Here is a 115,343-nt window from a genome sequence, read left to right on the forward strand (position 1 = left end):
TCGTTGCTGCTGAGAATTTTTACGGGGAAGTAGCAAAAGCTGTAGGAGGAAATCGTGTAGAAGTTACGTCGATTTTAGATAATCCTAACGTTGATCCACATGATTATGAACCTACTGCTGAAACCTCGAAATTAGTCAATGATGCGCAAATTATCGTGTATAATGGCGCTGGATACGACGCGTGGATGGATAAGGTGATCAAATCTTCATCTTCTGCCAGTTCAAAATCTGCAATTCAAGTAGCTGAGGACATCATGGGCGTAAAGGAAGGAGAGAATGAACATGTTTGGTATGACCCAACAACCATGCCTAAATTAGCTATCAAATTGGCGGATGATTTATCCAAACTAGATCCGACCCAGAAGGAAGCTTTTAATAAAAGAGCCCAAACTTTTATAAAATCGCTTGATCCATTGAAAGAGAAAGTTCAAAAATTAAAGCAAGAATCTGCAACTAATATAAGTGTTTCTGAACCAATCTTTGACTACATGGCTCAAGCTTTAAATTTAAAGATTAATGATTCTAAGTTTGCTAGAGCAATAGACGAGGGTACTGATCCTGCACCAGCAGATATCGCAGCTTTGCAAAATGATTTAAATGGAAAGAAAGTTAAATTACTTGTCCATAATACTCAAAATTCAACTCCAGTGGTAGATAATATCGTTAAACTTGCAAATTCCAACAGTATACCAATTGTAAAGGTAACCGAGACTGAGCCAAAAGGGAAAAATTATCTCCAATGGATGGTAGATCAACTGGACGATGTTGCAAAGGCAATAGATAGTAAGTAACTTGGAGATGTTAATTAGATGAATGCGAATAGCGCTTTACAGTTGTTAAAGGTAAAGGGTTATAAATACACTGGTAAAAGAGAATTAATAATGCATCGTATTTATAATGAAAATCGATATTTGTCTGCAAAAGAAGTGTTTGGATTTATGCAAAAAGATTATCCAAACCTAAGCATTGACACTATTTACCGAAATCTATCCTTGTTTGAGGAGCTTAGTATATTAGAATCGACAGAATTTGAAGGAGAAAGGCTTTTTCGTTTTGCTAGTTCAAATGATCACCATCAGCATCATATAATTTGCATCAAATGCCGGAAAACGATACCTTTTGAGGGATGTCCTATGAATAACATATCTAATGTACCAGATGGTTTTGAGATTACTGGACATAAATTTGAAATTTATGGTTATTGTAAGGATTGTGATTAGTAGATAAAACCTTTTGGGTAAAATAGGCGTGTATGCCCCCCCCCTCGACGTCACACACCACTGCACGTTCTTAATCGGCAATGCTATTAAATTACGTTAGAATTTCATAACTTAAAGACTTTGAGCCCTCCTTGACTCAAGAATGAATTATCGAGGGTTTTTTGGATTGAGCTATAGACGATTCTCTAATATTTCCTTTTCCTTAGTCATAATCAGCACTTAAGTTTATGCGTCTACTTATTTTGCATTTAAAAGCACACCTTATGTAGCCAATGCAAGGATGTTTGTAGGATTTATAAGTTCCATTATTATTGGATTAATCATTTACAGACGTTTTAAAGGTGAAAATATTCTAAAAGTGCAGAAGGAAGACCATCACCACCACAATCACCATAGAGGAAATAAAACTATTAAAAACACTCTATGATTGTGACGGAGATCATACCTATCCTTCCTCTTTCGGGAAAAGTGTGTTTCTTTATTTATTGTTTATTATTCCTATAACGACAGGATTTCTTTTCTCGAACAATGTTTTGGGCAGCTCTGTTGCAATGAATAGAACAATTAAATTGGGAGCTACCTCTCAACTGACTGAACAAAATAAAACTATAAATAACAGTTCAAAAATACAATCATCATCTAATACCAATACATCGAATACATCAACGAACACACAAAGTGTACTGGATAATCAACCTGAGCCTTTAACTCAAAAAGAATATGATGCGTTGAAGAATAAAATACTAAAGGCTAATAGCCTTAATATATACGATAACCAATATGTAAACATAATGAACATTATTCAAGATAATCTAAATGCAATGATTGGAAAAACGGTAACCACAAAAGGATTTGTGTATCGGGAAAAAGAATTTATGCAAAACCAGATTATTGTTGCTCGATTTGGAATCACATGTTGTGTTGCAGATGCCTCCGTATATGGAATGATGGCAAAAGGAGAGGTCGCTGCATTGCCAAAGGATAAATGGGTTCAAGTAACAGGAAAGATTGAGCAAACCCAATTCGATGGGGAAACAATTCCCGTTATAAAAATTGACCAACTTTCAAAAATTACTGCTCCACAGCAGCCCTATGTGTTTGATGTCGGCATTAAAATTGAATTGACCTTAGCAATAATAAATTAAACCTCCTGATTAATACCAGATATTTTATGAAATTTGGCTTTTTGCAGTTGCTGGCATTGGAGGATAGAAGAGTTGGGATTATTATTTTTATTGCAAAATGTTTACAAACTATTAGCTAGTTTAGTTGAAATGAAACTTTTCACAAAAACTAATACTAAAGCACTAAAGTAGTGCTTTAGTTTCAAAAATCAAACTACTACCCTTGAAAAGGAATTTAAAAAATTATATAAACGGCATTTAGAATATAAGCTTTTACTAGGTCAAGAATTTAATGATTTAGATTTAGTTTTTGCTCAAAGAAACGGAAAACTCGTCCAACCAACTGAAATGCACAGGAACTATCGTAAGGTTGTCGAAGCCAGGGGATTGCCTTATATAAGGTTTCATGATTTAAGGCACACTCACGCCACTTTAATGTTGCAACAAGGGGTCCATCCTAAAGTGGTTTCTGAAAGATTAGGCCATTCGACTTCGGTATTACTATGGACACTTATACTCACGTTTTACCGAATATGCAAAAAGAAGCCGCTCAACAATTTGAGCAGCTCATAAAATAAAAGACATTTATAAAAAAATCTTTTGTGACCAATTGGTGATCAAAGACAAATTTTATCCACTTAACTTTACTAAAATTTCCCTTATTAACTTCATAAAAATTCCTCAAAAAACCTTATATATCAAGGTTGGCGGGACTGCGTGGGAATCGAACCCAACAGACCTGACACGCTGTTCTCAAACTGTTTTGAAGACTGTTTTTATGCCGAACATTGTGTAATGACAATCATACAAAAAATCAATTCAGAAGAAGCTGTTATTTTCAGATTCCATTCTTCATAGATAATAATCTTTTATTTAATCTAGGAGTATACATGACCAAGAATCCCGAACGCCCAAACGTGTATAGAATGAAGGCAAGCCATAGGCCATGATTATGCCAGATTGGTGTTGCCGTAATTTGTATAAGGATATAGAGGATCATTGCGTAAATCATAGAGTTTCGAACCGGAGCAATATCCGTTGCACCTGTGAAGACACCATAAATGACAAGGCCAAAACACGCAGCAAAAGGGTAAAGGATCAACCATGTTCCATAGGTGGTTGAAAGTTCGATAACCCTTGGTAGATTGGTAAATAGCGCAATAATTTGTTCTTGAAATAATCCATAAATACAAGCGATAACAATAGCCGTAATTACCGACCATTGCTTTGATAAAGTAAGTGTTTTTTTATATAATTCCCTGTCCTTTGAGCCTACTGCTTTGCCGACCAGAATACTTGTGGCATTGGCAAACCCGTCGAAGAAATAAGCCATGATGTAATGGATTTGAAATAGAACAGCATTGGCAGCTAATAAGTCTGTTCCAAACGAAGCACCTTTGGCTGTAAACATATTAATAACAACTAATAAACAAATCGTTCGAATAAACAAATCCTTGTTCACGTTAAACATCTTTTTCATTGACTGTGTATCGATAAGTTCTTGAAAGGATGGTAACCTCCATTCAAAAGGTGACGCTTTCCTCACAATAATCATCCCTACTATAAAGGCTGTCACTTCCGCAATCAAGGCGGCAGCAGCGACCCCTTTTACAGCAAAAGAAAAGACATGAACAAAAAGAATGGCCAAGATCATATTCAACACATTCATTAACACCTGTAGAAATAAAGATTCTTTAATCTTTGCCATCCCCATTAGCCAGCCAAGGATCACATAGTTCAGCAATGTAAACGGTGCTCCCCAAATTCGAATTCGAAAATATTCAGCTGCAAACGTACTAACATTAGAATCGTTTGAAAACAATATCATAGCTATATATTCAATTGGCCATTGTAAGAGAATAAAACACACCCCAACCACAACAGCTAACAAAAATGGACGCGATAACGCAAGTATACCTTGGGCTTGATCGCTTGCCCCATTCGCTTGGGCGGCAAAAGCAGATGTGCTAACCCGTAAAAATCCAAATACCCAATACAACGTATTAAAAATAAGTGTCCCGACAGCAACACCTCCAATATAGGCCGAATCGGGCAGCTGTCCCACAACGGCTGTGTCTACAGCACCTAACAAGGGCGTTGTCATCGTCGAAATCGTGAGAGGAATCGCCAAAGTGAGGTACGCACGGTGATTCATTAGGAATTTCCTCCTTTTATTCATTCATATAAAAACAATAGCCCCGATTTTGTAAAAGATATCGAGGCATTCGAAAAGTGCATATCAAGTTTAAATCAAGCACGTCTAACCGAACGAAAACGTGGGTGTTCGGCCAGCATTGAATCTCTCAACTCAGTTACTACAGGATATTCTGAAGTAAAAAACTGATTTTTTTCATCATAAAGCTCGACCAATTCTCCTTTTTCTAGTACACCTAATCTATCACTAATCGTATAGGCAGCTTTAATATCATGTGTAATAAAAAGATAGGATAACCCAAAGTCTGCTTTTAACTCCTTGAGTAAGTCTAAAATAAGGGTTTGATTCACCATATCTAGACTACTGACAGATTCGTCTAAAACAATCAGCTTTGGCTTGAGTGAGATGGCTCTTGCAATATTAATTCTTTGCAATTGCCCGCCGCTAAATTGATTAGGGTATTTTTTCAAGTCCTTTTCACCTAGCCCTACCCTTTCTAATAATTCAATAACCGTTCGTTTTTGCTCTGCCACTGTGAGCTTTTCATAGTTTTCCAACGGCTCTGCAATAATTCGTTCCGCCGTCATTCGAGGGTTGACCGATGAGTAGGAATCTTGAAAAACCGCCTGAAGATCACGGCGGATTTTTTGACGACTTTGCTTATCCGCCGTATAAAGATCCTGCCCCTGAAACAGAACCTGACCAGATTGCGGCCGTTCCAGACCAAGAATCACTCGTCCTAAGGTACTTTTCCCAGCTCCGCTCGTACCAAGCAAACCTAAACAGGTTCCTTCCTCAATAGAAAGAGAAATGTTGGACAGTATTTTTTTCGAACGATCTTTCCAGTTGAAAAACGTTCGAGATCCATAGCTATGGGTTACTTCATTTAACTGTAATAAACTCATTTTTTCACCCCTTATATAGACTTAAGTCAAGCTAAATGGATGACAGGTTCATCTAAATTTAATATGGAGCGTGCATTTAAAAGTCTCTTTGTATACTCATGCTGTGGCTCGTCAAATAGTTGGAAGACACCAGCTTTTTCTACTATTCGACCATTCTGCATAACTGCCACTACATCAGCCATTTCAGCAATGACACCGAGGTCATGGGATATTAAAAGAATAGCAGAGCCATATTCAGAGCGAATTTGATCTAAGTGGTACAGCACTTTCTTTTGATTATTAACATCAAGTGCAGTTGTCGGTTCATCGGCAATAATTACGGCAGGATGTAAACATGCTGCAATAGCAATCATTACCCGTTGAAGCATACCACCACTCAATTGAAAAGGAAACTGTTTTAATAGTTTAATAGGATCTGGTAAATTCACATGTTCCATCGCCTCTATGGCCAGCTCTGTTGCTTGTTTTTTATTCCATTTTGTATGCGAACGAATGGTTTCAATAAATTGGTGGCCAATTGTAAAAACAGGCGTAAATGCATTCATTGGATTTTGCATAATAAAGGCGATATCCTTGCCGCGGATCTCACGCATTTCTTTTTCTCCTAAACCGTTCAATTCGCGTCCTTGTAATACAATACTGCCTTCAATCGTTGTCGTTTTCCGATTGAGAAGTTGAAGAATAGACATACTCGTAACGGTTTTACCGCAGCCACTTTCCCCAACAAGACCCAGTACCTCCCCACGCTTCAGTTCAAAATTGATATCCTCAACAAGCGTGGCAGCACCCGTTTTTGTTTTGACCTGTACATGTAAATCTCTCACTTGTAACACATTCGACTTTTCTATACCCAACATTCCCATTCCTTTTTAAGTTCGACGTTTGACTCCGTAACGTTCGGATAACGCTTCGCCCAATAAATTGAAGGTCACAATCACGAGCATAATCATCAACCCTGGATAAAGCATTAATTCTGGATTTGACCGAATATATGACTTTCCTTCGTGAATCATCGCTCCCCATTCAGGTGTAGGCGGTTGTACTCCTAAACCAAGAAACGACATGGCGGATATATCCATGATCGCCCAACCCATTTCTAATGTACCCATAACCACAAGTGGAGGGAGCACATTTGGGACAATATGATGTTTAATGATCTTCCATTGCGATGATCCGCTTATTTTCGCCGCTGCAATAAAGTTTTGTTCCTTCAGACTAAGTGCCATTCCTCGGAACATTCTGGCATAATAGACCCACTGGACAAGCATTAACGCTATAATGACCTGCCGAAGTCCAGGACCGAAAATACCAACCAGACCAAGTATTAGGATAAGACTAGGAAAAGCCATCACACCATCACAAAATCTCATCAAAACTTGATCAACCCAGCCTCCTTTATACCCTGAGAAGGTGCCAACGATTAAACCAATCACTAATGATGCAATGAAAATGAGCATGGCAAAGCCTAAGGAAATTCGAGCTCCATATAAAAGCCGTGATAGGTTACATCTTCCTAAGTGGTCGGTCCCTAATGGAAATTCCCAAGAAGGAGGCTGTAGTTTATTAAGTAAATTGACCGCAATCGGATCATTTGGTGCGATCCACGGAGCAAATATCGCCAATAGAAAAAGTATACCTAAAATCACCGAACATATGGGAATCACTTTTTGACTTATGAATACCTTCCGTATACTGGTTATCATCAGCGGTTCCCTTCTTTCCTGGATATGCGCGGGTCAATATACATTTGAATCAAATCCACCATTAAATTGCTAAAGATAAATAAACTAGCTGCAATTAGTACATAGCATTGAATGATAGGGATGTCACGGTTAAAAATCGCTTCAATAAAATAACGGCCAAACCCTGGCCAAGAAAAAACAGTCTCCACGATAATCGTTCCAGTCAGCAGTTTCCCAAGATTCATCCCCAGACCAGTAATCATCGGGGAAATGGCAATTCTTAAGACATGCTTAGCCATAATCGATTTTTCTTTGATCCCCCTTGTCCTAGCGAATAGCACATAGGGCTCTTGTAAATTCTCAAGAATACTAGTACGCAACAATCTTGTGTACATCGCAATTAAAGGAAGAGCCAGCGTAATCGAAGGCAATACAAGATGTTGCCATGTTCCAAAGCCCTCAACTGGGAAAAGATCAAGTTTTACAGAAAAGAAAAAAATCAATAGATAACCTAGCCAAAAAGAAGGAATGGATGCCCCGAAAAAGGAGAGCAAGCGACTGAAATGATCAATCGCGCTGTTTTTCTTTACTCCTGCCAGAAAACCAAGCGGGACACTGACAAACACCGCGATGAATAAACTCCCTAGCGCAAGCTGGAGGGTTGCTGGAATTCGGTATATTACCTCGTCCCAAACGGGCTTATTCGAAACATAAGATATGCCAAAATCAAGTTGGCATATCTTCATAATAGAGTTTACATATTGAATATAGAATGGTTGATCTAAACCAAACTCATGTCTTTTCTGGGCCAAGATTTCATCGGTCGGTTCGATATGGGCTGCTGTTAAATAAGCCTCGGCCGGATCCACTGGTGAAAAGTGAATCATCCCAGTTGTTAGAAGTGCGGCCAAAAGAAAAACTGGGATTATGGACATAACTCGTTTTATTATATAAGTGCCCATGAAAAGCCTCCTACTGCTTACTCCTTGATGCTAATTCCTGTAAATGGATTTTCGTCACGATTCGCAGCGAATGAAAAATTAGTGACATTTTTTTGATAAATCGCTGTTTTCTTAATATAAGAAACAGGAACAATAGCTCCCTGTTCTTGCAATGATGTTAAAACAGATGTGTATAGTTGTTGACGTTCTGCTTCGTCAGTTGTCTGCGGTATCCGTGCGATTTGCTTTAGTAATTCCGCTTTGTTTGGATAGGCTGAAATAGCTTCATTAAATCCAAATCCTTCTTTTGCCACAATGTTTATAAATGTATGCGGATCATATGGAGCACCGTAGTTACTAAAGAAATTAATATCAAACTTATTATCTTTAAATCTTTGAACTTGAACTGCAAGCTCTACCCCAACAATATTTAATTTTACACCAATGGCAGCCCATTCTGATTGCAGCGTTTCTGCCATTGCTTTTTGAATAGATTCTGCTGAATCGTACATCATCTCAATTTCAAGCGGTTTTCCATCTTTTTCACGAACGGTTTTCCCTTTAGGAAGTTTCCAGCCTGCTTCGTCTAATAACGCTTCTGCCTTCTTAACATCATATCCAATTTTCGTCACATCAATTTCGGAAGTATAAGGCAAGTTTGTTGGTAGAATAAAATCTGCTGCTTCTTCTAATCCAGAAGTGATTCCTTTCACCATTGCCTCTTTATTAAATCCATATTGTAAGGCTTGGCGAACACGTTCATCGGAAAGCTGCTCTCTGTTTGTATTCATAACAAGTTGTCTGGTCGCGACTGGCTCAGAAATGCTGGTTTCATATTTATCAGTTGATTCTAATTGTTTGAACGCGTCTAAACTGATGACACCTTCTCCATAAATTAAGTCTAGCTCACCTTTTTCAAACGCTAGTACTCTCGTTTCTGCATCAGGAATAACTTTCACTTGGATTTTTTCTACCTTTGGAAGCTCGCCCCAATAGTTTTCGTTGCGTTTGAAGATCGCATATTCATCCGCTTTATGCTCTTCCAAAATCCATGGGCCTGTACCAACTGGTTTCGCAATTCCTTTTGAAGTATCACCATTTTCGGGGAATCCAGCTTCACCTAAGAAACGAACCGGTCGAACAACAGCTAGCTCTTGAATGGTTGGATAATAGGCTTCCGTTAATGTCATTTTAAATGTATTTTGGTCGATAACCTCTGTACTAGCTATTTTCGAAAGGAATCCCAACCAACTATGTAATTCCATATGATTCAAAATGGTATCAAAATTCTTTTTTACAATTTCTGCATTAAAGCTTGTTCCATCAGAAAATTTCACACCTTGACGCAGATGAAATGTATATACTTTTCCGTCTTTAGAAATTTCCCAAGACTCAGCAAGACTCGGCTTTAGCTCTCCCCCAACGCCGTAACTTACTAACGGTTCATATACCATCGATTGAGCAAATAATTGTGAAGGATTATACACATGGGGATTCATTTCTCCCACATCCCTCGGCCAAGCAACCGTTAGCATATTTTTTTCTTTTACGTTCTTTGACGTTGTATCCTTATCACTAGAATTTGTACAACCAAGTAATACTGATGATAATAAAAAAACAAAAATAAATGGTTTTAAAATATTCCGACTTTTAATGGCATGAAACATTTTTATTTCCTCCCAATGATGTTGATAATCATTTTCAATTGTAAGGGCATTCCATAGTCTTGTCAATGTAATGTTGGCTCTTTTATTTATTAAACCCACTAGACTTGTAGATTAAGGAAAACCTTATGAGAAAAATGTATAAGAAAAATACCATCCTTCCTTTTTCAGCTTTTTCCCCAAAAACAAAAAACACTCACAATTGTTGAATTAACAACACTCGTGAGTATTTTACTTTTTTTATTTCTTAAACCCTAAAAGGATGTGACCCTATGTCTGTAAGCTTTTTTCTGACTTAACGTTAGTTTCTATTCGTTCTAAAACAGTGTGATAACCATTACTTCCATAGTCTAATAGCTTCTTAACTCTTGTAATCGTAGTTGATGAGGCATTTGTTTCTATTTGAATATCCATATATGTAATGCCTTCATTTAGTAATCTTGCCACTTCAAGCCTTTGTACAAAAGCCTTTAATTCATTCATCGTACATAGATCATCAAAAAATGCGGCACACTCTTCCTTTGATTGTAACGAAAGGATCGCATGAAATAGTTGATCAATCGGTTTCTGGGGTAATTTTTTTATATACATTTTCATGCCTCCACTGAATATCGAAATAATCATAATTGACATATATAATAGAAGAAACTAGGATTTTTATTCTTTTTATTATAGGAAGGGGGAATCTCCCATAGATATTTCCCCTTCCCGGCATTGGTTAATCAAGTACAGCGACATACCAATTGAATATCTGTGGGTTTTCCTTTTATAGTAAATTCATAGTTTAAGACTTAGCTATTGCGACAATGTTCTCTTCTCGAAAATTTTCCCCGTTCTTGACATAATGAAGTGCTCCACCTTTTGATTGCTCAATCTGCTCAGGAGTAAGTGTTCGAATCACCTTTGCCGGAACTCCAGCCACTAAAACACCTGGTTCAATTATTTTACCTTCCGGTACAAGTGCACCAGCAGCCACTAGGGCCCCTTCTCCTATAACGGCGCCATTTAAGATAGTCGCCCCCATCCCAATTAATGCTCCATCCTTTACGGTACATCCATGTAACACCACATTATGACCAATGGTTACGTACTCTCCAACATGGACTGGATAGCCTGGGTCTACATGGACAATAGCACCATCTTGGATATTAGAGCCTTTTCCTATCGTAATTTTTTCATTATCTCCTCTTATAACCGCATTAAACCAAACAGATGTCTCTTCCTTAAGTTCAATATTGCCGATCAACTGAGCACCAGGTGCCAAATACGTACTTGAATGGACAGTTGGGTATTTTCCTTTATATTTATAAAGCATTTTTCCTACCCCTCCCTTACCCTTTTGCACGATTTCACATCATTATAACGAGATGATTCCAGTGATCATTCCTACGATAATATAGATAAGCATAATTCCTATAGACCATTTCGCTGCGTGCTTGTGGAGATCGCCTAAATTTATCCCTGTAATGTTAATTAGTAAATAAACAGACGCTACAAGCGGGCCCATAATACCAAATGGGGTCCCATATAATGAAGCGGTTCCAATTTTTAACGCATCAATCCCGTAACTAGATCCTGTTTCAGCTAAGATTGGGAGAATACCAAAGTAAAACCCATCCGCACCAATTAAGAAAAGGGCCGGTCCACTCACAATAGCAGTAAATAACGCCATATAGGAGCCCAGTCCATCAGGGATAATGGAAACCAACGTTTGGGCCATAGATTCAGAAATAGGCGTTCCTTTAAAGATTCCTGAAAAAATTCCTGCTGCCAGAACCACGACTACCACGGCTAATGCATTAGGGGCATGCGCTTCTATGCGTTCACGCTGATTTTGAAGAGCCGGATAATTAATTAGTAAGGCTAGAGCCGTACCTAGGATAAAAAGGGTAGCTGGTGGCAGCCATTCTAGAACAATGGCAATCATAATTAAGCTGGAAAGAATAAGGTTGAACCAAATTAATTTCGGACGTTTCACATTTAAATTTTCAGGTGTGATATTTTCTATTACAGCGCTTTCAATTGCTGCATCGATAATTCTAGCATCCGAAAGAGAAATGGATTCGCTGCTTGTCTTTTTGAATCTTGCACGCTCTTTCAACCCGATAAAATAAGCAACAGCAACAACGAATAGTAAACTTACAATCATTCCTGGTAACATTTGAAGATATAATTGATTAGGTTCTAGATGCAGTACACTTGCTACCCGGCCAGCAGGGCCTCCCCAAGGAACAAGTGTAGTAATCCCAATTTGCATGATTGTAATGGAAGCTAATATAATCGGACTGATTCCAAGTTTCTTATATAATGGAAGAAAAGCGGTTATAACAATCATCATCGTTGTCGATCCATCCCCATCGAATCCGATGATTCCCGCTAACACAGCCGTTCCCACGATGATTTTTAACGGATCTCCTTTTGCTAACTGAATGATTTTTGAAGTTAATGGGTCAAATAATCCCGTGTCTAACATGATTCCAAAATACATGATCGCAAATAATAATAGAATAGCAGTAGGTGCTACCTTCAGAATTCCTTCCATCATTAAATTGCCTAGTTCTGATCCATATCCTCCAATTAAACCATAAATAATCGGTACAATGGTTAAACCCAAAAACGGAGATACACGTTTTGTCAAAATCAAAAATAAGAAGGTAAAAATCATCAAAAACCCTAAAATGGACAACATATACTTCTTCCTCCCCAATGTTCGTTATCGTATGCGTTATCATTGGTGCCTGGAATTATTACTGCCTTAATTTTGTTTAAAAATCCATTCAATTCAAGGTTATATAGGCAATGTTATTTCGACTATCATTCTCTTAAAAAACCAGACTATTTTTGCTTACAAAGTATATGACCGATGATTTCTTCGTTATGCTGTCCGAGATTAGGGCCAATCCATTCAATACTTCCTGGAGTTTCCGATAATTTTGGAACAATACCAGGAACTAATACCTCTTCACCAGTTGGTATAGTAACCGTTTGAAGCATATCCCGCGCCTGGAACTGTTCATCATTCACAATATCTTCAATACTATAAATAGGTCCTACTGGTACACCTGCTTCATCAAGGATTCTTTGTACTTCTTTTTGGGTATAAAGTTTTGTCCACTTCTCAATAATCTGATCCAATTGGTCCGCTTGTTGAGCTCTACCCTGATTATTTGAGAGATTGGGATCCTCAGCCAAGTCCGTTCGACCAATCGCCTCCATAAATCGTTTAAAAATGCCGTCGCTATTTGCTGCAATAACAATATACTTACCATCCGCACAAAGGTACGTATTAGATGGAGCAATTCCTTCCAAGGTAGCACCTGTTCTCTCTCTTACAATACCTTTCAAATCATATTCCGGCAGTACCCCCTCAAGCAATGAGAAGACTGCTTCAGTAAGAGCCACATCAACATATTGGCCTCTTTTCAATGGATCTATATCTCTAGCTCTTAATGCCATTAATGTTCCATTCACTGCATAAAGGCCTGCAATCGAATCCCCAATCGCCAATCCAACTCGAACTGGCGGACGATCAGGAAACCCGGTTAAATATCTAAGCCCGCCCATTGATTCAGCCACACTGCCAAAACCTACTTTGTCACGATATGGCCCGGTTTGACCATACCCAGAAATCCGGGTCATAATGATACTTGGATTTATTTTCTTTAAATCTTCATAACCAATTCCCCATTTTTCTAATGTTCCAGGGCGGAAATTTTCAATCACTACATCGGCGTCTTTTACTAATTCCCGAACCATTTCCTGGCCTTCTGCTTCACGAAGGTTTAAGGTAATGGATTTTTTATTTCTTGCGTGAACATACCACCATAGTGAGGTTCCTTTATGCATTACACGCCAATTCCTTATGGAATCGCCACTTTTTGGATCCTCTACTTTTATCACTTCGGCACCAAATTCGCCAAAAATCTTTCCTGCAAAAGGGGCTGCCACAAAATTTCCTAATTCTAAAACTTTTATTCCATCTAATGGTTTTCTCATGGGATTTCCTCCATCTCATTTAATGACTAAGTTTCCTGTTATTAATTATCTGAATGTTCAGTCAATGTATGCAATTTTAAGGAGAGTAACTCCTTCGCGTGCTAAGCTTGTACAGTTTTTGTAAATGCTTCCGCCTCTCTAACCATTTGAGAAAAAGAGTGGTCTAATTGCTTTAATCGTTCCAGATCCAGACCCGTATGAATATTTTGCAGTTCTAAAAATTCAACGACTCGGCTTGCCTGAACATTTCCTGGTGCACCAGGAGCATATGGACATCCTCCCAATCCGGCTTGGGCTACATCCACTAAATAAACACCTGCTTGTATACCAGCTAATACATTCGCTAAGCCGAATCCATATGTATCATGCAAGTGAAGCCCTATTGGAATATCGGGGAATTTCTCAGCTAAACGGCTGCAGTATTCAAATACCTGTCTCGGCGTTGCTTTACCGATTGTATCTCCAAGTCCTAATTCATCAACCCCATAGCTGACAAGATTACTTGCAATTCTTTCTACTTCAGAATAAGGGACATGCCCCGCGAACGGACAGACAAATGCAGTTGAAATCGCACCAATCACCCTTCTATCTTCCACTTTAGTTTTTTCAACTAAACTCTTAATTTCTTCTAAAGATTCATCGGAGATTTTATTCAAGTTTGCCTGGTTATGTTTCGTGCTAGCTGAAAGGAAAAAAACGGCATTATCGATCTTAGATTGTAAAAATCTGTCTAACCCGCGTTGATTCGGAACAAGCGCTTCGTATTCAACTCCAGGTACCATCGGCAAGTTTTGTCCTAAAAGATCCGCATCTTGCATGGCAGGAACCCATTTTGGATGGACAAAGGAAGTCACTTCTAGTCTTCTGAAACCTGCATCAATTAAATCTTTAATTTTATTAATCTTTTGATTGGTTTCTACAAACACTGGTTCATTTTGTAAACCGTCTCTTAATGAAACATCTCGTATAAGAATTTTTTCAGGAAAAATCACCTTAGAACCTCCATTCAAAAATTTTCTAAATTTTTTAATGTATTGATCTCGTCAATCTGTTTATTTGAATACTCAGAAATATAAAATTGAAAATCGCGTTGAATATGTGCCTTCATTAACTCCTCTGCAGCTTTTCCATTTCTTGTTTGAAGTGCCTCCCACACCGCTTGGTGTTCCTTAGCACCATCCTCTAGCCTCATTGGTATATTTAATACCGCATTTCGATAGAAAGACATTAGCGAGTTTAACTGGTTCATCATTTTCATTAAGTAAGGGTTTTCACTTGCCTCTACAATAAAAAAGTGAAATTGTGAACTAAAATACTTTAATTTTTCAAGATCTTTCCTCTCTACCGCCAAGTTCATTTCTTCCATTACATTTTTTAAATGATTACTCTGCTTCTCATTCATCCGTAAAGCTGCATAATAAGCGGCAGCTGGTTCTAGACTTAACCGGCATTCATAAAGATAGTTGAAATCTGAAATCGTCGGCCGATATACCCTTACTCCACCTCTTGGACTGACCGATACTAATCCATCACTATTTAACCGACGAATTGCCTCACGAATTGGACTTCTGCTGACCCCTGTTTCTTGAGAAACCTGTTCTTCAACAATTCGATGTCCAGGAAGTATGAATCCGTTTACAATCTTTTCATGTAAATATTCATAAACGTGATTTTGAAGAGTTTTAGACTGATTGATTTTTGATTTCAACTTTATCCCACCCGTAGTCTGAATTTTCAGTTAATGTATGCAAAATAAACCATTCCGCTTCTACGCATGCATTACTCTTAATAGTTTAGTAATTTTATATCCTATCATTCCTCCTAATTCTACTGTGATAATAGTGTTAAAGCAAGAAAAAAAGAAAAACCATTTCTGATTTTTCTAAATATTATAATCACTTTTTATATAATGCAAACTTACGCTTCAAAGCACCTTTGCATTAATGCAGTTTTACACTACTGCATTAAAGTGAATTAATTGAGGAATGTATATTAATTGGAACCATATTAAATTTTCCCTGCTCATTTATCTCCATTTCAAGTAAACCATTCTTAGATAAAAAGATAGCATATGCGCTTTTCCCCACTTTTACGTTGTTAATCCGGCGTATTGCCGTGGAAAATTTTCGTATGTAGTATTTTATGTTTTTCTTGCTACTATCCACTTCCTTGATCAGGTAGTTCCTTAAAAACTCCATTTCGGTATTTGGGAATGTCTTATAAAAAAATTCAAGCAAATTTCCTGTTTGGAAGTCGTCATCAGAAGAGAAATAGGTCACACGAGGAATTCCATTAGCTGCAAAACCAGCCAAAATATAAACCGTTGCATAGTCCTGTTCTGGATTTAATTTTTTGAAAACATTCAAAGAGGCCAAAAATAATTTTTTTGCATGATCTTCTATTTCTTCCAGAGAATTTGTTTTCCTTGCAAGTGTTTTAAGTTCTTCCAGGGGCAAATCTATGACATTTTTGACACCAGCAAAAGCAAATATTACCTTAGGATTTAACACCATTATTTTCTTTTCATCATCACTAAATTTTTCAGTTCCCCTATAGGAAATTCTTTTATCTGCCATAATTAATACACTATCTTCAAATTTTTTCCCAATCAACGCAGTCATCAAATGCTCCTTCAAAATAAAGAATGCCCTACAATCCATTTTCGTAGGGCTTTCCTTTTATTTTACCATAAATTTACTCGTTCTGAAGGGATGATGCTTTCTCGGATCCGCCTTACTTAGATGAGTCTTGAATCTCGTAAAATACTATTTACTTACTACCACTCCTTCCTTCAACTCAGTAACATACTGATTAATTTTTTCATAAAGTTTTTCCGGTTCATCTGTGACAATATTTTTTCCATTTACAAGCGCAAATGGTTCCATTAAGCATTGTCCGCAATACAACAAGCATCTTTCTTCTATAACCTCCAAATCCCCGCACTCCCTTAATCTTTCTTTTGTTTCTTCAAGCTCATCTTCAAAATTACATGGACAAAATTTCACCTTAATGCTCACCCTTACCACTCCCTTTATTTGTTGCTCATATTTTATGGGAATATTTAAAAAATTCGCAAGAACCCACCGCAACGCACACTAGCTTTAACGCATTAAATTATTACCACTAAAAAGAAAAACCGCGTTAAATCCTAGGTTTGCTCACGTTTTTTTTTTGTATTATGATGTGTGACATTACAGGCAGTGAATTTCGAAAATTCTGTTTGTTATTTATAAAACATTTGAAGGAGCGATACAAATGGTTGAAAAAATGATGGCAAAACCTAAAGCAAAAAAAGAAGAAGTATTTCCGGTCAAAAATGTTCATTACGTAGAAATTTATACAGGAAACGCCAAACAAGCTGCCTATTATTACGCGAAAGCATTTGGCTTCAAGCTTGTAGCATACCGAGGATTGGAAACAGGCTGCCGAGATCGTGTTTCCTATGTTTTGGAGCAAGGGGCAATTCGCTTAATCTTAACAGGAACCTTATCGGACCAAACGGACATTGCCGCATTCATTAAATCACACGGTGAAGGTGTGAAAGATATCGCCCTTCTAGTAAAGGACCTAGAAAAAACTTATGCAGGTGCGATTGAACGCGGTGGTATTGCCATACGGGACCCTTGGATAGAAGAAGACGAAAACGGCAAAGTGAAAAAGGCGATTCTTGGTACATATGGTGATACTATTCATACGCTTGTTGAACCGATCAATTATAAGGGTGTGTTTATGCCAGGGTATGAAGCCCGAGAAGATATATATGGAGCGAATCCTACGGGCTTAATTGGTGTCGACCATCTTGTTGGGAACGTTGAAGTAATGGAAGAATGGGTTAATTATTATGAAAAAGTTTTTGGCTTTAACGTTCTTAAGCATTTTGATGATGAAGATATCTCCACTGAATACTCTGCACTTATGTCAAAAGTGATGATGAATGGAACCGGACGCATTAAATTCCCGATTAATGAGCCGGCGGAAGGAAAACGCAAGTCTCAGATTCAAGAATACCTAGATTACTATAATGGACCAGGTGTTCAGCATCTTGCTCTCTTAACCAATGACATCATTGGCACTGTTGCAGCCCTTAGAGCAAACGGAGTGGAATTATTGTTTACTCCTGAAACCTATTACGAAGAACTCGCCAATCGTGTTGGGGAAATTGATGAGGATGTTAAAAAGTTACAGGAACTAAATATTCTTGTAGACCGAGATGATGAAGGTTATTTACTCCAAATTTTCACAAAACCACTTGTGGATCGACCAACCATGTTTATCGAAATTATTCAGCGAAAAGGTGCACTTGGTTTTGGGGATGGCAACTTTAAAGCCCTATTTGAATCCATTGAACGGGAACAGGAACTTCGAGGAAATATTTAATCGAATCGGGTCATGGCAGTTTCATAGCTGGCATGGCCTTATTCAAAGGAGGTGCTAGTGAAATGTTAACAAAAGTAAAGGTAAATTGGAAAGAGGATGCGGTCAGTCATTACATGACAGAACTAATCGATTATGCAGGTTTATTCCCACCTGCAGCACTTCCTCTTAAAGACGCGATCTTAAACTATCATTCTTACATTCAAGAAGAGGATAGCTGGATGCTTGGAGCGTTTGTCATACCGGCTTCACGATTAGGGGAACTAGAACCCTTTAGAGAATTATTTAATGAACAGTTGCCCCTTCGACTCTCTATTATTCTTACCAAATCTAATGAGTTAAGCACAGATTTGGATGCTATTCAGCTTTTTTCGGAAACCTACCAAACGGCAGGAATGATAGAGGCGATTGAAGTCCCGCCTTCCTTTCAAATGAGTTCTAGAATTTTCGATAAGTTAGATCAATTCATATCGGGATATCGAATTTATAGTGAAATCGCAGGAATGAATAAACAGTTGCAATCCTCATTAAATAAAATCAAAAGGCTAAATCAAGACTCTTCACGCCCGATAGGGATTAAATTTCGAATGGGAGGAATAACGGCAAATTTGTTTCCATCTGCGAATAAAGCAGCGTACGTGATCCATGAATGTAATAGATTAGGACTTGCACTTAAATTTACAGCTGGTCTCCATCACCCGATTCGTCAATACCGGAAAGAAGTAAAGACCTTCATGCATGGATTCGTTAATGTTTTTACTGCATCGATTATGGCTTATTGCCTCTCCATTACAGAAGAAACGATTGAAGCGATATTACTTGAAGAGGACCCGAAAAATTTTATTTTTACTACAAATGAACTCAGCTGGCGGAATTTAACGGTCAGCTCTAAAGAGATTAACAAGGCACGTAATGTTTTTGCTCTTTCATACGGAAGCTGCAGTTTTGATGAACCACGAGAAGAACTAGGAGAACTTGTTTTATTTCAGAAGGAGGCAGTAAGATGAAAAAATCTTTTATTGAAACAAAACCGGAATCACATTTCCCTATTCAAAATTTACCGTATGGCATATTCCAGGTAAATAGTGAAAGTCCTCGTGTTGGAACGGCTATTGGGGAGTATGTTCTTGATTTATCCGTAATTGAACAAGCCGGCTTATTAGATGGTACAGGTGTGGAAGGAAAAAATATTTTTTCATCCCCTTCCCTCAATCCATTTATGGCACTTGGCCGTTCAACTTGGTCTGCCGTGAGGTCTAAACTTCAATATCTTTTAGATGAAAACACTCCTGTATTACGTGATGATGAAAATCTTCGTGATCAAGCATTTCACCGAATCGAAGATGTAACCATGCTGCTTCCAGCGGAGATTGGTGATTATACTGATTTCTATGCTTCAAAGGAACATGCAACCAACGTAGGAACCATGTTTAGAGGTAAGGATAACGCTTTAATGCCAAACTGGACACACTTACCCATTGGCTATCATGGTCGAGCGAGTTCGATTGTTCCCAGCGGTACCCCGATTCGGCGCCCTTTAGGTCAAAGAAAACCAAAGGATTCAGAATATCCCATATTCGGCCCATGTACACAGCTTGATTTTGAACTGGAAATGGGTTGGTTTATCGGCCCTGGCAATACTCTTGGTGAACCTATTCCCGCTCATCAGGCGGAAGACCATGTTTTTGGGCTCGTACTTGTGAATGATTGGAGTGCACGTGATATTCAAGCATGGGAGTATCAGCCACTGGGCCCCTTCCTTGCGAAAAATTTTGCCACATCCATCTCGCCTTGGGTTGTACCGTTAGAAGCGCTTGAACCTTTTCGCACGGCTGGGCCCAAGCAAGATCCAGAGCCCCTTCCTTACTTGCAGCAAGGAAAAAATAGTTCATTTAATATCAATCTAGAAGTTTATTTAACACCTGAAAACACAGATGAAGAAACTAGAATTACAAAAACCAACTTCAACTATATGTATTGGTCCATTGCCCAACAGGTAGCCCATCATACCATTACTGGATGTAACATCCGCCCTGGTGACATGCAGGCATCCGGAACGATCAGTGGTCCTAATCGAGAAGAACGCGGCAGTCTGCTTGAACTCTCCTGGCGTGGTTCACAACCGGTCCAATTAAACGGCGGCGGAGAGCGCAGCTGGATCGAAGACGGTGATACCTTGACCATTAGCGGCTGGTGCCAAGGAGAAGGATATCGCATTGGTTTTGGTGAAGTAACCGGTCAGATCCTACCTGCACACTCTGAATCCAAAGTATTAGGAGATCAAGCTGCCGTAAAAATCTAAAATATAATATAAAAAGGAGAGTAGACAATGGCATATTATGTGAAAATGGGCCGCATCCCCCATAAACGGCATACTCAATTTCGCCAAGAAGACGGTAGTCTCTATTATGAGCAATTAATGGGTACGAAAGGTTTCTCTAGTATTCAATCACTGATCTATCATATTAATCAGCCGACACAAGTTAAAAAAGCGGAAAAAATTTGTGATGTTCGATATGAATTTGAGGAAAGAGGACCTTTAAAACATCGTCATTTTCGTACTTGGAATACAGAAGTTGGCGGTGATTTTCTCTCCGCTCGCAAAATTTTCATGGCAAACGATGATCTCGCGTTTGGCGTGGCACGTCCTAATCGCCAGATGGACTATTTTTACCGGAACGGCGAAGGCGATGAAATGTTATTTGTTCATGAAGGAACCGGCAAAATTGAAAGTATTTTTGGGGAGTTAAGTTTTGGGCCCGGGGATTATCTGGTGATTCCTATTGGGACCACCTACCGTGTTGTTTTGGAAACAGAAGAAGCACGCTTTTTAGTTGTCGAATCCAATTCATCCATTGTTACACCTAAGCGCTATCGTAATGAATTCGGCCAGCTTCTCGAACATTCTCCCTTCTGTGAGCGTGATATCCGGACACCGGAAAGATTGGAGCCCAAGAACGAGAAAGGTGAATTTGAAATTCGAGTCCGTGCACAAGGGATGATCACTTCCTATACATATGATTTCCATCCGCTTGATGCAGTTGGCTGGGATGGATATTTATACCCTTATGCATTCAGTATCCATGATTTTGAACCAATAACAGGCCGTGTTCATCAGCCGCCACCCGTCCATCAAACCTTTGAAGGCCATAATTTTGTCATCTGTTCATTTGTGCCGCGCTTATATGATTACCATCCAGAGGCCATTCCTGCGCCTTATGTGCACAGCAATGTGGACAGTGATGAAGTCCTCTATTATGTGGATGGTGATTTTATGAGCAGGCGCGGTGTGGAGGAAGGTTCTATTACTCTTCATCCGTGCGGACTACCACATGGACCACATCCAGGCAAAATCGAAGAAAGTATCGGTAAAAAAGAGACACGCGAACTTGCTGTCATGATTGATACTTTCCGTCCACTCTATATTGTAAAGGATGCTCATCCTCTGGAAGTGGATGATTATATGAGCAGCTGGCTGCCAAAATAGTTTATGGCCCGGCCGGCATGTTGGGTTTTCTTTTCTATGATATTACTAAGGTTCACTGGCGCAGGCTCTCCCCTTGCGCCCTTATCGTGTCTATTCTTTGAAAATCATGAATTAATAAAATATCGAAATTAGAAGAGTGAGGCAAATCAATGAAAAGTACTAAATTAATGGACTCATTTAAGGAAGCAGTCTCAGACATTCAAGATGGTTCAACAATAATTGTCGGCGGATTTGGTTTATGTGGTATTCCAGAGTATGCCATTCAAGCACTGAAGGAAAAAGGATCAAAAAATTTAACAGTCGTAAGTAATAATTGCGGTGTGGATGACTGGGGTTTAGGTCTCCTCCTAGCAAATAAACAAATAAAAAAAATGGTGTCTTCGTATGTCGGAGAAAATAAAATCTTTGAACAACAGTTTCTAAGCGGTGAACTGGAAGTCGAATTAACCCCACAAGGGACCCTTGCGGAGCGCATCCGGGCAGGCGGTGCAGGCATTCCTGGGTTTTATACAGCTACTGGCGTTGGTACCCCGATAGCAGAAGGAAAAGAAGTGAAAGAATTTGACGGAAAAATGTATTTGCTTGAACGTGGAATCGTTGGAGACTATGCTCTTGTAAAAGCATGGAAAGCAGATACACTCGGAAACCTTGTTTACAGAAAAACGGCAAGGAACTTTAATCCCCTCGCTGCTATGGCAGGCCGGATTACGATTGCGGAAGTTGAAGAAATAGTTGAACCAGGTGAACTTGATCCGAATGAGATTCATACACCAGGCATTTATGTACAACGAATTCTATTAGGCACTAATTATCAAAAGAAAATTGAGCGGCGTACGGTTGTCCGCGTGTAACCTACCCATAAGGAGCAGAGCAATATGAATGATCTACGGTTAACCATTGTAAGAAGAGCAGTAAAAGAGATTAAGGACGGTATGAATGTTAATCTCGGAATCGGGATGCCGACTTTGGTAGCCAATGAAATTCCGGCGGATATAAATGTTTTATTACAGTCAGAGAACGGTTTACTAGGAATTGGCCCCTATCCTCTTGATGGTCAAGAAGATCCCGATTTAATTAATGCAGGAAAAGAAACGATTACAACTGTACTTGGATCTTCGTTTTTTGATAGTGCCGAATCATTTGCGATGATTCGCGGCGGCCATATTGACTTAGCCATTCTTGGCGGCATGGAAGTTTCTGAAAACGGTGACCTTGCTAATTGGATGATTCCAGGAAAAATGGTTAAAGGCATGGGAGGTGCAATGGACCTCGTCAATGGTGCCAAACGGTTAGTTGTGATTATGGAACATGTAAACAAGCATGGGGATTCTAAAATCAAAAAAAATTGCTCTCTTCCCCTAACAGGAAAACAAGTCGTGCACCGGCTAATTACTGATTTAGCTGTATTTGACTTTACCCCTTCAGGCATGGTCCTTATTGAAACGCAGCCAGGTGTAACTGTGGAAGAAGTTAAGGAAAAAACAGAAGCACAATTTACTGTTTCGCCTAAAATGTTAGTACAAATTAAATGATAAGAACAGAAAAAGTTTACATAAATGAGGAGGTTTATTTATGTCAAATCATGTACAACCAGGGGAATTTACTATTGGAACTGTAAGCGAAAACTGGACTGAGGATGCCCTTTTTTACGAGTATAGTACTGCTGCTGATCCAATTGGCAGTGGGATTACTAGTCCGATCCCACCTAAAGAATTTGCACCTGAACTATATAATTCAGGAGAAACTCGTATGATATCACTGGATTTATCTAATGAGCTGAAAACCAAATATCCAGCAACGAGCCCCTCCCTCCTTGCACATTTTATCCGAATTAATGAAGGCGATTCGATTCATACACAACCAAACGCAACCAGTGAATTATATTATATTATTTCCGGGGCCGGCACAACTGAGGTCAACGGTCAAAAAATCAGTTGGAAAAAAGGTGACTTTTTAACACTTCCATCTGGATCAGTAAGCCATCATATAGCAGCGGAGGATTCGACGATTTACTATATTTTGGATACTCCCCTTCTTGATTATTTGGGAGCTAAAGCAACAGAAGCACGTTTTAAACCGACACTTTATACAGCGGAACGGGCGAAAGCAAAATTAGATGAAGTAGCTAATGCACCCGATGCCCATTTAAAAAATCGTATCTCCATCTTGTTAAATAATCAAAATTTCGAACAAACTTTAACCATTACGCATGTGTTATGGGCAATGTTTGGTATTGTTCCCGCAGGCGCCAACCAAGCTCCACACAGTCATAAATCAGTTGCACTTGACTTTGTTGCCTATGCTGCACCTGGGACATATACATTAGTTGGGGATAAGGTAGACCCTCTCACAAAACAAATCATTGATCCGTTTCGGATTGACTGGGTAACAGGAAAAGCCTTCGTTACCCCACCAGGGCTATGGCACTCTCACCACAATGAATCAGGGGAACCAGCATTCATTATCCCGATCCAAGATGCAGGTTTGCAAACCTACCTTCGTACTTTGGATATCCAATTTACTCATTATGATGAGGAATAGAAGTATTCAATAAAAGAGGAAAAACAGAATGAGAGTGGCTAAGTTTTGTGAGCGAAACATTAAAGTTACCGATGCGGACAAAGTCATTGAGCTTCTTCGCCTGCATGATCATAATGACGTAGATGTTAGAATTGTAGACTGTTTTAGAAGGTGTTTAGAATGTAGAGTAAGGCCGTTTTGCCGTATTCAATTAACAACCATCGAGGCTGATGATGCTGAAAGCTTGATAAATAAGATCCTTCAAACTGTTAAACCGATTTAAGTAAGCCCCAAAAAGCCAACGCGACCAAAATCACACCCAAGTGCGGATTAATGCACTTGGGTCTTTTCACGTTGGACAGTTCAGTAGTGTTGAATAAGATTTTGATTACCAAATAGAGGTTGAAATAGTGAGGAAAAATGAGACAGTTTATAGGAGTACCATGAAATATACGAATAAGAGCTTCATAATAGAATAGAATTACGCTTTCAATTATACTCATGATTAGGATGTAAGCAATTTTGGAAGAAAGTAGGACTATATATGCTATTTTATGTGTTTGCAATACTTGTTATTGTGCTAGACCAGCTTTCTAAATATTTAATTCGGGCCTACATTGACATCAATCAGACATTTACATTATGGGGAATTCCACTTACACATATCGAAAATAGTGGGATGGCAAGAGGTTTATTTCAAGGCCATGCACGGCTCTTCGGAGTTTTGGGTGTGTTGTTTGTGATAGGTGTTTTATATTATCGGAGGACCGAAGAAATGAAGGGTGCACTTATTGATAGTAGTTTAGGATTCCTAGTCGGAGGAGCAATTGGAAATGGTATTGATCGACTTTTGTTTGGACAGGTAACAGATTTTATCATTCGCTCTGGCGGCATCCTTAACTTGGCCGACCATGCTATTGAGATCGGGGTGTTCCTGCTTCTTATTTACGGAGTCGTTAGCTGGTTGAAAAATAAACACTAAAGAGGACCAAAAGATAACTTGGTCCCTCTCTATAATCAATAAAAGCTAATCTATAAAAGCATTTTCAATTTATTTAGACTCCCTATAAAAAGGATGATGATGAACGATTGTATTCAATGCCTTGAATGCGCTCCTGATGGGTATAAACATTAAAACCGTTAGATCGGATAAAGCCAACTGCTGTAATTCCAAGTTCATCTGCTAAATTTATTGCAAGATTGGTAGGGGCAGATTTTGAAAGAATAATCCCTACACCAATTTTGGCTGCTTTTAGTAACACCTCGGATGAAATTCGGCCACTGAAAGCTATGATTTTATCTTTTAGAGGTATTCGGTTAATCAAGCAATAGCCAAATAGTTTATCAAGGGCATTATGTCGACCGATATCTGTTCTTGCCGCCACAATTCCATCCTTCGTACATAAGGCTGCATTATGGACCCCACCTGTCTGTCGAAAATGTGAAGAACTTTCCTGCATTTGCTTCATTAACTCCCGACACTGTTCCGGTGTAAGCGTCATTGTTGTCATCACCGTTTTAGCTGTCTTAACATCGTTATGAAAGTAAAATTGCCGTCCCTTTCCACAACAAGAACCAATAAATCTCTTAGAATGGAAATCTTTTTGGAGCGAATGTTTATTCACAAGATCTACATAAGCAAAACCCTTTTCTTCATCAATATGGATTGAGTGAATATCTTGATAGACTCGAATGACACCTTCTGAGGCTAGAAAGCCAACCACCAATTCTTTCAATTCAGAAGGGGTACATACAATGGTGGCAAACTCCGTTCCATCTAAAATAATTGTTAGGGCAGATTCGACTGCAATGTCATCCTCTTCCTCTATGAAGTTATGTCCATTGTACTTGACAATATTTTGAGAAGTAGTAATTTCCTTAAACAAATTCCGTGCCCCTTTCCATGATTTTTTCCCCTTAACCAACTTCTGTTTCAAGATCAGCAATCGGCTTTTCAAGATATTGGGTATCTTTCCGTGCATGATATCGCTCTGCTTTTTCCACATTAACGGTGATGTTGTAATCCGGAATGCCTGCAAATTTCTCATAACGTCCGCGCGGCAGCAAGTAGTTCCCTTCTGGGAAATGAACTTCTAAATTTCCTTGCGCAATATCAACAAACTTAGCCGTACCTTGGAAGACGCCAAAGCCATTATAAACAACAATTCCTTCGCCTTCAGCAATGCTTAATTTTTGTCCATCCACAGGACTCATTAATACATCATAACGACCTGCACCGTTTAACGGATCGACTTCTTTATATACCATCGAGTTAAACTGCTTGCCACGGCGGGATGTAATAATAAATTGTTCAGGCTTTTTATTTAAATCAGGAATATCAACCGGAATTAAGGTACCTCTGCCATCCGGAGTTGGACAAATTCCATCTTCACATAACCAAGCGCCGCCCCACTGGAACACGTCTCCTTGCTTTTTCAAATGCTGGATGCCGTCGTAATCAGGATTTGCCTTGGCAATTTCCACACGTATGGCTTGACCGTCTGCAAAATCAACCAATTGGGCTGTTTCTGGTTTCACACGCTTCGCAAGATCCAGATAAATCTTCCATTCTGTCCGTGCCTCTTCAATCATGTTCTTGTTACCTGTAATTTCAGGAGAGAAGTAAACCATCCGTTCGGTGGATGTACTTGTGCCCCCTCCTTCTTGCTCATAACGCGTTTTCGCCGGTAACACGATGACGGCTTCTTTCGCATCGACTAATGTTGATGTGTTTAAAATAATATCTTGATGGACCCGAATCTCCAGTTCGGATAAGGCTTCTTCAATAAAATCAGGGTCTGGCATCGTTTCTAAGAAATTACCACCAGAAAGGTAATATAATTTCACTTTCCGCTCATGATCTTCTGGAAGAACAATGTTTTCTAGTGTGACGCCAACGATATCACCCTGCCACTTTGGCAAGTCAAATCCCCAAAGCTTTTCAATTCGTTCTGCATTTTTTTCGTCCCAGCCTCCTCCAGGTAAAACAAACGGGTCTGCCCCCATTTCTCCGCTGCCTTGCACACTCGAGTGTCCACGGAACGGCATAAGACCAGCGTGCTTTCGCCCTAAGTGTCCACGCAGGAGTGCCAGGTTTGCGACTTGAGAGATATTGTCAGTTGCAAAGGAGTGCATTGTCAGGCCAAGCGCCCACGCATAAACTGCATTTTTGCTGTTTGCTAGAAGTTCAGCTAATTCTATGATTCTTTCTTTTGAAACGCCTGAAGACTCGATGATATCTTTCCAAGATTGTTCTTGGACTTTTTTCTTCAGTTCTTCGTAACCGTTTACATGTTCCTCTACGAATTCATGGTTAATCGCTGAACCATATGCTTTTTCTTCCATATCAAACCAATGCTTCATGATCCCATGCATAAAAGCTATATCCCCACCGATGTTGACTTGATAGAAATCATCAGCAATTTTTGTTCCGAATAAGGCGGACTCTGGGTTTGACGGAATCCAATACTGATCCATAGCTGGTTCACGATATGGGTTAACCACAATGATTTTGGTCCCTTTTTTCTTTGCTTCAAGCATATATTTTGAAGATACAGGTGATGAGTTCGAAGCGACACTTCCCCAAAACAATAAGACATCTGTTCCAATCCAATCTAGATAATTGGATGTTGAAGCTCCCACACCAATGGAACGTTTTAAAGCTGTTTTACTTGGAGCGTGACAAATACGGGAAGCGTTATCAATATGATTCGTCCCAAGAAACCGTGCGACTTTCGCTGCAACATAATAGCTTTCGTTTGTAATTCCTCGAGCGGTTAAATAGAATGCATATTGTTTCGGATCCAACTTCTTCATTTTTTCTGCAATGAGATCTATTGCGTCATCCCATGTAATCCGTGAAAATTTACGTTCCCCTTTACGTCGAATCATTGGATAAGGGATCCGACCCAGCTTACGAAGTTCAGTGCTATCATATTTCCTTAGCTGATCAATGTCTGCATGCAGAATTTCAGGTGGAATCGCAGGCATTGTATTAAGGCGAAGCACATTCAAACGTGTGGTGCAAACGTGTGGTCCATCCAATGTTTGGTCATATAACCCTGACACACCAAGTGCACAACCGTCACAAACCCCTTTCGTAATAATCCGTGTGGCATAGCCGATATTATCTTTATTTTCCCAAGCGATTTTCATCGTATCGCGGATATGCTGCGGTTTAATCTTTCCTAATCCAAATGGAATCGGGCTTACCCAGTATTTAGGAGCAGGTAACTTTGCCTTTTTTTGTGGTCCTGGATGTTGCGTTTTCCCCATTTTCATTTCCTCCTCAATCATGTCTATTGCAATTACTATTTTTTTCAATAAAAAACCACCTAAGATAATATTCATCCGTTAAAACGGACAAATAGCTCTAGGTGGTTAGTCTTTAACAGGGTCGCTGTCAAGTGCCAACAATATGTAGTTAAATAATGTTTCCATTGAAATTAACTTTTTAAGTTAAACTTTTCTTCGATATCTTGATCAAACACGAAGATTGACATCCCCATGTCGTCTTCAATATCAATATCCACAAAGACACGAATGAATTTTACACCAAGTAATTCTTCCATTTCCTGAGGATAGTTTTTTTTATAAATCTCCTTGACCATTTCAGTACGAGCAGATCGTAACATTTGTTTCCCATCTTCAGCTGAAGCAATAAATTTTTCTATAGGAGATAAATTTCCCTCTAATTCACAAATTGCCCAGTTCTTACAAAACTTTGTTCGAACTTGACTAGGGCCTTTACCCATATGACGTTTTCTATAGGCGCGAACAATATTACTAAATTCTGCTTCATATTTATTCACATGACTCAACTCACTTGTTTTTACTCAATGTTATCACAGTGTTAATGTTGTTTATTCTATAAGTATACTATATAACGGAATAAAAAGAAAAACCATTGTTTTTGACTCTTAATGAAGAAAAAAGTTTGTTCCACCCTTTATTTTTTCTATAATGACTTAGGAACTATATCCAACTGTAGCCAGAACTTACAACAAATATGCCATCAACTACTAGATTAATAATAACTAGTAGTTGATGGCTCGTATCGTTTCCTAATCAATGAAGGTTTTCCTTTAGATTTAAATTTTTCTTCCCCAAATCTCCTCAAGCAAATATTTTAGAATAAGCGGTTATGGTCGTTCGTTCACGCCATATAATAGATATTTTACCTCGAATGTTCTCATCTATCTTCGTAACAAATTGAAGAAATGGATGGCCATTTTCTTGCACTACCATGATCCCTGCCGGAGTCAACTTTCCATTATGCTTAATCGTAATGTCATACTTGCCTTGACTAGGAAGTGTAAAGTACGGCATTGGCCTAAGACGTATACCATCCCATTCACATTCCACTTCATAATAACTTCCCAGATATTCAGGAAGAACTGCTACATCTCCATTCAATAATTTTTCTCGAATGAGTGTAGAACTTATTTTCTCTCCCTGAAACTCTACTTTAGGAACTTTTGTTACATCAATAAGTGAACTGAAATCCCTAATTAGAACATCCATATTCCCCAATCCTCTTATGCCGTATGTAAAATCAAAACCAGCAACAGCATGGATCACACCCAATCCCATTAAATAGGTTTCCACGAATTGTTCTGGTGAGAGCATGGAGAACTCCTGATCAAATTTGACAATGTAAAATGTATCCACCCCAAGGGATGAAAGTACTTTTTCTTTCATTGATATAGGTGTTAAATAATCTACTTTCTTTTTACCATTTGATAAAACAAATTTAGGATGTGGAAAAAAGCTCATAACCGAAAGTGGCGTTCTTTTTTCCCTTGCTTTTTGGAAAGCGGTCCTTATCACTTCTTGATGTCCAAGGTGTATGCCATCAAAAAAACCAAGTGCCATGACATTCGATTTAGCTTTTTGCTGCCATTCGGCCAAATTTTGACGGTTTAAATAGATGGTTTCCATGCTATCACCTTTCTTTTTCTGATTATGCTTGACGTTTTATACTAACGTTTTTGATAGTTTTACATCCAAATCCTTGAACAATTTTTCTACTAGCAATAAACATTCTGTTTTATCGTAATTTCTATATTGTGTTTCTACTCTTAAGAATAATGGATCACCCGCGTAATATCTTTCATATAACTCATGACGGGAACCGAAAGCGGATACTGCAATGTCCGCTGCAATTTTGTAGATTTGCATTTTTTCTTCTGCATTCACATCCGCACCTCTATAATACTTTTGAATAAGTTCCTTCAAAGGACTATCCATTATATTCATAGATGCTGGCTGGTACATTAACCCGCCTGCTAAAATCAACTGTAAAATCTCTCTTACTCTTGGATACCATCTATTGCCGGAATTTCTGATCGCATTAAGAGGCTTAAAATCAGGATAGTAGAAACCATCTTTTGTTTGTAACGCATTTGCTTCGGAAGCTTCAAGCGCTGCTTTCGTTAATTCAATATAAGTGGTAATCTCCCCGATCATGTCCGCAACATGTGGGAATTGATTTGTTTTTACCATTTCGGTTGCTTTCATTGCCACACCAGCCACAAATTGAAGTTTCGTTAATAATCTTGTTGAAGTCTGGTGTCCAGTATAATAGGTACTAAAACCGCGAATACCTGCTACTTGATGGATATCCTTATAGATAAAAACCCGCTCCCAAGGGACTAATACATCATCAAAAATGAGCACTCCATCAAGTTCATCAAACTGACTGGATAGAGGATTATCCATTTTAGCATTGATAGCATATGGTTCCCTTGCGATACACTTTAATCCAGGTGTTGACATTGGAATAGCAAAGGAAATTGCATATTTTTGTTCTTCCTCTACTGGCTTTTGGTGCGCCTGCGGAAGGGGAAGTAACGGGAATATTAGTACTTCATCTGTATAAGGACCGGCTGTTGCAAGCATTTTAGCTCCACGGACAATAATCCCTTCTTCTGTTTCTCTTACAACCCCTAAATAAGTAAATTCGTCCGGTTGTTTAGATGCAGGCTGGGTACGATCTACCTGTGGATTAATTAATACATGTGTTAAAGATAAATCATTATCCCGAATATACTTATAATAATTTCGCACATTATCTGCAAATTCACCAAAATAATCTGCATTAATATACCATCCTAATAACATAGCACTCATAAAATCAGTTGATCTTCCCATGTAGCCATAGGATGTTTCGGCCCATGTTCTGTGCATTTTTCTTCTAGTCTTTAAATCGTCTATCGATCTCGGAATCATAAACTGAGAACCTGTCAATTCACCCGTTGTTGGTTCTGTATATAACATATGGTCTCTTAACGAGGGATCCCATTGTAGATCGTATATGTTTGCTGTAGAACGGACAACAGGCGCAATAACTGGATGGGTTGTCGGGTCCTTTACTAATTCATTGCCAATCCATGTTTCCGGCGGATTTTTTTTCAACCTTCCAATGTAATCATTTCCTTTAATAGCAGCCATTTAACCCGTCCTTTCTTTTATATATTTGTTATTAGATTAGTATTTTTAATTGTTGGCTGTGTTAAACTAGCCTGTTGATTTCCGCTCCAGGCACTTCGCTTTCCGCGGGCGGTCCGGGGAGCCTCCTCGTCGCTGCGCTCCTGCGGGGTCTCCCCTGCCCCGTACTCCCGCAGGAGTCTTCGTGCCTTCCACTCCAATCAACAGTGTGTCAAAATTAACATTAACCCTTAACACAGCCTAATTCTTAAAAAAGTCACATACCAATTTATTAACGATTTCTGGCTGATCTGTTTGGCATTGATGTCCGCACTCATCTATATATTCAAATTCTATATTTGGAAGAATCTTTTCCAATGCATATCCCATTTCAACAGGTGCAAATGTATCATGCTTTCCCCAAATAAATTTTCCAGGGATTTTTAGTTTTGGTAGGGAATCCTCTATGCTGAATCGGTCCCAGAGTTTTGGTTCTCGACGCATTTTTTCTTGGTATTTGATAAAAGCAGCCGCTGATTCTTTTATGCCAGGTAGAATGGAAGCTTCATATCGATAGCTAACTAATTCGTCTGTTACCCTGGATTTATCATAACTAATTGCTTCCAAGAAATTGCGCATACCTTCTTCTGTATAGTCATACGGTCTCATCTTTTGGAAAATTTGATCTTTCTTTAATTCAGGAAGTTCAACCCCTAGGGAATGAGCCAATGTAGCACTTCCTATATATACCAACTTTTTGACTCGTTCCGGATGTTCAATTGCATATTTGGCAGCAACGTAGGCACCCTGTGAATTACCGATTAGGTAGACTTCATCCAGACATAAGGCATCAATAAAATCTCGTACATGATCTACAAGGCTTTGATGTCCTTTGGTTGGCCAAGCATGTGGTCTAGCGTCTGTCCATCCCATGGAAAGCTGGTCCAGTGCTATCGCACGAAATCCTTCTTCGGCTAGAAATGGGAGCATGTATCTCCAGCCGGCATATCCTGAAGAGCCCGGCCCGCCGCCATGCAATAGAATGACTGCAGGTCCTTCTGTTCCTGACCAAGCATAGTGTGTTCGTATTCCGTTTGCTAGTACCCATCCATCGTATATGCCATTTCCTAAATTCAATTCTTGTTCCCTCTTTTCTTTTTATGAACAAAATGTTCACTAAATGAACAGTTTACCCTTTTATATTTGTATTAATGTTACTTTTGATTTATGAAGAACCATAGTCAAGATCTTTAGAGTCATGTTTTCCTTTAGACCAATGTTTTACTTTGAAATTTAGGGTGACTCCAGTATTCTACAAACTCAACAAATTCTTGTTGATTCAATGGATATACCACTACTTCCCACTCAGCATCATTTGGAATTTTTGTATGTCCATAGCCAATTTCCACATCACCTTCTAATCCTGGAATTCGCGTATAAATCTCCATTGTTTTACAGTTACCGTGCCGGTTTGGACCACGAACATCTTTATTTAATTGTTTTGCTCGATAATACATCTTCATCAGATCATCGATTGTCTCCACTTCAAACATGACGTGACGGAAACTTCTAGTTACCTCTTCAACCGCTGACATCGCTAGATTATGATGATTTTCACTGCAGCGGGTAAATACGATTTTATCCCCTACCCAATCGGAAATATGGAATCCTAGTACTTCCTCATAAAACTCTACATTTCTTTTAAACTTCTCTTCTTTGACTGCCAGTGTGACATGGACCATATCCATAACATCAATAATGCCCCTATTTTTTAATTGCGGCTGTGTTACATACGGACCATAAGCAATCTCCACTCGATAACCGGCAGGATCATAGAAGTATAAACATTGTTTCACTTGTCTGCTTTTAGATTCTTCTGGGGATAAAATAGTAAAGTCTGTATTGGTTTCCTCCAAACGCTTCGCAATTTTTAAGTAATCCATCCGATTGAAAACTTCCCAGGTAATCGTTCTTATCCCTGGCTCATCAGCTGGATAAAAAGCAAGACGATGATGGTATTTGTCTACAGAAACATAGAGCTGTCCTTCTTCTCCTTCTGAAATTTCCCAGTCAAACATTTCACGAAAAAAATCTGCTGATTCTTTGGGGTCAGTTGAATACAAATCGAGATATAAGAGACGTCTTATCAATCTCATTCGATTCTCCTCCTTTGTTTTAGAACCGTTAAATACAGCTTTTTGCCTATTGAACACGTTTACATTCATTCCATTCGCTGCACGACAAAGGAAACGTATTTAACCTTTCTTTTAGTCTTTGAAATGCAAGTGTTGTTCACTTATCGAAATAATTGTTCACTATAAGAACAAAACTATATTTACAAATTGCTTATACTCCTTAGTATATCGTATTTATTTAAATTTTCAATAAATTCAATTGAATATATTTTAATTTTTTCCATTTTTTCCTTTTGAACTTTGATAACCTGAGGGAATAACCTTGTCATATAGCATTTTTGTCCTGTATAATTCACATTATGATTCAGATAATTCTTAATAAGAGGTGACTCTCATGAGAGACGTCAACATGAAGCCTACAAAATCTATTGATAAAGCTATTAAATTATTAAATTGTTTTTCTTATGGGAAACAATTCTTAACCATCAACGAAATTTCGAAAATGGCCAATATTCCTAAATCAACAACCTATCGTCTTCTCTGCACATTAGAATCTTATAAATTCATTTATTATAATCCAGAAGATTTAACCTATTGCCTTGGGATCAAAATGTTGGAATATGGTGCCATTGTTTTAGAACGTTCAAAAATAATCCCTATAGCCAGACCATTTATTGTCGATCTTAATCAAAAAACAGGATTTTCTGTTAACCTCACGGTGAAAGAAGAAGATCGTTTACTCTTTATTGATAAATCTGAAAGCTTTATTTCCCTTCAATATTCCACGACAGTCGGCAGATCAAGGGATCTTCATTATAGTTCAGCCGGAAAAATATTTATGGCAGATCTCGATGAGCAAACCGTCCAAGAAGTTTTAGCCCTTTACCCGTTAAAGAAATATACGAACTTTTCGATTGCAGATAACGAGGAATTTCTGAATGAACTTAAAAAAGTCAAAGAACAAGGTTATGCGATTGATGACAATGAGTCCAATCTAAACGCATTGGCAGTATCAGCAGCCATCAGAAATGCACAGGACGGAATCGTAGCTGTCATAACAGCTGTAGGACCACGTCAGTTAATCATGGATTATCCGCTTTCTAAATTAGTTACACAGGTCACGGACTGTGCAAGCCAAGTATCGCTGAAATTTATATAATTTTCTTTTTCTTCATCTTCATCGAAAAATCGGTGGAGATTTTTTTATATTTTAATTTAAAGAATTGTTTGACATTTTAGATAATTCGAGATTAAAATAACACTATGAAACAATTTTTGAGTTATATAAATCACATTGTGAGGTGGCTAATTCATGGTTAGTACAATTGAAAGCAATGAACTACTTGTTGAGAAAGCTCGTTCCTTAGTCAAAGTTTTAAGAGATCGTGGACCAGTGACAGATGAAATTCGAAGAATTCCTGAAGAATCGATTACAGAGTTAAAAAAAATGGATCTTTTTACATTACTTCGTCCCAAAATGTATGGCGGGCTGGAAACAAACATGCGTACGTTTTCAGATGTGATTGTGGAAATTTCTCGCGGCTGTGCTTCCACCGGCTGGATTTTATCGCTTTGTAATATTCGAGATCTAATGATCGCCGAATCATTTTCCGAAAAAACACATCAAGAAATCTTCAACTCAATGGATGATGTTGTCTTTGCTGGTGTTTTCAGACCGAGAAAATGTATTGTCGAACGAGTTGAAAGCGGATACATCATTAAGGAAGGCCATTGGATGTTCTGCTCCGGCTCGCTGCATGCCACATGGGGTTATTTTGGAATGCCTATTGTTGACGAACAAGGAAAAGAAACCGATTTAGCCTTAATTACTATTCCGTTTGCTGAATTAGAGATCATTGATGATTGGTTTACATTAGGTTTATGTGGTACCGGAAGTAACAGTGTTAAAGCAACAGACGTTTTTGTTCCAGACCATCGCGTGGTATCCTTTACGAAAACAACCCAAGGTCAGTTTGATTCCCCACATCTAAGAGATATTCCACTATATAATACAGCTTTGGCTCCTGCCCTACATTTATCTTTAGGTCTTCCAGGATTAGGTATTGCACAAGCGGCATTAGATACATTTTTAGAAAAACTGCCATATAGAAAAGTCATAAATCTAGGGGTTAAAAATCAAAAAGATGCGGTCATTACCCATTTACAAGTTGGGGAAGCCTCATTGAAAATTGACACAGCTAAAATGCATTATTATCGTGCAGCAGATACCCTTGATGAATGGGCGAACAGCGGTGAATTTATGGATGTCGAAACAAGGATGAGATGTGCTGCAGATATTGGTTATGCGAATCAGCAATGTAAGGAAGCCATCGATATCCTTCTAGAGTCTTCAGGCGGCTCTTACGTATATAACAGAGATCCTTTCCAGCGGATTTTCCGAGACTTTTCAACCTTATACGTGCATCGATCCATTTCACCTACAAGCTTCAAAGAAAACTACGGCCGCTTGAAAAGTGGGTTAGATTTACATCCGGATGCGCTAATTTAACGAACTCAATCCCAAGTGAACTCCAATCACTTGGGATTATTTTTTATCATGAACGGCTGGGCACCAAAACCAAAAAAGGCTGTCTCTAATCGGTTTTATTCCCTTTAGAGACAGCCTTTATTCTTAAAATGTATCATTCTTTAAAATAATTTGGATGAAACACCGGCATTGAAATACAAGTTTTTGGAGATCTTTTCAGTCGTACTTAATAATTCTTTAAGAATCTCTTCCTTTTTCCTGAATATTCTACTTCTTGGTCCGCCTACACTGACAGATGCAATAATAGAACCTTTTGAATCTACTATAGGTGCAGCAAAACCTACTAGTCCTTCTTCTGCTTCTTCATCATCGAAACCATAGCCGCGTTCTTTCGTAAGCTGCAGCTGGTTGATTAATTCCTTCTTATCTGTAATCGTATTATCTGTAAACTTTTTAAGCGGAACATTTTTAAAATAACGTTTAAGATAATCTTCACTTTGGAAACTCAAAAAAACTTTGCCAGAAGGCGTACAATAAAGCGGTACCACTTTACCCACATATGCAGTAGCAAACATCGTTTCCTTAGCTTCAAATTTGTCAATCATGATAGCAGATTGTTCGCCTAATACGAGAAGAAGAATATTTTCGTTCAGTTTATCTCTTAACTCTTCCAGATAAGGTCTCACAATTTCTTTGATGCCTACTCTTTGTAAGACCAGCGCAGAAAGTTGAACAAGCTTCAATCCCAGCCGATATTTCCCTGTTTCTTCATCTAAATCAAGGATTCCTTTATGTCGTAACGTATATAACAGCCTGAATAAAGTAGTACGGTTCAAATGAATCCTTTCGCCTATTTCATTTGCCGACAATGGTTGATCTTCATCTTCAAATGCATAAATAACATCTATACCATTGGATAAAGTTTGTAATAAATAAGGATCCTTGTCCATACAACATCCCTCTCAACGAATAACACATTTTCCTGTAAGAAAATATAGAAGTTTATGTTTATTATAGTAAATATAGGATGACTAATACAAGCTGATTCTATTAGTAATGAAAAATTATGCTAGTAAAATCGTTATTTTTCCCATTATTTATAGCGACTTACCAGAAATGCCAACTGTAATTTGAGGTAAGAAAGTTATCAGAATTAAGTCAACAATTAATATAATAAAAAACGGAATTCCTGGTTTTAATAGTCGTTCGAATTTTGTGTTACCAATTTTAGCAGCTACAAATAATAATAATCCGACTGGCGGTGTTAGTCCTCCAATTGATAAATTTACCAACATGATGATACCAAAATGGATTGGGTCCACTCCCATTCCAGTTACAAGCGGTAACAGTATTGGAACCGTAATAATCGTTGCTGCAGGGGCCTCCATAAAAGTACCCAATAGGAGCAAAAAGAGATTGATCAATAATATGGTAACTATTGGAGATAAATTCGCATTTGCAAACCATTCTGCCAAGGAATGTGGAATTCTTTCTAGTACAAGCCAAATGGAGAAATAGGCTGATGTAGCCATGATGAGACCTATACTCGCAGTAGTTACTACGGTGGATTGTAATATTTCTTTTAAGACCGCGAAATTAATCTCTTTATATATGAATTTCCCAATGATTAAGCCATAAACAACGGCAATAACAGCAGCTTCTGTTGGCGTAAAATAACCTCCATAGATTCCACCTAATACGATTATTGGCATTAATAAAGCCAAAATGGAATCTTTAAAGGCTACAAAAATCTCTTTCGGATTCACTTTTTCAGCTGTCGCAGCTGTTTCAGCAATCATTGCCGTATTTCCATAACCATTCATTACACACATGGCATAAGCCACTACAGCTAAAGATATTCCAATCAAAATTCCAGGAACAATACTTGCAATAAATAATGCTCCTACAGATGTTCCTGCAGCAACCCCATAAATGAGAAGACCTAAGCTGGGAGGAATGATTCCACCTGTAATACCACTGTGAGCCATTAATGTTGCAGCAAAATTCCGGTCATACCCTGCTTTTATCATCGCAGGAATGGTGATGGAACCAATGGCAACCACTGTTGCGATGGCTGAACCAGATATGGCACCAAATAACATACAAGCGACGATTGAAACAATGGCTAAGCCACCCCTCATTTGTCCTAAAAAGCTATTAATAAATCCAATTAATCTTTGAGAAATTCCGCCTAATTCCATTATTTTACCAGCCATAATAAAAAAAGGAAGAGCCATTAGTGTAAAAGAATCTAAAGAACTAAACATTGATTGGGGCAGCCTTGATAATGGTATATCTGAGAGAATACTAGCAATTACTGTCGTAAAGCCCATAGAAAAGGCAATTGGAACTCCAATCGCAAAAACAACCATTAAGATCCCAACAACTATAAATGTCATAAATCTGCCCCACCTTCCTCTATGCCAATCCCTGTTTTCAAGAATCGAATGATGACATCAAATAAGTTTATCAACATCAACACACCACTTATTGGAATAACCAAATAGATATACGCCATTGGAATATTTATATTTGGGGAGATTTGTAAAAATGTGGAGCTTACAAGTTCGAGCCCTGTATAAACGAATGTGATTAAAAAAATGCTGCTCGTTATTAACACGAGTACAAATAACAATTTTTTACCTTTGACAGAAACCTTATCCAGTAATGTATCTACCGCAACATGCGCTCCATGCTGGAAAGCATAGGAGGAACCTAAAAAAATGACCCAAATCATAGAATACTTTGAAATGTCAGATATCCAGTTAAAGGATGTACCGATTAATTCACGTAAAAGGATTTGCATAAATACTAAAATTACCATCCCTGCCAGCAGTAACGAAGTGAAGTTTTTTGTCATTATATTTAATCCGTTAACAAAATTCCGCCACAACAATAATCACACCATCCTTCTATTAAAATAAGCGGGAAATAAAATCTTCCCGCTATATATATAGAAATCACTATTCTACCAACAAATCTAAAATATCTTTATATTGCTTTTCATATTTTTTATACACAGGGGCAACCGCTTTTTTGAATGCATCATTATCGATTTGTTTGTTCTCTATGATTTTCGTGCCATGTTCTTTCATAAATTCTTTAGATTCTATTTCCTTTTTCATGTTCATATCACGCTGTAATTTTGTATACTTCTTGCCCATTTCCACAATAAGATCTTGTGTTTCCTTATCTAAGGAGTCAAAAATCTTTTTATTAATAACCAAGGCAATAGCACCATAGGATTGGTTGGTTTCAGTAAAATAATCTACTACCTCGTAACACTTCGTATCTGTACAAGCATTATAGTAGTACATAGATCCATCAATGACTCCCTGTTGTATAGCAGTGTTTAATTCTAAAGAATCAACTGTTGCCGATTCCACTCCTAATGCACCAAAAGTTTCCGTAAGAATGGCACTTGGTTGTAGTCTTAATGCAAGACCCTTCATATCAGCAGGAGATTTAATTGCTTTTGAACTACCAACGGTTCCAAAGCCATATTCCCAAAAACCTAAAATCTTTATTCCAGCTTTTTCTTCTAACTTTTCCCCCAATGTTTTACCAAATTCGCCATCAAGATTTTTATATACTTGTTCTCGGTCTTTAAAAAGATATGGCATATCCAGCACACTTAATTCCGGAGCGTAACTAGATAAATTAGCAACGGATAGGATTCCCATTTCCAATGATCCCATTTCTATTTGTTCAGTTAGTTCTCTTAATCCTCCAAGCTGTCCACCTTCATAGACTTCAACTTCCACATTCCCATTTGAGGATTTTTCCACTTCATCTTTAAATGCAAGTGCTGGTTCGCCAATTGGACCAGTACTAGGGGCTACATGTCCAAACTTCAAGACTACTTTTTCTTTTTTAGCTCCCTTTTCACTTGCGTCACCTGAGGTTTTCTCATTCCCACATGCAGTTGCAATGATAATTGCAGCCATAATTGGGATTACTAGAAGTAAATTCTTTAACTTTTTTAATTTCATTGAACCTTCTCCCTTCAAATTTTTATTTTTTATTCGAATCTTTTTTTATAATTAAGCCTATAAGCACTTTTCAAAGGCTGATGCTTTTAAAGGCAAATTATTGCTTCAGTAGGTTAGAGTTAATCATCGCATCTTTCATTTACTGAACATAATGTTCACTATTAGAACAAAACGATTTAATTTGAAATTTTTTACTTCTAATTAATCTTTTTCAATATTTTAGAACGTAACTTCATATAGTGAAATAAATGTTCAATATATGAACAAAAATTGAAAGGTAAAAAAATAACATACTAAATATGAAAACGCTTTTAATAATATTAAAGATCATATTGCTGTATTTGTCAATTTAAATATTATAATTTTCGGAAAATTATAATATTTAAATTTCTATTAATGAAATAAAAAGCCCCAACTCCTTTATAAATAAGGAATTAGGGCTTTGACATTGATGAAACTTAACTTCTGATTGGTTCTTCATTTACAAGTTGTGTAACATTTCCCTCAATTTTTTTCTTCCGCATGCCCGCTATCACTAAGAAGATGGCGCCCAAAACATAGATAACAACTACTGCCCAAACACCATTATTAAAGCCAGCACGAAGGTTTTTCCCAGCAATACCAACCAAATACCCTGTAAAAATTGGGGAGATGATCCCTGCTACACTACTGATTGCGAGAGCAATCCCTGATATTGTACCCACCAATTTGTGCGGTGCAATAGAAGTGTAAATACTAGAGCAAAACGGAACAATACAATTATTCATCGATAATCCGATGGTCAGGAATATAATTGCCATGACTGGAGCTTGGACCATTGTTGTGAGTCCAAAACCAATCGCGCCAATAGCTAAAGCAGTTACGATACTTTTCACATACGATTTATTTAAGTTATTTGTCTTTTTGAAGGAACTGTCTGTAACCTTTCCGACAATGATAGAAATAATTGCAGCCGTAATCCCAATACCGGCAAATGCTAGTCCCATCACTTTTGGCTCGAGCCCGACAATCTTTGTTAAGTAAGTTGGCGCCCAAACTGCTACCCAGGCGTTAATCCACATGGAAATGAAGCTTGCAAAAAATACAGAAAGAACGAATGGATTGAAAATAATTTTTCCAATGTCCTTAAATTTAGCGTCAGATTTGGCTTCTGGTGAAGAAGAATTAATCTCCAGCGGTTTCTTAGGTTGTTCTCTGAAAAATAAGAAAACAATAGCCCAAACCAAGCTAAGGACACCAAGCAGGGCAAATGAATGCCGCCAGCCATAAGATAGGATGAACGGAACTAAAACGGGAGCAGTTAAATAGGAGCCAAAGATGACACCAGACCCCATGATCGCGTAAACAGTACCGCGTGTTCCTGCGGCAAACCATTTAGCCAGATGTGTGATGGCTAGCCCATAAGTACCTCCCTCAAAGAATCCCAGCATGACACGAATAATGATTAGTCCGGTAACACTATGAACAAAATAGGCGGATGTTAAAGAGACGGTCCAGCCCAATGCAATCACAATAAGTAAAAACTTTGTCTTAAAACGATAGGTCAAGCTTGCTAATAGAATACTGCCTATGGCGTAAGTAAAATAAAAACTGCTGCCAACTGCTCCGAATTGCTCGAAATTTAAATGCAATTCTTTCATTATTGGTTCTGCGGCTAATCCTAGTATTGCTTTATCGGCATAGTTTACTAAATAAAGAATAAAAATCATTCCTAATACTAACCAACGCATAAAAACCCTCCCCAATATAAAAACCTAAATTTCCTCTAATCAAATTAACCCTTTCCATTGAATCAATTCGAAACACCAGGTGGACCATTCGCAATCTTTGGAGCTCCTTCAAAGGTTACCAACTGCTGAAGATTATCTTTCAATTGTTGGACCTGTTTCACTAACTCACCACACTTTCTTATTTTTTAACAATGTAAACCCTTACATTTTTAGTATAGAAACTGATCCTAATCCAAAAATACTATTTCCCTGCGAATTGATCCCATTTCATTTGAAAGTAGTTTTTAGCTTTTAGTATTCGGAATATTCCGCATAAACTTATTCTATTATTCTATTTACCAACCTACAATACAAAGTTATCTATAGTGTTAATAGTTAATATCTATAACTATTGATAGAATTGTTGCGCCTTTTCAATTGAAGATGTTTTTTAGGGACATTATAACCGTAACACCGGCACCCTAGAACCAATATCCGACACGCCAGTACGAACGGCCATTTCAAATAAACTTGCTTCTTGAAGACGATGGTGCCAAACGATTGAAAGATTCCCTGCCATATGTTGCGGAATTCTTCTTGTTAATCTTACAGATCGGCCATCACCCTCTTCTATAATAGTTACTTCTGTTTGGATAGAACTCCTTTTATGTTTCAATGTGACAATATATGAACCTGGTGCTGGGAGAGTATAATGGGGTTGGGTCGTTAATCTCTCCCCATCCCATTCACCTTCCAGTTCATATGGACGGCCTAGTAGAAATGGTAATTCCTCAATATTCCCACTTAGCAATCTTTCCCGAATACAAGTAGAACTAATTTTTTCTCCTTTATAATCCATTTTTCCAACTTTCGTTACACCAATTCTCCCATTAGAATCGCTTTTTAACCGATCAATATGACCCGTACCCATATAGCCGTATGAAAAATCAAAACCAGCCACGACATGGACAACACCAAGATTCAATAAATATTGGGAGACAAATTCAACAGGTAGAAGAGAAGAAAATTGTTTATCAAATTGAACAAGATAAAATGTATCTACTCCTAGCTCCCGAAATCTCTCTTCTTTTTTAGAAAGCGGCATTAAATAAGATACCTGTTTTTTTCCATTAGATATAACGGTTTTTGGATGCGGATAGAAACTCATTACGGAAAGAGGGAGCTTTTTCCTTTTGGCAATTTGTGCAGCCGTTTTAATTACTTCCCTATGCCCTAAGTGAATTCCGTCAAAAAAACCTAAAGCCACTACACTTGGTTTTGCTTTTTCCTGCCATTCCATCAAATTGTCTCTGTTTAAGTAGATTGTTTCCATTGCTGCCCCTTTCCACCCATTCTATAGGCAGTAGATGTTCCCTTTATACAAAACTAGTTTCCTTTGCTTTAATGTTTTTTTCCTGGCTATTCACCACTTTATTTTTTTGCTTACCAAGATCAATAACGCCATTTGCACTTTTTATTTGACAGCTGACGACATCACCATCCTTGAGGTATTTGTTACCCTCCAATTGCTTTTCCACCAGTGTTTCCAGCTTTTGCTGATAAGGGATTGACAAATTTGAAAGCATCGCATTAACCTCTGGTGTTAGGTTCAAAGCTACACCTCCACCAGTACCAGTAACAATTAAATCCCCTATAGACAAATCAAAAACTTCTGAAAGCTCGGATATTGTTTCGGCAGGTTTATAAAGTAGCTGGCTGGAGTTTGCCGATTGCCTCAGTTCTTCATTGACCCAAAGATCTAGCTGCAAGTCGTGAATGAGTGGCAGCTCTTCTTTGTCAAGCAGGTACAGAAACGGGCCGGTGGGACAAAATGTCCGATAGCTTTTTCCTTTTAACCATTGTCCTTGAGGCAGTTGAACATCCCGTGCTGAAACATCATTGACAATCACAAGTCCAGCAATATATTGATGAAGATTATCATCCATTACTACTAAAGGTTCTGAGATATCCGCTCCGATTACGAGCCCAAGTTCAATTTCATAATCCAACAATTTAACGTGTTCTGGACGAATAATTTCACTATTGGCCCCGCACAGAGAACTATCCGCTTTAGTAAATATCATGTTAAATGGCGGTTTTGCTGCTTCCACCCCAGTCTCCGTGCGATGAGTAGAATAATTTACCCCCTGACAAATAATTCTTGCCGGTTGTGTAACTGGACTTAAGATATTCACACTATTTAAGGGAATTGTTTCAGCATCACCAGCTGTATTCAACCTTTCAGCTTCTTCTTTTCCATTTTTCAAAAAATCGGCCAAGGTGTTATATGAATCTCTTAGTACGAGAATCCGATCACCTGACACAACCCCCCATTGCTCTTTTTGCCCTCTTTCAAATCGTACGACTTTTATCCCCATCTTTTTGACTCCTTTCAACGTAAAGTACATTAGTTATTGGAAAGACTCCTTACACTTTCATACAAGGAGTCTCCATCTTTTAAACGAGTGTTATTTACTTTTCAGCAAGTCTTACGGGAAGTTACAATCACTTTGCATTTCAAAATAACTTTTATCCAACAAACCTTGCACTATTTTATCTTACAACAGCCTTTTCTTCCATTAATGCACGATAACGCCCGCTGTAAAAAATGAGAGGCTCAGCATCCTCTAAATGAATATCCGTAACACGGCCGATAAATAATGTGTGGTCACCTTCCATATGTTCGGCAGAAACTTCACAGGCAATCTGGGCCACAGCACCAGATAAAACCGGCTTTCCGTCAAGACGGTCGAAGACTACTTCACGTGGCTCTTTTATTTGTCCTGCGAAAATCATCGAAAGCTCTTGCTGGTCCGCTGCTAGAATATTCACTGAAAATGATTGGCTTTGTTTAATTTTCTCTAGAATTTTAGCTTTCTCACCAATCGAGATAACAACCAGCTTTGGGCTTAGAGATACTGACATGAAAGCATTGGCAGTCATGCCATGCACATCACCTTCTACATCTGTGGCAATGACGGTAACACCGGTAGCAAATTTCCCCATAGCGGTGCGAAATTGACGATCATCCATTTTAAAACCTCCAATCTATTAATCTACTTATGTTTCAATAGTTTTGACTTCCTTATTTTACAACTATTAATTTCTTACCCCTGCATCTAGTTCAAGCGCACCAACTCTAATCGTCCGTTCACTTTCTCTATTTCTCGTTCTATCTCCCCAATAAGTGGATCCGTATTTAAGATATTCATCCCAGCTCCAGCCAATCGGTTCCCAATCAGGTTCGAAAATCAAATAGCCATTTGAGAATATTTCTACTCTCATACCGCTTCCTGGATCCAACACATAGATAAACATCGCTTGGGAGATACCGTGTTTTCCAGGACCAATGAATTCGATCTCATATTCACATAAAATATCGGCAGCACGTAAGACATCCTGTGCGTTATCCAGCCAGTATGCCATATGGTGCAATTCCGCAGAAGAAGCAGCTTTTGGATTAGACATTACTGCAATATCATGAACAAGAGGGGTTACGCTCATCCAACCAGCCACTTGTTTGTTATCTGGATCTACAAGATATTCCCTTAATTTAAATCCAAGCTTTTCATGCAGATAATTGGTAATTAATTGATTATCCATATTGGTTAAGAGGTTAACATGGTCGATTCGTCGTGGAGACAATCCTTTTCTCCAGGCTTTATATGGCTGGTTTTTAAGAGTTGCTTTCCGGCTTTTTTCAATTCCAGGTTTCTCCATATCGAAATATAATTCTAACTGATGGCCACTAGGTAATTGGAAACGAATGGCTTCTCCTTGGCCGACTTCCTCACCAGCAGAAATCCAGTTCACAACTGTACCGGCATCTTGTAATAATTGAGCAAAATGGCCTAAATCTTCTCGTCTTTTTGTTTTAAATGCAATATGGTCTACATAAGAAGTTTCTCCAGCTGTAATCGAGAGTGTATGATGTTCAAAATCCCCCCAGGCACGTAAATAGTGTGTACCACCGACTTCACGAGTTTCTTCTAAACCGATGACATCTTTGAAAAACCAAAGGGATTTTTCCAAATCTTCTGATACCAATGCAACATGCCCTAATTTTGCTATTTCTGGTGCATATATAAATTTTTCCATTACCCTTTCCCACCTTTATCCATACTTAAATTGAACTTCAACTTTATCCTTGTATATTGGTTTCAAATCCAAATAAATGTCTTCCATAGCCGTCAATTCCATCTTCATATAATGAAGTAATATGTGTGCCCACAGCGATTAAATCACGAGTGAACATTTCAACAGGGTGCCCTTTTAAAAGAGCATGGCCGCCAAGAGTTAATAAGCATTTCACCCCAATTTGAACACATTTATCGATAATGGATGCCCTCATGGCCTTATATTTAGCCCCTTCATAAGGACCGCCTTTGTCTTTTTCCATCATGGCAATATACTCTTTCATCATTAATCTGGCATGATCCATTTCCAAACTTAACTCAGCAAGAACCCGTTGACTTGTAGGAGACTCTTTTTCTTTTACTCCTGTAAAACGAATCCGACCGGCCGTATGTTTCTTAAACTCTTCTAATATCCGTTCTGCACCGCCAATTGCCATTGCTGCAAAACCAACATAGAATCCTGGATAAAAAGGAGTGTCATAGTATAAATAATTTGAATCATAGTCTGCTTCAGGCGGCTGGCTGCATGCTGCGATTTTATGGAATCGTAAAATCGCTTCGCGTTTTACAAACACGTTATCAACAATCAGCATATGACTGCCTGAACCGCGCAATCCCATTGAATCCCAGTCCTTGATAATCGTACAATCGGAAACCTTTAGACAGATCCCAACACGTTCTTCTATGTCGGAGTCATCAAATTGCATAAAGGCACCGACCCCAACCCAGTCACTATAGGAGATACCGCTTACAAATTTGTATTTACCAGAGATTAAATAACCGCCATCGACTTCTTCCACTTTCCCGACCGGTGCAAATACATCGGCAACAAAACCACCTTGTGAAACCACTTCATCACGTAATGGTTTTGGGAGATAAGAAACCCAAGCATTATGCAAGCTGAAAAAACAGGCAAGCCATGCACTTGATAAATTATAATTTCCGACCGTTCTTACAAAATCGACATATGTCGTCCAGTCGATTTGGGGAAAGCCATATTCCTGTGGAAGGAGTAACCTGTGAATTTGTTCTTCTCTCATTACATTGACCACGTTCTCTGAAACCGTTGCATTTTTATCAGCTTGTAATGCTTCGGCTTCAGCAATCTCCCCGATTTTTATTGCTTTTGCAATAATTTCTTCATATAAATCATTCTTCTTAACTACATCTAACATGTCATCACACCTTCCCAAAAATTTAACTAAGGGTTATTCCTTGAAAAAGTCTATCGTAAATTGATTAACAAGTTCAGGCTGATCGGTTTGGCACTGATGTCCGCAATCTTCAATATAGGTAAATTCAATATTTGGAAGCATTTCCTCTAGCTTGTAAGCCCTTTCAATTGGAGCTAATGTGTCATCTTTACCCCATAGGAACTTTGTAGGTACTTTTAGATTCGGCAACGAATCCTTAATGCAATAGCGATCCCATAACTTAAGATCGTTATTCATCTGCTTTAGATATTTATCAAATGCCTCGTTAGATTCCTTGTACCCTTCTCGAGTCGTTGCATGATGGCGGTATTGAATTAATTCTTCTGATACGGAAGCTGAGTTTCTTAGGTAACTATTGGAAGTAAGAAATCTTCTCATCGCTTCTTCCGTGTAATCGTATCCGATTACCTCTAAAAATGATTTTGTTCTACTCGGATCCGGTTCAGGCTGCATCGCTTGATAAATCGTATTACTTCCTATTAAAATCACTTTCTTTACTCGATCTGGATGATCAATTGCCAATTTTGCTGCTAGGTAAGCCCCTTGCGAATTTCCAATCAAGTATGCTTCGTCCAAACAAAGTGCGTCCATGAAATCTTTTATGTGATCGACTAAGCTCTGGTGACCTCTAGTTGGCCAAGCATGTGGACGTGTATCTGTATATCCCATCGATATCTGATCAGGAGCAAATGCCCGGAATCCTGCTTCTGCCAATGCCGGCAGCATATAGCGCCATCCTGCAGCACCTGAAGCACCTGGTCCTGCTCCATGAAGCATAATCACGGCAGGTCCTTCTGTTCCAGCCCATGAATAATGGGTCTTAACCCCATTTGCCAGCACCCAGCCATCATAAAAATCAACACCAAGTTTTACCATTTATTCAGCCTCCTCATTTACTTTGTAATTCTATGATACTTCTAAATATTCTGAAATTTAATGTCACTTTTTATTGAAATCATAGAAAAATATAATAAAATTTATTAAATATTAATATATTCATGTGAATTATGTTAGTAATAATGAGAGGGAACCATGAAGTAATTATTTGTGAATTAGTTAAATTTACTATAAAAACAGAATGGGAATAAAAAAATGACCCAAAAGAGTCGTTATTCAACGATCTTTGAGTCAGTCTAATTAAATACCTTCGTTCAAAATGACTAGATCTATTAATCTCTCTTCTGGTCGCCTTCAATAGCGAGCATGTTCTGGTATATACAAAAAGCTTACTTTCTTACAACATTTGAAGAAAAGTTGAAGTGTTGCTGAATCTCGGAAATCCAGTGGGCAAAATACTCATAGGAGTCTATTTTTAACCCAGCATCATAGAGTTCATGAGCGGCCGCCGCTCGAAAACCAGCATTTGGCAGTGCAGCTTCCTTAGCGTAGTGAGCCAGACAATCAACCCATTTTTCCCGATGTTCTGTATCACTTAAAGGATTGCTTTTTGTACCAGGTGCATGCCAAACCTGTTTCCCCACGATTTTCCCAATCGTTGTTTTTATTTGTATTTCGACTGGCAAATTTTCAATTTCTTGGCCTGTTTTAGTTTCTCCTTCCATCTCTGATACCTTAATGAGAGGAAGCTTTTTTTGGATTTCAGGACGCGTTACTTGCTGATTTTCAAAGCTGCTCAGTTTGATATAGCCATCGGCCACTGCCGCTAGTGCTGTATACTCTGCACTAAATTTCCCTTGTAATCCTGTTACCGGCCGTGAATGAACGAGTGGTAACAATCCACCTGGAGGTGCCGTTAAAGAGATTTCCTCGATATCTTCCAAGTGAATATTATGTTCCGCTGAAATCGACAATACCCCATGAATAAATCGATGTGTGGCATAGCAGCATGGAAACTTCTTAACGGCAAGTCCTGCCTCTAATAAATCGTACGGTTCCCCAAAACGTATCGATTCAACTTGTTTAATCAATCTCTCAGCATTTTCACCACCGGTAAACGCATGTAAAAAGCCTCTTGACCCAAATATTTCAGGGTTGCCGGTGAATTCATGTTTAGCCAAGGTGGCAGCCTGAATACCAAGTGACGCCGCTAAACCGACGTGAAAAGACTTTGTCATTGTACCAAAATTTTTCTGCAGTCCGCCTGCCATTGAAGCGGAAATGGCAATGGCATTCGAACTTTCTTCCTCGTTTAAACCGTAAAGATAACTACATGCGGCAGCGGCCCCAATTGTTCCCAATGTAGCGGTTGAGTGCCAGCCGAGTTGATAGTGTTTTAAATCAACGATTAGCCCGAGTCGCTGCATGACCTCTGTACCAATGGAATAGGCCGTTATGACTTGTTTCCCAGAACTGGCAAGTTTTTCAGCAAGAGGGATAACCGCAGATAGGATAGGTGCACTTGGATGGGTGATCACACTAGGGGCTGCATCATCAAAGTCAAGCACATGCGACGCGGTACCATTAATAATGGCCGCGTTTTCTACATTGATCTTGGCTTCCTCCCCCCAAAGGGAGGAGCCATTAGGATTATGGGTTTCTGCCGAGTATACTTGCTTTACGATTTCAACTGCAGGCTCTTTCCATCCGGCGAGACTGACACCGATGGTATCGAGGATTGCCAATTTAGCGAGTTTCACTAAATCAGGCGGCAAATGACTATATTGTGTTTCCGTAATAAATTGAGTTATTTTTCCCATCAGTTTATTCGACATTTTCCCATTTCCACCTTTACGCATTTCATATGCATCATCTTCATCTATTAAAAAGATCTTGGCATTTTAAGAACGTGCTGGCCAACATAACTTAAAATTAAATTGTTAGAAACTGGAGCATTTCTAGCTAAACGTGATTCCTTCCATTTTCTTTCAATATGATATTCTTTTGCAACAGAATAGCCTCCAAAGGTAGTCATCGCTGCTTCACCAGCTTCCCAAGCCGCTTCTGTACAAAGATACTTAGCCATATTGGCTTCTGCCCCACAATGAAGCCCCTTATCAAACTTTGCAGCTGCTTTATGCATCATGACCTCGCCAGCCATAACATTGGTATAGGCTTTGGCAATTGGGAATTGAATCCCCTGATTTTGGCCAATTGGACGGTCAAAGACAATCCGCTCTTTGGCATAACGGGCAGCCTTCTCGACAAAGTATTTTCCATCTCCAACAGCTTGTGCAGAGGCTAAAATCCGCTCAGCGTTCAAGCCATCCAGAATACAATATAATCCATTTCCTTCTTCTCCAACTAAAGCATCGGCTGGAACTTCCAGGTCATTAATATAGAGGACGTTCGTTTCATGGTGAACCATCGTGTCAATTGGAGTGGCCACGATCGCATCGCCAACTTCTCTTGTATCGATTAAAAATAAGCTTAATCCCTTCGTCTTCTTATCAACCTTATCAAGTGGTGTCGTCCTTGTTAAAAGTAAAAGCATGTCTGAATGCTGGTAGCGGGAGGTGAAAATTTTCTGACCATTAATGATATATCGATCGCCTTTTTTCTCAGCAAACGTCTTAATTTTCGTCGTATCTGAACCTGCATCTGGTTCTGTCACACCCATGGATTGTAATCTTAACGTTCCATTTGCAATTTGTGGGAGATATTTTCTCTTCTGTTCTTCACTGCCGTGTCTTAATACTGCACCCATCGTATACATTTGCGCATGACAAGCAGTACCTGCACCCCCAGAACGGTTGACTTCTTCCAATATGATTGCCGCTTCGGATAAACCTAGACCTGCACCACCATATTCCTCAGGAATAAGTGCGGATAACCAACCTGCTTTGACCATTGCATCGACGAATTCTTCCGGGTATTCTCCGGCAGCATCACATTTTCTCCAATATTCTTCATCATACCTATTACATATTTCTCTTACGCCATGTCTAATATCTTCTTGTAATTCGCTATATTCAAAATCCATTCTTTCCACCTCATTTTTATAATTTAATCGACTATATTCATTGACTGTAACTATGAATTTAATAATGTGTCTAACTATTTCTTGATATGTTGGCCTACATAATGAAGGAAATAGAATATCCTACCTAATTGCACGGTGGGTAAGTTGGCGAGGAGGGGATGGCTTGTTCTCCTTCCTCCTCGTAGATCGTAATAATTAATACGGGAACAAACGGGGTTCGCGCATAACAGAAATCCATTTTACCGTCGTAAATTCTTCCAGTGCATATTCTCCGTTAAAACGTCCAAGACCAGAAGCCTTTTCTCCGCCAAATGGAATATGTGGCTCATCATTAACCGTTTGATCATTGATATGAACCATTCCTGTATGGATTTGTTGAGCCACTTGCACTCCTCTTTCCACAGAGCTAGTGAAAACAGAACCAGTTAATCCATGAACTGTATCATTTGCAATCTCAATTGCTTCTGCTTCACCATCCACTGGAATAATAACTGCAACAGGACCAAAAATTTCTGACTGTGCAATTTCCATGTCATTTGTTACATCCGTTAAAATATATGGTGTCATTAAATTTCCTTCAACATAACCTTCCAGTTCAAGACGAGCTCCATCCAATACGGCTCTGTCTATTAATCTTCTAATACCATCTACTTGACTACGTTCAATTAGTGGACCAATATCTGTTTCAGGATCCATTGGATCTCCAGATTTTAATCTACTTACTTTTTCCTTAAATACATTTACAAACTGAGGATACACTTTCCGATCGACAATAATGCGATTAATCGCCATACAAATTTGACCCTGGTGCGTATATTTACCAAAAACAGCAGCTGAGGCAGCCTTATTAATGTCAGCGTCATCTAAAACAATAAATCCAGCATTACCACCTAATTCAAGGGCTGTTTTCTTTAATTTTCCACCTGCCAAGGCTCCAATTCTTTCCCCAATTTCAGTAGACCCTGTAAATGAAATCATTCTTGGAATTGGATGCTCAACAAAATAATCACCTATTTCACTACCTGCCCCAACCACAACATTTAGTAACCCTTTTGGAATTCCTGCTTCTTCAAAGATTTCAGCAATGATCAAACCACCGGTAATGTACGTTAAAGTTGCCGGTTTTAAGACAACGCCATTTCCAGTTGCAAGTGCAGATACCACTGAACGCATCGTTAAATGAAACGGAAAATTCCATGGGGAGATGACCCCAACAACCCCTAACGGTAATCGAGTAAGCCTGTTTTCCTTACCAGGAATAATAGATGGAAGAAACTCATCATGCATCCGCATTGGGTAGGTGGCTGCTTCTTTCATAAAACCGGCCCCAATTCCTAATAACTCTAGTTGACTCTTAAAATGTGTTCCTCCGGCTTCCTTAATTAGAAGGTGAACAAATTCATCTTGACGTCGTTCCATAACTGCAATGGCATTCTCAATAAGTTTCGATTTTTCAATAGCAGGTACGTTTGCCCATTCCTTTTGCGCCGTTTGGGCTGCCTGATAGGCTTCATCAATATCAGCTCTGCTTGCAAACCGGATTTCTGCAATTTTTTCACCATTATAAGGATTAATTTGGGTGTGGGTTTTACTGCTGGTCCCTTCCCTCCATTTTCCATTGATGTACATTTTGCTCCATCTTAAATTTTCCATTTACAATCCCCCTAAATTTTTTATTACTAAAGCTAGATTTATGATTAAATATAACTCTAATAGCTTTTTAATCAGGATGTCAGCATTGAGCTTTTTGAAGTATTACAATGATTTTTCTACAATTTCTGCAATATCCAACGTACTTACTTGCTCTTCCTTTTCTGCTGCTTTCACACCATCACTCATCATCGTTAAGCAATAAGGACAATTGCTGCCGATTGCCGTTGGATTAAGACTGAGTGCCTGTTCACTGCGTTCCACATTCACACGTTTTCCTGCTTTTTCTTCTACCCACATCATTCCCCCGCCAGCTCCGCAGCACATGGCATTTTCCCGATTGCGCTCCATCTCCAGCACAGATATTCCAGGGATCGAGTGAAGGATTTTACGGGGAATATCAAATATATTATTATATCTTCCCAAATAGCAGGAATCGTGGTAGGCAATGGCTTCTCGAACTTCGTTAACTGGTTGAATCTGCTTGGTTTCGATTAAATTCCAAATAAACTCTGTATGATGATAGACTTCTGCTTCTAATCCAAATTCAGGATATTCATTTTTAAACGAATTATAAGTGTGCGGACAGATAGTGACAATTTTATTTACACCATAATTCTGGAATGTTTCAATGTTTTGTGCACACAATTCCTGGAATAAGTACTCATTTCCTAATCGGCGGGCTGTATCCCCGGAATTCAGTTCCTCATTTCCGAGGATTGCAAAGTTAACCCCTGCCTTATGCATGATATTGGCTAATGATCTGGCAATCTTCTGGCTTCGCATGTCATATGACCCCATAGAACCTACCCAGAATAAAACATTAAAGCTTTCCTTTTCTTGAACGGTCTGGACGATTTCTTCCATGCCTTCACGCCATTTAAGACGATCATTACGATTAAGGCCCCAAGGATTACTTTGCCTTTCGATGTTTTGCATATAGCGAGAAACATCATTAGGCATTTCCCCTTGTGTCATGACCAGATAGCGGCGAAGATCAATAATTTTATCAACATGTTCATTCATCACTGGACATTGATCTTCACAATTACGGCATGTTGTACATGCCCAAAGTTCTTCTTCGGTAATAACATCCCCGATTAGATTTTCAGAAGGGGCTGCTAACCCTGCAGCGATTTGATTTGCTGCTGTACCACTAAAGGAAATAGCCGGCATCCATGGTGAACGCGATGTAACCGCCGCTCCTTTTTCGGTCAAGTGATCTCTAAGCTTAGTAATCAGCTCCATAGGAGAAAGCATTTTTCCCGTTCCAGAAGCAGGACACATATTCGTGCATCGCCCGCATTCTGCGCAAGCATATAAATCTATTAATTGTTGCTGGGTAAAATCTTCGATTTTTCCTACCCCAAATTCCTCGGCTTCTTCATCTCCAAAATCTATTTTCCTCAATTTTCCAACAGGGCCAATCTTTTTGAAAAAGATGTTGAACATGGCAAACAGTTCATGCATTTGCTTGGATTGTGGAACGAACACCATAAATGACAATACCGTTAATAGATGAACCCACCAAAAAATGTAGAATAAGACTGTCCCCATCGTGGGACCAATTCCTGAAAATACCGTTGCAATCATTCCAGAGAACGGGGCGCGTACCATATCAGGTTGAGACTCTAGCATTACCTTTTCAAAACCAAGTGTCAGCAGAATCGAAACCGTTAGTGTCGTCAAAGCGATATAAACGATCGCTGCTTTTAAATTTCTTTTCCATTGTAATCGCTTTAATTTTTCACCATATCTTCGGTAAAGAGCATATAACACACCGCACAACATGAGGAACGTCGTCCACTCTTGAAGAAAACTGAAGTATTTATGGGCTTCACCAAAAGGAAATTCATAACCGATAAAAAAACCCTTAAGAATGATTTCGATGAGTCCTACTTGAATGATAAAGAACCCGTAGAATAAGACAAAATGCATTAGTCCGCTTTTCTTATCTTTAAACAATTTTCTTTGGCCAAATCCATTCACCAACACAGCATTGATACGTTCTTTTAGATTTAACTCAAAATCTACCTTCTTGCCTAGTTTTACAAATAAATATCTGGAATAAACGATATGGATAAATAAATACAATGCATAAGCTGTTACGGTCATAAACAAGAGAAAATTCACGAGAGCAAACATGTCATACTCCTTATTTTATTGATTTATAGTTTAATAGGGAGAAGGGGGGATTTCCCTTCTTCCTATTCTCTTAGACGGCTGCCCCTTCCAATGCTTTTTTAAACTCTTCTGTCAATAGCGGCACTACTTCAAATAGATCCCCGACGATTCCATAATCTGCAACATTAAAAATTGGAGCTTCAGGGTCCTTATTAATCGCAACAATAAACTTGGAGCTAGACATCCCAGCTAAATGCTGTATCGCACCTGATATTCCACAGGCAATATATAAATCCGGCGTCACCACTTTCCCTGTCTGTCCTATTTGCATGGAATAATCACAAAATTTTGCATCACAGGCTCCTCGGGAAGCACCAACACCAGCACCTAATACATTGGCAAGTTCTTTCAGAGGTTCAAATCCATCAGCACTTTTAACCCCTCTGCCTCCGGAAACAATAATCTTCGCCTCGGTTAAATCCACTCCATCGGCGGCTTTTTTCACTACTTCTTTTATGATCATCCGCAGATCCGTAATCTCTGCCGAAAAGGAAATCAGTTCAGCATTTCGATTTTTATCCGGTTCTCCCATTGGAATGTTATTGGGACGAATGGTCGCAAATACAGTACTGTCTGTTGTCTTTTTCTTTTGAAAGGCTTTTCCAGAATAAATGGGACGAGTAAAGACAATCTCATTTTCTTCAAGAACCAAATCTGTTGCATCAGAAATTAACCCGATGCCCAGTCTTGCTGCCACTCTTGGCGCTAAATCCTTCCCAATTGCTGTATGGCCCAAAAGGATGACATCAGGATTGGTAGATTGAACGACTTGCATAAAAGCTTGCAAATAAACACTAGGAGTATATTGATCCAACTTCTGATTTTCCAAAATGTAAACTTTGTCTGCCCCATACTGCCCCAAAATAGAGGCCTGTAAAGGAGCATTACTGCCAAGAACTGCGGCAATAATTTCACCATCTTGCGATATCCGTTTCGCTGCAGATAACGCCTCAAAGGAAACATTTCGAATATTTCCGTCTCTCATTTCGGCTAAAACTAATACCTTTTTACTCATGTTCATATCCCCCTTATATTACTTTTGCTTCCTGACGTAGAAGCTGTACTAATTCTTTGGTCTGATCTTGTATTTCACCTTCCAAGATTTTGCCTGCAGCTTTTTTTGCTGGCAAATACTGATCTAGAATGATCGTCCTTGCTTGAATCTCTGGTGAATTTATTCCTAAATCAGAGGCGCTTACATGTTCAATCGGCTTCTTTTTCGCCTTCATAATACCCGGTAGAGATGGATAACGCGGTTCATTCAAACCCTGTTGTGCCGTTACCAATAATGGCAGGGAGGATTCAATTATTTCCGTGTTGCCTTCTGCATCCCTTTCGAGGATTGCCTTGCCTGATTCAATTGTTAATTTCGTTACAGTCCCAACATGGTCAATATTTAATTCTTCCGCCAAACGTTGAGCAACTTGACCGGATCCATTGTCGATTGACATATTTCCTCCGAAAATGAGATCAAACGGCCTGTTCTTTATTAACGCTGCTAAAACTTTGGAGCTGGTATATTCATCCCCAAACAGGGATTCATCATCGACAATAATTGCTTTATCCGCCCCCATTGCGATTGCCGTCCGTAAAGATGCCTCCACCCTTGATGGTCCAATCGAAATGACGGTGACTTCTCCGCCAAATTTTTCTTTCAATGCTACAGCTTCCTCAATGGCGTATTCATCATAAGGATTTATTATGAACTTCGCTCCAGCTTCAGAAATCTGTCCACTATTTACTACTATTTTTTCCTCCGTATCAAATGTTTGTTTCATAATCACAACAATATTCACGACTTTTGCCTCCTTTAATGGTATTTATAACCTCTCAATTCTTAAAATTGAATTGTTTTATTATTTGATTAAATTGTATAATAATTTTATAAATAGGGAAAATTCAGTTATTTAATGCTGACCATAAATATTTTTTATGGATTCGATCTAATGAAAGGTTGGAAGGAGTTAATATGCAGGAAAAAGACTGGTTAATCTTAAAAACACTATACGAAGAAAAAAACATTACAAAGGCTGCTGAAAGGCTTTACATAACCCAGCCTGCTCTTACTTATCGGCTCCAGGCAATTGAACAGGAATTCGACGCTAAAATTGTCAACAGAGGTAAAAAGGGAATTGAATTTACGATGGAAGGGGAATATGTCTATCGCTATGCCGAAAAGATGATTGTGGAATTTCGCAATGTAAAAGAGACTTTAAAAAATATGGATAATAAGATTCAAGGGAAATTACGACTGGCCGTTTCTACTAGCTTTGCTATTCATCCCCTGCCCATGATCTTAAAGGATTTTCTTTCTCTTTATCCCGATGTGGAGGTGAACCTGATTACGGGGTGGAGTTCGGAAATGGTTCAACTCGTCAATAAGGAAGAGGCCCAAATTGGGATTATTCGCGGCGAGCATTTTTGGTCAGAAGCCAAAAAGGTCATTAGTGAAGAACCACTTATAGTTGCTTCAAAACAAAAAATCACTCTGGATCAATTACCCTATTTACCACGGATTAATTGTAAAAACGAGTATAATTTGAAACAAATCATAAATAATTGGTGGGATCAGCATTTCACTGAACCGCCACTTGTGACAATGGAAGTCAATCAACTCGAAATCTGCAAGAATATGGTTTCGCGGGGTCTTGGTTATGCAATATTCCCAAGCTCAGCTATTGTTGAAAACGAGGATATTTATAAATTAAAATTGCTGGATAAAAATAATACACCTATTATTCGTAAAACCTCTATCATTTATCGCTATGAGTCTATGGAATCAGCCGTAATTAAAGCATTTATCGATTTTATTAATATCAGATTACCTCAGTTGTGAAAGTATTAGTCAGAAACAGAAATAACCCATTGTCTGAAATCCAGGAGAAACCGAGCTTCCTTCTCCCCTTTCGTGACAATGGGCCTTTTTATTTTAGAATAGAAATAACTAATTCTCTTACAAAATACCAACTGCTATATCTGGGAATAACCAAACTAAGGCTAGTGCCAGAACGACGATTACTATTGAAGGGACCGCCCCCCTTATGATCCGTTCCATTGATTCCTCTGGTACAAGCGTTTTTAAAGCAAATAAATTCATTCCAACTGGAGGTGTAATAACCGCAAGTTCCATGTTAATCATCATCAGGATACCAAACCAGACTGGATCATAACCTAATGTCATAATAATTGGGAAAAAGATAGGTGTTGTGATCAATAGAATTGAAACAACCTCTAGAAAGAATCCCATGACAAGCCAAATTAGGTTCATTGCTAGTAGAACTAGCCAAGGAGAGACATCCATACCTGAAATCCAAGTTCCCAAGAAATCAGAAAGTCCTACCAGTGTTAATGCAGACCCGAATACAAGAGCTCCAACTACAATGGTAAGCAGCATAGCTGTTGTTTTTGCTGATTCGATAAGAATTGCAGGAAGTTGTTTAATTGATAAACTCCGATGAAAGACCACAGATAGAATAAGTGCATAAACCACCCCCACTGCAGCAGCCTCTGTAGGGGAGTATATTCCTGCGTATATACCGCCAAGGACAATTACAGGAAGTAATAAGTCAGGAATCGCTTTCAAAACATCACCAAAACTAGCTTTTGTGAATGATTCTTCTATTTTGATGGCTTTTGGAGCTTTAAAAGCTACCCAAACTCCGAGGAAACCCGCAATAAGAAGGCCAGGCACCACTCCTGCCATAAATAATTTACTAGGTGACACCCCTGTTATGGAGGCATATAAGATTAATCCCATACTCGGGGGAATTAACATACCTAACGAACCGCCGACAGCAGATAACCCATACGTAAGAGTCTTATTATAATTTTGTTTTCTCATTTCCGGTATGGCAATTTTACCAATCGTAAGAACCGACGTCATACTGGAACCAACAATGGCTGCGAAAAAGGTATAAGCTGCGACAGTTGCCACTCCCGTTCCCCCACGAATGCGCCCAATCCAGGAATTCACAAGATGGAAAATACGTTCCCCTCCTTTCCCCTGATAGAGGATTTCACCCATTAAAACGTATAGGGGAATTGCAACAAAAACAAATTCAGAAAGAGTCTTATTCAGCGTTAAAGGTACTTGAATCATAAATTGAGACCCTACGCTAAGAATTGTGACAAGACCGGAAAGGCCTAATGTAAAACCAATGGGAACACCGATGATTAAACATAGGAATAGAACTGCAAATAAGATAATTATGGACGTAACAGAAATCAAGCTATCCACTCCTTAATGGTAATTTTCTTGCGTGATACTAATCATTGAACTGATAGCCGCCATAATCAGGAGAATGCCACTGGCTAGGATGAATGAGTATGGTATCCATAAAGGTGTTGCTAACAATGTGGGTGCTGTAGCCCCTAATCTAAAGGCATTTTCTGCAAAATTAAATCCATAAATAACCAGGATAATGGAATATGGAATTGTTAAAAAGACTGTAACTAACTCTAATATTTTTCTTTTTGTCCCTGTTAATTTTTCGATTAAAAAGGTAACTCGGATGTGTTTTTTTTCAATTAATAATATCCCCATTGAAAAAAAGGCGATAAATTGCACCATATAACTAGATAGCTCATAGGACCAGATGGTTGGAGAATTAAATATATATCTTGAAATAATTTCATAAAAAACAGCAAAACCTAAAACAGCCATAAGGAAAGCTGCGACATATATGCAAAATCGGTTCACTCCATTAAAAATCTTGACGATATAAATCATATATTCTATGGATGCTCCTTTCCCTTCTCATATACTTGTCTGTGTTATTCATCGGAGGATTGGTTTCCCAACCCCCGAATCCCCCCAAAATTACTTCGCTGGATTTTCTTCATTTGCTTTTTGAACTGCATCCATCAGTGGTTGTGCTTTATCACTTGTTTTTAGGAAGTCTTTGTATAAATCTTTTGTAGATTCTTTCCAAAGTTTGAATTCCTCTGCATTTGGTTTATGCAGCCTTACACCCAATTCCTGCATTTTATCCTTATACTTTTGATCATCTGCTTTGGCTTTTTCTCTTGATACATCAGTTGCGGTTTTGCCAGCTTTGAGAATTGCTTCTTTTACGTCATCAGGAAGACCCTTCCACCATTTTAAATTCGCACCAGCTGGGAAAGTTGTCTGAATCGTATTCATATCAGTACCATATTTTGTTACCTCATAAAAACTTCGATCAATAACGGATGAAGCTCCAGTCGCATAACCATCAATCATTCCTCTTTCCATTGCCTGAAAAACTTCCTGGGAACTCATCGTCACCGGGGCAGCCCCCATATCCTCTAACCATTCGGTTATTGCCTGGCCAACTGATCTGAACTTTAATTTTTTCAGATCACTTGGAACATTTATAGGTTTACTACCATAAAGATCACCCGTTCCATACTTAGCCCAGCCGATTAACTTAATATTCAAGTTTTCAAAATCTTTACTAATCAGGTTACCATACTCCCCATCAATTGCAGCAGCTTCTGCTTCCCATGAATCAAACAAAAACGGTAAATCAAAGGATGCTAAAAGTGGCGCAGATGAAGTGGCTACTAGGCCCGCATTCATCCCTCCAATTTCTACTCCCCCTTGACTTATTGCATCACCCATTTGCGTATCATTATAAAGTTGACCATCAGAAAAGGTCTGAGCCTTTATTTTTATGGAAGTATTTTCGGTATTTTTTTCAATTTCCTTTGCAAGAGTTTCAAAAAACACACCTACCGAATGCTCTTTTTGTAAGTTATACGCAATTCGAATATTCATCGTTTCTTGTTTTTTACCACCTGAACCAGCGGATGAAGGTTCAGCTGATTGGCTGCTGCATCCTGATAAAAGTAAGCCGGACATAAGTACTCCCAGCAACCCTTTTTTTAAATTCAATCCCATCAAATTCCCTCCCTTTTAATGTTCCACACATCTTGCCATTCTTGATGACAAATAAGCAGTATTTGGTAACTCTCAAATAGAAATAATTCTACGGATGCGCTTTCATTTTCCACAATGATATTAGAAGGACTATATGCTCCAATGGGGATATTTGTGTTGATGGTTTATCTATAAATCACTTAACTACGATACTACCGATTTTTCCAGTTTGGTTTTCTTTTTTCATTAAATGCGGCAACGCCCTCTAATCGATCCTCTGTAGGAACGACAACATTATAAGCAGCTAAATCCAGTGCATATCCTGTATGGAAATCGACTTCGGTGCCTCGGCTGACACACGTCTTTGCTAGTTTTACAGAGATTGGTGCACTATTCACAATTTCTTGTGCAACTTCCAATGCAACTTCAAGTGCTTGTCCTTTTGCAACCACACGATTGACCATTCCCCACTCATAGGCAAGCTCTGCATCAAATAAACGGCCGGTATAAATCAACTCCTTTGCCCGACGCATACCAACAGCCCTCGAAAGATTTTGTAATCCTCCAGCACCTGGTAAAATTCCTCTCGTTACCTCAGCAAGCCCAAACTTAGCTGTTTCTGATGCAATGATAAAGTCAGCCATCAGGGCTACTTCGCAACCGCCACCGATTGCAAATCCTTCTACTGCCGCTATTACAGGTGTAGGAAAATCCTTAATTGCCAGCGCCTTATCTTCAATCAAATGATGCTGCTTCTTCCAGTCCTCATCACTCATTCCATTTCTTTCCTTCAAATCACCCCCGGCAGAGAATGCCTTTTCACCTGCTCCAGTAATCACCACACATCTTAATTTAGTGTTGTATGCCTGCTCACGAAACAGCTCCAATGCCTCTTTAATTAACTGCGTGTTCATTGAGTTCATTGCGTTCGGTCGATTGAGGGTCACAACCAAAATCTCTTCATTTTCCCCACGAAACTCTGCTTTAATCATTTCCAGTTTGTTTAATTCGGTTTGCATAATTGTCACTCCTTATAAAACTGTTTTACTTTTTAAAAGTAATCCACCGCTGCGTAGATGCCCTGGCAGATTACGGCCTACAATGTTCTCAGCTAATTCTACACATTCTAAAAGCGCTTCAAGGTTGATTCCCGTCTCAATTCCGAGACTTTCACATAAAAAAACTAAATCCTCGGTGGAGATATTTCCTGCTGCCCCCTTCACTGCTGCAAACGGGCAACCGCCAAGACCGGCTATAGCCGATTCAAATTCAGTTACACCCTCTTGAAGTGCTGCGTAAGCATTAGCCATCCCAAGCCCGCGGGTATCATGCAGATGTAAAATAATATCTAATTCCGGCCACTCGTTTTTAATCGCAAACAGCGTGCGCTTGATTTGTTCCGGATTGGCCCAGCCCATCGTATCACAAAGCTTCAGCTTTCTTAGTGTTTCTCCGTTTTTCTCTAGAGCTGCTTTCCCTTTTCGGAGAACATTCAACACCTGCTCTATGGAGATAACTCCTTCAAAATTGCAGCCAAACGTGGCCATTAATGCAATTTGGTCAACAGGGATACTAACTTCGCGATACGCCTCTACCCAAGCTGGAATCGTTCCTAGCAATTCATCTGTTGTTTTATTGGTATTTCTCTTGGCAAATTTGTTACTTGCGGATAGAGAAATTACACCATCAATGTTAACGTTTGCCTGGATTGCTCGGTGCAGCCCTTTCACATTTAGATAAACCGTTCGATAGGCCACGTTTGGAACTCTATCAATTTTAGAAAGCACCTCTTCCGCATCTGCCATATTCGGAACCCATTTTGGATGTACGAAAGATGTGACCTCGATACTTGTTAGACCGGTTTGATTGATTTTATTCACAAACTTTACTTTGTCTTCTGTTAAAACAGGCTGTTCCTCTATTTGAAATCCTTCGCGCGGACCAACCTCATAAACCACGACTTTTTTAGGCAATCCCATTTGCCTACCTCCTCACTTTATCGACGATATCAATCACTTTATCTTCCAACAGCTGGTTGATTTCCCCATCTGTATAACCTAGTTGCTTCAATATTTCCTCGCTATGTTCACCTAACAAGGGTGGGATATTTTGAAGCACACTTCTTTCATTATTAATGGCAAACGGAATGTCAACAATTTTATAATCGTCCACTCGACTGTGTTCAACCGTCTTGATTAATCCTAGAGTATTAACTTGTTCATCTGTAACGACTTTGTCAAGAGAATTAATGGGACTGCAAGGAACCCCGCCTTGACGAAGCATATGGATCAAAACATCGACCGTATATTTCTCTGTTTCTTTTTCAAGCAGATCATGCAACTCATAACGATTTTTTACTCGTTCACTATTTGCTGAAAATCTAGAATCGACAGGTATTTCGATAATGTCCAGTGTGTTACACAGCTTTTCAAATAAGCGGTTATTCCCTGCAGCAATCATCACCCAGCCATCTTCTGCCTTGAAGGCTTCGTATGGAGCAATTAATGGCATGGCTGTTCCTAGTTTCTGAGGAACTTTCCCCGTTTCCATATAAGTAGATAATTGTAAGCTGCCCCATGTGACACCCGTTTCTAGTAAACTATTAGAAACCTTGCTGCCTTCCCCTGTTGTATTTCGTTTATGCAAGGCAGCCAAGATACCCATCGTTAGCCACATTCCAGATCCCATATCATTTATTGATACACCAACCCGAGCTGGATCATCACCAGGGTTCCCTGTCACACTCATAATTCCTGTGTAAGCCTGAATAAGCGGGTCATAACCAGGGAGCGTCATCATGGGACCGATTTCACCAAAGGCACTAATCGAACCATATATAATAGAAGGATTTAGTTCAGCAATCTTTTCGTAATCCAATCCCTTCTTTTCTGCTGTTGTCGGCTTCATACTATGAACGAGAATGTCCACTTTCTTTGCCAGTTCGTAGACCAATTTAATTCCTTTTGGATTTCCCAAATCAATGGAAACACTTTTCTTATTTCGATTGACCGCCATAAAGGCTGCTGATTCACCTGGTCTGGCGCCTTCACCTCCCCAATGCCTTGTATCATCACCATCAACAGGTTTTTCAACCTTGATCACGGTCGCCCCTAAATCACCTAATAATTGGGTACAAAATGGTCCAGCTATGTTTTGTGTCAAGTCTAAGACAGTAATGCCTGAAAGGATAGCCGACATTATTTTTCCTCCTCGTATACGTTTATTTCAATCTATATCTAATGATATTGATAGTTTTATGTTAACCTAATATTTTGAATATTTTAAATAAGTCTTTTATACAGTCACCATAAATTATTTTTATTGTTGGCTGTGTTTAACCTTAGTTATTGATTTCCTCTCCAATCAATTGGATATAAATACAACAAGCCCTTTAACACTGACTTATTTTAAATAATGTGGTTTAAATCTTTTGCTGAGATACCTCTGGAACGCGTACATCCAGGACGACGGATTTACCGAGTCTTTTCACAACCTCTAATCCATGGCGGAATGCTTCTTTTACTTCTGAGGGTTTTTCAACCTTTATGGGATAGGCTCCGCCTGCTGCCTCTGCTACCTTTGCATAGTCTGCCGGTTTATCGAAATTGACCCAGAACTGATCGGTTTGATTGGCAATTCCGTTTGGATGAACTCCAAGGGTCGACATTCTAGGTGCTCCCCATCCTCTATTATTGAAGATGATCGTTAAAAATGGAGCATTGTATTTTCTAGACATCCAATGGACGGGTGTTGGATTACTAAACATGTAGGTGCCGTCGCCGGTGAGGCTGATTACGGTCTTATCTGGTGCAGCCAATTTTGCCCCGATTGCTGCTCCCCCGTTCCAGCCTAAAGCACTGGCACCGCTCGCATAATAAGTACCTGGTTTGTTGCGGCCTAAATGTTTACATACATTTTCATAATTCGTAATGGCTTCATTTAATACAATAGTATCTTCATCAATCGCTTCACGCAGGCAAGCAAGCAAATAGGCTGGTGTAATTGTGTCAGGATCATTTAGCTCTTCTTGATTTCTCCATTCGTTTCTTTGTTTATTATGGATTTGTGAAATTTTGTGATACCGTCTGTTTACCGTTTCTTCGTCAATCTTCTCTTGCTCCAACCATGCATTCAATTGTTGAAGTGCTGTAAATGAATCCGCTTTCATGAAGCTCTCGGAAGGAATATACCAAAGAGGTGTTCGTTCTTTTAAAGGATCAACATCAATGTAATAGATTTTACAATCCTTCGTTGGCTTATTAATTAACGGAATCCATGGCACATCACTATCTAAAATTAATATCAGGTCTGCTTCTGCAAGAATGTCATTTTGTTTCGGTGTATTCCATTGATATCCCACATGCATTGGGTGATCGGCTGGGAAATTCAAATAATTTGGTGCAGATTCAATGACAGGAATAGCTAACTTATCACTGAGGCTGACTAATTTTCTTACCGCTTCTTTGTTACGCCCCAAGAATGAAGTAACAATCAGCGGTTTTTTTGCTTGAAGCAGGGCCTTACCGATTTCTTCAATTTTTTTGGGATGGACAGCACTTGGCGCTATCGGGCCCCATCTTTTTGTATCAATTGAAACAGGTTTCACCTCTTCTTCTAATACTTCTCTGGCAGCCATTAGATAAACTGGCCCTTGCGGTTCACTTTGGGCAATTTGCAATGCCCGGTGAACCATCTGCTTCGCATTTTTACCTGTTTTAATTTCATTGTTGTATTTCATATATTCACGGACAATCCCCCGCTGATCCGATACATCCTGCAACCAATGGATAAATTCATTCCGGCTTCCAACCATTTCTCCTTCCTGAGTAAATGGAGAGGCACCTGCAAAAACCAGCACTGGGATTTTCCCTACCGCTGCATTATGAATTGCTCCACCCAAATTTTGAGTTCCACACTCCACATGAACAAACACAGCTTGCGGCTTTCCACTTACCTGAGCATATCCATGGGCGGCACTCATTGCGACAAACTCATGGGGACATACGATAATTTCTGGCATTTCCATATTATCTACTTTTGCTTGGGCCCAGCTTTCGATAATTGCTGGGTGATCACTACCCAAATTGGCGAAGATATAGGAAACACCAGCTTCCTCTAATGCTTCTACTAATGCACTAGCACCTGTATATTTACTCTGATACTCTTTTTCTTTTATTTCTTGATTAACCAAAAGCGATGAATCTATTTGTAGGACCATAACCATTCTCCTTTCGCCTGCTAAATTTACTTACTACGTCTGAATATTTTTAAAATTTGTATTATTCAATTAACTATAGTATAAATATATATAGCAGCAAACTATTTATCAATACCAATATAGTTATGATTTCCATAGATAGCATCTATGGAAGAAAGGTGAATTTATGGAGATACGACTTCTGGAATACTTTATGGCAGTATGTAAGAACTTACATTTTACAAAAGCTGCTGAACAATTAAGAATCAGCCAACCTACCTTAAGCCACCAAATAAAACTGTTAGAAGATAGACTTGGCACCCCGCTTTTTGAGAGAGTAGGGAAAAAGGTTTTCATCACACAGGCAGGAAAAATTTTATTGGAACACAGTGAAAAAATATTCATTGAATTGGATCAGATCGATATTAAAATCAAAGAAATCAGGGGTCTGCAACGTGGAAAATTAACGATTGGGTGTTCGGGCAACCATTTACTTACATCCTCCATTATTCCCTTTAATAGTCAATATCCAGAAATAGAGTTATCCATCCAAGAAATAACAACAGAAGAGGCAGTTCTGGGCCTTTTGAATCATCAATTAGACATTGGCGTCATTTTTTTGGATACACAACCCGAACAACTTGAGAGTGTATCCCTTTTTACCGAGGAACTTTTTTTAATTGTCTCTGATACTCATGAACTGGTCGGACGATCAATGGTAAAATTTCAGGAACTACAAGGAATTCCAATGGTTTTTTTGCCGAAAAAGTTTTTAATACGTCAATTCATCGATGAGATTTGTCAAAATAATGGTTTCACACTACGTCCAATCATTGAACTTAGTACTCTTGATGCACTGCAGCAAATGGTAAGTATAAATAAGGTAGCTAGCATCATGCCTAAGTCATACCTGAAAAGCTTCTACAAATCTAAAAAAATCAAACAAATACCAATCGTTGACCCCACCCCCCAAAAATCGGTTGGAATCGTTTATCGAAAAAATGCTTTTATGGATAAAACCACGAACACGTTTATCAAACATTTAATAGAGACTTACAAACATAATGGGTAACTTACCGGATCAAATGCTTTGAATGGCATCAGCCTTATGCCCATGAACCTGCCGCTAAATGAGCTAGGAATGATCAACAATTCCTAGCTCTATTTATATCTAGAGCTCCATTATTTGTAGTAGTTTCCCGAATATAGGAAGAACCTATTATGTAAAGCCTACCGTTAGTATCCCTTTTTAACCGTTCCATATTTCCTGTACCCTTATGTCCGTATAATTAACAAAGACATAAAAAAAACTGCCGGCAAACCCAAGTCTTTCGGATTTGTCGACAGTCTGAAAGTCCTTTTCATACAATATTATAAAAAGGACTTTTTCTGTAATAAATGCTTCAAAATTTAAATATAGTCTTATTTGATCAATAACATAAATTGCCAGTATTGTTAGTATTGGATTTTCGAATTTTCGATAATGATCTTTTCTATTTTTCTTATAAAATAGCGCTTCCTAATACAACAAAAATTAACCATGCTACTATAGGACTTAATACAATAAAGAGTCCACCAACAGTTAGGAGTTTCATGAAGAATACACGTTCTGGCACTCCTTGGACATTGGCAAGATATAAAGCTCCACCTGTCGTGAATGGACTTAAGTCAACAAGACTCGATGCAAGAGCTATTGCTGTTACTACACCTATAGAAGAAACAGCTGGGTCAGTCAAAATTGGAGCAGCCATAGGAATAATAACACCCAATAACCCTGTTGTAGACGCAAAAGCCGAGGTAACTCCGCCAATATATGTTGTTACTAGAGAGGTAAGGTACGGGTTGCCTACTTCTTGAATCAACGCGGTTACATATTGAATAGTTCCAACTTGTTCAAGTACACCTATGTAAGTTACGATTCCTGACACCAAAAGAAGGGTTGGCCATGGCATTTTTTTAAGCACGTCAGCTTGATTTTTTGAATCCATAAGAGCTATTACTGCTCCCAACGTTAGAGCCACAAACCCCATATTAAGCTGAAAACCCATTACTAATATAATAAGTAAAACTAAACCTGCAAGCGTAACTCCTCGATAAAAAGTCATTCTATTTTCTGCACTTGATTCAAATTTAGATGGTACCTCTTCTGCAGCTGCTACTAAAGCCTGTGCATTTTGCGAGTTCCTTAGTAAACGTATTCCTCCTAATAAGATATACCCTAGAATAGCTATAAATAAATTAAAGAGAAGGATATTTATATACAACATACCAGGCGAAAAAAGAATCTCTTTAGAAGCCATCGCATCGTTTACGATAATACCAAAAATGTTTAATGGAGAAAAACTCCCTGCAACTACGCCGGACTGAATCACAATCACCATGAGCATTGGGTTTATTTTGTACTGAAATGCTAATCGTAAACCAATCGGCGCGAGGACAGCACAAACCGGTATTACTGAAGTCCCAATACTCGTTAATACAGTGGCCAGTAAAAACAGAACCCAAGGAATTAATCCAATTTTTCCTTTTAGTAACCGGAGGCCCCAACCGGTAATTAAATCTACCGTACCATTATTTTGAACGATCGCAAAAAGATAGGTGACTCCCGCAAGCAGAATAAATAGATCAGCTGGAAAACTGCTGTAGATATCATCCAAAGTAATCTGACCGCTAAAAGCCATTATTAGAAATGACAATACAAATCCTAATATCCCGATATTTATCGAGAATACTGCTCCGATAATAAACATAACAACTAGGAAAATAATTGAGATAATCTCTATACTCATAAAAACCTCCTACATAAAAAAGGTATTTGATTCTTATTATCTCGAATGCAGAACTAGCCTTTTTTATCACAGCCTCTGAATCTTCAGAACATATAAACAAGCCGAGCTAAGCTACATTCAAAACTTTAACACAGCCTTATTGTTAATAATACGGGTTACATTTTTTGCTGTGATACCTCTGGAACACGTATATCTAAGACGACGGATTTACCCATTCTTTTCACAACATCTAATCCATGACGCAATGCTTCTTTTACTTCTGAGGGTTTTTCAACCTTTATTGGATAGGCTCCACCTGCTGCCTCTGCTACCTTTGCATAGTCTGCCGGTTTATCAAAATTGACCCAGAACTGATCGGTTTGATTGGCAATTCCGTTTGGATGAACTCCAAGAGTCGACATTCTAGGTGCTCCCCATCCTCTATTATTGAAGATGACCGTTAAGAATGGAGCATTGTATTTTCTAGACATCCAATGGACGGGTGTTGGATTACTAAACATGTAGGTGCCGTCGCCGGTGAGGCTGATAACAGTCTTATCTGGTGCAGCCAATTTTGCCCCAATCGCAGCTCCCCCGTTCCAGCCTAAAGCACTGGCACCGCTTGCATAATAAGTACCTGGTTTGTTGCGGCCTAAATGTTTACATACATTTTCATAATTCGTAATGGCTTCATTTAATACTATAGTATCTTCATCAATCGATTCACGCAGGCAAGCAAGCAAATAGGCTGGTGTTATCGTGTCAGGATCATTTAGCTCTTCTTGATTTCTCCATTCATTTCTTTGTTTATTATGGATTTGTGAAATTTCGTGATACCGTCTGTTTACCGTTTCTTCGTCAATCTTTTCTTGCTCCAACCATACATTCAATTGTTGAAGTGCTGTTAATGAATCCGCTTTAATAAAGCTCTTGGACGGAATATACCAAAGGGGTGTACGTTCTTTTAAAGGATCAACATCAATGTAATAGATTTTACAATCCTTCGATGGCATATTGATTAACGGAATCCAAGGCACATCACTATCTAAAATTAATATCAGGTCTGCTTCTGCCAGGATGTCATTTTGTTTCGGCGTATTCCATTGATATCCCACATGCATCGGATGATCAGCCGGGAAGTTCAGATAATTCGGCGCAGATTCAATAACCGGAATGGCTAACTTGTCACTGAGGCTGACTAATTTTCTTACCGCCTCCTTGTTACGTCCTAAGAATGAAGTAACAATCAGCGGTTTTTTTGCTTGAAGCAGGGCCTTACCGATTTCTTCAATTTTTTGGGGATGGACAGCACTAGGCGAAACCGGACCCCATCTTGTTGTATCTATCGAAACAGGTCTAACCTCTTCTTCCAATACTTCTCTGGCAGCCATTAGGTAAACTGGCCCTTGTGGTTCACTTTGGGCAATTTGCAATGCCCGATGAACCATCTGCTTCGCATTTTTACCTGTTTTAATTTCATTGTTGTATTTCATATATTCACGGACAATCCCACGCTGATCCGATACATCTTGTAACCAATGGATAAATTCATTCCGGCTTCCAACCATTTCTCCTTCCTGAGTATATGGTGAGGCACCTGCAAAAACCAGTACTGGGATTTTCCCTACCGCTGCATTATGAATCGCTCCACCCAAGTTTTGAGTTCCACACTCCACGTGAACAAACACAGCTTGGGGCTTTCCGCTTACCTGAGCATATCCATGGGCAGCACTCAATGCGACAAACTCATGGGGGCATACGATTATTTCTGGCATTTCCATATTATCTACTTTTGCTTGGGCCCAGCTCTCGATAATTGCTGGGTGATCACTTCCTAAATTGGCGAAGATATAGGAAACACCAGCTTCTTCTAAAGCTTCTACTAATGCACTAGCCCCTGTATATTTACTCCGATATTCTTTTTCTTTTATTTCCTGATTAACCAAAAGCGATGAATCTATTTGTAATACCATAACAAATTTCCCCTCTCCTATTGCAAAATTTGTTTATCACGTTTGAATATTTTATAAATTTGTATTATTCAAATTACTATAGTATAAATATATATAGCAGCTAACTATTTATCAATACTAATATATTTATAATTTCCATAGATGGTATCTATGGAAGAAAGGCGAATTTATGGAGATACGACTTCTGGAATACTTTATGGCAGTATGTGAAAGTTTACATTTTACAAAGGCTGCTGAAAAATTAAGAATCAGTCAACCTACCTTAAGCCACCAAATTAAACTGTTAGAAGATCGACTTGGCACTCCGCTTTTTGAAAGAGTAGGGAAAAAGGTTTTCATCACACAATCAGGAAAATGCCTATTGGAACACAGTGAGAGAATATTCTATGAATTGGATCAGCTCGACATTAAAATCAAAGAAATCAGAGGACTGCAACGTGGAAAATTAACGATTGGGTGTTCAGGCAACCATTTACTTACATCTTCCATGATTACTTTTAATAGTAAATATCCAGACATAGAGTTGTCGATTCAAGATCTTACAACGGAAGAGGCAATTCTGGGACTGATGCATCATCAAATAGACATTGGCGTCATATTCTTAGATACACAACCCGACCAACTAGAAAGTGTTCCCCTATTTACCGAGGAACTTTGTTTAATCGTCTCTGATACTCATGAACTGGCAGAACAGTCACAGGTGAAATTTCAAGAATTGCCAGAAATTCCGTTGGTTTGTTTGCCGAAAAAATTTTTTATCCGTCAATTCATCGATGAAATTTGTCAGAGTAATGGTTTCGCACTACGTCCAATCATTGAACTTACTACTCTTGATGCACTGCAGCAAATGGTAAGTTTAAATAAGGTAGCTAGCATCATGCCTACATCCTACTTAAAAAGCTTTTACCATTCTAAAAAGATAAAACAAATACCAATCGTTGACCCCACCCCCAAAAAAACGGTTGGAATCGTTTATCGAAAAAATGCTTTTATGGACACAACCACGAACACGTTTATCAAACATTTGATTGAGACTTATAGAGAATAATCCTTCCTTAAAACAACAACAATCACGAGGAAAAAGAACACATGTTTTGTATGGTCATGTAGAGGATATTATTTACGAGGAGAAAGTCTGCAGGCACCCTGAGGATTGGCACTAGGAAAGAGTTATTGGAGGAATTTTAGGCCGTGAGCCGCTTCATAACGCAATTAGAATAAAAACGCTCATTAATTGGTGTCTAAAAGACATTAACCAATTAATGAGCGTCAAGTTTTTATGGCAATTGCAAATGAGTTACCCACCTTCCTATAGAAGAACTATAGAGTTATATTTAATTTTTTTGCCAGAAAGGGTTCTAACCCTCCGATTTCCACCATTTCAATTAAATGCTCGGGTAATTTTGTCCCTTTATATTCAGTTCCTTGTGTATGATTAAAGATCTTTCCGGCCACTAAATTAATTTCAATGATATCTCCCTCTTGAATATTTGAAGTATTAGTCATATCTAGGACAGGAAGACCGAGATTCATGGCATTACGATAGAATATTCTAGCAAATGAATTGGCAATAATCGCACTAATCCCAAGATGTTTTAAGATTCTTGGTGCTGTTTCACGACTAGATCCTGAGCCAAAGTTGTTTCCGGCTACTAAAATATCACCTGGTCGAATTTTCTTATAAAATTCCGTATCAATTGCTTCCATTGCATGTTCAGCTTGTAGTTCAATTGGTTGACCTATATATTGTCCTGGAGAAATTATATCAGTGTTAATGTTGTCTCCATATTTCCAAACCCTACCTTTAATAATAGCGGACATTTACATAACCCCCTTAAACAGATACTTACGTGGATCTGCAATTTTACCTTCGATGGCAGTTGCTGCTACCGTAGCTGGAGATCCTAAATAAACTTCACTCTTCGGACTACCCATTCGACCTTTAAAATTTCTATTTGAAGATGACATTACCACTTCACCTTCACCTAGAACGCCACTTGTAAAACCACCACATGCGCCACAAGAAGGCATATTGACAATACAACCTGCTTCAGTCAAAATATCAAGTATTCCTTCTTTACTCGCTTGCATCCATACATACTGAGAGGCAGGTACAACTAAGCAGCGAATATTTTTAGAGACTTTATTACCTTTTAAGATATTTGCCGCGATTCGAAGATCCTCTAACCGCCCATTTGTACATGATCCTAAATAGACTTGGTGTACCTGGGTCCCTTCTACTGATGAAACAGGATGAACATTATCAACATTGTGTGGACATGCGACTTGAGGCACTAATTCAGAAGCATCATAATGCAAGGTCCGAATATATGTAGCATCAGGGTCAGATGTAATCATATCGATTGGATCGGTTACTCCTTTTGATTTCAAGAATTCTACTACTTTTTCATCTGGTTCAATCAGGCCAGTTTTCGCCCCTGCTTCTACCGCCATATTTGATAGAACCAATCTTTCGTCGATCGATAGCTCATTGATTGTATTTCCAGAAAATTCAAGGGCTTGATAGGTTGCACCTGCGTGCCCAATATCTTTGATTGTTTTCAGAACAATATCCTTTGACGAGACACCGTCAGGCAGTTTCCCATCCCACACAACTTTAATCGTTTCTGGAACTTTCAGCCAAGTCTCACCTGTGACAAGAACTCCAATCATTTCTGTAGAACCAATCCCTGTGGCAAACGCTCCTAATCCACCTGCCATACAAGTATGTGAATCAGTTCCAAGAATCAGTCTCCCCGGACGAACATGACCATGCTCAATAATCACCTGGTGACAAGGTCCTTCGAATTCATAGTAATAGGGGAGATCATGTTCTCGTGACCAGTCTCTTGTCATTTTTAAAATATTTGCTTGCTGAATCGTCGCTGGGGGTGTACAGTGATCGGAAACGACGATGACTTTTTCCTTATCAAATAATTGACCCCCTAATCGACGAAAACCCTTATCAACTAGCCATGGACCTAATAAATCGTGCATCATGGCAACATCTGCTTTCACCGTAACGATTTCCCCAGCCTTCACTTTTGACTGACCGGATGCTTTAGCCAGGATTTTTTCTGACATTGTCATACCCATTTTATATAACCCCCCTGAATATTTGATTGTATTTTCTTAATTCTTTATCGATGATTTCTCTTCAACGTTTCCAATGATGCCCTTGCTTGTTAAATCTTTATATTCGTCTCTCCCCAATATTTTGGTGAGTACCTCTTCATTATGCTGACCAACCTTAGGTCCAACCCAATCAATCGTTCCAGGGGTTTCACTTAACTTAGGTACAATTCCAGGAACCTTTAATGTCCCTATTTCTTCCACTTCAACCTCACGAATCATTCCTCTTGCATGATAATGAGGATCATTGACAATATCTTCAATGGAATAAATCGAACCTGCAGGAACTTTTGCTTCATCCAAAATACTTAATACTTTTTCAAGTTCCATGCTTTTAGTCCATTCTTCAATAGTTGAATCGAGGAAATCTGCATGATCTGACCTTAACGCGTTATTCTGATAACGTGAGTCTTCAGCCAACTCAGGCTGTCCGATTGTCTGCATTAACCGTTTAAAAATTCCATCCCCATTTGCCCCGATGACCACGTATTTTCCATCTTTACAGAGATACGTATTAGAAGGTGTGATTCCAGGCAATCTACTTCCTGAACGTTCTCGAATGACGCCCGCCCGATCATACTCAGGCAGCATACTTTCCATAACACTAAAGACGGATTCATACAGAGCTACGTCAACAAATTGTCCAATCCCAGTCCCCTTTACATCACGATGGTATACTGCCATCATGGCTCCAATCACTGCATATAGTGATGAAATCGAATCCCCAATACTTACCCCTACTCTCGTTGGTGGTCGATCGGGATCACCTGTTAAATACCGTAATCCGCCCATTGCTTCTCCTATAGAACCAAATCCAGGTTTATCTTTGTAGGGACCATCTTGGCCATACCCACTTATCCGGATCATAATGATTTTTGGGTTAATACTTTTTAAATCTTCATATCCGATTCCCCACTTTTCCAACGTACCAGGACGGAAATTTTCTATAATAATATCAATCTCACTAGCTAGTTTACGGATGATTTCTTGCCCTTCTGGTTCCCTAAGGTCTATTGAAACTGACTTCTTGTTTCTCCCTTGAACATACCACCATAAACTCGTTCCATTTTCAATAATTCTCCATTTTCTAAGTGCATCACCTTCCTTAGGATTTTCTATCTTAAGGACTTCAGCCCCAAATTCAGCAAAAAGACGTCCCGCAGATGGTCCAGCGATTAATTGTCCTAATTCTAACACCCTTAATCCTTCTAATGCTTTTGGCTTCATTATGAACCTCCTTATTTCTATGTTTTGTTTAATTCCATTTATTTCATTAAATTCGGTATTCCCATAGTAAGAAAGGGTGAAATTTTCTCATGCTCAACCTCCTGAATTTTCAGTTAATTCATGAAAAAAAAGAACTTTTCAATGAAAATGGCTATTATACATTGAAAAGTTAAATATTTTTAATAATCATCTGTTTGACTATTAACTATTTCTAATTTTACTTTGATATTTAAGGGCATGTCCGTATATCCAATCCACTGCACTGTAATCATCATACTTCCGATCACGAAATACCTTATTTCGTAAAATTAAGGTGGCGGGATCACTCGCATGCTTCATTTTTCCAAACAGGCGGGCTCCTCGTTGTACTTTAGACGTCCTCTCTGTTCGCTCTGCTTCGTATTGAGACAGTGCGAGGTCTATATCGTTAGGCTGATTGACCACGTGTTCAATCATTCTATCTGCATCTTCCAATGCTTGACATGCTCCCTGAGCCAAATATTGGTACATTGGATGAGCCGCATCCCCTAACAACGTAACCCTATTTTTTGTCCATGTCGGAATCGGTTCCCGATCATACATGGCCCACCTCATATTTTTATTTATATAGCTTAATCCTCTCTTAATTTGTTCACAGCATGGTACATAAGCTTCTTCTAGTTCCGCAACTGTTCCCCAGTTATCAGAATCTGCTTTATATTTTTTACTTTTAAAAACTGCTACTTGATTTAATAGTTCCGTTGCTCTAACTGGATATTGCACAAAATGTAAGTCTGGCCCTATCCAAAGGTAAAGTTCATCTAAATTGATAAAATCCGCCACCTTTTCTATAGGAACAGTTCCACGATAAGCAACAAAATGATCACTTACAGGCTCATCATCTATAATAAATTTCCTTACATTTGACTTGATACCATCCGCACCTATCACTACATCAGCATAATAAGATGTTCCATCCTGACAAATGATACTTGCACTTTCCTCATCACTATCAATCGAAACGACTTTTTTCTTAGTCATTAATGTGATATTGGACTGTTGTTGACAAGCCTTCAACAATTCATTTAGTAAATCCGAACGATGGGCTACAATATATGGATATCCAAATTTTTGTATAAATGCTGGCCCTAAGTCCAATATAGTCAACGTTTCAGCCGAAATAGCATCTTTAATTACAATTCGTTTTGGAAAAACGGATAGTTTCTTCAGATTAGTATAAACACCGAGCTTGTCTAATACTGCTAGTGCATTGGGGCCTAATTGGATGCCTGCTCCCACTTCAGTAAATTCTTGTGCTTGTTCAAGAACAGTCACATTCATTCCTTCCTGAGAGGCTCTTATTGCTACTGCTAACCCCCCAATTCCACCGCCTACAATTAACAAGGAACGATTGTTCTTTACTGTCATAGATACATCTCCATTTCATACTATTTATTCTACATCCATTCGATCATGGTAATAACGGTTTAAAAAGACTCTTAATTTCCTGATGTCCGTTATTTATCTCCAAATTTTCCATTCTCTCAAAGTCAAAAGCTTCCATTATCGGTAGGTCATTTGTAGAGAAAAGATAGGCTTCTTCTGTTGTTGAAGTGTTGACATGCTCGTGCCATACCCATGATGGAAGTGCAAAAAAGTCTCCTTCTTTCCATTCAAATTTTTCCCCATTCATCACAGTGTAGCCTTCACCCTTAAAGACATGATAAACATTCGAATGAACGTGGCGATGAGCTTTTCCCCTAAATCCTAATGGAAGCATTTGCATTCTAGATCCTATTCGATTGTTTGCGTCCTTGCCTGTAGATGGGTTGATATATTCTATAGCATATCCGTCATAAAGATCTGGTTCAAATTCGCTCATTCCCTCAATTCCTTTTTTCGTAAGGTCCCATTTATAACGACCAAGTGGTGCAATACTAGGTACTCGATCCGAAATTGGCCGAATCATTCCTCCCAAATATCGCTTGGACCCATAATCATCAGGTACGAGTAATTTTTGTTGCTTATCAGGAGAAAACTCCGTAAAACAAACATTCATAAATTGTGTAAATGGTACATCTAGACAATCCATCCAATACACCGTTTCATTGCCTTTATTTGCATGGTCATGCCAGGTGCCAGAAGGAGTAATCAGGTAGTCCCCTGGTTCGAAAGCCATTTTTTCACCATTCACACGACCTTCCCCACCTTTTCCTTTCATAATAAATCGTAATGCTGTTGTTGTATGTCGATGAGCTGGCGCAATTTCCCCGGGCTTGACAGCTTGAACCGCCGCATAAAGAGTTTGAGTTGCTCCCCCCCATCCAAATGGCTCCAAGTCCTTCATGCCCGGATTAATTAAAAAGACTGCACGCCTTTCTGCACTAGACCCTACTTCTAATAATTCTTCCGCTTCTTGAAGATAACTCTCGATTAATTCACTTTTCCATAAATACGGAATTGGTTTTGCTTTTGGTTCAATGGTATTTAGTTGGTGAATAGATGCCCATAGTGGACCTAAATTAACCTTATCCATCTTTTCATGAAATACTTTTAAAGATTCATTTACTATCAAGATTCCCACCACTCTCTTTTTTATTTGTATTCAACATTTACAGAAAACTCTCCAATTCTATCAATCTGTATTCTCACTTGATCTTCATTCAGAATAGGCCCTACTCCTTCCGGGGTACCGGTTGTCAAAATATCACCAGGTTCTAACGTCATGACAGACGAGGCAGCTTCTAAGAATTTGTAGCAATCATAAATAAGATCTCGTGTATTGGCAGATTGGCGTATATCATTATTTACCCATAATTTTATATCTAGTTCGTTGGGATTTCCGATTTCATCTGAAGTGACGATCCACGGTCCAATCGGTGTAAAGGTATCAAATGATTTTCTCCAAGGACGATCTTCTTTACCACGAACGGTAATGTCCATTAAGGCAAAATAGCCAAAAATGTATTTATGCGCTTCTGAACGAGGTACATCTTTAGCTTGTTTTCCCACAACAAAAGCTAACTCGGATTCATGATCGGTTCTTCTATCCCGGAATGGGAGTTTTACTATGTCGTTTGGTCCAATAATTGATGAAGGCGATTTCAAAAAAAAGCCTAATTTTTCAATCGTATATTCAGCATTATTGAATTGATCATTCATTTCATCTTGATGTAGATAATAATTTACTGGCGCAGCAACAATTTTTCCAGGCTTTGGTATCGGGGCTTTTAAAGCAATGTCTGAAATAGGGTAACTTTTTGTTTGACTTGTATTAATGAGAGGTTTTAGTTCTTCGAAGTTTTTCATGAATGTAACAAGAGATTCTTGAGGTTTGTTTTCATTCCAATTAACTAAATGAGTTATATCATGTAAGAAATTGTCTTTTACTACCCCTAATTTATTACTATTATATAAAGCAATCTTCACTAGCACTCCTCCTTTTTCACTGTGCGAGATGACCATCTCTCTCTATGGAATAAGATATCAAAATTGTTTTATATAGTCAATGTTATTTTCTGAATTTTTTTTGTTTTCTATAAATTGATGAATTTTCAAGGATATGTTATTATTTTCTATTAACAATATAACAATTTAAGGAGAGTCCATATGCGTGAGGTTAAAATGGAGTCTATTCGTGTACTAGATAGAGCAATAGCAATTATAAAAACATTTGATTTAGATTGCACACAACTATCCTTAGATGAAATCTCAAAAAAAACTAAGTTACCAAGTTCTACCGTATACCGAATTTTATGTAGCTTAGAAAAAAGGGGCGTTGTTCAATTCAACGAGAATAGTGCTACTTACCAACTAGGATTGCAACTAGTGGAATTTGGTATACTTGCGTCTTCTAATTACAAGATTCAGCAAGTTGCTGAAGAAGATTTAAATTTGCTACAAAACAAATCAAAACAAACTGTCATTATGGCTGTGAAAATAGAAGATGAAATACTATATGTCTATAGCAAAGAAAATCCACAAGGTTTAAAATATTCTACATCAACTGGTAGAAGGAGACCTATTACTTTTGGATTATTGGGTCCTGTATTATTGGCTTTTTCTCCACAGAGCCAAATTGACCGTGTCTTAAATTTACCTATCCCTCCACATACCCCCTATACAATTACAGATAAACAGGAATGGTATCAAATACTTGAAGGTATTCGCAAAGATAAATTCTATATAGATATTAATCTTACAACTATAGGTGTTGCAGGGGTTGCCGCTCCTATCTTTGGCGTGGACGATAAAGTAGTTGCTTCTGTTGGGGTGATGGGTCCCCTCTTCCAAGTGGAAGAAAAATTAGACGAATTCAAGTTATTGCTATCGGAAACCGTTAAACAGATATCTCATAAAATCAAATTTAACGATTAACTTTGAGATTAATAAAATTCCTTTCCCTTCACATCAATAACAAAATACTGTTCTTTGATGTGAAGGCTATAAAGTCTAACACAGTAGGAACTTTAGTGTTTCAGTTTAAGAAATGTATGTTTTGGAACACATACACTCATGTATTACCATATATAAAAAGAAGCTGCCCTTCATTACGAGCAGCTAATCAAATAACCTATGAATATTCCATCCCCATTTGCTCCAATGACTACATATTATCCATCTTTACAAAGATAAGTATGGATGAAGTGATTCCAGGTAGTATACTTCACCATCAGGATTTGTAATCAACACTTACAGAAAATTCTCCAATTCTTTCAATATGAATTTGAACATGATCTCCTTTTTCAATCGGGCCTACTCCTTCTGGTGTGCCAGTGGTAATGATATCGCCAGGCTCGAGTGTCATCACAGATGAGGCAGCTTCAAAGAATTTAAAACAGTCATAAATTAAATCTTTCGTATTCGCAAATTGACGCAACTCTTCGTTTACCCACAATTTAATTTCTAGTTCATTGGGGTTTGAAATCTCATCTGAAGTAACAATCCAAGGACCAATTGGTGTAAAGGTATCAAATGATTTTCTCCACGGGCGATCTTCTTTACCACGAACCGTAATGTCCATTAAAGCAAAATAACCAAAAATATACTTATGTGCCTCGGATGCAGGGATATCTTTAGCTTTTTTTCCTACAACAAAAGCTAGCTCAGCTTCATGATCTGTTCTTCGATTATGAAATGGAAGTTTAACCATTTCATTAGGCCCAATGATAGATGATGGCGCTTTTAAAAAGAACCCAAGGTTTTCAATTGTGTATTCTGCATTATTAAACTGCTGATTCATTTCATCTTGATGTAAGTAATAATTCACTGGAGCTGCAACAATTTTTCCAGGCTTAGGTACAGGGGCTTTTAGAACAACATCTTTAAGAGGATAATTTTTAACAAAAAGTAAAGAATCTTCAATTTTAGACTTTAAATCACTAAAATGACTCATGAATGTGATAAGGGATTCTTGAGGTTGGTCAAACCTCCAAGATACAAGATTACTAATGTCATAAATCACTTCATCTTTTACAATACCTAGTACATTGTTATTAAATAATGTAATTTTCACGTGCCTACCCCCATTTACTTTAATATCTATATCCTTTATGTTGCATGTTTATTGTCTGAATTTTAATACTACTTTTTATGGAATTCGTCAGAGAAATAAATAAGTTTTATTGAATTTTTAGAAAATTTTGTTTAAAATCTTTTATTATAAACAAATAAATAGGAGGTATGATTTTTTGAGTACCATCCCCTTTGAAGCAAATGCTTCAAGAAATATATTAATGTCACCGAATTCCTTCCTTACATTAAGAAATAATCTAATTAAAAATATTGGAATTTATAAAACGAAGGGATTTTTATTTCATTTTGGCAAAGAAATGGGAGAGGCGGCAGCAAAAGAATATTTAAAGAATAATCCTTTCTCAGAAATACAACCACGCGGAAAAAGAACACATGTTACATATGGTCATGTAAAAGATATTATTTACAAAGAGAGAGTTAGCAGGCATCCTGATGGAAGCATAAAATCTTTCCACGGGGTTGGAAAATGGATCGACTCTTTTGAAGCAAACTTACATCTGCAACACCATGGACTTTCGTCAGAATGTACTTGTCATACATTAAGTGGTTTTGTAAGCGGTGCCTTTTCGTATGAATTTGGAAAATCTGTTATTACATTGGAAACAAAATGTGTCGCCAAGGGGGACCCTGATTGCGAATTTGAAATTCGTTTGGAAGAGGACTGGCTCTCAGAGAAAAAAGAGATGATTAAGTATTACCATGACGGAACAATATTATCGGAATTAGAAATGACGTATGAAGAATTACTTCATCATAAAGAAACCATAGAAAAAATTTCTACCTTTCATAATAAACTCACCCAAGGGGTTACAAATAGACACTCCCTGGATGAGGTCATGAAGTCGGCATATGAAATTCTATTAATTCCTATTCTGATTGAAGATATGCATGGCAATCAGATCGTGCAAATCGGGTTTACCACAGAGCAATTACAGCAGATTAAGCAAGAGAAAGAGAAGCTACATTACGAAGAAAAAATACATAACTCCAACTATTATAAAACACGTTTGTATTCTAAATTAGTTTCGCCTGTGCTAATTAATAAAAAACTAAATGGTACCTGCTCTTTTTATTACTTCTCGCCTGATCATAAGGATAAGAACGATCACCTATATTTGGAAATCATTTCTACTGTTACAGCTCTATGCCTTTTAAACGAAACCACCCAATTTGAAGAACAGGTGCGAATGAAGTATTCGATTTTGGACCGACTGATTCACAAGCAGTATGATAGCATCAAAGATTTAGAGCCTTACTTTAAATTTTTTCCATTTAACTTTCAACCCCCGTTTTCTACGGCCGTTATCAACATTTCAAAGAAGCATAAAAATGAGCAATTAGTAGATTTTTATGATCAGATGTTACATTTTTCAAGACTTTTTAACCAATACACTATTCCCTCCATCTTTGCGATTATGGGGGAACAAATTGTCTTTTTAAATGCTCAGCATGAACAAAAGAAAGAGCTCAATGAGAAGCTTACAATAATCCTAAATTTGATGGAAAAACGCCATAAAAACTATCAATATTCCATCGGTCTTAGCAATACTTTTAACAATTTTGACCAATTTGAAAGATCCTTGAACGAAGCAAGGATTGCACAGAAGTTCCCAAACAAGCAAAGGTATACGAGTTACGAAGATTTAGGAATCCTCGGTGACTTTTTGACGAACATGAGCATAAACCAGCTTCACGAAATGGCAAAGAATATGTTAAAGGACTTATATGATTATCAAGATCCAAGAAAAAAGGATCTACTTTATACCTTATACAGATATTTATCGAACGGACAAAAATTAAAAGAAACCATGGAAGAACTTTCATTGTCAATAGGCGGTATTCAATATCGAATTAAGCAAATTGAGGCAATCATCGAAAAAAGTTTAAAAAATGCCTCTACTGCCGCCTATCTTTTATTAGTGATCGAAGCACTGATTCTGCTGGGTGAATTGCAGTTCGAGGAATAGTGAAGAAGTTAAACTGATATGAGCCCGGAGCATAAAAAAAGCAAGAGTCAAACTCTTGCTTTTTGAACTATTATCTCGCTAAATAACCACCGTCTACATCTATATCCGTACCAGTAACATAGCTTGAGTTTTCTGAAGCTAAATATAAAACTGTATTCGCAATATCAGCCGGTTCAGCGTATCGTCCTAGTGGAACTGACTGTCTAACCATCGCCTGGTACTCTTCTGTCTTACCAGGTGACAATGATGCTTCAACGGATCTCATAAACCGAGTATTCGTTGGTCCTGGACAGATCGCATTTACTCGAATACCATGTTCTGCATATTCCATTGCAGCGGCTTTCGTTAAGCCAAGAACAGCGGCTTTTGAAGCTATATACGCACTTGTAAATGGTAATGCTGCTTTTGCACCAGCGGAAGCCGTATTAATAATGGAACCAGATTTTTGTTGCTGCATTACTTGTAAAACATGTTTTAAACCATAAAATACCCCTTTAATATTTATATTAACTACTTTATCAAGGGCATCAGATGGATAGTCTGTTAATAATGCAAAAGCTCCTTCTATTCCAGCATTGTTAAAGAATACATCAATTTGTCCAAATCTTTCTTTCGTCCTTTGTACATAATTAGCTACTTCCTCTTCCTTAGATACGTCAGCAGCTATTAAAATATATTGATCCTCCTCTAGTGCCAATTCTTTTGCTGTTGCTTGAAGAGCTTCGTAGTTTAAATCAACTAGTGCAATTTTCGCCCCTTCTTTCGCGAATTTTCTGACTGTTTCTTTCCCAATTCCACCTGCTGCACCTGTAATAATAACGACCTTACTTGCAAATTCCGTCATAATAATTACCTCCATTAAGTTATTAAAAGAATGATTGAATACTATTGGAAATGATTTTATAAATCATTAACTACCGGTTGAGGACTCTGAGTATTAATTTTTATTTTCCTTTGATTTGTTTCAATTAATATAAAGCCTAATAAAGCACATACAGCAAATACTCCTGCAATAAGTAACATGATTACTGATATTCCGTGAACATTTGCAAATGTTCCGGCAAAACCAACTACTAGAGATCCCACCAATTGACCAATACCTTGGATTAAGGATGTAGCGGTTGTTGCTAATTCTGGCTTCACACTTTCAATTGGGATAACACTATTAAAGATCGCTGTTAAGGATAAACAAACACCGCCGATTGCAACATAAAGGAAAATTGCAAATTGACTCCCTTGTGTCAAATACAACATGAGCGGAGAAACTATGGCCAATGCATAAAAACCGATTAATGCAGGCTTACGACCGATTTTATCCGATGAAGCGGGCACTAGGATTTGCCAAAAAATAGTGACGGCTCCTGATAAAGTCATGATCAAGCCCATTCTTTCCACTGGCATTTTTAGCCCAGTCGTAAAATAGATCGGTAAATAAGAAAGTGTAATCCAGACCCCTGCAAAAGCAAACATACCAAGTATGAGACATAAAACGACATTTCTGTTTTTTACAAGTTCCATTATGCTTGCCTTTTGTTTTTCTACTGGATTGTCTGTATTTACATCAACTTTATTAATTGGTTCCTTAACCAATTTTGCGATAAAGAAGGAAATAATTAATGTTGGTAAAGCAATGATTAAAAAGGTAATTCTCCAGGTCGTCATCGTGGCCAATTGAGTAGCGATTATTGGTCCAATTGTCGTTGCAATAACTGCAGCACCTGCATAAACAATTCCAACATTACGTCCAAATTTATGAGGACTAGAAACAGATGCAAGGATTGTTATCATAATTGGGAGGACGGCACCCTCGCAAATTCCCAATAATGTTCTAATTACTAGTAAATATTCAAATGAATTAGCCATTGTAGTTAAACCGCAAAACAGAGATGTGCCTAAAGCAAATAATACTAGGAAAAGTTTTTTTCTACCTAAACGATCGGCTAAGATCCCAAATATTGGAGCTGAAATGGAAAAGCCAATCATTTGCAGCATGCTTATTTGGCCAATTTGCGCAGTATTTAATGGAATTTCCTCAACAATTAAAGGAAATAGCAAGGCTAAAGCGGATTGGTCAAAGAATACAAATCCCCAACAGAGAAAAAATAGAAAGGCAACCGAATTTTCATATTTTTTTGAATGAATATTTAAATCTTGCACCCCTACACCTTCTTTCACATTTATTAATAGTTTGAAAGACATATTTAAGGCTATTAAACTAGCAATTGTTATCCTATATATAAAAGCCCTTTTTTTATCCCTTTAACAACTGCTTCAGAACGTGTAGAAACGTCTAACTTTGAATAGATTTTTTTGAGATGATCTTTTACAGTGTTAGGAGTGATTCCTAACCTTATAGAAATTTCCGCAACCTTTAATCCCCTTCCCAGCAGCTGTAATACTTCATTTTCTCGTTGTGTAAGGCAGACGTCATCATAATAAATGGATTGATCTGTATTTGATGGAAAGAGCATTTCAATTCCTTTTGATAAATATTGGGTTAATAGCTGGCAACACTTTATTTCATGAATGGTAAATGGCTGATGGAAGCGACGATGTACATGAATGGTTGCGTTTACATTGTTTTTCACCAAAACTGGAGAAGCCGCAAAATGGAAAATCCCCGTAGGTTCAAAAACTAATCGAAAACTTTCCGTCCGCTGCCACTCATCATCTTTATAGTTGTTTCGATTCGTTAATGTTTGTTTGGTAGACATCATTAATTGGTAATTCCGATCCCGATGACAAATTTGGTGATAACGCTTCATTACTTCGAGAGAAATCCCTTTTGTGATGAAGTACTTATTCTTATTATTCCTGTAATCATGTTGCACAATCATAAATGACTCACCCGGTATGATCTTGGGTATTAAGGATAGACAATCGTTGAATAATTGATCTAGGTTAGTAGAATTCATTATCGTATCTGTAAAACGTAATAATGCTAGCTGCTGATTATGAGCTAAATTAGCAAACACTGATTCTAAATCTACTTTCAATCTAACACCCCTCCTGCTTTTATGAATATACAGAATATAAAATCGGCAGCCTTAACAAAAAATTATTTGTTTTTGTGATAGGTGATCCCATGATAATTTACATATTCATTTAATCCAGATTTTCCTCTTTCCCAGCCGAAACCACTCTGTTTGACACCGCCAAATGGAACATTATTAAATCCAAGAGGTGAATCGATACTTCCATTGATTCCTGTCATTCCCGCTTCAATATTTCTAGCAAATAAAAATCCTCTCTCATAGTCTGAAGTCCAAACTGACGATCCTAATCCATATTCGGTATTATTAACCATCTGGATAAGTTCTTTTTCATTTCGATAGGATACTAATGGAATGATCGGACCAAATTGTTCACAAGTTACGATTTCCTGTTCAGGCTTTGCATTTATAACAACTGTTGGTTGAATATAATAACCATTATGCCAATTTTCAGGCTCTAGTTTTTCACCTAGTTCGAGAACAGTTGATTGCTCCTTTGTTCTTTCGATCAATTCTTTTACCCGCGTATATTGCATTTTATTATTAACCGGCCCGAAGGTAGCGTTTTCATTTAACCCGTGACCAATCTTAAATTCATTCATATGCTTTATGAATATTTCACAAGCTTGAGCAAATTTATTTTCTGGAATATAAACACGTTTTGTTGCCACACAAATCTGCCCCGAACGAGTAAATGCCATCTGAACAATTTCAGGTATTGCCTTTTCTAAATGTGCATCATCCAATAAAATAGCAGGGTCATTTCCGCCTAGTTCAAAGTGGAGACGTTTCAGTGAATTTGCGGCCGATTTCATAATATTTTTTGCCGTTTTGTCCCCACCGGTAAGCGTAATCTTTCGTACTAATGGATGTGATGTAAGAACATCACCTACTTCAGCTCCACCGTGGACGATATTAATGACACCTGGCGGGAAAAGTTTTGACATCTCCTTTAAAGCCATTGATACAGCCATAGTAGCAAATGGTGAAGGCTTAATTACAACCGTATTCCCTGTTACTAAAATAGGTGCAATTTTACTCATTGCAATTGCCAATGGTACATTCCATGGGATAATAGCTGTTACTACTCCTAATGGAACTTTCTCGATATTTATCAAAGTATGCACATCTTCCATTACCTCAGGCTTAAAAAAGTCCTCAGCCAATTCTGCTGCTCCTCGAAGGCAAAACATCGCTCCATACATTTCCCAAACACTTTGTGAATGAACGATACCTACTTCTCTAGTTAAAATGGAAGCATATTTTTCTATATCAGTTTCTAATAGCTCAGCACATTTCAAAAGTAAGCGGCTTCTTTCCTCTACACTGATATCCCTCCAGAATAAAAATGCCTCATGAGCAGAACGGATGGCTTGATCAACATGTAGAGGATTTCCCTGTGCAACCATTCCAATCACATCAGTTAATCTACCAGGGTCACGTACTTCAACGTACCTGTCAGTTAATACATCCTCATTATTAATCCATAAGTCAATTTGATTTAAACTTTGTTTTATACTCATCCATATCCACCATCCTATTAATTTTCAATAGTAAAACTCCATTAAGCAGGTTATTTTTTGGGCTTTTATAGGTTTACCCTGTCAGCAAATAATAAAGCTCGTAATCTCTATTTTTCTCTCCCTTCTAAAAAATTATGAATAATCTGATAATAAATCCTATTATAAGCATGGAAACTTTTTTCCGCATCCCATGAATAGGTGGTATTAAAAAAATTTTAGAGAAAATTCACTATTCTTTTAATACTTTAGTCACTGTCTATATCTATTACTCCCCTTTACTTTTCTAACGATCATACCTCTCAAGAATGATTTATTAGAAAATTCATAATCAATCAACAAAAGGAAAACTTCATGATAAATTTTGGTTAATTCATTATTAGAATTAATCGATTCACATACTGAATTGGTTTTTTATTCGACCAGATCGATAAATCGCAAACCGAAATTATTAATCTAGGGGAGTGAATACATGTTTTTAATTGAGCACGTTGAGTATCTTGAATTTAATACACCCAACCTTGCATCCATGACAAATTACTATCAAAAGTACCTCGGTTTAGTAAAAATTAAGGAATCGACAGCGGACCGTGTCTTATTAGGGTTCGGAAACCACTTCCCTTCCCTAATCTTACAAAAGTCTAAAACTGCTTCATTAGGAGAAATCTGTTTTTAAGTTCGCGGAAAGAAAGAATGGAAGGTCATTATTGAGCGACTAACAGAGAAAGATATCCCATTTGAAATGACAGAAAGCGATATATATGGATCAGAGCTAAGGTTTAAGGATCAGGATGGTCATCCATTAAAATTATACTATTCGCAATCTCAATCATCCCAATCAGCAAATACTCCCTCTCGTTTCGGCCCAACTCTTAACCGTTTACAACATGTGACCTACGCTTCCCCTAAACCAATGAAACTTGCAAACTTCTATCAAGAAGTACTTAATTTCCGAATTTCCGATATGGTTGAAGGAGGGAATTTAGTTTGGATGAGAACCGATCCTGAACACCATACTATTGCCGCTGCTGCCCATACGGCCGAAGGCCTCGACCATTTTGCATTTGAACTGCCTGATTGGGCTTCTTTTAAGGAATGGTGTGATTATCTAAGTAATCAAAATGTTGAAATTGTATGGAGACCTGGCCGGCATGGCCCAGGAAACAATCTGTTCTTCTTTACATTAGATCCTGATGGAAATCGCGTCGAATATTCATGTGAACTAGAGAAGTTCAGAGATCATTACATTGATTATTCTCCTAGGGTTTGGAAGAATGATCCGAAGTCCGTTAACTTATGGGGATCTGGTGCTCCATGGAAAAGGGAATTACCGAAAAAGTGAGGTCTATTTCTATATGAGGAAACTGAACATTGAATTTAATCATTCGGTGGATAAAGCCATTGATATTTTAGATGTGTTTACCAAAGCTAAACCAGCACTTACTATTGAAGAAATTATTAACCTAACTGGCCTCCCAAAAGCAACTGCTTACCGCTTACTCTATTCGTTAGAAAGAAGGGGAATTATCCATTATGACTCCAATGCCGCTACCTATAAACTTGGCCTGCAGCTATTCCGTTATTCTCGAATTCTTTCTGCTTCACTCGATATTCTGACGGTTGCCACTCCAATCCTAACAGACTTGCAAAGAGTATTAGGCCAAACCGTCCTCATGAGCTTATTGGAAGATGAAAATATGGTCTATGTGTTTAAAAAAGAAAGTGAAGCTGGCTTAAAGTTTTCGTCTTCTGTTCATGAAAGTAAACCAATTACCTATGGAGTTGTTGGAAAAGTATTTATGGCATACAAACCCGCTGAATATCATGAATCTTTATCCGAGAATCCGATTCCCAAATGGACTCCACATACAGTCGTGGATAAGGAATCATTAATGAAGCAATTCGAGGAGATTAGACAAGATAGGGTAGCGGTCGAAATAGATGAAACTAATATTGGCGTTACAGGAATAGGCTCCCCTATCTTTAATGCAGAAGGAGAGGTTTTTGCTGCAATAGGTGTTGTAGGACCCTCAATCCATTTTGCACCAGAAGAAATTGAAAGAGCCAAAGAATTAACACGTCAGGCTGGAGAAAAAATTTCAACAAATCTTGGATATGAAAAATAACAAAGGGACTGTCCAAAAAGCCAGGTAACTGACTATTTTGGAAGTCCCTTCTTTTTTCATTATTCTCCTAAGCTTAGGAATACTTACAATATCCTTGTTGTTATCACTTCCGAATATAATTGTACCCATAGAAACAGAATTCATTGTACAATGACTCTAATGAAATGGAGGTAATGAAATGAAAAAAGTGATTATTTATTCACAAGAAACATGCCCGCCTTGCCATGCGGAAAAATTATGGTTTAAAGAAAATGGGATTGAGTTTGAAGAGAGAGACATCCGGAAAAACGATCAATATCTGCATGAACTTATTGGGCTAGGTGCTGCTGCTACACCAGCAACCGTTATCAAAGATGGAGAGCGTGAAGACGTGATCCTAGGATTTGATCAAGCGAAATTGGCTGAAATATTAGGGATATAAGGTATGTCAAACGGCTTGATATTTGAAATCAAGCCTTCATAATGAAACTTAAATGGCGAACAGTGACTGTCACTGTTCGCCATTTTTTTGGCTTTAGTAACATACTAATACCACCCTTGTCCCATTCGATTTAGCTAAGAATATACAATCCACATAATAATTTCTACAATAATAGAAGATTACCTGCTGTTTTTTGATTTTGCGAACATACATAAAGAATGAGCAGTGATCAATAAAGCCATCAAGTTTCAACCTTTAAATATTACTGCTCAACTTACTCATTAACCTATCTCGCTGTTGAGTAAAAGCCATAAACGTACTATTTCTAACCTCACATCAGCTTTAATTTAGCTACACTAGCTTCTCCAATATTTTTGATATTAATTGATCTTGATTTTTCTCCATAATAATATCTTGATTTACGATTACTACATTTAAGTTTTCGCAGAAAATACAAAGTTTCATACAATAGGTTGGAGTGATCGAACACTCAATATCTATTTCTTCAAGTTTATTTTTAATCTGCTCTTCTACTTGGTTTGTTCTATTACGAAAACAATACAAAATTTTTTGAGTCATAATCATCCTCGTTAGTAAGTATTTATTGTAATTTCCCGGCATAATTTCACGAATATAAAAGGTAAAACCATCGCAAGAAGCGATGGCTTTCCAATTTAAACAGCCGCACTCTCAACTTCACGGCTTACTTCAAGTGTACGAACAACATACTCTCCATCTTTTAGGATAAGATTTAATTTGTCGTGATCTTGTAGGACTGCAATATTATCTAATGGGTTGCCATCTACTACGAGGATGTCTGCAAGTTTTCCAACTTCAATGGTACCAATTTTATCTTCCATCTGCATAATTTGACTTCCATATTTGGTAGCGGTTACAATTGCATCCATTGGTGTCATTCCTACTAACTTAACAAAATGCTCTAAGTCACGTGCATATCCACCATGAGGGCACCATTTGAACCCATAATCACCACCTGGCAGTATACGTACCCCCGCTTTATAAAGTCGGTTCATATTTTTTAGTGCAATTTGTAACCCTTCTTTATATCCTGTTGCATCAAGTGCTTCTTGTCCGAAATAATCAGCACCATGCTCTAATGTTGATACAAGCCAATTTAAGGCTGGCACAACAAATAAACGTTCTTTATCGTGTACGAGCATGTCGAATGCTTCATCGTCAATAAAATCAGCATGACCGATAATGTCTACCCCTGCTTTTACACATATTTTTACAGCATCTGATGTTCTAGCATGTACATAGATTCTTTTCCCACGGGCATGGGCTTCCTCTACAGCAGCTCTGACCTCTTTGTAGGTATAAAGTGTCATTTCACCTGTTGCGTGAGCAGTTAAACTTTCTCCACTCACATTAACCTTGACAAGGTCTGCCCCTTCTTTAAACAAACTTCTTACTACTTTTCTTACCTCATCTTCGCCATCCGCTAAAAAGGATAGTCCATGAACTCGAACATGGTTTGGATGTAAATCAACAAAACTGCCTGTTGCAGATACTTCGGCACCATTTGCGAGCATTCGAGGACCAGGTACTTGTCCGCGATTAATGGCATCGCGCAAAGCAATGTCCACGCGACCTCGAGCAGCAGCGCTTACACAAGATGTAAAGCCGCTTTTAAGCATCGTTTCTGCATTCAAAATAGCACCAATCATGGTTTCTTCAATCGGTTTAAAATCGATATCTTGAATATAGAGGGAATCCTGCCATGTGAAATGAGTGTGTGCCTCAACCATTCCTGGCATAATGGTTTTTCCGTTTAATTCAATAACATCTACTTCATCGGGGTCGTAAGTTTCCGGAATAGAAAGATTCGTCCCGATAGCAGTGATTTTGTTGCGTTCAATTAGTACATCGATTCCCTGCTTTGCTGCTGCCCCTGTTCCGTCAATCAATAAACCATTTTTTAATAATTTTGCTTTCATTTTTGAAACCCCTTTCATTTCTTCATTTTAAAAAATGTATGTTCAACACTTGTTCCCGGAAATTACATCAGGGCAAGGTTAGAAACCAATTAACACCTAAGAATTGAAAAAACCTTCCAGTCCATTATCTTCTCGGATTGCTGGAACCTCTTCATCCCACTCGCATTCAACTAGATTATCACACTTAACATGGTGAAGGCTTATTTTAAGTTTTTCATCATAATAGGTTCCAAGAATACGATAAGGAGAATATTTGGGTAAACAATTCGGGCAAAAGCCTCTAGAAATGGCATCTAATTGTTCATCTGAATAATAAACAGTATTTTTAGCTAAAAGTACCTTATCTAACATCAATCAACCATCCTTCCAATAATTTTTTTAATAGGGGAGGGAGAACTCCCCTTTTCTTCTAACGGATAAAAAAATACGAAATTTCTAAGAAACAAAGTTCCTTAATACTCCGATTTTTTCAATCTCCACTTCCACCACGTCGCCCTCATTTAAGAACTTAGGTGGGTCAAAACCAAGTCCTACACCTTTTGGAGTTCCGGTCGCAATGATATCCCCTGGCTTAAGCGTTACACCACCGGAAACCGTTTCAATAATAGTTGGGATATCAAAAATAAGGAGATTTGTATTAGAATTTTGCCTTACCTCTCCATTCACCCTGCACTGAATATCAAGCTTTACCGGGCGTTCAATTTCATCTTCAGTAACTAGAAATGGCCCCATTGGTCCAAATGTATCCAAACTCTTCCCTAGAAACCACTGGCTATGTTGTTTTTGGAGATCCCGTGCCGAAACATCATTGATAATGGTATAACCGAAAATATAATCATAGGCTTCTTTCTTTGATATATTTGTTCCTTCTTTACCAATTACAATGGCTAATTCTGCTTCATAATCAATTTTAGTTGTCACATGACGATGACTTTTAATCTTTTGATCTGGTCCAATGACCGTCGTAGTTGCTTTAGTAAATACGATGGGGTATTGTGGAAGATTTTGTTCCTCTTCCATTGCTGTCGTGTATTCCATTGCATGTTCTCGATAATTAAGACCTAAACAAATGATATCTCGTTTTGGCTGTGGAATCGGAGCTTCTAGTAACACATCAGTTAAAGGAAGAATCGCATCTCCGTTAACTTCTGACTCCCGCTGGTTTATTTCCTTAAGACGTGCCAAAGCCTCTGAATTTTCAATAACCCCTTGTAATGTATTCGGCAAGATAGCTTGGGAATATAGTTGTTTTTCTGCCTTAACAGCATCGATGATGGCACTTTCATCCGCTTTTCTAAATCCAAACTTCAAATTCCCGTCATGAAAAAAAGATGCAAGATACATTTTTTTTATTCTCCTTAGATAGTTTAATAGTTTGTGAAGTGATTTTGCTCCCCCTACAATTGCGAAGGACTTTACCTTTCCTAAATCCTATTGATAAATTCCAAAATTGCTGTATTTACCTCATTCGGCTTTTCAATTGTGGCCCAATGTCCACAATCAGACAGCACAACCAAATCAGCGTTTGGAAAGCTATGGTATAGGGCTTTTGACATTGATAGTGGAGTGGTTTTATCTTCCTCCCCAACAATCAGTTGAACTGGTACTTCTACTTCCTGATGACTAATTGCCTTAGCCTCCGCTAGGGCCCGACATGACGCAGCATATCCTTCCGCATCATTTGTCAAAAGCAAAGACCTAACTAAACCCATGACTGCTAGATTTGTCTTGGAATAATTGGAGAATCCACCTTCTAGAATGGTATCGGCAATTACCTCCATTCCGTTCTCTCTAACCAAAGTAGAGCGATCCGCTAACGCTTTTCGTGCTCCTTCGGGTGGTTCGGTAAAACCGCCGACAAGCGTCATGCTTTTGACAACTTCAGGATAGGCTACCGCAAAATGTTCAGCAATCAATGTGCCCATCGAATGAGCAATTATGTGAGCGCTTTTAATCGATTCACTATCTAGTAGTGCTTTTAGATCTTCAACGAATAATTCGATAGAGTAATCGGGGGGTGATACATCGGTCCGTCCTGAACCACGCAGATCATATGTAACCGTTTTAAAATGACGGGAACATGTATTTACCTGGCTATGCCAAATGTTCAAGTCCCCTCCTAGCCCATGAACAAAGACCACAGCCTCGCCTGACCCTTTCACTTCTACATTAACTTGAATATCTCTAATTTGCTTTCTCATAGCTTCCTCCAAAATATGAATTTAGTAGACAGCAGGTAAAAATGATTTTATTATCACCCCATCGTCTTCCTATTAAATATTATTATATTATTTATTTTTTTATTGTCAATATTCTGATAAATAATATTATATTATTTTTTTTGTTTGAACCAGAATAAAAAAACTCCTAAATTCAAGTGAATTTAAGAGTTGAACGTTACCATTATTCATGAAGTTGACTTTTTTAAGCTGAATAATTAGAAAAACACCTTTTTAATCGTTTATACCCGTGAGAATCACTGCAAGCTCTTCTTGTAGTTCATACATTTTTTCCTCGGCCATTTTCTCATCGTGGTTACAAATAGCAATTAGTAACTCTTTATGAAACTGTAAGTATCTTTCTGTTGCATACTGTTTTTGATTCATACTGGCTATTGTAGCATATCGATAATCTAATTGAACTTTAGACAACATTTGTAACATATTCACGAGAAGTTCATTGTTAGAAGCTTCGTAAATACTTTTATGGAATTCATAATCAGTCTGAGCCCATGTATCTTTATCCCCTAATGACTTTTCCAGAAGAGAATAGCATTCTGTCATTTTTTCAATATCAGCTTGCGTTGCGTTCTTAGCCGCTAACTTAGCTGCAACAGGTTCAATTGCAAAGCCGAGTTCATTTAATTTTAACAAGAAATTTCGATTATTTCCTGAATCTGATGCCCATGCTAATACATCTGTATCCCACCATTGCCACTCCGAACGAGGAGATACAATTGTTCCTAATTTAGGAATGGATTTCACTAAACGACGAGTAGCCAATCCCTTAAATGCCTCCCTCACGACGGTTCGACTAACCCCATGTAACTCACTTAAGGTTTCTATTTTAGGAAGTGTATCTCCTGGAATAATATCTCCATTAATAATTTGTTTTCCAAGCTCATGAATTAATTGATCAGTTAAGTTATAAATAGCCACTATCGATTCCCCATCCTTTACAGTAAAACGACAAAAATTGAATATAGATTATATTAAATATTTTAACAAATAATATTATATTATAATTTTAAGTTTACCATAACATGAGCTCTTGATTTTGTTATTAAAGAAAAAAAAGCACCTCAGGAAGATTTTTCGATTCGAATAACAAATATTGAAAAATAAGAAAATCTGCGTCTAGCATAAATATTTCTTCAGTATGCTAACTACCTATCTAAATCTATTTGAGAACCAACTTCTTTTAAAAGGTCGAGTCTACCTTTATTTTTCACGAAAAGCATGGTTATTCTAAAGTAGCTGATGACCAATTATTTTTCACAAAGTACTAACCCTTAAGCGTGAAGTAATATCTTCAGTATTAATTGTACCCATGTAAACAAAATTTGTGTACAATAACTCTAATGAACTGGAGGTCATAAAATGAAAAAAGTGATTATTTATTCACAAGAAACATGCCCGCCTTGCCATGCGGAAAAATTATGGTTTAAAGAAAATGGGATTGAGTTTGAAGAGAGGGACATCCGGAAAAACGATCAATATCTGCATGAACTTATAGGGCTAGGTGCTGCTGCTACACCAGCAACCATTATCAAAGATGGAGATCATGAAGACGTGATCCTAGGATTTGATCAAGTGAAATTGGCTGAACTATTAGGGATTTAAAACAATACGAAAAGAAAAAACACTGTGTGAACAGCGAACATTACTGTCATCAGTGTTTTTTGTCTTCATATTTTAATTTATAGCCCAAAATGTTGTTTTGCCAGCTCTTTGAATTTCTTGTTTTCAATTGCCTCTTTAGTTAGAATTCCATCGGCCCATTTGGTAAATGTGGAATCTGTTAAGGTAATATTTCCGTTTTTGGTAAGTCGGGTAATTAAAGGATGTTTGTTAAATGAAGATTGCGGGTGTTCGGCAATAATCGATTGGATTTCATTCAAATTAGTATCATCAATAGATTTCCGCGAATCAAAAGCATAGCCTATCTTCCACTCAGTATCCTTATGCTTTAGTTTCATTTCTAAAAAATAATCCCCAAGTTCATGATTTACTTTTTTAATTCTAAACTCTCCATTATCAGAAGCAACTGTCTCGCCCGATAAAGGTACGGGTTTTAAAGGTAAATTCCCTCCAAATCCGGTGTCAATCAAATACGTCTGTCCCTCGTGATTTAAAAGCACCGTTACATGCGTCCTGCCAAGTTGAATATACTCCCCCACAGAATGATTATAAACAACACCGTCTGTGAGGACTGCGTTAAAGCCATTTTCTATGAGGTAGAAATAGAAAAGCGGATTTAATTCGTAACAAAGTCCGCCTTCATTTTTTTCCACCACTTTGTTGATTAAATTTTCCTTTGTAATCCTACCAGTTTTGTTTTCAATGATTGATAAATTTTCAAACGGGATGTTTTGTGCAGTTTTTTCAAGAACCTCTGGTAACTTTTCAAAGGAAATTTTTTGATCTTCCGGCATACCTATTCTTTTATGAAATAAAGTTGTCAGGTTTTGCATTAATTCTCCTCCAAGCACTTTTTTTGCACAACCACAGCTCTTTTATTGACCACTAGAAACGTCCCAGTTGTACTCTATCCAATAACAAGTCCGATGGTGAACTTGCATATAGATACAACCTATGCATCGGTCTAGTCATGGCTACATATAGTAATTTGATGTCTAGTTCTTCGTCACTATACGATTCTTCAAGGGTAACAATTAGGACAGCATCAAATTCTAATCCTTTTGAAAGGTGCGAAGGTAAGATCACTACGCTGCCCTTTTTCATATCTTCTTTTTCTTCTAATAGTTGTATTGGAAGATTGCTATTTTCCAGCATTTTATGTATACGTCGGCACTCTTTGTCGGTCCTTCCAATAATCGCAATCGAGTTAAGCTCTTCCTTTTTGAGCAACTGAATATCATCTTCAAGGGTCTGTTTTACTTGTTCCAAATTGGCAGGGTCTATTTTCGTATAGCGGGGTTTGTCCCCATGGCGGATGACTGGTTCCACTTTTGGCAAGTCTTGATCCATAATTGAAAGAATGTCGTTGGCTAACTCCATGATCTCGACCGTGGTTCGATAACTCTTTTGTAATGTTTGATAATTTGCATTCGGGAAAATTTCCTTTACTAATGGTTCCCAGCTTTTTAACCCTCGATAAGAATGAATCCCTTGTGCTAAATCTCCCACAATCGTAAATAATTCTGTTTCAAAGCCCGCTTTAAGTGCAGCAAATTGGAAATAACTATAGTCCTGGGCTTCATCAATGAAAATACTCTTCATTTTATATTGTTCTTCGATTCCTTCTAATTTTGCCTTCATATAAAATAACGGAGCAAAGTCCTCTAGTTCTAGCGCTTTTTTATCAAAATTCCTTTGACAATATTTACTTAACGCTCTACATTCTTTCTCTGAAAGCATACTTGAATACTTTTGTAAAAGTTCAGGCGAAGTCATCAGTTCCTTGTATAAGGAAAAAATATCTTTTTTAACAAAAGAAGCCATATAATTTTTTACCGCAACCTTCGACTCTTTCTCCACAGAACTGATTCTTTTTTCTTTTGAATCCATGAAGTTGACTACTTTTTCCTTCCTTTTTTCTGAATCCGGCCGGCCGCTAAAAAGAAGCTTTTCTAAAGCATCGTCATATTTACTATTAATTTTAGAAAGAATCAGCGATTTTTTTAATCTTAGATCATTTGTTAATATATTTTTAATTTTATCCAGTCTCTTATAGATAGGTAAGTATTGAAATTCTTGTATAAATAGTTTTTTGAGTCTTCCCCCTCTTATTAGGCGAGATTTTTCAATGACAAAATCCTCGGAAGGTGCCAAATTAAACTCAATTTCTTTTAAGTAATTGTCGATAACCTCCTTAAATTCCAGCGATCCTTTATAACTGGAAACCCATTGAATCATATTTGATTTTTCGTTTCCGTTAATGAGCGCCATTAATTTTGAATTAGGAGATATTAATTTTATTTTCTTCCCTAAACACTTGCTCATAAATTCAATATAAGTCGTTTGTTTAATCTTGTTTACCCCTAGATCGGGAAGAACCGCGGAAATATAATCAATAAATAATTTATTAGGTGCAAGAATCATTAATTTTTCTGGAGGAAATCGATATCCAGAAGAGTATAGAAAGTAGGAAATTCGATGGAGAGCAATGGTTGTTTTTCCACTTCCTGCAGCTCCTTGAACGATAATGGGATGTTTAAGAGAGGCTCTAATTACTTCATTTTGCTCATTTTGGATGGTCGCCACAATCTCGGTTAAGCGATTGTCTGCTTTTCCTGATAAGGATTTTTGTAATAATTCATCATGTGTGGTTAAATCGATATCTCTAATGTCTTTTAAAAATCCATTTTCGATTTCGTACTGCCGCTTTAATGATAAATAGCCACTTTGCACTTCCCCGTAGGCGTCGTACGTCACATTCCCTAGACGGCCATCATAGTAAACGTTTGCAATCGGAGACCGCCAATCGACAATAATGGGAATCTGATTGACACGGTCAAACAAGGAGGCTTTTCCAATATATAAAATCTCTTCGTTGCTGTCACCACTGCTCGTAAAATTGATTCGAGAGAAGTACGGTTTGCCGATGACGCTTTCTAACCTTTCCAATTCACTCTCAGCCAATTCTAAAAATTGAGCATTCGTTAGGAGGGTCATGTAGCTTAAACTACTATCTGATGTATCCAGTTCCGCAAAGGCTTCTTTCAAATTCTCAACGAACTGTTCTTTATTTCCCTTCGACATTTCTAAAACACTCTTAATAAATTCCTTTGTAAATTCTAAGCGTTCCACTTCTTCTTGATAATCTTTATGTTCTCGAACTGATTTTTGTTTGTTTGAACTCATTCTCTCAATCCGTCACCTCTCAATAGAGTTTATAGCGATGGAACACGCACAAAAAGAAACATCTACAATTTTTTTGCAGATGCTTTCTTTCACAATGGAGTTATATTTTACCATTTGGCAAGTGATAATACAATAACTTGTTTTTTATCCCTTGAAATATAGTAAAGCGATAAGGAAAATAATTAATCCTATTAAGAAAATAGGAGCAAGACCGGTACTGTATACAAAATAAATTCTAATATGAAGAAGCGCATGGATAATAAGTATGGCCAGCAAGCATACCAGTAATACAATGGTTAACTGCACATTTTTATTGCGATTGCGATTCAAAGAATTTGCTCCCTTCTAGAAGCTTTACAGGGACACTAAATGAACAAACGTTTTTTATATAAATATTTTAGATGAGCTTGAAATATTCCTTTCGATCCCAACCGGCAATGTTCTGATAAAAAATAAAAAATTTCCTTTTTTTACAACTTTTTATGATATAATTGTGATATCACTTTTATATCACATTTTTTCAAATGGAGGGAACGGAATGAAGGAAAAATCAATTTTTAAAATGAATGGATTTGCTGCACTGATCATTGCGTTATTATGTATTGGTCTTGGAATTTTCTTAATTGCTACTGGAACAATCTCGCAGAAATTTACTGGTGGAATCGTTATTATTTTAGGATTCATACTTGCAACAAGTTTGACCATTGTTCAGCCAAACGAAGCAAAAGTATTAACCTTCTTTGGTACCTATCTTGGTGTAATCCGGGACCAAGGCTTATGGGCAACCATTCCGTTTACCTTCAAAAGAAGTGTCTCCTTACGAGTAACAAACTTTATCAGTGAGAGGCTAAAAGTAAATGATTTAGAAGGAAATCCCATTGAGATTGCAGCTGTGGTTGTTTATAAAGTGAGGGATGCAGCAAAAGCATTGTATGACGTGGAAAACTATAATAAATTCATCCAAATTCAAAGTGAAACCGGGCTTCGTCATATTGCAAGCAGATATGCTTATGATTCGTTCGATCATGCTGAAAACCCACTAACTCTACGGCAGAATAGCGATGAAGTCGCAGATGTTCTTATGTATGATTTACAAAAAAGGCTGGATGTAGCTGGCGTGGATGTGATCGAAGCTCGCATTATGCATCTTGCCTATTCTTCTGAAATTGCTTCTGCCATGCTGCAAAGACAACAAGCGCAAGCTGTATTATCTGCTCGAAAGGTGATTGTCGACGGTGCCGTTGGACTTGTAAAAGCTGCAATTGACCAACTCGCAGAGCAAGAAATTGTTGAACTGGATGAAGAGAAAAAAGCGCAGATGGTCAATAACCTAATGGTCGCCATTGTCTCTGAAAAAGGAACGCAGCCCATTATTAATACAGGAAGCATCTATTAAGGTTGTGTAATCAATGAGCAAACGAAAATCATTTCCGCTTCGGATTGACCCAAAGTTATATGAAGTGCTGGAAAAATGGGCCGAGGATGAAATAAGAAGCGTCAACGCCCAAATCGAAGTCATCCTAAAAGAAGCCGCTAAAAAGGCAGGAAGATTAAAAAAAGAATAGACACCATAGGGGCACGGTTCTCATGACTTTAAATGAGGTAGTTACAACTTCAAGTACCGGCTCATGGTCTTCTCTGGTCGAAAAAAATAATCCATCCATGGAGACTCCAGGATGGATTATTTTAATGGTAAATGATAGATTTTGTCTGGGTGAATGCTTAATAGCAGATATCGTTATTGTCTTAGTAGTTTTTCAATTTCTGTTTCAACACGAAAAATCCGTTTGTTTAGGGCAGACGTTTTATCATCCGGATACTGGATCATCTTTTCATTGTAATCTCCTAAACTTTGTATTAAATTCTTTTGTAGTTTTTCTTGACCGTTTTTAATTTCAATTACATCTAAGTGCAATTTAATTTGACCTTCTTCTAACTGTTTTTGTCCGGCTTCTAACTGTTTTTGTCCAGATTCTAACTGTTTTTGTCCTGCTTCTAACTGTTTTTGTCCTGTTTCTAATTGTTTTTGTCCTGTTTCTAAATTTTCCAAACGGGTGTTGATTTTTTGTAATTCATTGAGGATTAGTTTAAAGTTCTCTTCCATTTGAACTCCCCCAGTATTATAAAAATTATATATAATTTACTTCAATACCGAACATATTTTCTTATTTTTATTATAACAAATAGAGTAGGACATGTCACGTTTAATAAGAATTTTTCATTTTCATTAAAAACCTAAAACTCATACTCTATTTTCTTTTACTGGTATTTTAGTTATAATATATCTATATAATTGCATAAAATAAAAAGACCGAGGGTGCTGGTAACACCTAACGGTCTTGCAATAGCAGGTTCCCTTCAAGGGAATCAGCATTAAGCGGAAGTAATCCACCTAGGGCTGCTAAACTCGAGGGTGGATTATTTTTTTTGGTTAAAAGACAGAACGGCAACGATCAGGCTTCCAAATGCAAACATAATCATAAATGTTTCAAATACTGTCAATCAGCATCACCCCCTCTCTGTTGGGAATGTGCCGACCACCCTTGAGATATCCTACTCTATTGCTCTTCTATTTTATCATGTATTCTTAAAAATAGGAACATATGTTTTGTTTCCAAGATGAAATAGGTCCTTACGTACAAAATTATTCTTTGTTCCAACTTTATTATGGTAATAAATTCCTGGGTAAGTTCCACAGGATCACCTTAAAATCCTTAAGAATGTAAAAGTTATAATGGTTTGGTCATTATAAAGTCCATTTGTTCTTCATCACCCATATAAAAAGAGTGGGCCCCAGTTTGAACAAACCCCATTTTTTTATAAAAAGCAATCGCATTTTCATTTTTTTCCCATACGCCTAGCCAAATTTTCTTTTTATGACGTTCCATTGCAATTTCCATAGCTTTATTAAAAAGATATTTACCCAGACCATGTTTTTGAAATTGGTTCTTTATATAAATTCTTTCAATTTCAAGTGATTCATCCCCCATTTCTTCAGACTGAGCATCATTGGTATTGACCTTTAAATATCCAGCGACTTCATTATTAAAATATACAAAAAAGAATTGTGAAGAAATATTAGCTAATTCTTTTTCTAATTGTTCTAAGTTAAATGCTCTTTCCAAATAGGTAGTCATATTTTCGGGTGAATTCTGATCCTTAAATGTTTCATTAAATGTTTCATAACTAATTTCTTGAAGGATGTGTAAATCTTCAATCGTACACGTTTTTATATTTATAGTCATTTTAATAGATCGCTCCTCTATATAATCAGTAATTTCTCTTGTTTCCCTTTTTTACATATTCCCAGTCTTTTTCTACATTTTTTCTAACCTTTTGAAGAAGAGTAAAAATGGTTTCTACTTCAATTTCGGAAAATCCCTCTAATGCAACAGTATTGGAATAATCATTCTCTCTTCTTATAAAAGGATAAACATTTAATCCTTTCTCTGTTGGAAAGAGCTTTTTAATTTTTTTGTTATGTTCATCTTCTTTCTTTTCAATAAACCCATTCATTTCAAGTTTTTTTATAGACCGAGCTGCCGTGGTTCGGTCTACTTTAATCATTTCAGCTAACTTTTCTTGAATAATTCCTGGGTTTTCACATATTCGCACTAAGTACAAATACTGCCCTTTTGTAAGGTCATATTCTTTAAATTCTAAATTACTTATAGAATCTAATGCCCTTGCAATCATTCCAATTTCTCGTAAAATTTCTTTCATTGTTATCTCCTTAAGCTACTTTTTTGTTGCATTTACTACAAAATTAATATAAATTAAATATAACTTAATTTTATTGCATTTGCAATAAAATTATCAAGGTCACATTAATTTAAAAGGAATGAAATAAATGTATGCAAAAAGAATAATGATGGAAGAAGATTTAAAGGCAGCATTTGCTATTCGGGAACAAGTATTCGTGAAGGAACAAGGTGTACCACTAGAAGATGAATTTGATCAATTTGATACACTGACTGGACTTTGTGAACACATAGTAGTCCATTACAATGAACAACCAGTCGGTACGGGAAGGATCAGGTTTATTGATGGAGTAGGTAAATTGGAAAGAATCTGTATCCTTGAACCTTACCGTAAATTTGGGCTTGGAAAAATCATTATACAAGCGTTAGAAGAAATCGCGGAAGAACGGGGAGCTTCGCAGGTTAAATTACATGGACAAACACAGGCAGAAGGTTTTTATAAAAAACTAGGGTTTAGGACTTCATCTAACATCTTTATGGAAGATGGTATCCCACATATTCTCATGCTCAAAGAATTGTCTATTAAATAATGATAATGAGGTCGAGTAAAGTGAAATATGTTTTTTATGTAGTAGGAATTTTAACATTAACCCTGGGCATTTCTTTCACTATACAATCAGACCTTGGAACTTCACCTTTTGATGCACTTTTGGTAGGACTGTCCATAAATGTGGGGCTAACTGTGGGAAGTTGGGAAATAATAATAGCTTTCATATTGATAGGTTGTAATTCATTTTTAAAAAGACAAAGACCAGAAGTTCTGGGGTTGTTAACAGCATTTATAACGGGTATTGGTATTGATACTTGGCTTTTTTTATTGCAGAATTTGATCACACCTGAACTATGGTACAGCAAAGTGGTTTATTTTGGAATCGGCTTAGTTGTTATAGGATTAGGCACTGCAACATATTTATACGCAAATTTTGCACCGATTCCTATTGACCGATTAACATTAATCATCCAAGAATTAACTAGAACAACTATATTTTTTTCGAGAACATTCATTTACCTAGTATTCTTGATAATGGCAATTTTTTTGGATGGACCAATTGGCGTTGGAACTTTATTAACCGTTTGTTTAGGGGGACTAATACTTAATTACTTGATGCCATTTACTGAAAAAGTATTAGACCGCATATTAACACACTCCAGTACATTACGCAATTATGATAAAGAAAAAAACATTTAATTTAGGCAACCGTAAAAAAGGTGTCAGGCACCAATCAAAAAAATTCTGGATGGTGCCTGACACCCATTTACTCATTTTAACTTTTTATAGAAGTCTAATCTCTGTTTTGCATTTTCTTTAATGACGATATCTACGCCGGTATCAACGACTTTTTCAACATTTTCCCCTTTTGTTACTTTCAATGCAGTTTCAACACTTAAATACCCCATATCATAAGGGTTTTGTGCTATTGTACTAGAAATCGTTCCATCCTTTATAAACTTCAGCATATCGGGTATTCCGTCTGCTCCAACGACTGGAATTGTAACACCTTGTTCCTTCAATTCCTTAATTACAAGTAAAGTGGAGGTGTCATGAGTCGCAAAGACTCCCTTAATATCAGGATGATCATGCAATAACTTTGTCATTTCTTTTTTTACTGTCTTTGCATCATCCGAATTCCATACTGTTTCTGCCGCGACTATGATCCCTGCATCTTTTAAAGCCATTTTAGCTCCATTTATCCGTTCTCTAAATATTGAGACTGATAAATGTCCACCGATAATGGCAACTTTATTTCCAGGTTGAAGTTGCGAGGCTAAAAGCGAGCCTGCCTTTTTTCCTAGATCTACGTTATCGGTACCGATATAAGAAGTTTTATTTTGCCAAGGATAATCTTGATCTACTAACAATACAGGAATTTCCTTTTGTTTCGTATACTTATCCAATAAAGGTATAACCGTTGAATCAATAGGTGCGACAATTAATACATCTGGATTTTCTTGATAAGTCTTCTCTAATAATCTCTTTTGTTCTCTAGTAGAACCATCAAGTGGTGCGATAACTTTCCCTGCCATACCAAAGTCACTAAACGCTTTTTCAGCACCTGCTTTAACAATTTCCCAATATTGTGTGTCCATATTCTTTAAAACAACAACCACTTTCGGTCTTTCTTCTGCAAATGAATTAGATATAAAACTTATAATGATGACAGAAATAACAATTCCAACAAGAAATATTAGTTTTCCATATTTGAACACTACATCCTCCCCTCTCTTTTCGTTTAAGAAATGAAGCTATCACTGATTAGGACTGGAATTTAACTGAAAGCGGATCGAAAAAACTGTCCCCTTATCCCCTGTTGCGATATCAATTTCGGCATGATGTCGTTTGGCAACACTGTAACAGATAGCCAAACCTAATCCAGTTCCCGTCTCCTTCGTTGTAAAGAAAGGTGTTCCTAATTTTTGTAATACTTCTGGGCTAATGCCTTGACCCTGATCTTTTATTTCTAAAATGACGGCCTGATTTTCCGTATAGGTTTTTATGGTAAGTTTTCCGTTAGATGACATGGCATCCAGCCCATTTAATGCAATGTTTAAAATCAGTTGACGGATTTCTTTCTGATCTATGAATATATCCGGACACTGATTTAACTCCAGCTTAACATGTTTGCTTGACCGAAAAGCTTCTGCTTGAATTAATGGAGATAATGCTTCAAGTATCGTATTTAAGTTTTGCTTCTTCTTCACACTGACCTTGTTTTTGGCTAGATTTAGAAATTCCGTGATAATGGAGTTAGCCCTTGTTAATTCGTCTAACATCAAATCAATGATCTCTGCTGATAGATTAGCACTGTCATTCCTTGATAATTGTAAAAATCCTTGAACAGTAGTCATGGGATTTCTAATTTCATGGGCGATTCCTGCTGCCATCTCACCGATTAAATTCAAACGGTCTAAGCGGGACATCTCTTTCTCTAAGTGAACGGTGTCCGTAATATCTGTTAAAACAATGAGCGTACATGGTTCCGGATGGATATCAATCATTTCAGTCGATAATAATCCATCGCGAATTTCACCATTTTTCGTCTTATAGCTAATTTTCTTATTACGAATTTTCACATCCAGATTAATAGGTCTTCCTGTGGATTCATCAATAAAATTCTTTACATTTATTTTGTGTTTCTCCAACTCTGTCATGCTATAACCAGTAAAGTTTAACCAACTAGTATTTACTTCAATAAAGGTTAAATTCTTCTGAGAAAAAATCGCCATTAAACAGGGACTAGATTCAAAGATTTTACGAAATCTTTCTTGGGAACGGTACAGATGGCTGGCGATTTTTTCTCGTTCCCCTATCTCATTTTGTAGTCTCTCATTAGCCCTTATCAGTTCTTGGGTTCGTTTTTCTACTATTTGTTCCATATTATTGTATTGAAGTTTCTTAATCTCCTCTATCTGCTTTCTTTCTGTGACATCTCGAATGCTGCATACAAAGAGGTTTTGCTTTTCAATGGTGGTTTCACTAATTAGAATGTCAGCATGAAAGTGACTTTCATCTTTCCGGACAGCTATCGATTCTACCACCTTTCCTGCGGATTCTTTTATAGTGGTTAAGAAAGAAAACGAAGAATCTTGGACATGATCTCCCATCCATGTTAGAAAAAGCTTCAAAACATTGCCGCCGATTAATTCCTCTGCTCTGTATCCAAACATGCTTTTTATTGCTGGATTCACCGATAATATAGATCCCTGATCGTCAAACGTAAGGATCGTATCTACGATGGTTTCACCAATAACTTTAGATAATGCCTCTGTACGACGTAAATTTAAGGTGGTTCTATCTAGCTTTTTATTCATCTCATTCAGTTCAACTTTACGTTCTCGATCAGTTTGAATGATATTTTCTTGATGATTTTGGTGAATTTTAACAAATTGTTCAATTTTAAACTTCAATGTTTTTGGATTAAAGGGTTTCATAATATAATCAATGGCCCCAACTGAATACCCTTCATACACATGTTCCATATCTAGACTAATCGCTGTTATAAAAATGATTGGAATATGCCTCGTTTTTTCTCTAGCCTTAATAAGTTTCGCTGTTTCAAAACCATTTAGTCCAGGCATCTGTACATCTAGTAAAATTACTGCAAAATCTTGTTTAAGCATACATTTTAACGCTTCTTTACCCGAATTTGCGCTAACCAAGTGATAATTGGGAGATGTAAGTACAGCTTTCAATGCTAATAGATTTTCAGGATGATCATCCACCATTAATATATTAACCTTATTAGAATGGGGATTAGTTAACTTTTCGATAGAGTTTTTCTGATGAGTCAAATTCTCTGTAACAGTGTTCATAACTTGTAAATTTTATCCCCTCTCTTATACCCAACCCGAGAAACCCTGCTTGGCTTAGGCTCTCATATAATAACGTGTGGACATGATTTTGAAGAACCTTATTAAAATAGATTAAAACATTTCGGCATATAATAATATCAAACTCGTTAAACGATTGGTCTGTTACTAAATTATGCTGGGCAAACACCACATTTTTTTGCAAAAAGGAATGGAAAAATACCTTATCATCCACTGCCTTATAATATTCCGAAAAGGCTCTTTTTCCGTCTGCCTCAATATAGTTTTTAGTGTAGAGCTGCATCCTGTCTAATGGAAAGGTCCCTTGCTTCGCCTTTCCTAAAACACTTTTGTTTATATCAGTAGCAAATATTCTTGTTTTTTCATAAATCCCTTCTTCATGCAAGAGAATAGACATAGAATAGACCTCTTCTCCTGAAGAACAGCCAACATGCCAAATTCGAATTTCAGGATAATCTTTTACTAAAGGGATGATCTTTGTTCGGAATGTCTTAAAAAAAGAAGGATCCCGAAACATCTCTGTTACATTAATCGAGAAATCAGAAAGCAATTCCCCCATGACAACTGGATCACGAAGTACTTTTTCCTGGAGAGCAGATATGCTAGGTAGATTTTCCTTACGAACACGATGGTTAATTCTCCTTTGAATGAAAGGAAAGGCATAGTTTCGAAAATCATAACCATAAAATCGAAAAACGGCCTCAAGCAATAAATCGATTTCTATTCTTTCTATCTCATCTGTCTGTAGAATATTAGGTTTTATTATCAAATTCTTTACCCCTCCTTACTATACAGCCATACTTGCATTAAGGAAAATAACTGGTCTAAGTTAATCGGCTTACTGATATAATCCGTTGCTCCCGCATTTAAACATTCTTCTCGGCTGCGTTTCATTGCCTTAGCTGTAAGGGCGATGATTGGGATCGTTTGGAATTCAGTTAGATGACGAATGCGCCTTATTGCTTCAAATCCATCCATCTCAGGCATCATAATGTCCATTAAAATGAGGTCTGTTTCTGGATTTTCCTTTAATACCTCAATACCCTCACGGCCATTTTCTGCTACAATTATATCCATTTCAAACTTCTCAAGAGCAATGGTTAAGGCATACACATTTCGTATATCATCATCTACAATGAGAATTTTCTTGTTTCTCAAAGAAGAAATCCCATCTTGTTTTATTGGACCTTCTAAATCTTTTAATGAATCATCCTCATAAAGACTTATGGCAGCTTCTTCCAAAGCGGTATTACCTACTATTTGGCTGGTTGTTTGAAAGTATGGCAAATATAAAGTGAATGTGCTTCCATTTCCCTTCGTACTAGAGACCTCTATATATCCACCTAATAACTGAGCCATTTCGCGACTAATGGACAGTCCTAATCCTGTGCCTCCATATTGACGACTTGTCGTTCCATCTGCTTGCTTAAAGGCATCAAATATCGTTTCTTGTTTATCCTTATCAATGCCTATTCCTGTATCGATCACGGAGAAAGCAAGCATCGATTGCTCTCGAGTTTCTCCCACAAAAAGCTGCCCACTGACTTCCTTTGTTTCCTTTCGAATATCTAATGATACACTGCCACGTTCAGTAAACTTAAACGCATTTGAAAGGAGATTTTTTAAAATTTGCTGTAACCGTTGTTCATCCGTATAGATCGTCCCTGCTAAACTTGATTCCATCTTAATTGAAAACTGGACATTTTTTTGAATCGCAAGCGGGGAAAATTGCCTTTCGATAAAATCTTGGACATCATGAAGATCTACCTCTTTAGGATTTACATCTAATTTTCCTGACTCCACTTTCGCCAAATCTAAGACATCATTGATTAAATGAAGTAAATCATTACCAGATGAGTAGATCGTCCGAATATACTCCACCTGCTCAACGGTAAGATTACCATCCCCGTTTTCAGCAAGTATTTGCGCTAAAATTAGTAAACTATTAAGTGGAGTTCTTAACTCGTGTGACATATTGGCTAGAAACTCGGATTTATATTGAGAGCTAAGTTCTAATTGTTGCGCTTTTTCTTCAAGCGCCTCCCTCACCTTTTCAATTTCCTTGTTCTTTTGTTCTGAGGCTATATACTGCTCCTCCAGTTTTTCATTCGTCGTCCTTAATTCCTCTTGTTGTAACTGCAGTTCTTCTGATTGAGATTGAAGTTCTTCTGTCAACGCTTGTGATTCTTGCAATAATCTTTCTGCTTTCATATGACTAACAATACTGTTAATCTTGATACCAATATTATTAGTTACGGCTTCCAATAACTTAACTTGGAGGGGACAAAAGGACTCAAATGATGCAATTTCAATGACAGCTAGTACATCATTTTCAAATTGAATCGGTAAAATAATAATATTTTTGGGTGAACCAACTCCCGTTCCTGATCCTATTTTAACGTAATGATCTGGAACATTGGTTAGTAAGATCGAACGTTTTTCAAGTGCGCATTGGCCGATAAGACCCTCTCCAAAACGAAACCGCATATAATCTTTATTATCTAATGAAGCATAGGCAGATATCTTTCTTAAATACTGCTCTCTCTCTTCCACTTCCTTAACATAGAAAACTCCGCAAGTTGCTCCTACCATTGGGACAAGTTTTGTAATTAACAATTGTGCTAACATAGAAACATTTTCGACTTCAGGATAGATGGTGGCTATTTCAGCAATTTTTGCATTAAGCCAACTTTGATCCTCTGCTTCTTCTATTAATTGCTTCTCTAGCTTACTTTGTTCCTCTAGTGCATGTGCCATTTTATTAAATGAGACAGCGATTTCAGCTAATTCACCCTTCGTGGAAATCTTAATTCGGGGTAATGAACTAAAATCACTTGTGATAGCACTTTTCATCACTTCTGTTATGTTGTTAAGGTTATTTGTGATACCTCTAATAATCCATATCGTAAAAACAATACCAATACATAAGGCAATGGCAAGATAAATGTATATGATGGTGACAGCCCAGTTGTATGTATCTTTAGATCTTAATAGTTCATCTTTCATCTTTTGTTCTTGCAATCCATAGAGAAGATCAGCCATTTGATTCATTCTTTGCCTAATCAGTTCTGAATCTCTCCAAAAGACAGCCGGAATTTCCATTGACGGATTTAGTTTTTTTGTTGATATAGCTTGTTGACCCATAGTTAAATACTGTTCATGCAATGTTTTATATTTTGCGATTAGTTCTTTTGATTTTTCTTGCTTGTCCATTTTTTCTAGTGAATCAATTGCAGATTGTAAATTGGTATGGGAATCTTCCCAAGAATTCGTTGTATCTAATTGGATATCATTTCCATGAACTGTTAACATCGAGGTTAGCTCAAGACCGATTCTAGAAGTCTCGTATTTAATTTCAGAAGCCATTTCGATTCTTTCATTTAAATCATTTACAACAACGTTCATATTAACTGTCGTTTGTTTGAGCATGTTCATTAAAATGATAGCGATAATAAAAAATAGCAGCAGCAAGGACCCAATACTTGTATAAAGTTTTGTTTTAAATTTCATAAGAACTCCTTCATAGTTATCGAAAAAAATAGAATATTCTAATCACAAAACCTTCTGATTTAACTTACATATTTTCTTATTTTACTTGAAGTCCTTATTATCGTCTACAGATAAAAATGCAGATATATTAACCTTTCAGTTTAATTTTACAACTTAGCTATCTACAGTAACCTTTTTTTGGGGATATACTCAAAAATATTCGGAAACATGATTTATTTCACATACAAAAAAGTCCTGATATTTTAGAATATTCTTTAAAAATAGAAATCAGGTGTAGGAATGACATTGGTAAAATCAGATATTGAAAGTTTGATTAATTCATTAAATTCGCTGGATGCGAAATGCCTTTTTGGTTGTATGGACCAAGAGATTTTGCTTTCGAAAGACACAAATATTCGTTATGTTCAGATGCAACACGAACAGGCAGCTGTTCATGCTGCGGATGGATTTGCGCGTGCTACGGGCAGACCTGGTGTTGTCTTTTTAACCACTGCTTCAGGAATAACCAATAGCATCACAGGGATTGCAACAGCATATAGTGACTCGGTTCCGTTAGTCATCATTACAATGCAAATTGAGGATCAGCCCCTCCATACCAATCACGAAGCGTTTCAGGAATTAAACATTTCAGGACTGACCATGGCAATAATAAAGCACACGTTAAAAGTAAACCCAAACGAATCTATTCAAGAAGCTCTTAAACATGCCATAAATATTGCTGCTGATGGGAGACCCGGGCCTGTTTTGCTAGAACTCACTACAGATACCACATTGAATGAACCAAAGAATCACCGTTTTGTTCAAATAAAAGCTAGAAAGCAGTCCCAAGAAAATTCAATCGAAATGGCCAAGCGTTTAATTGAAAAAGCTAGAAAGCCAGTAATTTTCGTTGGGGGCGGGGTCATTGCTTCAGGAGGAGCTGATTATTTAAGAGAAGTGGTAAAACTGACTCGCATCCCAGTAGTCAGCTCGCTTATGGGGATTGGTTCCATGGAAGCAGGTAACCCATTGTACCTTGGGATGCTCGGGATGCATGGGACGTTTGCTGCGAATAAAGCGGTCCATCATTGTGACTTGTTAATTAGCATCGGAGTCCGTTTCAGTGACCGGGTAACAGGAAGAATCAGTGGCTTTTCACCTACCTCAAAAAAGATTCATGTCGATATCGACCCTGCTGAAATCAATAAAATCATCCCTGTTGATTTGCCGATTGTCAGTGATGCCAAAGAGTTTCTGTTTAAATTGAAGAATCAATTAGATGTTAAAAAATTAATAAAAATGCAGGAAGTTGGACCAGTGAAGTCGTAGGATGGAAACGGACGGTCCCTCGTTTTAATCAATCCAATAGTGTCCTTAACCCTCAGTCAGTTATTCGACTTTTAAGTGACCATTCCACTCAGGATACTGTTGTCGTAACCGATGTGGGTCAACATCAAATATGGACTGCCCATCATTATGCGTTTACCCGGCCGCGGACTCTGATCACATCTGGCGGTTTAGGGACCATGGGCTAAGGTCTGCCTGCGGCGATTGGTGCTGCGGCTGCTATGACGGGAAGGTTTGTCATTTGCGCCTCAGGAGATGGCAGTTTTCAGATGAATCTTCAGGAATTGATTACAGCTGTGAAGTATCAGCTGCCGCTAAAAATTGCGATTCTAAATAATGGCTATCTTGGCATGGTGCGTCAATGGCAAGAACTGTTTTATCATCGCCGCTATTCACAGGTTAAAAATGCTCACCGAATTTCGCCCAATTGGCTCATGCCTATGGTGTAACAGGGTATAGCGCCCAGACCGAAGAAGAAGCCAAACAGGTTATTCCAAAAGCATTTCAACAGACGGGACCCGTTCTCATCGAGTTTAATGTTATGGAAGAGGAAAACGTCTACCCGATGGTGCCGCCTAATCATAACAACCATCAGAACATCCTAACACGGTAGAAAAAACGCCAACCCATTGGAAGCATCAATGAGTTGGCGTTTTTAAAAATTCAAAATGATGATTAGTTCAATTTATATTTTATAGGACATTAAATTTTTCTTTTTCAACAATATCCTTAACAATGTCTTCAATGGTTACATTTCCGAGTACTTTTTCCATCGCTAATTGAGCTGCTGACAATATAGGAGTTATTGAATCTTGAATGTTCCTTCCCACAGGGCAATTAGGGTGTGAATTTTCATGGACACTAAACAATTCTTTTTCCTGGACCACGTCTACCGCTTTATAAACGTCAAGTAATGTTATATATGATGGTTCCTTTGCTAGTTTTGCTCCTGCAATCCCCGGTTGTACGACGATTAACCCTGCTTTTTTTAACATCCCCATAATTTTTCTTATCAAAGTTGGGTTCGTATTTACGCTGTCCGCTAAAAATTCCGATGAGCTGGTGCTCTCTTTATTTAATTCAATAAGAGCCAATATATGAATACCCACGGAAAATCGGCTGCTGATTGACATTTCATTCACCTTCTTACTATTTGATCATAATTATTCACATAACATGTATTTAAATTGATTACAACTTATTATACATTAAAATTCGTAAGAAATAAAAAAGGTATATAAAATCGTTGACAAAAGCCCAAGATGTATCTATTATGAATACAGGTATTCAAATTAGATACAAGTAATATTAATTTTTGGTAAGCTACTATAAATAATTGGAGGGAACAAATAATGAAAATATTAGTAACAGGGGCAACAGGAAAATTTGGAACCAAAGTTGTTGAAACTTTATTGAAAACTGTACCAGCAAATCAACTAGCTGTTAGTGTTCGTAATCCAGAAAAAGCAGAAGGATTAAGGGCTCGAGGCGTGGACGTTCGTCAGGGAGATTTTGACCGTCCTGACACATTGGATGCTGCTTTTTCAGGTATTGATCGGCTATTAATTATTTCTGCAGATGGCGACAATGAAACCAGAATTAGACAGCACACGGATGCAGTAGCAGCAGCAGAGCGTGCTGGTGTTAAATTTATTGCTTATACTAGTCTTGCCAATGCAAAGGAAAGTAAAAACTTCCTTGCTCCAACGCATAAGGCAACAGAAGAAGCTATTGTAAAAACAGGCATTCCTTATTCTTTCTTACGCAACAATTGGTACTTGGAGAATGAAAGTTCAAGCATTCAGGGCATACTTGCCGGAGCCCCTTGGGTGACTTCAGCAGGTGATGGAAAAGTTGGCTGGGCATTGCAACAAGACTATGCGGAGGCAGCGGCAGTGGTCTTATCAGGTAACGGGCATGAAAACACGATTTACGAACTTTCTGGTAAGTTAATGACGCAGGAAGAAATTGCAGCTGCAGTTGGAACTGTATTGGGTAAAGAAGTCCCTGTACACCAAGTAGATGATTCCACTTACGCTGATATTATGAAAGGGGCTGGCGTACCAGAATTCCTACTTCCTTTTCTTGTCGATATCCAGAAAGGCATTCGGGAAGGTACATTAGCAGTGGAGAGCAATGATTTGGAGAAACTGCTTGGACGTCCCGTTACACCAATTAGTGTAGGATTAACTCAAATTGTTAAAAGTTTATCTTAAAAAACTTAATTGAAGCTAACTTAAAAACCGACCCTCTTCTATATGAGTGGTCGGTTTAACTTTAGATCAAACAGATTTTACAAAATCAATAAATGTATCAACTTTGCTATCTAAGAAACTTAGTGTACTTTGATCAACCAACTGACCAGTTTGTTCATCAAATTTTTGATTCGCAAGACCAATCAGTACCTCATTTCCTCCTGGAGGAAGGATCTTAGCCTGAATACCAGGTGCTGCTAGAATTTCACGCAAATGCATTTGAGCACGAACGGTTCCGAGCAGGCCGAGGGTTACACCTAAAGCCATTACAGGTTTACCAATGAAAACCTTGTCTACCCTTGAAGTCCAATCTAATGCGTTCTTTAACACACCAGGAATGGACCAATTGTATTCTGGAGTAATGATGAGAACCCCATCAGCATTTGCGATTGCCGCCTTAAATTCCTTTACTGATTCAGGTGGGTTGTTCTCCTCATCTTGGTCAAAATATGGGAGAGAACGGATGTCTGCGATTTCAATATCCATTTTATCCTTGTAACGATCTTTGAGTGTTTTTGCAAGGTGCATGTTATACGATTCTTTTCTTAAACTGCCTACAATTGTAACGATTTTCATGATTAACCTCCAAAGTATTATTAATTACCATATATTTCACTATAGTTAATCAAACGTCTTCCTACAACATTCCTGCTTGCATGAATTCCAAATAATGTACTTCTTATTACTTCAGTTGAAGATTACTACTAATCTCCAATCCATTTGGTTCGAAATTTTGATACTCAGCTTCTAATTCACACAAAGTCCATTCATAGAGATGTTTATTATTTTTTTTATAAATTCCGAAACTAATGAGTTTATTTATTAAATATTGCCTTTTTTGATGAGCAGAAATTCGTTGGATATTGTTCATAAGAAGGCTAACAACTCCTTTCCATAGGCAATTATAAATGAGATTTTTTAAGAATTTGTCGATTGAGCGAGTATTTATTGATTTTTAAAGGAATTGTAAATTAGCATTAATAAAAGTAAAAAATTTGCATTTTTTGTTAAATAACTCTTAATCAAATTTTAATGTCATCGAATACCTAAAAATTTTTATGTATGATTCATTGAATTTAACTTTTTAAACTAAAATTTTTCTACAAACAAGAGTGGTGCCTTATGATTTTCCGTCTTAATTTGTCCGTTTTAGAAATAATTCTTCTTTTCTTATTGAAATATGAAGATTATTGTAGATAAGTTTTATAACGTGTTAGCAGGAAAAATACCTCTCGTTATAAAAATAGTAATGAAGACGAAACGGATGTCTAACGAATAAGTTGAAAGGTGGTCATTTTGCTTGAATATGGAATTAACCCTACAACAAATCGTCGAAGGTCTACCCAAGTCTCTATTAAATGCAACTGATCGGGATTTGGAAGGCTTCCAAAAAATTATCGAAGAAACAATAAAACTAAGAGAAGGCCATCGAAACTTACAAAAGATGGTAAAAAGTTTCTCGACATCTACGATACAGCGAAGCTAAAACTAAATATACCCATGAATGAAGAAGGTGAAACTTACCTTCTTTTTTTTGAATATTTCTTAAATTAAATTCGCTCATTGAACTACCAGA

The 115,343-nt window shown here is 37.8% G+C and carries 109 protein-coding genes and 2 pseudogenes (1 of these 111 running past the window's edge); 34 read left to right on the forward strand and 77 right to left on the reverse strand.

Going from position 1 to position 115,343, the window contains the following annotated elements; genetic code table 11:
* The 4 genes and pseudogenes from FS608_RS06470 to FS608_RS06490 form a co-directional block, all read left to right on the forward strand.
* A protein-coding gene (locus FS608_RS06470; RefSeq protein ID WP_186328626.1) for a metal ABC transporter solute-binding protein, Zn/Mn family crosses the window boundary here: on the forward strand, positions 1–791 show its 3' portion. It extends 127 nt beyond the left edge of the window; 791 of the gene's 918 nt are visible here — the last part of the coding sequence; the start codon falls outside the window, past its left edge; its stop codon occupies positions 789–791.
* Positions 792–809: 18 nt separating this feature from the next.
* Positions 810–1,220 (forward strand): Fur family transcriptional regulator, encoded by a 411-nt coding sequence (locus FS608_RS06475; RefSeq protein ID WP_144548422.1) that lies wholly within the window; start codon positions 810–812, stop codon positions 1,218–1,220.
* A gap of 401 nt (positions 1,221–1,621) precedes the next feature.
* The gene (locus FS608_RS06485; protein WP_260871617.1) at positions 1,622–2,365 is read left to right on the forward strand and encodes a TIGR03943 family putative permease subunit; all 744 of its coding nucleotides are present in this window, start codon (positions 1,622–1,624) and stop codon (positions 2,363–2,365) included.
* Between the two features lie 246 nt (positions 2,366–2,611).
* A pseudogene (locus FS608_RS06490) lies at positions 2,612–2,917 on the forward strand (tyrosine-type recombinase/integrase); the annotation flags it as partial.
* Positions 2,918–3,182: 265 nt separating this feature from the next.
* On the opposite strand, the gene FS608_RS06495 reads toward FS608_RS06490, so the two are convergent.
* The 14 genes from FS608_RS06495 to FS608_RS06560 form a co-directional block, all read right to left on the reverse strand.
* Positions 3,183–4,499, reverse strand: coding sequence for an MATE family efflux transporter (locus FS608_RS06495; protein WP_144548423.1), 1,317 nt, complete (start codon positions 4,497–4,499; stop codon positions 3,183–3,185).
* Between the two features lie 95 nt (positions 4,500–4,594).
* Positions 4,595–5,404 (reverse strand): nickel import ATP-binding protein NikE, encoded by an 810-nt coding sequence (gene nikE, locus FS608_RS06500; RefSeq protein ID WP_144548424.1) that lies wholly within the window; start codon positions 5,402–5,404, stop codon positions 4,595–4,597.
* A gap of 26 nt (positions 5,405–5,430) precedes the next feature.
* On the reverse strand, positions 5,431–6,258 hold the full coding sequence (gene nikD / locus FS608_RS06505; RefSeq protein ID WP_144548635.1) for a nickel import ATP-binding protein NikD: 828 nt from the start codon (positions 6,256–6,258) through the stop codon (positions 5,431–5,433).
* A gap of 15 nt (positions 6,259–6,273) precedes the next feature.
* Positions 6,274–7,107 carry a nickel ABC transporter permease subunit NikC gene (nikC, locus tag FS608_RS06510; protein ID WP_144548425.1) on the reverse strand — a complete coding sequence of 278 codons (834 nt, stop codon included), beginning with the start codon at positions 7,105–7,107 and terminating at the stop codon, positions 6,274–6,276.
* Positions 7,107–8,048: a nickel ABC transporter permease subunit NikB gene (nikB, locus tag FS608_RS06515; protein ID WP_144548426.1), complete on the reverse strand. Its 942-nt coding sequence runs from the start codon at positions 8,046–8,048 to the stop codon at positions 7,107–7,109. Before nikB ends, nikC begins: the two co-directional genes overlap by 1 nt.
* A gap of 17 nt (positions 8,049–8,065) precedes the next feature.
* Complete coding sequence (nikA, locus tag FS608_RS06520) at positions 8,066–9,694, reverse strand: nickel ABC transporter substrate-binding protein (RefSeq protein WP_144548427.1); 1,629 nt, start codon at positions 9,692–9,694, stop codon at positions 8,066–8,068.
* 267 nt (positions 9,695–9,961) lie between these two features.
* Positions 9,962–10,282 (reverse strand): YerC/YecD family TrpR-related protein, encoded by a 321-nt coding sequence (locus tag FS608_RS06525; RefSeq protein ID WP_144548428.1) that lies wholly within the window; start codon positions 10,280–10,282, stop codon positions 9,962–9,964.
* Between the two features lie 193 nt (positions 10,283–10,475).
* Positions 10,476–11,006 (reverse strand): gamma carbonic anhydrase family protein, encoded by a 531-nt coding sequence (locus FS608_RS06530; RefSeq protein WP_144548429.1) that lies wholly within the window; start codon positions 11,004–11,006, stop codon positions 10,476–10,478.
* 42 nt (positions 11,007–11,048) lie between these two features.
* The gene (locus FS608_RS06535) at positions 11,049–12,380 is read right to left on the reverse strand and encodes a CitMHS family transporter (protein WP_144548430.1); all 1,332 of its coding nucleotides are present in this window, start codon (positions 12,378–12,380) and stop codon (positions 11,049–11,051) included.
* A 146-nt stretch (positions 12,381–12,526) separates the two neighbouring features.
* Positions 12,527–13,687 (reverse strand): CaiB/BaiF CoA transferase family protein, encoded by a 1,161-nt coding sequence (locus FS608_RS06540; protein WP_144548431.1) that lies wholly within the window; start codon positions 13,685–13,687, stop codon positions 12,527–12,529.
* 101 nt (positions 13,688–13,788) lie between these two features.
* Positions 13,789–14,679: a hydroxymethylglutaryl-CoA lyase gene (locus tag FS608_RS06545; RefSeq protein ID WP_186328627.1), complete on the reverse strand. Its 891-nt coding sequence runs from the start codon at positions 14,677–14,679 to the stop codon at positions 13,789–13,791.
* Positions 14,680–14,693: 14 nt separating this feature from the next.
* Positions 14,694–15,395, reverse strand: a complete 702-nt coding sequence (locus FS608_RS06550) for a GntR family transcriptional regulator (RefSeq protein WP_144548433.1) — start codon at positions 15,393–15,395, stop codon at positions 14,694–14,696.
* 256 nt (positions 15,396–15,651) lie between these two features.
* On the reverse strand, positions 15,652–16,308 hold the full coding sequence (locus tag FS608_RS06555) for an Ntn hydrolase family protein (RefSeq protein ID WP_186328628.1): 657 nt from the start codon (positions 16,306–16,308) through the stop codon (positions 15,652–15,654).
* Between the two features lie 144 nt (positions 16,309–16,452).
* Positions 16,453–16,704 (reverse strand): DUF1450 domain-containing protein, encoded by a 252-nt coding sequence (locus FS608_RS06560; protein ID WP_186328629.1) that lies wholly within the window; start codon positions 16,702–16,704, stop codon positions 16,453–16,455.
* Between the two features lie 238 nt (positions 16,705–16,942).
* On the opposite strand from FS608_RS06560, the gene hppD reads away from it, so the two are divergent.
* The 9 genes from hppD to lspA all read left to right on the forward strand — a co-directional run bounded on the left by hppD (position 16,943) and on the right by lspA (position 25,050).
* The gene (gene hppD, locus FS608_RS06565; protein WP_144548436.1) at positions 16,943–18,064 is read left to right on the forward strand and encodes a 4-hydroxyphenylpyruvate dioxygenase; all 1,122 of its coding nucleotides are present in this window, start codon (positions 16,943–16,945) and stop codon (positions 18,062–18,064) included.
* Between the two features lie 62 nt (positions 18,065–18,126).
* Complete coding sequence (locus tag FS608_RS06570) at positions 18,127–19,068, forward strand: hypothetical protein (protein WP_144548437.1); 942 nt, start codon at positions 18,127–18,129, stop codon at positions 19,066–19,068.
* Entirely contained in the window at positions 19,065–20,363 is a 1,299-nt protein-coding gene (gene fahA / locus FS608_RS06575) for a fumarylacetoacetase (RefSeq protein ID WP_144548438.1), read from the forward strand. The genes FS608_RS06570 and fahA overlap by 4 nt, the downstream gene beginning before the upstream one ends.
* A 27-nt stretch (positions 20,364–20,390) precedes the next feature.
* Complete coding sequence (locus tag FS608_RS06580; protein WP_144548439.1) at positions 20,391–21,548, forward strand: homogentisate 1,2-dioxygenase; 1,158 nt, start codon at positions 20,391–20,393, stop codon at positions 21,546–21,548.
* Positions 21,549–21,697: 149 nt separating this feature from the next.
* Positions 21,698–22,399 carry a CoA transferase subunit A gene (locus tag FS608_RS06585; RefSeq protein ID WP_144548440.1) on the forward strand — a complete coding sequence of 234 codons (702 nt, stop codon included), beginning with the start codon at positions 21,698–21,700 and terminating at the stop codon, positions 22,397–22,399.
* A 24-nt stretch (positions 22,400–22,423) separates the two neighbouring features.
* Positions 22,424–23,080: a 3-oxoacid CoA-transferase subunit B gene (locus FS608_RS06590; protein WP_144548441.1), complete on the forward strand. Its 657-nt coding sequence runs from the start codon at positions 22,424–22,426 to the stop codon at positions 23,078–23,080.
* A gap of 40 nt (positions 23,081–23,120) precedes the next feature.
* Positions 23,121–24,089: a cupin domain-containing protein gene (locus FS608_RS06595; protein WP_144548442.1), complete on the forward strand. Its 969-nt coding sequence runs from the start codon at positions 23,121–23,123 to the stop codon at positions 24,087–24,089.
* Between the two features lie 28 nt (positions 24,090–24,117).
* Positions 24,118–24,351 carry a DUF1450 domain-containing protein gene (locus tag FS608_RS06600; protein WP_144548443.1) on the forward strand — a complete coding sequence of 78 codons (234 nt, stop codon included), beginning with the start codon at positions 24,118–24,120 and terminating at the stop codon, positions 24,349–24,351.
* A gap of 261 nt (positions 24,352–24,612) precedes the next feature.
* Positions 24,613–25,050 carry a signal peptidase II gene (gene lspA / locus FS608_RS06605; RefSeq protein ID WP_144548444.1) on the forward strand — a complete coding sequence of 146 codons (438 nt, stop codon included), beginning with the start codon at positions 24,613–24,615 and terminating at the stop codon, positions 25,048–25,050.
* An 82-nt stretch (positions 25,051–25,132) separates the two neighbouring features.
* Here the strand turns inward: lspA and fdhD are convergent, their stop codons facing one another.
* The 8 genes from fdhD to FS608_RS06645 all read right to left on the reverse strand — a co-directional run bounded on the left by fdhD (position 25,133) and on the right by FS608_RS06645 (position 33,652).
* Complete coding sequence (gene fdhD / locus FS608_RS06610; RefSeq protein ID WP_144548636.1) at positions 25,133–25,954, reverse strand: formate dehydrogenase accessory sulfurtransferase FdhD; 822 nt, start codon at positions 25,952–25,954, stop codon at positions 25,133–25,135.
* Positions 25,955–25,985: 31 nt separating this feature from the next.
* Positions 25,986–28,343 (reverse strand): FdhF/YdeP family oxidoreductase, encoded by a 2,358-nt coding sequence (locus FS608_RS06615; protein WP_144548637.1) that lies wholly within the window; start codon positions 28,341–28,343, stop codon positions 25,986–25,988.
* A gap of 170 nt (positions 28,344–28,513) precedes the next feature.
* The gene (locus tag FS608_RS06620) at positions 28,514–28,879 is read right to left on the reverse strand and encodes a Na-translocating system protein MpsC family protein (RefSeq protein ID WP_144548445.1); all 366 of its coding nucleotides are present in this window, start codon (positions 28,877–28,879) and stop codon (positions 28,514–28,516) included.
* A 304-nt stretch (positions 28,880–29,183) separates the two neighbouring features.
* The gene (locus FS608_RS06625) at positions 29,184–30,008 is read right to left on the reverse strand and encodes an FAD synthetase family protein (RefSeq protein WP_144548446.1); all 825 of its coding nucleotides are present in this window, start codon (positions 30,006–30,008) and stop codon (positions 29,184–29,186) included.
* A 36-nt stretch (positions 30,009–30,044) separates the two neighbouring features.
* Positions 30,045–31,520, reverse strand: coding sequence for a 4-hydroxyphenylacetate 3-hydroxylase family protein (locus tag FS608_RS06630; RefSeq protein WP_144548447.1), 1,476 nt, complete (start codon positions 31,518–31,520; stop codon positions 30,045–30,047).
* Positions 31,521–31,586: 66 nt separating this feature from the next.
* Positions 31,587–31,721, reverse strand: a complete 135-nt coding sequence (locus tag FS608_RS06635) for a hypothetical protein (protein ID WP_260871619.1) — start codon at positions 31,719–31,721, stop codon at positions 31,587–31,589.
* 36 nt (positions 31,722–31,757) lie between these two features.
* Positions 31,758–32,633, reverse strand: a complete 876-nt coding sequence (locus tag FS608_RS06640; RefSeq protein ID WP_144548448.1) for an alpha/beta fold hydrolase — start codon at positions 32,631–32,633, stop codon at positions 31,758–31,760.
* A 131-nt stretch (positions 32,634–32,764) separates the two neighbouring features.
* Complete coding sequence (locus FS608_RS06645; RefSeq protein WP_186328630.1) at positions 32,765–33,652, reverse strand: VOC family protein; 888 nt, start codon at positions 33,650–33,652, stop codon at positions 32,765–32,767.
* A 373-nt stretch (positions 33,653–34,025) separates the two neighbouring features.
* Between FS608_RS06645 and FS608_RS06650 the strand changes: the two genes are divergently transcribed.
* Positions 34,026–34,790: an IclR family transcriptional regulator gene (locus FS608_RS06650; protein WP_144548450.1), complete on the forward strand. Its 765-nt coding sequence runs from the start codon at positions 34,026–34,028 to the stop codon at positions 34,788–34,790.
* Between the two features lie 153 nt (positions 34,791–34,943).
* Positions 34,944–36,140 carry an acyl-CoA dehydrogenase family protein gene (locus FS608_RS06655; RefSeq protein WP_144548451.1) on the forward strand — a complete coding sequence of 399 codons (1,197 nt, stop codon included), beginning with the start codon at positions 34,944–34,946 and terminating at the stop codon, positions 36,138–36,140.
* Between the two features lie 140 nt (positions 36,141–36,280).
* Here FS608_RS06655 and FS608_RS06660 read toward each other — a convergent pair whose 3' ends face one another.
* The 17 genes from FS608_RS06660 to FS608_RS06740 form a co-directional block, all read right to left on the reverse strand.
* The gene (locus FS608_RS06660; RefSeq protein WP_144548452.1) at positions 36,281–37,069 is read right to left on the reverse strand and encodes an IclR family transcriptional regulator; all 789 of its coding nucleotides are present in this window, start codon (positions 37,067–37,069) and stop codon (positions 36,281–36,283) included.
* 147 nt (positions 37,070–37,216) lie between these two features.
* Positions 37,217–38,518, reverse strand: a complete 1,302-nt coding sequence (locus FS608_RS06665) for a TRAP transporter large permease (RefSeq protein ID WP_144548453.1) — start codon at positions 38,516–38,518, stop codon at positions 37,217–37,219.
* Entirely contained in the window at positions 38,515–38,979 is a 465-nt protein-coding gene (locus tag FS608_RS06670) for a TRAP transporter small permease (RefSeq protein WP_144548454.1), read from the reverse strand. The genes FS608_RS06665 and FS608_RS06670 overlap by 4 nt, the downstream gene beginning before the upstream one ends.
* 103 nt (positions 38,980–39,082) lie before the next feature.
* Positions 39,083–40,111, reverse strand: coding sequence for a TRAP transporter substrate-binding protein (locus FS608_RS06675; RefSeq protein ID WP_144548455.1), 1,029 nt, complete (start codon positions 40,109–40,111; stop codon positions 39,083–39,085).
* Positions 40,112–40,569: 458 nt separating this feature from the next.
* Entirely contained in the window at positions 40,570–41,841 is a 1,272-nt protein-coding gene (locus tag FS608_RS06680; RefSeq protein ID WP_144548456.1) for an MFS transporter, read from the reverse strand.
* A gap of 439 nt (positions 41,842–42,280) precedes the next feature.
* On the reverse strand, positions 42,281–43,153 hold the full coding sequence (locus FS608_RS06685; RefSeq protein WP_144548457.1) for an FAD synthetase family protein: 873 nt from the start codon (positions 43,151–43,153) through the stop codon (positions 42,281–42,283).
* A 43-nt stretch (positions 43,154–43,196) separates the two neighbouring features.
* A complete protein-coding gene (locus FS608_RS06690; RefSeq protein WP_144548458.1) occupies positions 43,197–44,198 on the reverse strand; it encodes a fumarylacetoacetate hydrolase family protein in 1,002 nt (333 codons plus the stop codon).
* Positions 44,199–44,373: 175 nt separating this feature from the next.
* A complete protein-coding gene (locus FS608_RS06695; protein ID WP_144548459.1) occupies positions 44,374–44,853 on the reverse strand; it encodes a flavin reductase family protein in 480 nt (159 codons plus the stop codon).
* 66 nt (positions 44,854–44,919) lie between these two features.
* The gene (locus FS608_RS06700) at positions 44,920–45,918 is read right to left on the reverse strand and encodes a VOC family protein (RefSeq protein WP_186328631.1); all 999 of its coding nucleotides are present in this window, start codon (positions 45,916–45,918) and stop codon (positions 44,920–44,922) included.
* Between the two features lie 43 nt (positions 45,919–45,961).
* Positions 45,962–47,131 (reverse strand): acyl-CoA dehydrogenase family protein, encoded by a 1,170-nt coding sequence (locus FS608_RS06705; RefSeq protein WP_144548460.1) that lies wholly within the window; start codon positions 47,129–47,131, stop codon positions 45,962–45,964.
* 33 nt (positions 47,132–47,164) lie between these two features.
* Positions 47,165–48,046: an alpha/beta fold hydrolase gene (locus FS608_RS06710; protein ID WP_144548461.1), complete on the reverse strand. Its 882-nt coding sequence runs from the start codon at positions 48,044–48,046 to the stop codon at positions 47,165–47,167.
* A gap of 350 nt (positions 48,047–48,396) precedes the next feature.
* On the reverse strand, positions 48,397–49,842 hold the full coding sequence (locus FS608_RS06715; RefSeq protein WP_186328632.1) for an MmgE/PrpD family protein: 1,446 nt from the start codon (positions 49,840–49,842) through the stop codon (positions 48,397–48,399).
* Between the two features lie 47 nt (positions 49,843–49,889).
* Entirely contained in the window at positions 49,890–51,050 is a 1,161-nt protein-coding gene (locus FS608_RS06720; RefSeq protein ID WP_144548463.1) for an acyl-CoA dehydrogenase family protein, read from the reverse strand.
* Positions 51,051–51,245: 195 nt separating this feature from the next.
* Positions 51,246–52,703 carry an aldehyde dehydrogenase family protein gene (locus FS608_RS06725; RefSeq protein ID WP_144548464.1) on the reverse strand — a complete coding sequence of 486 codons (1,458 nt, stop codon included), beginning with the start codon at positions 52,701–52,703 and terminating at the stop codon, positions 51,246–51,248.
* A gap of 102 nt (positions 52,704–52,805) precedes the next feature.
* Entirely contained in the window at positions 52,806–54,845 is a 2,040-nt protein-coding gene (locus FS608_RS06730) for a (Fe-S)-binding protein (protein WP_144548465.1), read from the reverse strand.
* A gap of 70 nt (positions 54,846–54,915) precedes the next feature.
* A complete protein-coding gene (locus tag FS608_RS06735) occupies positions 54,916–55,899 on the reverse strand; it encodes an electron transfer flavoprotein subunit alpha/FixB family protein (protein WP_144548466.1) in 984 nt (327 codons plus the stop codon).
* Positions 55,900–55,912: 13 nt separating this feature from the next.
* Positions 55,913–56,680 carry an electron transfer flavoprotein subunit beta/FixA family protein gene (locus tag FS608_RS06740; RefSeq protein ID WP_144548467.1) on the reverse strand — a complete coding sequence of 256 codons (768 nt, stop codon included), beginning with the start codon at positions 56,678–56,680 and terminating at the stop codon, positions 55,913–55,915.
* 173 nt (positions 56,681–56,853) lie between these two features.
* On the opposite strand from FS608_RS06740, the gene FS608_RS06745 reads away from it, so the two are divergent.
* Positions 56,854–57,720, forward strand: a complete 867-nt coding sequence (locus tag FS608_RS06745) for a LysR family transcriptional regulator (protein ID WP_144548468.1) — start codon at positions 56,854–56,856, stop codon at positions 57,718–57,720.
* A gap of 117 nt (positions 57,721–57,837) precedes the next feature.
* Here the strand turns inward: FS608_RS06745 and FS608_RS06750 are convergent, their stop codons facing one another.
* The 7 genes from FS608_RS06750 to FS608_RS06780 form a co-directional block, all read right to left on the reverse strand.
* Positions 57,838–59,112 (reverse strand): TRAP transporter large permease, encoded by a 1,275-nt coding sequence (locus tag FS608_RS06750; protein ID WP_186328633.1) that lies wholly within the window; start codon positions 59,110–59,112, stop codon positions 57,838–57,840.
* Between the two features lie 12 nt (positions 59,113–59,124).
* Positions 59,125–59,547, reverse strand: coding sequence for a TRAP transporter small permease subunit (locus FS608_RS06755; protein ID WP_222127315.1), 423 nt, complete (start codon positions 59,545–59,547; stop codon positions 59,125–59,127).
* Positions 59,548–59,703: 156 nt separating this feature from the next.
* On the reverse strand, positions 59,704–60,765 hold the full coding sequence (locus FS608_RS06760) for a TRAP transporter substrate-binding protein (RefSeq protein ID WP_144548471.1): 1,062 nt from the start codon (positions 60,763–60,765) through the stop codon (positions 59,704–59,706).
* 191 nt (positions 60,766–60,956) lie between these two features.
* Positions 60,957–61,763 carry an enoyl-CoA hydratase-related protein gene (locus FS608_RS06765; protein ID WP_144548472.1) on the reverse strand — a complete coding sequence of 269 codons (807 nt, stop codon included), beginning with the start codon at positions 61,761–61,763 and terminating at the stop codon, positions 60,957–60,959.
* A 12-nt stretch (positions 61,764–61,775) separates the two neighbouring features.
* Positions 61,776–62,723 carry a hydroxymethylglutaryl-CoA lyase gene (locus tag FS608_RS06770; RefSeq protein ID WP_144548473.1) on the reverse strand — a complete coding sequence of 316 codons (948 nt, stop codon included), beginning with the start codon at positions 62,721–62,723 and terminating at the stop codon, positions 61,776–61,778.
* Positions 62,724–62,727: 4 nt separating this feature from the next.
* The gene (locus FS608_RS06775; RefSeq protein WP_144548474.1) at positions 62,728–63,942 is read right to left on the reverse strand and encodes a CaiB/BaiF CoA transferase family protein; all 1,215 of its coding nucleotides are present in this window, start codon (positions 63,940–63,942) and stop codon (positions 62,728–62,730) included.
* A 223-nt stretch (positions 63,943–64,165) separates the two neighbouring features.
* Positions 64,166–65,962 (reverse strand): thiamine pyrophosphate-requiring protein, encoded by a 1,797-nt coding sequence (locus FS608_RS06780; protein ID WP_144548475.1) that lies wholly within the window; start codon positions 65,960–65,962, stop codon positions 64,166–64,168.
* Between the two features lie 166 nt (positions 65,963–66,128).
* Here FS608_RS06780 and FS608_RS06785 point away from each other — a divergent pair, with 166 nt between their 5' ends.
* A complete protein-coding gene (locus FS608_RS06785) occupies positions 66,129–67,013 on the forward strand; it encodes a LysR family transcriptional regulator (protein ID WP_144548476.1) in 885 nt (294 codons plus the stop codon).
* 430 nt (positions 67,014–67,443) lie between these two features.
* Here FS608_RS06785 and FS608_RS06790 read toward each other — a convergent pair whose 3' ends face one another.
* Together FS608_RS06790 and FS608_RS06795 are read right to left on the reverse strand one after the other, a co-directional pair.
* Positions 67,444–68,730 carry an SLC13 family permease gene (locus tag FS608_RS06790; RefSeq protein WP_144548477.1) on the reverse strand — a complete coding sequence of 429 codons (1,287 nt, stop codon included), beginning with the start codon at positions 68,728–68,730 and terminating at the stop codon, positions 67,444–67,446.
* A gap of 155 nt (positions 68,731–68,885) precedes the next feature.
* Positions 68,886–70,682 (reverse strand): thiamine pyrophosphate-requiring protein, encoded by a 1,797-nt coding sequence (locus FS608_RS06795; protein ID WP_144548478.1) that lies wholly within the window; start codon positions 70,680–70,682, stop codon positions 68,886–68,888.
* A gap of 169 nt (positions 70,683–70,851) precedes the next feature.
* Here FS608_RS06795 and FS608_RS06800 point away from each other — a divergent pair, with 169 nt between their 5' ends.
* The gene (locus FS608_RS06800; RefSeq protein ID WP_144548479.1) at positions 70,852–71,730 is read left to right on the forward strand and encodes a LysR family transcriptional regulator; all 879 of its coding nucleotides are present in this window, start codon (positions 70,852–70,854) and stop codon (positions 71,728–71,730) included.
* Positions 71,731–72,002: 272 nt separating this feature from the next.
* Here FS608_RS06800 and FS608_RS06805 read toward each other — a convergent pair whose 3' ends face one another.
* The 6 genes from FS608_RS06805 to FS608_RS06830 form a co-directional block, all read right to left on the reverse strand.
* Positions 72,003–72,503: a LeuD/DmdB family oxidoreductase small subunit gene (locus tag FS608_RS06805; protein WP_186328634.1), complete on the reverse strand. Its 501-nt coding sequence runs from the start codon at positions 72,501–72,503 to the stop codon at positions 72,003–72,005.
* Entirely contained in the window at positions 72,504–73,778 is a 1,275-nt protein-coding gene (locus FS608_RS06810; RefSeq protein WP_144548480.1) for a 3-isopropylmalate dehydratase large subunit, read from the reverse strand.
* 36 nt (positions 73,779–73,814) lie between these two features.
* Positions 73,815–75,041 (reverse strand): CaiB/BaiF CoA transferase family protein, encoded by a 1,227-nt coding sequence (locus tag FS608_RS06815; protein WP_144548481.1) that lies wholly within the window; start codon positions 75,039–75,041, stop codon positions 73,815–73,817.
* Between the two features lie 201 nt (positions 75,042–75,242).
* Positions 75,243–76,448 carry an FAD-dependent monooxygenase gene (locus FS608_RS06820; RefSeq protein WP_144548482.1) on the reverse strand — a complete coding sequence of 402 codons (1,206 nt, stop codon included), beginning with the start codon at positions 76,446–76,448 and terminating at the stop codon, positions 75,243–75,245.
* A gap of 43 nt (positions 76,449–76,491) precedes the next feature.
* The gene (locus tag FS608_RS06825) at positions 76,492–77,604 is read right to left on the reverse strand and encodes a cupin domain-containing protein (RefSeq protein ID WP_395947583.1); all 1,113 of its coding nucleotides are present in this window, start codon (positions 77,602–77,604) and stop codon (positions 76,492–76,494) included.
* An 11-nt stretch (positions 77,605–77,615) separates the two neighbouring features.
* Complete coding sequence (locus tag FS608_RS06830) at positions 77,616–78,449, reverse strand: fumarylacetoacetate hydrolase family protein (protein WP_260871595.1); 834 nt, start codon at positions 78,447–78,449, stop codon at positions 77,616–77,618.
* A 180-nt stretch (positions 78,450–78,629) separates the two neighbouring features.
* On the opposite strand from FS608_RS06830, the gene FS608_RS06835 reads away from it, so the two are divergent.
* The gene (locus FS608_RS06835) at positions 78,630–79,397 is read left to right on the forward strand and encodes an IclR family transcriptional regulator (protein ID WP_144548484.1); all 768 of its coding nucleotides are present in this window, start codon (positions 78,630–78,632) and stop codon (positions 79,395–79,397) included.
* A 295-nt stretch (positions 79,398–79,692) separates the two neighbouring features.
* On the opposite strand, the gene FS608_RS06840 is transcribed toward FS608_RS06835, so the two are convergent.
* The gene (locus FS608_RS06840) at positions 79,693–80,535 is read right to left on the reverse strand and encodes a fumarylacetoacetate hydrolase family protein (RefSeq protein WP_144548485.1); all 843 of its coding nucleotides are present in this window, start codon (positions 80,533–80,535) and stop codon (positions 79,693–79,695) included.
* A 175-nt stretch (positions 80,536–80,710) separates the two neighbouring features.
* Here FS608_RS06840 and FS608_RS06845 point away from each other — a divergent pair, with 175 nt between their 5' ends.
* Complete coding sequence (locus FS608_RS06845) at positions 80,711–82,522, forward strand: V4R domain-containing protein (RefSeq protein WP_144548486.1); 1,812 nt, start codon at positions 80,711–80,713, stop codon at positions 82,520–82,522.
* Positions 82,523–82,592: 70 nt separating this feature from the next.
* Here the strand turns inward: FS608_RS06845 and FS608_RS06850 are convergent, their stop codons facing one another.
* The 4 genes from FS608_RS06850 to FS608_RS06865 form a co-directional block, all read right to left on the reverse strand.
* Positions 82,593–83,366 (reverse strand): SDR family NAD(P)-dependent oxidoreductase, encoded by a 774-nt coding sequence (locus tag FS608_RS06850; protein WP_144548487.1) that lies wholly within the window; start codon positions 83,364–83,366, stop codon positions 82,593–82,595.
* A 56-nt stretch (positions 83,367–83,422) separates the two neighbouring features.
* On the reverse strand, positions 83,423–84,721 hold the full coding sequence (locus tag FS608_RS06855; RefSeq protein WP_144548488.1) for an MFS transporter: 1,299 nt from the start codon (positions 84,719–84,721) through the stop codon (positions 83,423–83,425).
* A 26-nt stretch (positions 84,722–84,747) separates the two neighbouring features.
* The gene (locus FS608_RS06860) at positions 84,748–85,518 is read right to left on the reverse strand and encodes a LuxR C-terminal-related transcriptional regulator (RefSeq protein WP_144548489.1); all 771 of its coding nucleotides are present in this window, start codon (positions 85,516–85,518) and stop codon (positions 84,748–84,750) included.
* 62 nt (positions 85,519–85,580) lie between these two features.
* Positions 85,581–87,038, reverse strand: coding sequence for an aldehyde dehydrogenase family protein (locus FS608_RS06865; RefSeq protein ID WP_144548490.1), 1,458 nt, complete (start codon positions 87,036–87,038; stop codon positions 85,581–85,583).
* A gap of 469 nt (positions 87,039–87,507) precedes the next feature.
* Here FS608_RS06865 and FS608_RS06870 point away from each other — a divergent pair, with 469 nt between their 5' ends.
* The 4 genes from FS608_RS06870 (at position 87,508) to FS608_RS06885 (ending at position 89,582) form a co-directional block, all read left to right on the forward strand.
* Positions 87,508–87,711 carry a VOC family protein gene (locus FS608_RS06870; protein ID WP_144548491.1) on the forward strand — a complete coding sequence of 68 codons (204 nt, stop codon included), beginning with the start codon at positions 87,508–87,510 and terminating at the stop codon, positions 87,709–87,711.
* 66 nt (positions 87,712–87,777) lie between these two features.
* Complete coding sequence (locus FS608_RS06875; protein ID WP_144548492.1) at positions 87,778–88,377, forward strand: VOC family protein; 600 nt, start codon at positions 87,778–87,780, stop codon at positions 88,375–88,377.
* Between the two features lie 13 nt (positions 88,378–88,390).
* A complete protein-coding gene (locus FS608_RS06880; RefSeq protein WP_186328637.1) occupies positions 88,391–89,161 on the forward strand; it encodes an IclR family transcriptional regulator in 771 nt (256 codons plus the stop codon).
* Positions 89,162–89,339: 178 nt separating this feature from the next.
* Positions 89,340–89,582: a glutaredoxin family protein gene (locus tag FS608_RS06885; protein ID WP_144548494.1), complete on the forward strand. Its 243-nt coding sequence runs from the start codon at positions 89,340–89,342 to the stop codon at positions 89,580–89,582.
* Between the two features lie 674 nt (positions 89,583–90,256).
* Here FS608_RS06885 and FS608_RS06890 read toward each other — a convergent pair.
* The 5 genes from FS608_RS06890 to FS608_RS06910 all read right to left on the reverse strand — a co-directional run bounded on the left by FS608_RS06890 (position 90,257) and on the right by FS608_RS06910 (position 94,698).
* On the reverse strand, positions 90,257–91,540 hold the full coding sequence (locus FS608_RS06890; protein ID WP_186328638.1) for a metal-dependent hydrolase family protein: 1,284 nt from the start codon (positions 91,538–91,540) through the stop codon (positions 90,257–90,259).
* A gap of 96 nt (positions 91,541–91,636) precedes the next feature.
* Positions 91,637–91,891, reverse strand: coding sequence for a hypothetical protein (locus FS608_RS06895; protein ID WP_144548496.1), 255 nt, complete (start codon positions 91,889–91,891; stop codon positions 91,637–91,639).
* An 84-nt stretch (positions 91,892–91,975) separates the two neighbouring features.
* Positions 91,976–92,884, reverse strand: coding sequence for a fumarylacetoacetate hydrolase family protein (locus FS608_RS06900; RefSeq protein WP_144548497.1), 909 nt, complete (start codon positions 92,882–92,884; stop codon positions 91,976–91,978).
* A gap of 80 nt (positions 92,885–92,964) precedes the next feature.
* The gene (locus FS608_RS06905) at positions 92,965–93,741 is read right to left on the reverse strand and encodes an alpha/beta fold hydrolase (protein WP_144548498.1); all 777 of its coding nucleotides are present in this window, start codon (positions 93,739–93,741) and stop codon (positions 92,965–92,967) included.
* A 252-nt stretch (positions 93,742–93,993) separates the two neighbouring features.
* Positions 93,994–94,698 carry a FadR/GntR family transcriptional regulator gene (locus tag FS608_RS06910; protein ID WP_144548499.1) on the reverse strand — a complete coding sequence of 235 codons (705 nt, stop codon included), beginning with the start codon at positions 94,696–94,698 and terminating at the stop codon, positions 93,994–93,996.
* A 441-nt stretch (positions 94,699–95,139) separates the two neighbouring features.
* On the opposite strand from FS608_RS06910, the gene FS608_RS06915 reads away from it, so the two are divergent.
* A complete protein-coding gene (locus FS608_RS06915) occupies positions 95,140–95,382 on the forward strand; it encodes a glutaredoxin family protein (protein ID WP_144548500.1) in 243 nt (80 codons plus the stop codon).
* 77 nt (positions 95,383–95,459) lie between these two features.
* Here FS608_RS06915 and FS608_RS06920 read toward each other — a convergent pair whose 3' ends face one another.
* Positions 95,460–96,233, reverse strand: a complete 774-nt coding sequence (locus tag FS608_RS06920) for an arylamine N-acetyltransferase family protein (protein ID WP_144548501.1) — start codon at positions 96,231–96,233, stop codon at positions 95,460–95,462.
* A 52-nt stretch (positions 96,234–96,285) separates the two neighbouring features.
* The gene (gene helD / locus FS608_RS06925; protein ID WP_144548502.1) at positions 96,286–98,586 is read right to left on the reverse strand and encodes an RNA polymerase recycling motor HelD; all 2,301 of its coding nucleotides are present in this window, start codon (positions 98,584–98,586) and stop codon (positions 96,286–96,288) included.
* Positions 98,587–99,124: 538 nt separating this feature from the next.
* Here helD and FS608_RS06930 point away from each other — a divergent pair.
* Positions 99,125–99,982 carry an SPFH domain-containing protein gene (locus FS608_RS06930; RefSeq protein WP_144548503.1) on the forward strand — a complete coding sequence of 286 codons (858 nt, stop codon included), beginning with the start codon at positions 99,125–99,127 and terminating at the stop codon, positions 99,980–99,982.
* A gap of 13 nt (positions 99,983–99,995) precedes the next feature.
* Entirely contained in the window at positions 99,996–100,151 is a 156-nt protein-coding gene (locus FS608_RS06935; protein ID WP_098573206.1) for a type II toxin-antitoxin system antitoxin, read from the forward strand.
* Between the two features lie 173 nt (positions 100,152–100,324).
* On the opposite strand, the gene FS608_RS06940 is transcribed toward FS608_RS06935, so the two are convergent.
* The 4 genes from FS608_RS06940 to FS608_RS06950 all read right to left on the reverse strand — a co-directional run bounded on the left by FS608_RS06940 (position 100,325) and on the right by FS608_RS06950 (position 102,309).
* Positions 100,325–100,690, reverse strand: a complete 366-nt coding sequence (locus FS608_RS06940) for a TolC family protein (protein WP_144548504.1) — start codon at positions 100,688–100,690, stop codon at positions 100,325–100,327.
* A gap of 314 nt (positions 100,691–101,004) precedes the next feature.
* A complete protein-coding gene (locus FS608_RS31760; RefSeq protein WP_395947634.1) occupies positions 101,005–101,088 on the reverse strand; it encodes a putative holin-like toxin in 84 nt (27 codons plus the stop codon).
* Between the two features lie 227 nt (positions 101,089–101,315).
* Entirely contained in the window at positions 101,316–101,831 is a 516-nt protein-coding gene (gene paiA, locus FS608_RS06945) for a spermidine/spermine N(1)-acetyltransferase (protein ID WP_144548505.1), read from the reverse strand.
* Positions 101,832–101,856: 25 nt separating this feature from the next.
* Positions 101,857–102,309: a MarR family winged helix-turn-helix transcriptional regulator gene (locus FS608_RS06950; protein WP_144548506.1), complete on the reverse strand. Its 453-nt coding sequence runs from the start codon at positions 102,307–102,309 to the stop codon at positions 101,857–101,859.
* 127 nt (positions 102,310–102,436) lie between these two features.
* Between FS608_RS06950 and FS608_RS06955 the strand changes: the two genes are divergently transcribed.
* Positions 102,437–102,877 (forward strand): GNAT family N-acetyltransferase, encoded by a 441-nt coding sequence (locus tag FS608_RS06955; RefSeq protein WP_144548507.1) that lies wholly within the window; start codon positions 102,437–102,439, stop codon positions 102,875–102,877.
* Between the two features lie 20 nt (positions 102,878–102,897).
* Complete coding sequence (locus tag FS608_RS06960) at positions 102,898–103,536, forward strand: YczE/YyaS/YitT family protein (protein ID WP_144548508.1); 639 nt, start codon at positions 102,898–102,900, stop codon at positions 103,534–103,536.
* 71 nt (positions 103,537–103,607) lie between these two features.
* On the opposite strand, the gene FS608_RS06965 is transcribed toward FS608_RS06960, so the two are convergent.
* The 4 genes from FS608_RS06965 to FS608_RS06980 are packed head-to-tail and all read right to left on the reverse strand — an operon-like array spanning position 103,608 to position 110,186.
* Positions 103,608–104,555, reverse strand: coding sequence for a sugar ABC transporter substrate-binding protein (locus FS608_RS06965; RefSeq protein WP_144548509.1), 948 nt, complete (start codon positions 104,553–104,555; stop codon positions 103,608–103,610).
* Positions 104,556–104,594: 39 nt separating this feature from the next.
* Positions 104,595–106,658 carry a PAS domain S-box protein gene (locus tag FS608_RS06970; RefSeq protein ID WP_260871596.1) on the reverse strand — a complete coding sequence of 688 codons (2,064 nt, stop codon included), beginning with the start codon at positions 106,656–106,658 and terminating at the stop codon, positions 104,595–104,597.
* Positions 106,600–107,445 carry a CheR family methyltransferase gene (locus FS608_RS06975; protein ID WP_260871597.1) on the reverse strand — a complete coding sequence of 282 codons (846 nt, stop codon included), beginning with the start codon at positions 107,443–107,445 and terminating at the stop codon, positions 106,600–106,602. The genes FS608_RS06970 and FS608_RS06975 overlap by 59 nt, the downstream gene beginning before the upstream one ends.
* Before the next feature lie 5 nt (positions 107,446–107,450).
* On the reverse strand, positions 107,451–110,186 hold the full coding sequence (locus FS608_RS06980) for a hybrid sensor histidine kinase/response regulator (protein WP_144548511.1): 2,736 nt from the start codon (positions 110,184–110,186) through the stop codon (positions 107,451–107,453).
* Between the two features lie 279 nt (positions 110,187–110,465).
* Between FS608_RS06980 and FS608_RS31170 the strand changes: the two genes are divergently transcribed.
* The 3 genes and pseudogenes from FS608_RS31170 (at position 110,466) to FS608_RS31180 (ending at position 112,125) form a co-directional block, all read left to right on the forward strand.
* The gene (locus FS608_RS31170) at positions 110,466–111,494 is read left to right on the forward strand and encodes a thiamine pyrophosphate-binding protein (protein ID WP_260871598.1); all 1,029 of its coding nucleotides are present in this window, start codon (positions 110,466–110,468) and stop codon (positions 111,492–111,494) included.
* 113 nt (positions 111,495–111,607) lie between these two features.
* A pseudogene (locus FS608_RS31175) lies at positions 111,608–111,961 on the forward strand (thiamine pyrophosphate-dependent enzyme).
* Complete coding sequence (locus FS608_RS31180) at positions 111,940–112,125, forward strand: hypothetical protein (RefSeq protein ID WP_260871599.1); 186 nt, start codon at positions 111,940–111,942, stop codon at positions 112,123–112,125. The pseudogene FS608_RS31175 and the gene FS608_RS31180 overlap by 22 nt, the downstream one beginning before the upstream one ends.
* Before the next feature lie 79 nt (positions 112,126–112,204).
* On the opposite strand, the gene FS608_RS06990 is transcribed toward FS608_RS31180, so the two are convergent.
* Positions 112,205–112,645, reverse strand: coding sequence for an Rrf2 family transcriptional regulator (locus FS608_RS06990; RefSeq protein WP_144548512.1), 441 nt, complete (start codon positions 112,643–112,645; stop codon positions 112,205–112,207).
* A gap of 219 nt (positions 112,646–112,864) precedes the next feature.
* On the opposite strand from FS608_RS06990, the gene FS608_RS06995 reads away from it, so the two are divergent.
* Complete coding sequence (locus FS608_RS06995) at positions 112,865–113,728, forward strand: SDR family oxidoreductase (RefSeq protein ID WP_144548513.1); 864 nt, start codon at positions 112,865–112,867, stop codon at positions 113,726–113,728.
* A 66-nt stretch (positions 113,729–113,794) separates the two neighbouring features.
* Here the strand turns inward: FS608_RS06995 and FS608_RS07000 are convergent, their stop codons facing one another.
* Positions 113,795–114,343, reverse strand: coding sequence for an NADPH-dependent FMN reductase (locus FS608_RS07000; protein WP_144548514.1), 549 nt, complete (start codon positions 114,341–114,343; stop codon positions 113,795–113,797).
* Between the two features lie 106 nt (positions 114,344–114,449).
* Complete coding sequence (locus FS608_RS07005; RefSeq protein ID WP_144548515.1) at positions 114,450–114,638, reverse strand: Fur-regulated basic protein FbpA; 189 nt, start codon at positions 114,636–114,638, stop codon at positions 114,450–114,452.
* A 429-nt stretch (positions 114,639–115,067) separates the two neighbouring features.
* Between FS608_RS07005 and FS608_RS07010 the strand changes: the two genes are divergently transcribed.
* Entirely contained in the window at positions 115,068–115,253 is a 186-nt protein-coding gene (locus FS608_RS07010; protein ID WP_144548516.1) for a hypothetical protein, read from the forward strand.
* Positions 115,254–115,343: the final 90 nt, after the last annotated feature.

Source organism: Bacillus sp. X1(2014), assembly GCF_007678255.1.

Bases quoted from the DNA above. Each gene is read 5' to 3' on its own strand.
- FS608_RS06475 (WP_144548422.1), top strand. From the start codon at position 810: ATGAATGCGAATAGCGCTTTACAGTTGTTAAAGGTAAAGGGTTATAAA.
- FS608_RS06495 (WP_144548423.1), bottom strand. From the start codon at position 4,499: ATGAATCACCGTGCGTACCTCACTTTGGCGATTCCTCTCACGATTTCG.
- nikE (WP_144548424.1), bottom strand. From the start codon at position 5,404: ATGAGTTTATTACAGTTAAATGAAGTAACCCATAGCTATGGATCTCGA.
- nikC (WP_144548425.1), bottom strand. From the start codon at position 7,107: ATGATAACCAGTATACGGAAGGTATTCATAAGTCAAAAAGTGATTCCC.
- nikB (WP_144548426.1), bottom strand. From the start codon at position 8,048: ATGGGCACTTATATAATAAAACGAGTTATGTCCATAATCCCAGTTTTT.
- nikA (WP_144548427.1), bottom strand. From the start codon at position 9,694: ATGTTTCATGCCATTAAAAGTCGGAATATTTTAAAACCATTTATTTTT.
- FS608_RS06525 (WP_144548428.1), bottom strand. From the start codon at position 10,282: ATGTATATAAAAAAATTACCCCAGAAACCGATTGATCAACTATTTCAT.
- FS608_RS06530 (WP_144548429.1), bottom strand. From the start codon at position 11,006: ATGCTTTATAAATATAAAGGAAAATACCCAACTGTCCATTCAAGTACG.
- FS608_RS06535 (WP_144548430.1), bottom strand. From the start codon at position 12,380: ATGTTGTCCATTTTAGGGTTTTTGATGATTTTTACCTTCTTATTTTTG.
- FS608_RS06540 (WP_144548431.1), bottom strand. From the start codon at position 13,687: ATGAGAAAACCATTAGATGGAATAAAAGTTTTAGAATTAGGAAATTTT.
- FS608_RS06555 (WP_186328628.1), bottom strand. From the start codon at position 16,308: ATGACTGCGTTGATTGGGAAAAAATTTGAAGATAGTGTATTAATTATG.
- hppD (WP_144548436.1), top strand. From the start codon at position 16,943: ATGGTTGAAAAAATGATGGCAAAACCTAAAGCAAAAAAAGAAGAAGTA.
- FS608_RS06570 (WP_144548437.1), top strand. From the start codon at position 18,127: ATGTTAACAAAAGTAAAGGTAAATTGGAAAGAGGATGCGGTCAGTCAT.
- fahA (WP_144548438.1), top strand. From the start codon at position 19,065: ATGAAAAAATCTTTTATTGAAACAAAACCGGAATCACATTTCCCTATT.
- FS608_RS06580 (WP_144548439.1), top strand. From the start codon at position 20,391: ATGGCATATTATGTGAAAATGGGCCGCATCCCCCATAAACGGCATACT.
- FS608_RS06585 (WP_144548440.1), top strand. From the start codon at position 21,698: ATGAAAAGTACTAAATTAATGGACTCATTTAAGGAAGCAGTCTCAGAC.
- FS608_RS06590 (WP_144548441.1), top strand. From the start codon at position 22,424: ATGAATGATCTACGGTTAACCATTGTAAGAAGAGCAGTAAAAGAGATT.
- FS608_RS06595 (WP_144548442.1), top strand. From the start codon at position 23,121: ATGTCAAATCATGTACAACCAGGGGAATTTACTATTGGAACTGTAAGC.
- FS608_RS06600 (WP_144548443.1), top strand. From the start codon at position 24,118: ATGAGAGTGGCTAAGTTTTGTGAGCGAAACATTAAAGTTACCGATGCG.
- lspA (WP_144548444.1), top strand. From the start codon at position 24,613: ATGCTATTTTATGTGTTTGCAATACTTGTTATTGTGCTAGACCAGCTT.
- FS608_RS06615 (WP_144548637.1), bottom strand. From the start codon at position 28,343: ATGGGGAAAACGCAACATCCAGGACCACAAAAAAAGGCAAAGTTACCT.
- FS608_RS06625 (WP_144548446.1), bottom strand. From the start codon at position 30,008: ATGGAAACCATCTATTTAAACCGTCAAAATTTGGCCGAATGGCAGCAA.
- FS608_RS06630 (WP_144548447.1), bottom strand. From the start codon at position 31,520: ATGGCTGCTATTAAAGGAAATGATTACATTGGAAGGTTGAAAAAAAAT.
- FS608_RS06645 (WP_186328630.1), bottom strand. From the start codon at position 33,652: ATGAGATTGATAAGACGTCTCTTATATCTCGATTTGTATTCAACTGAC.
- FS608_RS06650 (WP_144548450.1), top strand. From the start codon at position 34,026: ATGAGAGACGTCAACATGAAGCCTACAAAATCTATTGATAAAGCTATT.
- FS608_RS06655 (WP_144548451.1), top strand. From the start codon at position 34,944: ATGGTTAGTACAATTGAAAGCAATGAACTACTTGTTGAGAAAGCTCGT.
- FS608_RS06660 (WP_144548452.1), bottom strand. From the start codon at position 37,069: ATGGACAAGGATCCTTATTTATTACAAACTTTATCCAATGGTATAGAT.
- FS608_RS06665 (WP_144548453.1), bottom strand. From the start codon at position 38,518: ATGACATTTATAGTTGTTGGGATCTTAATGGTTGTTTTTGCGATTGGA.
- FS608_RS06670 (WP_144548454.1), bottom strand. From the start codon at position 38,979: ATGACAAAAAACTTCACTTCGTTACTGCTGGCAGGGATGGTAATTTTA.
- FS608_RS06675 (WP_144548455.1), bottom strand. From the start codon at position 40,111: ATGAAATTAAAAAAGTTAAAGAATTTACTTCTAGTAATCCCAATTATG.
- FS608_RS06680 (WP_144548456.1), bottom strand. From the start codon at position 41,841: ATGCGTTGGTTAGTATTAGGAATGATTTTTATTCTTTATTTAGTAAAC.
- FS608_RS06685 (WP_144548457.1), bottom strand. From the start codon at position 43,153: ATGGAAACAATCTACTTAAACAGAGACAATTTGATGGAATGGCAGGAA.
- FS608_RS06690 (WP_144548458.1), bottom strand. From the start codon at position 44,198: ATGGGGATAAAAGTCGTACGATTTGAAAGAGGGCAAAAAGAGCAATGG.
- FS608_RS06695 (WP_144548459.1), bottom strand. From the start codon at position 44,853: ATGGATGATCGTCAATTTCGCACCGCTATGGGGAAATTTGCTACCGGT.
- FS608_RS06700 (WP_186328631.1), bottom strand. From the start codon at position 45,918: ATGGAAAAATTTATATATGCACCAGAAATAGCAAAATTAGGGCATGTT.
- FS608_RS06705 (WP_144548460.1), bottom strand. From the start codon at position 47,131: ATGTTAGATGTAGTTAAGAAGAATGATTTATATGAAGAAATTATTGCA.
- FS608_RS06710 (WP_144548461.1), bottom strand. From the start codon at position 48,046: ATGGTAAAACTTGGTGTTGATTTTTATGATGGCTGGGTGCTGGCAAAT.
- FS608_RS06715 (WP_186328632.1), bottom strand. From the start codon at position 49,842: ATGTCGAATAAACTGATGGGAAAAATAACTCAATTTATTACGGAAACA.
- FS608_RS06720 (WP_144548463.1), bottom strand. From the start codon at position 51,050: ATGGATTTTGAATATAGCGAATTACAAGAAGATATTAGACATGGCGTA.
- FS608_RS06725 (WP_144548464.1), bottom strand. From the start codon at position 52,703: ATGGAAAATTTAAGATGGAGCAAAATGTACATCAATGGAAAATGGAGG.
- FS608_RS06730 (WP_144548465.1), bottom strand. From the start codon at position 54,845: ATGTTTGCTCTCGTGAATTTTCTCTTGTTTATGACCGTAACAGCTTAT.
- FS608_RS06735 (WP_144548466.1), bottom strand. From the start codon at position 55,899: ATGAGTAAAAAGGTATTAGTTTTAGCCGAAATGAGAGACGGAAATATT.
- FS608_RS06745 (WP_144548468.1), top strand. From the start codon at position 56,854: ATGCAGGAAAAAGACTGGTTAATCTTAAAAACACTATACGAAGAAAAA.
- FS608_RS06755 (WP_222127315.1), bottom strand. From the start codon at position 59,547: ATGGCTGTTTTAGGTTTTGCTGTTTTTTATGAAATTATTTCAAGATAT.
- FS608_RS06760 (WP_144548471.1), bottom strand. From the start codon at position 60,765: ATGGGATTGAATTTAAAAAAAGGGTTGCTGGGAGTACTTATGTCCGGC.
- FS608_RS06765 (WP_144548472.1), bottom strand. From the start codon at position 61,763: ATGCAAACCGAATTAAACAAACTGGAAATGATTAAAGCAGAGTTTCGT.
- FS608_RS06770 (WP_144548473.1), bottom strand. From the start codon at position 62,723: ATGGGATTGCCTAAAAAAGTCGTGGTTTATGAGGTTGGTCCGCGCGAA.
- FS608_RS06775 (WP_144548474.1), bottom strand. From the start codon at position 63,942: ATGTCGGCTATCCTTTCAGGCATTACTGTCTTAGACTTGACACAAAAC.
- FS608_RS06780 (WP_144548475.1), bottom strand. From the start codon at position 65,962: ATGGTCCTACAAATAGATTCATCGCTTTTGGTTAATCAAGAAATAAAA.
- FS608_RS06785 (WP_144548476.1), top strand. From the start codon at position 66,129: ATGGAGATACGACTTCTGGAATACTTTATGGCAGTATGTAAGAACTTA.
- FS608_RS06790 (WP_144548477.1), bottom strand. From the start codon at position 68,730: ATGAGTATAGAGATTATCTCAATTATTTTCCTAGTTGTTATGTTTATT.
- FS608_RS06795 (WP_144548478.1), bottom strand. From the start codon at position 70,682: ATGGTATTACAAATAGATTCATCGCTTTTGGTTAATCAGGAAATAAAA.
- FS608_RS06800 (WP_144548479.1), top strand. From the start codon at position 70,852: ATGGAGATACGACTTCTGGAATACTTTATGGCAGTATGTGAAAGTTTA.
- FS608_RS06805 (WP_186328634.1), bottom strand. From the start codon at position 72,503: ATGTCCGCTATTATTAAAGGTAGGGTTTGGAAATATGGAGACAACATT.
- FS608_RS06810 (WP_144548480.1), bottom strand. From the start codon at position 73,778: ATGGGTATGACAATGTCAGAAAAAATCCTGGCTAAAGCATCCGGTCAG.
- FS608_RS06815 (WP_144548481.1), bottom strand. From the start codon at position 75,041: ATGAAGCCAAAAGCATTAGAAGGATTAAGGGTGTTAGAATTAGGACAA.
- FS608_RS06820 (WP_144548482.1), bottom strand. From the start codon at position 76,448: ATGACAGTAAAGAACAATCGTTCCTTGTTAATTGTAGGCGGTGGAATT.
- FS608_RS06835 (WP_144548484.1), top strand. From the start codon at position 78,630: ATGCGTGAGGTTAAAATGGAGTCTATTCGTGTACTAGATAGAGCAATA.
- FS608_RS06850 (WP_144548487.1), bottom strand. From the start codon at position 83,366: ATGACGGAATTTGCAAGTAAGGTCGTTATTATTACAGGTGCAGCAGGT.
- FS608_RS06855 (WP_144548488.1), bottom strand. From the start codon at position 84,721: ATGTCTTTCAAACTATTAATAAATGTGAAAGAAGGTGTAGGGGTGCAA.
- FS608_RS06865 (WP_144548490.1), bottom strand. From the start codon at position 87,038: ATGAGTATAAAACAAAGTTTAAATCAAATTGACTTATGGATTAATAAT.
- FS608_RS06870 (WP_144548491.1), top strand. From the start codon at position 87,508: ATGTTTTTAATTGAGCACGTTGAGTATCTTGAATTTAATACACCCAAC.
- FS608_RS06875 (WP_144548492.1), top strand. From the start codon at position 87,778: ATGACAGAAAGCGATATATATGGATCAGAGCTAAGGTTTAAGGATCAG.
- FS608_RS06880 (WP_186328637.1), top strand. From the start codon at position 88,391: ATGAGGAAACTGAACATTGAATTTAATCATTCGGTGGATAAAGCCATT.
- FS608_RS06885 (WP_144548494.1), top strand. From the start codon at position 89,340: ATGAAAAAAGTGATTATTTATTCACAAGAAACATGCCCGCCTTGCCAT.
- FS608_RS06890 (WP_186328638.1), bottom strand. From the start codon at position 91,540: ATGAAAGCAAAATTATTAAAAAATGGTTTATTGATTGACGGAACAGGG.
- FS608_RS06895 (WP_144548496.1), bottom strand. From the start codon at position 91,891: ATGTTAGATAAGGTACTTTTAGCTAAAAATACTGTTTATTATTCAGAT.
- FS608_RS06900 (WP_144548497.1), bottom strand. From the start codon at position 92,884: ATGTATCTTGCATCTTTTTTTCATGACGGGAATTTGAAGTTTGGATTT.
- FS608_RS06905 (WP_144548498.1), bottom strand. From the start codon at position 93,741: ATGAGAAAGCAAATTAGAGATATTCAAGTTAATGTAGAAGTGAAAGGG.
- FS608_RS06915 (WP_144548500.1), top strand. From the start codon at position 95,140: ATGAAAAAAGTGATTATTTATTCACAAGAAACATGCCCGCCTTGCCAT.
- FS608_RS06920 (WP_144548501.1), bottom strand. From the start codon at position 96,233: ATGCAAAACCTGACAACTTTATTTCATAAAAGAATAGGTATGCCGGAA.
- helD (WP_144548502.1), bottom strand. From the start codon at position 98,586: ATGAGTTCAAACAAACAAAAATCAGTTCGAGAACATAAAGATTATCAA.
- FS608_RS06930 (WP_144548503.1), top strand. From the start codon at position 99,125: ATGAAGGAAAAATCAATTTTTAAAATGAATGGATTTGCTGCACTGATC.
- FS608_RS06935 (WP_098573206.1), top strand. From the start codon at position 99,996: ATGAGCAAACGAAAATCATTTCCGCTTCGGATTGACCCAAAGTTATAT.
- FS608_RS06940 (WP_144548504.1), bottom strand. From the start codon at position 100,690: ATGGAAGAGAACTTTAAACTAATCCTCAATGAATTACAAAAAATCAAC.
- paiA (WP_144548505.1), bottom strand. From the start codon at position 101,831: ATGACTATAAATATAAAAACGTGTACGATTGAAGATTTACACATCCTT.
- FS608_RS06950 (WP_144548506.1), bottom strand. From the start codon at position 102,309: ATGAAAGAAATTTTACGAGAAATTGGAATGATTGCAAGGGCATTAGAT.
- FS608_RS06955 (WP_144548507.1), top strand. From the start codon at position 102,437: ATGTATGCAAAAAGAATAATGATGGAAGAAGATTTAAAGGCAGCATTT.
- FS608_RS06970 (WP_260871596.1), bottom strand. From the start codon at position 106,658: ATGAACACTGTTACAGAGAATTTGACTCATCAGAAAAACTCTATCGAA.
- FS608_RS06980 (WP_144548511.1), bottom strand. From the start codon at position 110,186: ATGAAATTTAAAACAAAACTTTATACAAGTATTGGGTCCTTGCTGCTG.
- FS608_RS31170 (WP_260871598.1), top strand. From the start codon at position 110,466: ATGACATTGGTAAAATCAGATATTGAAAGTTTGATTAATTCATTAAAT.
- FS608_RS06990 (WP_144548512.1), bottom strand. From the start codon at position 112,645: ATGTCAATCAGCAGCCGATTTTCCGTGGGTATTCATATATTGGCTCTT.
- FS608_RS06995 (WP_144548513.1), top strand. From the start codon at position 112,865: ATGAAAATATTAGTAACAGGGGCAACAGGAAAATTTGGAACCAAAGTT.
- FS608_RS07000 (WP_144548514.1), bottom strand. From the start codon at position 114,343: ATGAAAATCGTTACAATTGTAGGCAGTTTAAGAAAAGAATCGTATAAC.
- FS608_RS07005 (WP_144548515.1), bottom strand. From the start codon at position 114,638: ATGAACAATATCCAACGAATTTCTGCTCATCAAAAAAGGCAATATTTA.